Origin of the sequence: Pseudomonas sp. LAP_36, from assembly GCF_019456785.1 — a bacterium.
GTDB classification, from domain to species: Bacteria; Pseudomonadota; Gammaproteobacteria; order Pseudomonadales; family Pseudomonadaceae; genus Aquipseudomonas; species Aquipseudomonas tritici.
In genome coordinates, this window is sequence record NZ_JAHZMS010000006.1 from 115,343 (window position 1) to 230,685 (window position 115,343).

General features: G+C 60.8%; 90 protein-coding genes, 2 tRNA genes and 1 riboswitch (2 of these 93 running past the window's edge). Of the genes, 26 read left to right on the forward strand and 66 right to left on the reverse strand.

What is annotated here, in order from left to right:
* The 11 genes from JBO08_RS19580 to rnr all read right to left on the reverse strand — a co-directional run.
* Positions 1–1,933: the 5' portion of a DUF2126 domain-containing protein gene (locus tag JBO08_RS19580; RefSeq protein ID WP_065874349.1), read on the reverse strand. It extends 1,358 nt beyond the left edge of the window; 1,933 of the gene's 3,291 nt are visible here — the first part of the coding sequence; its start codon is at positions 1,931–1,933; its stop codon lies beyond the left edge, outside the window.
* Positions 1,934–2,120: 187 nt separating this feature from the next.
* Complete coding sequence (locus JBO08_RS19585) at positions 2,121–2,570, reverse strand: hypothetical protein (protein WP_065874350.1); 450 nt, start codon at positions 2,568–2,570, stop codon at positions 2,121–2,123.
* The gene (locus JBO08_RS19590; protein ID WP_065874351.1) at positions 2,567–3,499 is read right to left on the reverse strand and encodes an NAD synthetase; all 933 of its coding nucleotides are present in this window, start codon (positions 3,497–3,499) and stop codon (positions 2,567–2,569) included. Before JBO08_RS19590 ends, JBO08_RS19585 begins: the two co-directional genes overlap by 4 nt.
* A 210-nt stretch (positions 3,500–3,709) precedes the next feature.
* A complete protein-coding gene (locus JBO08_RS19595) occupies positions 3,710–6,010 on the reverse strand; it encodes a YgiQ family radical SAM protein (RefSeq protein WP_065874352.1) in 2,301 nt (766 codons plus the stop codon).
* A 97-nt stretch (positions 6,011–6,107) separates the two neighbouring features.
* Complete coding sequence (gene dnaB, locus JBO08_RS19600) at positions 6,108–7,502, reverse strand: replicative DNA helicase (RefSeq protein ID WP_003217484.1); 1,395 nt, start codon at positions 7,500–7,502, stop codon at positions 6,108–6,110.
* A gap of 110 nt (positions 7,503–7,612) precedes the next feature.
* Positions 7,613–8,059: a 50S ribosomal protein L9 gene (gene rplI, locus JBO08_RS19605; RefSeq protein WP_003171376.1), complete on the reverse strand. Its 447-nt coding sequence runs from the start codon at positions 8,057–8,059 to the stop codon at positions 7,613–7,615.
* Positions 8,060–8,077: 18 nt separating this feature from the next.
* The gene (locus JBO08_RS19610; RefSeq protein WP_220074870.1) at positions 8,078–8,971 is read right to left on the reverse strand and encodes a hypothetical protein; all 894 of its coding nucleotides are present in this window, start codon (positions 8,969–8,971) and stop codon (positions 8,078–8,080) included.
* Between the two features lie 36 nt (positions 8,972–9,007).
* Positions 9,008–9,238 (reverse strand): 30S ribosomal protein S18, encoded by a 231-nt coding sequence (gene rpsR, locus JBO08_RS19615; RefSeq protein ID WP_002551829.1) that lies wholly within the window; start codon positions 9,236–9,238, stop codon positions 9,008–9,010.
* A 28-nt stretch (positions 9,239–9,266) separates the two neighbouring features.
* On the reverse strand, positions 9,267–9,689 hold the full coding sequence (gene rpsF, locus JBO08_RS19620; protein WP_003236224.1) for a 30S ribosomal protein S6: 423 nt from the start codon (positions 9,687–9,689) through the stop codon (positions 9,267–9,269).
* A 321-nt stretch (positions 9,690–10,010) separates the two neighbouring features.
* On the reverse strand, positions 10,011–10,772 hold the full coding sequence (gene rlmB / locus JBO08_RS19625) for a 23S rRNA (guanosine(2251)-2'-O)-methyltransferase RlmB (protein ID WP_065889097.1): 762 nt from the start codon (positions 10,770–10,772) through the stop codon (positions 10,011–10,013).
* Positions 10,769–13,405, reverse strand: coding sequence for a ribonuclease R (gene rnr, locus JBO08_RS19630; protein WP_220074871.1), 2,637 nt, complete (start codon positions 13,403–13,405; stop codon positions 10,769–10,771). The genes rlmB and rnr overlap by 4 nt, the downstream gene beginning before the upstream one ends.
* Positions 13,406–13,629: 224 nt before the next feature.
* Between rnr and JBO08_RS19635 the strand changes: the two genes are divergently transcribed.
* From JBO08_RS19635 to JBO08_RS19650, 4 genes are all read left to right on the forward strand, one after another.
* Positions 13,630–13,716 (forward strand) — tRNA-Leu (locus tag JBO08_RS19635).
* Positions 13,717–13,869: 153 nt separating this feature from the next.
* A tRNA-Leu gene (locus JBO08_RS19640) sits at positions 13,870–13,956 on the forward strand.
* A 158-nt stretch (positions 13,957–14,114) separates the two neighbouring features.
* Positions 14,115–15,140 (forward strand): iron ABC transporter substrate-binding protein, encoded by a 1,026-nt coding sequence (locus tag JBO08_RS19645; RefSeq protein ID WP_065879906.1) that lies wholly within the window; start codon positions 14,115–14,117, stop codon positions 15,138–15,140.
* The gene (locus JBO08_RS19650; RefSeq protein WP_065879905.1) at positions 15,140–16,705 is read left to right on the forward strand and encodes an iron ABC transporter permease; all 1,566 of its coding nucleotides are present in this window, start codon (positions 15,140–15,142) and stop codon (positions 16,703–16,705) included. Before JBO08_RS19645 ends, JBO08_RS19650 begins: the two co-directional genes overlap by 1 nt.
* Before the next feature lie 98 nt (positions 16,706–16,803).
* Here JBO08_RS19650 and JBO08_RS19655 read toward each other — a convergent pair whose 3' ends face one another.
* From JBO08_RS19655 to JBO08_RS19710, 12 genes are all read right to left on the reverse strand, one after another.
* Positions 16,804–18,738, reverse strand: coding sequence for a methyl-accepting chemotaxis protein (locus JBO08_RS19655; RefSeq protein WP_220074872.1), 1,935 nt, complete (start codon positions 18,736–18,738; stop codon positions 16,804–16,806).
* A 139-nt stretch (positions 18,739–18,877) separates the two neighbouring features.
* Positions 18,878–20,167 carry an adenylosuccinate synthase gene (locus tag JBO08_RS19660; RefSeq protein ID WP_010213605.1) on the reverse strand — a complete coding sequence of 430 codons (1,290 nt, stop codon included), beginning with the start codon at positions 20,165–20,167 and terminating at the stop codon, positions 18,878–18,880.
* Positions 20,168–20,221: 54 nt separating this feature from the next.
* Positions 20,222–21,409 carry an ATP phosphoribosyltransferase regulatory subunit gene (locus JBO08_RS19665; RefSeq protein WP_049710297.1) on the reverse strand — a complete coding sequence of 396 codons (1,188 nt, stop codon included), beginning with the start codon at positions 21,407–21,409 and terminating at the stop codon, positions 20,222–20,224.
* Between the two features lie 295 nt (positions 21,410–21,704).
* On the reverse strand, positions 21,705–22,571 hold the full coding sequence (hflC, locus tag JBO08_RS19670; RefSeq protein WP_010213607.1) for a protease modulator HflC: 867 nt from the start codon (positions 22,569–22,571) through the stop codon (positions 21,705–21,707).
* Complete coding sequence (gene hflK, locus JBO08_RS19675) at positions 22,571–23,746, reverse strand: FtsH protease activity modulator HflK (RefSeq protein ID WP_065874360.1); 1,176 nt, start codon at positions 23,744–23,746, stop codon at positions 22,571–22,573. The genes hflC and hflK overlap by 1 nt, the downstream gene beginning before the upstream one ends.
* A 96-nt stretch (positions 23,747–23,842) precedes the next feature.
* A complete protein-coding gene (gene hflX, locus JBO08_RS19680; RefSeq protein ID WP_220074873.1) occupies positions 23,843–25,144 on the reverse strand; it encodes a ribosome rescue GTPase HflX in 1,302 nt (433 codons plus the stop codon).
* Between the two features lie 12 nt (positions 25,145–25,156).
* Positions 25,157–25,417: an RNA chaperone Hfq gene (hfq, locus tag JBO08_RS19685; RefSeq protein ID WP_049710299.1), complete on the reverse strand. Its 261-nt coding sequence runs from the start codon at positions 25,415–25,417 to the stop codon at positions 25,157–25,159.
* A 94-nt stretch (positions 25,418–25,511) separates the two neighbouring features.
* Positions 25,512–26,483, reverse strand: coding sequence for a tRNA (adenosine(37)-N6)-dimethylallyltransferase MiaA (gene miaA, locus JBO08_RS19690; protein WP_220074874.1), 972 nt, complete (start codon positions 26,481–26,483; stop codon positions 25,512–25,514).
* Positions 26,483–28,399 carry a DNA mismatch repair endonuclease MutL gene (mutL, locus tag JBO08_RS19695; protein ID WP_065874363.1) on the reverse strand — a complete coding sequence of 639 codons (1,917 nt, stop codon included), beginning with the start codon at positions 28,397–28,399 and terminating at the stop codon, positions 26,483–26,485. The genes miaA and mutL overlap by 1 nt, the downstream gene beginning before the upstream one ends.
* Positions 28,399–29,820, reverse strand: a complete 1,422-nt coding sequence (locus tag JBO08_RS19700) for an N-acetylmuramoyl-L-alanine amidase (protein WP_065874364.1) — start codon at positions 29,818–29,820, stop codon at positions 28,399–28,401. The genes mutL and JBO08_RS19700 overlap by 1 nt, the downstream gene beginning before the upstream one ends.
* Positions 29,821–29,835: 15 nt before the next feature.
* Positions 29,836–30,306: a tRNA (adenosine(37)-N6)-threonylcarbamoyltransferase complex ATPase subunit type 1 TsaE gene (tsaE, locus tag JBO08_RS19705; protein WP_065889099.1), complete on the reverse strand. Its 471-nt coding sequence runs from the start codon at positions 30,304–30,306 to the stop codon at positions 29,836–29,838.
* A complete protein-coding gene (locus tag JBO08_RS19710) occupies positions 30,294–31,154 on the reverse strand; it encodes an NAD(P)H-hydrate dehydratase (protein WP_065889100.1) in 861 nt (286 codons plus the stop codon). Before JBO08_RS19710 ends, tsaE begins: the two co-directional genes overlap by 13 nt.
* A 63-nt stretch (positions 31,155–31,217) precedes the next feature.
* Between JBO08_RS19710 and queG the strand changes: the two genes are divergently transcribed.
* Complete coding sequence (gene queG, locus JBO08_RS19715) at positions 31,218–32,282, forward strand: tRNA epoxyqueuosine(34) reductase QueG (protein ID WP_065889102.1); 1,065 nt, start codon at positions 31,218–31,220, stop codon at positions 32,280–32,282.
* On the opposite strand, the gene JBO08_RS19720 is transcribed toward queG, so the two are convergent.
* Positions 32,279–32,896 carry a trimeric intracellular cation channel family protein gene (locus tag JBO08_RS19720; protein WP_175403002.1) on the reverse strand — a complete coding sequence of 206 codons (618 nt, stop codon included), beginning with the start codon at positions 32,894–32,896 and terminating at the stop codon, positions 32,279–32,281. The two genes, queG and JBO08_RS19720, sit on opposite strands and share 4 nt — an antisense overlap.
* Positions 32,897–33,056: 160 nt before the next feature.
* The gene (gene orn, locus JBO08_RS19725; RefSeq protein ID WP_003171343.1) at positions 33,057–33,599 is read right to left on the reverse strand and encodes an oligoribonuclease; all 543 of its coding nucleotides are present in this window, start codon (positions 33,597–33,599) and stop codon (positions 33,057–33,059) included.
* A 109-nt stretch (positions 33,600–33,708) separates the two neighbouring features.
* On the opposite strand from orn, the gene rsgA reads away from it, so the two are divergent.
* The gene (gene rsgA / locus JBO08_RS19730; protein ID WP_065909689.1) at positions 33,709–34,740 is read left to right on the forward strand and encodes a small ribosomal subunit biogenesis GTPase RsgA; all 1,032 of its coding nucleotides are present in this window, start codon (positions 33,709–33,711) and stop codon (positions 34,738–34,740) included.
* 63 nt (positions 34,741–34,803) lie between these two features.
* On the opposite strand, the gene motB is transcribed toward rsgA, so the two are convergent.
* Together motB and motA are read right to left on the reverse strand one after the other, a co-directional pair.
* Positions 34,804–35,823 (reverse strand): flagellar motor protein MotB, encoded by a 1,020-nt coding sequence (gene motB, locus JBO08_RS19735; protein ID WP_065909692.1) that lies wholly within the window; start codon positions 35,821–35,823, stop codon positions 34,804–34,806.
* Between the two features lie 3 nt (positions 35,824–35,826).
* A complete protein-coding gene (gene motA / locus JBO08_RS19740) occupies positions 35,827–36,678 on the reverse strand; it encodes a flagellar motor stator protein MotA (protein ID WP_049710310.1) in 852 nt (283 codons plus the stop codon).
* 166 nt (positions 36,679–36,844) lie between these two features.
* On the opposite strand from motA, the gene JBO08_RS19745 reads away from it, so the two are divergent.
* Genes JBO08_RS19745 through asd form a run of 3 tightly spaced genes read left to right on the forward strand, consistent with a single transcriptional unit; the run spans position 36,845 to position 40,129 of the window.
* Positions 36,845–38,380: an HDOD domain-containing protein gene (locus JBO08_RS19745; RefSeq protein WP_065874381.1), complete on the forward strand. Its 1,536-nt coding sequence runs from the start codon at positions 36,845–36,847 to the stop codon at positions 38,378–38,380.
* Between the two features lie 57 nt (positions 38,381–38,437).
* The gene (locus JBO08_RS19750) at positions 38,438–39,253 is read left to right on the forward strand and encodes a rhodanese-like domain-containing protein (RefSeq protein WP_065874369.1); all 816 of its coding nucleotides are present in this window, start codon (positions 38,438–38,440) and stop codon (positions 39,251–39,253) included.
* Between the two features lie 15 nt (positions 39,254–39,268).
* Complete coding sequence (gene asd, locus JBO08_RS19755; protein WP_065889104.1) at positions 39,269–40,129, forward strand: archaetidylserine decarboxylase; 861 nt, start codon at positions 39,269–39,271, stop codon at positions 40,127–40,129.
* A 122-nt stretch (positions 40,130–40,251) separates the two neighbouring features.
* On the opposite strand, the gene serB is transcribed toward asd, so the two are convergent.
* Complete coding sequence (serB, locus tag JBO08_RS19760) at positions 40,252–41,466, reverse strand: phosphoserine phosphatase SerB (protein WP_220074875.1); 1,215 nt, start codon at positions 41,464–41,466, stop codon at positions 40,252–40,254.
* Between the two features lie 133 nt (positions 41,467–41,599).
* Between serB and JBO08_RS19765 the strand changes: the two genes are divergently transcribed.
* Positions 41,600–43,102, forward strand: a complete 1,503-nt coding sequence (locus JBO08_RS19765; protein WP_049710314.1) for an AhpA/YtjB family protein — start codon at positions 41,600–41,602, stop codon at positions 43,100–43,102.
* Positions 43,103–43,293: 191 nt separating this feature from the next.
* On the opposite strand, the gene JBO08_RS19770 is transcribed toward JBO08_RS19765, so the two are convergent.
* The 8 genes from JBO08_RS19770 to JBO08_RS19805 form a co-directional block, all read right to left on the reverse strand.
* Positions 43,294–44,004, reverse strand: coding sequence for a membrane integrity-associated transporter subunit PqiC (locus JBO08_RS19770; protein WP_065874371.1), 711 nt, complete (start codon positions 44,002–44,004; stop codon positions 43,294–43,296).
* A gap of 176 nt (positions 44,005–44,180) precedes the next feature.
* The gene (gene parC, locus JBO08_RS19775; RefSeq protein ID WP_065879901.1) at positions 44,181–46,445 is read right to left on the reverse strand and encodes a DNA topoisomerase IV subunit A; all 2,265 of its coding nucleotides are present in this window, start codon (positions 46,443–46,445) and stop codon (positions 44,181–44,183) included.
* A gap of 73 nt (positions 46,446–46,518) precedes the next feature.
* Positions 46,519–47,514 (reverse strand): esterase-like activity of phytase family protein, encoded by a 996-nt coding sequence (locus JBO08_RS19780; protein ID WP_065874373.1) that lies wholly within the window; start codon positions 47,512–47,514, stop codon positions 46,519–46,521.
* Positions 47,514–49,418, reverse strand: coding sequence for a DNA topoisomerase IV subunit B (parE, locus tag JBO08_RS19785; protein WP_049710318.1), 1,905 nt, complete (start codon positions 49,416–49,418; stop codon positions 47,514–47,516). Before parE ends, JBO08_RS19780 begins: the two co-directional genes overlap by 1 nt.
* 44 nt (positions 49,419–49,462) lie before the next feature.
* Positions 49,463–50,071, reverse strand: a complete 609-nt coding sequence (locus JBO08_RS19790) for a YqiA/YcfP family alpha/beta fold hydrolase (protein ID WP_065879899.1) — start codon at positions 50,069–50,071, stop codon at positions 49,463–49,465.
* 204 nt (positions 50,072–50,275) lie between these two features.
* Positions 50,276–51,091, reverse strand: coding sequence for a 3',5'-cyclic-AMP phosphodiesterase (cpdA, locus tag JBO08_RS19795; protein ID WP_065874375.1), 816 nt, complete (start codon positions 51,089–51,091; stop codon positions 50,276–50,278).
* Between the two features lie 97 nt (positions 51,092–51,188).
* Entirely contained in the window at positions 51,189–51,638 is a 450-nt protein-coding gene (locus JBO08_RS19800) for a DUF1249 domain-containing protein (protein ID WP_012721893.1), read from the reverse strand.
* On the reverse strand, positions 51,629–52,246 hold the full coding sequence (locus JBO08_RS19805) for an NUDIX domain-containing protein (RefSeq protein ID WP_049710321.1): 618 nt from the start codon (positions 52,244–52,246) through the stop codon (positions 51,629–51,631). The genes JBO08_RS19800 and JBO08_RS19805 overlap by 10 nt, the downstream gene beginning before the upstream one ends.
* A 190-nt stretch (positions 52,247–52,436) precedes the next feature.
* On the opposite strand from JBO08_RS19805, the gene JBO08_RS19810 reads away from it, so the two are divergent.
* Positions 52,437–53,174, forward strand: coding sequence for an RsiV family protein (locus JBO08_RS19810; RefSeq protein ID WP_065889111.1), 738 nt, complete (start codon positions 52,437–52,439; stop codon positions 53,172–53,174).
* Here JBO08_RS19810 and cytX read toward each other — a convergent pair.
* Complete coding sequence (gene cytX, locus JBO08_RS19815) at positions 53,143–54,432, reverse strand: putative hydroxymethylpyrimidine transporter CytX (protein ID WP_220074876.1); 1,290 nt, start codon at positions 54,430–54,432, stop codon at positions 53,143–53,145. The two genes, JBO08_RS19810 and cytX, sit on opposite strands and share 32 nt — an antisense overlap.
* A 166-nt stretch (positions 54,433–54,598) precedes the next feature.
* Positions 54,599–56,503, reverse strand: a complete 1,905-nt coding sequence (gene thiC, locus JBO08_RS19820) for a phosphomethylpyrimidine synthase ThiC (RefSeq protein WP_065874378.1) — start codon at positions 56,501–56,503, stop codon at positions 54,599–54,601.
* A 149-nt stretch (positions 56,504–56,652) separates the two neighbouring features.
* Positions 56,653–56,758, reverse strand: a riboswitch (TPP riboswitch).
* 195 nt (positions 56,759–56,953) lie between these two features.
* Here thiC and JBO08_RS19825 point away from each other — a divergent pair.
* Positions 56,954–58,393 (forward strand): TolC family outer membrane protein, encoded by a 1,440-nt coding sequence (locus tag JBO08_RS19825; protein WP_049710325.1) that lies wholly within the window; start codon positions 56,954–56,956, stop codon positions 58,391–58,393.
* A 121-nt stretch (positions 58,394–58,514) separates the two neighbouring features.
* Here the strand turns inward: JBO08_RS19825 and waaA are convergent, their stop codons facing one another.
* Both waaA and JBO08_RS19835 read right to left on the reverse strand, forming a co-directional pair.
* The gene (gene waaA, locus JBO08_RS19830; RefSeq protein WP_220074877.1) at positions 58,515–59,792 is read right to left on the reverse strand and encodes a lipid IV(A) 3-deoxy-D-manno-octulosonic acid transferase; all 1,278 of its coding nucleotides are present in this window, start codon (positions 59,790–59,792) and stop codon (positions 58,515–58,517) included.
* A 23-nt stretch (positions 59,793–59,815) separates the two neighbouring features.
* Positions 59,816–60,706, reverse strand: coding sequence for a LysR family transcriptional regulator (locus tag JBO08_RS19835; RefSeq protein ID WP_220074878.1), 891 nt, complete (start codon positions 60,704–60,706; stop codon positions 59,816–59,818).
* A gap of 102 nt (positions 60,707–60,808) precedes the next feature.
* Here JBO08_RS19835 and JBO08_RS19840 point away from each other — a divergent pair, with 102 nt between their 5' ends.
* The 4 genes from JBO08_RS19840 to JBO08_RS19855 all read left to right on the forward strand — a co-directional run bounded on the left by JBO08_RS19840 (position 60,809) and on the right by JBO08_RS19855 (position 64,250).
* Positions 60,809–61,144: a multidrug efflux SMR transporter gene (locus JBO08_RS19840; protein WP_049710328.1), complete on the forward strand. Its 336-nt coding sequence runs from the start codon at positions 60,809–60,811 to the stop codon at positions 61,142–61,144.
* A gap of 120 nt (positions 61,145–61,264) precedes the next feature.
* Positions 61,265–62,440: an FAD-binding oxidoreductase gene (locus tag JBO08_RS19845; RefSeq protein ID WP_220074879.1), complete on the forward strand. Its 1,176-nt coding sequence runs from the start codon at positions 61,265–61,267 to the stop codon at positions 62,438–62,440.
* A complete protein-coding gene (locus JBO08_RS19850; RefSeq protein ID WP_220074880.1) occupies positions 62,437–63,249 on the forward strand; it encodes an aldo/keto reductase in 813 nt (270 codons plus the stop codon). Before JBO08_RS19845 ends, JBO08_RS19850 begins: the two co-directional genes overlap by 4 nt.
* 41 nt (positions 63,250–63,290) lie before the next feature.
* On the forward strand, positions 63,291–64,250 hold the full coding sequence (locus tag JBO08_RS19855; RefSeq protein ID WP_065875245.1) for a metal ABC transporter ATPase: 960 nt from the start codon (positions 63,291–63,293) through the stop codon (positions 64,248–64,250).
* 213 nt (positions 64,251–64,463) lie between these two features.
* Here JBO08_RS19855 and JBO08_RS19860 read toward each other — a convergent pair whose 3' ends face one another.
* The 6 genes from JBO08_RS19860 to JBO08_RS19885 form a co-directional block, all read right to left on the reverse strand.
* Positions 64,464–65,390 (reverse strand): NAD-dependent epimerase/dehydratase family protein, encoded by a 927-nt coding sequence (locus tag JBO08_RS19860; RefSeq protein WP_065945549.1) that lies wholly within the window; start codon positions 65,388–65,390, stop codon positions 64,464–64,466.
* Positions 65,383–66,807 carry a bifunctional D-glycero-beta-D-manno-heptose-7-phosphate kinase/D-glycero-beta-D-manno-heptose 1-phosphate adenylyltransferase HldE gene (gene hldE / locus JBO08_RS19865; RefSeq protein WP_065875247.1) on the reverse strand — a complete coding sequence of 475 codons (1,425 nt, stop codon included), beginning with the start codon at positions 66,805–66,807 and terminating at the stop codon, positions 65,383–65,385. Before hldE ends, JBO08_RS19860 begins: the two co-directional genes overlap by 8 nt.
* Before the next feature lie 103 nt (positions 66,808–66,910).
* Complete coding sequence (cysC, locus tag JBO08_RS19870; protein ID WP_065889117.1) at positions 66,911–67,519, reverse strand: adenylyl-sulfate kinase; 609 nt, start codon at positions 67,517–67,519, stop codon at positions 66,911–66,913.
* The gene (locus tag JBO08_RS19875) at positions 67,512–68,216 is read right to left on the reverse strand and encodes a sulfotransferase family 2 domain-containing protein (RefSeq protein WP_065875249.1); all 705 of its coding nucleotides are present in this window, start codon (positions 68,214–68,216) and stop codon (positions 67,512–67,514) included. The genes cysC and JBO08_RS19875 overlap by 8 nt, the downstream gene beginning before the upstream one ends.
* A 153-nt stretch (positions 68,217–68,369) precedes the next feature.
* Positions 68,370–70,178, reverse strand: coding sequence for a lipid A export permease/ATP-binding protein MsbA (gene msbA / locus JBO08_RS19880; RefSeq protein ID WP_065875250.1), 1,809 nt, complete (start codon positions 70,176–70,178; stop codon positions 68,370–68,372).
* 9 nt (positions 70,179–70,187) lie between these two features.
* The gene (locus JBO08_RS19885; RefSeq protein WP_065889119.1) at positions 70,188–71,366 is read right to left on the reverse strand and encodes an O-antigen ligase; all 1,179 of its coding nucleotides are present in this window, start codon (positions 71,364–71,366) and stop codon (positions 70,188–70,190) included.
* Between the two features lie 148 nt (positions 71,367–71,514).
* Here JBO08_RS19885 and JBO08_RS19890 point away from each other — a divergent pair, with 148 nt between their 5' ends.
* Positions 71,515–72,081: a toluene tolerance protein gene (locus tag JBO08_RS19890; RefSeq protein WP_175402998.1), complete on the forward strand. Its 567-nt coding sequence runs from the start codon at positions 71,515–71,517 to the stop codon at positions 72,079–72,081.
* Here the strand turns inward: JBO08_RS19890 and JBO08_RS19895 are convergent.
* From JBO08_RS19895 to JBO08_RS19930, 8 genes are all read right to left on the reverse strand, one after another.
* Complete coding sequence (locus JBO08_RS19895; protein ID WP_065879879.1) at positions 72,070–73,155, reverse strand: glycosyltransferase; 1,086 nt, start codon at positions 73,153–73,155, stop codon at positions 72,070–72,072. The two genes, JBO08_RS19890 and JBO08_RS19895, sit on opposite strands and share 12 nt — an antisense overlap.
* Positions 73,156–73,201: 46 nt before the next feature.
* Positions 73,202–73,963, reverse strand: a complete 762-nt coding sequence (locus tag JBO08_RS19900; RefSeq protein WP_065875254.1) for a glycosyltransferase family 2 protein — start codon at positions 73,961–73,963, stop codon at positions 73,202–73,204.
* A 53-nt stretch (positions 73,964–74,016) separates the two neighbouring features.
* Positions 74,017–74,973, reverse strand: a complete 957-nt coding sequence (locus JBO08_RS19905) for a glycosyltransferase (protein ID WP_065875255.1) — start codon at positions 74,971–74,973, stop codon at positions 74,017–74,019.
* Positions 74,973–76,358: a PIG-L deacetylase family protein gene (locus JBO08_RS19910; RefSeq protein ID WP_065875256.1), complete on the reverse strand. Its 1,386-nt coding sequence runs from the start codon at positions 76,356–76,358 to the stop codon at positions 74,973–74,975. Before JBO08_RS19910 ends, JBO08_RS19905 begins: the two co-directional genes overlap by 1 nt.
* Entirely contained in the window at positions 76,355–77,251 is an 897-nt protein-coding gene (locus JBO08_RS19915) for an antimicrobial resistance protein Mig-14 (protein WP_065875257.1), read from the reverse strand. Before JBO08_RS19915 ends, JBO08_RS19910 begins: the two co-directional genes overlap by 4 nt.
* Complete coding sequence (locus JBO08_RS19920) at positions 77,251–78,381, reverse strand: glycosyltransferase (protein ID WP_065875258.1); 1,131 nt, start codon at positions 78,379–78,381, stop codon at positions 77,251–77,253. Before JBO08_RS19920 ends, JBO08_RS19915 begins: the two co-directional genes overlap by 1 nt.
* A complete protein-coding gene (locus JBO08_RS19925) occupies positions 78,365–80,122 on the reverse strand; it encodes a carbamoyltransferase (protein WP_065875259.1) in 1,758 nt (585 codons plus the stop codon). Before JBO08_RS19925 ends, JBO08_RS19920 begins: the two co-directional genes overlap by 17 nt.
* Positions 80,123–80,264: 142 nt before the next feature.
* Positions 80,265–80,621 carry a YceK/YidQ family lipoprotein gene (locus JBO08_RS19930; protein WP_065875260.1) on the reverse strand — a complete coding sequence of 119 codons (357 nt, stop codon included), beginning with the start codon at positions 80,619–80,621 and terminating at the stop codon, positions 80,265–80,267.
* Positions 80,622–80,818: 197 nt separating this feature from the next.
* On the opposite strand from JBO08_RS19930, the gene JBO08_RS19935 reads away from it, so the two are divergent.
* Complete coding sequence (locus JBO08_RS19935) at positions 80,819–82,906, forward strand: TonB-dependent receptor (RefSeq protein ID WP_065875261.1); 2,088 nt, start codon at positions 80,819–80,821, stop codon at positions 82,904–82,906.
* A 75-nt stretch (positions 82,907–82,981) separates the two neighbouring features.
* Positions 82,982–84,370 carry a hypothetical protein gene (locus tag JBO08_RS19940; protein WP_065879872.1) on the forward strand — a complete coding sequence of 463 codons (1,389 nt, stop codon included), beginning with the start codon at positions 82,982–82,984 and terminating at the stop codon, positions 84,368–84,370.
* A gap of 133 nt (positions 84,371–84,503) precedes the next feature.
* Here the strand turns inward: JBO08_RS19940 and JBO08_RS19945 are convergent, their stop codons facing one another.
* The 8 genes from JBO08_RS19945 to glnE form a co-directional block, all read right to left on the reverse strand.
* Complete coding sequence (locus JBO08_RS19945) at positions 84,504–85,946, reverse strand: lipopolysaccharide kinase InaA family protein (protein WP_065879870.1); 1,443 nt, start codon at positions 85,944–85,946, stop codon at positions 84,504–84,506.
* A complete protein-coding gene (locus JBO08_RS19950; protein WP_065875264.1) occupies positions 85,946–86,698 on the reverse strand; it encodes a lipopolysaccharide kinase InaA family protein in 753 nt (250 codons plus the stop codon). The genes JBO08_RS19945 and JBO08_RS19950 overlap by 1 nt, the downstream gene beginning before the upstream one ends.
* The gene (locus JBO08_RS19955; protein WP_049710351.1) at positions 86,695–87,429 is read right to left on the reverse strand and encodes a lipopolysaccharide kinase InaA family protein; all 735 of its coding nucleotides are present in this window, start codon (positions 87,427–87,429) and stop codon (positions 86,695–86,697) included. Before JBO08_RS19955 ends, JBO08_RS19950 begins: the two co-directional genes overlap by 4 nt.
* The gene (gene rfaP / locus JBO08_RS19960) at positions 87,429–88,235 is read right to left on the reverse strand and encodes a lipopolysaccharide core heptose(I) kinase RfaP (RefSeq protein WP_049710352.1); all 807 of its coding nucleotides are present in this window, start codon (positions 88,233–88,235) and stop codon (positions 87,429–87,431) included. The genes JBO08_RS19955 and rfaP overlap by 1 nt, the downstream gene beginning before the upstream one ends.
* Positions 88,232–89,356 carry a glycosyltransferase family 4 protein gene (locus JBO08_RS19965; RefSeq protein WP_065879866.1) on the reverse strand — a complete coding sequence of 375 codons (1,125 nt, stop codon included), beginning with the start codon at positions 89,354–89,356 and terminating at the stop codon, positions 88,232–88,234. Before JBO08_RS19965 ends, rfaP begins: the two co-directional genes overlap by 4 nt.
* A complete protein-coding gene (gene waaC / locus JBO08_RS19970; RefSeq protein ID WP_065879864.1) occupies positions 89,356–90,417 on the reverse strand; it encodes a lipopolysaccharide heptosyltransferase I in 1,062 nt (353 codons plus the stop codon). Before waaC ends, JBO08_RS19965 begins: the two co-directional genes overlap by 1 nt.
* Position 90,418: 1 nt before the next feature.
* Positions 90,419–91,453: a lipopolysaccharide heptosyltransferase II gene (gene waaF, locus JBO08_RS19975; protein WP_220074881.1), complete on the reverse strand. Its 1,035-nt coding sequence runs from the start codon at positions 91,451–91,453 to the stop codon at positions 90,419–90,421.
* 220 nt (positions 91,454–91,673) lie between these two features.
* Entirely contained in the window at positions 91,674–94,613 is a 2,940-nt protein-coding gene (gene glnE / locus JBO08_RS19980) for a bifunctional [glutamate--ammonia ligase]-adenylyl-L-tyrosine phosphorylase/[glutamate--ammonia-ligase] adenylyltransferase (RefSeq protein WP_220074882.1), read from the reverse strand.
* 383 nt (positions 94,614–94,996) lie between these two features.
* Here glnE and aceE point away from each other — a divergent pair, with 383 nt between their 5' ends.
* From aceE to msrA, 4 genes are all read left to right on the forward strand, one after another.
* Positions 94,997–97,642: a pyruvate dehydrogenase (acetyl-transferring), homodimeric type gene (aceE, locus tag JBO08_RS19985; RefSeq protein WP_065879860.1), complete on the forward strand. Its 2,646-nt coding sequence runs from the start codon at positions 94,997–94,999 to the stop codon at positions 97,640–97,642.
* Positions 97,643–97,653: 11 nt separating this feature from the next.
* A complete protein-coding gene (aceF, locus tag JBO08_RS19990; protein WP_065945559.1) occupies positions 97,654–99,303 on the forward strand; it encodes a dihydrolipoyllysine-residue acetyltransferase in 1,650 nt (549 codons plus the stop codon).
* Positions 99,304–99,619: 316 nt separating this feature from the next.
* A complete protein-coding gene (locus JBO08_RS19995) occupies positions 99,620–102,304 on the forward strand; it encodes a bifunctional diguanylate cyclase/phosphodiesterase (protein WP_065875273.1) in 2,685 nt (894 codons plus the stop codon).
* Positions 102,305–102,376: 72 nt separating this feature from the next.
* Positions 102,377–103,024, forward strand: coding sequence for a peptide-methionine (S)-S-oxide reductase MsrA (gene msrA / locus JBO08_RS20000; RefSeq protein WP_065875274.1), 648 nt, complete (start codon positions 102,377–102,379; stop codon positions 103,022–103,024).
* A gap of 171 nt (positions 103,025–103,195) precedes the next feature.
* On the opposite strand, the gene JBO08_RS20005 is transcribed toward msrA, so the two are convergent.
* Positions 103,196–104,032 (reverse strand): 23S rRNA (adenine(2030)-N(6))-methyltransferase RlmJ, encoded by an 837-nt coding sequence (locus JBO08_RS20005; RefSeq protein ID WP_049710361.1) that lies wholly within the window; start codon positions 104,030–104,032, stop codon positions 103,196–103,198.
* Positions 104,033–104,206: 174 nt separating this feature from the next.
* Between JBO08_RS20005 and JBO08_RS20010 the strand changes: the two genes are divergently transcribed.
* On the forward strand, positions 104,207–105,484 hold the full coding sequence (locus tag JBO08_RS20010) for an O-acetylhomoserine aminocarboxypropyltransferase/cysteine synthase family protein (RefSeq protein WP_065875275.1): 1,278 nt from the start codon (positions 104,207–104,209) through the stop codon (positions 105,482–105,484).
* On the opposite strand, the gene JBO08_RS20015 is transcribed toward JBO08_RS20010, so the two are convergent.
* From JBO08_RS20015 to putP, 3 genes are all read right to left on the reverse strand, one after another.
* The gene (locus JBO08_RS20015; RefSeq protein ID WP_065889133.1) at positions 105,470–106,153 is read right to left on the reverse strand and encodes a DUF4123 domain-containing protein; all 684 of its coding nucleotides are present in this window, start codon (positions 106,151–106,153) and stop codon (positions 105,470–105,472) included. The two genes, JBO08_RS20010 and JBO08_RS20015, sit on opposite strands and share 15 nt — an antisense overlap.
* A 27-nt stretch (positions 106,154–106,180) precedes the next feature.
* Entirely contained in the window at positions 106,181–108,157 is a 1,977-nt protein-coding gene (locus JBO08_RS20020; RefSeq protein ID WP_065945560.1) for a type VI secretion system tip protein VgrG, read from the reverse strand.
* A gap of 203 nt (positions 108,158–108,360) precedes the next feature.
* A complete protein-coding gene (gene putP, locus JBO08_RS20025; RefSeq protein ID WP_065875278.1) occupies positions 108,361–109,845 on the reverse strand; it encodes a sodium/proline symporter PutP in 1,485 nt (494 codons plus the stop codon).
* A gap of 463 nt (positions 109,846–110,308) precedes the next feature.
* Between putP and putA the strand changes: the two genes are divergently transcribed.
* Both putA and JBO08_RS20035 read left to right on the forward strand, forming a co-directional pair.
* Positions 110,309–114,262, forward strand: a complete 3,954-nt coding sequence (gene putA / locus JBO08_RS20030) for a trifunctional transcriptional regulator/proline dehydrogenase/L-glutamate gamma-semialdehyde dehydrogenase (RefSeq protein ID WP_065875279.1) — start codon at positions 110,309–110,311, stop codon at positions 114,260–114,262.
* Positions 114,263–114,476: 214 nt separating this feature from the next.
* Positions 114,477–115,343, forward strand: partial view of an acyl-CoA dehydrogenase gene (locus JBO08_RS20035; RefSeq protein WP_065889136.1) — the 5' end (the start) only. 936 nt of this gene lie beyond the right edge of the window; 867 of the gene's 1,803 nt are visible here — the first part of the coding sequence; it begins with the start codon at positions 114,477–114,479; the stop codon falls past the right edge of the window.

The following is a 115,343-nucleotide window of genomic DNA, read 5'->3' on the forward strand; positions in this document are numbered from 1 at the left end:
CAGCCGGCGGCTCGTAGCCTTCCAGTAATACCGGGCAATGCAGTTCTTCGGCGGTAGCTTCGATGGCAGCCACCAGTTCCAGATAGTCTTCGACGCGCTCAAGCGGCGGCATAAACAGATACAGCCGACCTTCCCGTGCCTCGGCACAGAGCGCCGTGCGCGTCAGCCAGTCCGCAGACTCGTCGACCTTTGGCACACGCTCATCGCTGGGTGCGGGTTCGCCGTGGCTTTGCAGTTGGGTGGTGGTCGGCAGCTCCGGCTGATCCTGGTTGGGGTCAGTGGGATGCACAAACGGATATTCCGCCGCCGTGACCCAAGGCTGCGAGGCCAAAGGCAGGCGATAGCCCAGCGGCGAATCCCCTGGCACCAGGCGGCAATGGTTATCGCGCAGGTACCAACGACCACTCTGCCAACGGTCATTCGCTGCCGTACGCGCCAGCGGCAGCACTTGGCCGATGACTTTATCCAGGCCCTGGCTGAACACTTTGCGTAGGCGTTCGCGCTCCAGGTCGTCGCTCAGGCGCGGGTCTTGGGCGGTGACGTTTTGCGGCAGCGCGCCTTCGCGCCACAGGTAGTAGAAATTGTCTTCGAAGGCCGGGAACACAAAACGCGCCGGCAGCTTCAGACGCTCGGCGACACTGGCCAGGAAGCGCCCAGCCATGACGCCGTCCGCGCCGTAATCCTCCTGCTCATCGGCAATCAGCGCGCTGTTGTGCCAGATCGGCACGCCGTCACGGCGCCAGTAGCAATTGAGCGACCAACGCGGCAGTTGTTCGCCGGGGTACCACTTACCCTGCCCGAAGTGCACCAGGCCCTTGGGCGCGTAGTGTTTGCGCATACGCTGAAACAGCTCGGCGGACAGGCGACGCTTGTCCGGCCCGAGCGCGGCGGTGTTCCACTCGGCGCCGTCGGGGTCGTCGATGGAGACGAAGGTCGGCTCGCCGCCCATGGTCAGGCGTACATCGTCCTTGAGCAGGTCGCCATCGATCTGCCGGCCCAGGGCCTGGATCGCCAGCCATTGTTCTTCGGTGTAGGGCTTGGTGACGCGCGGCGCCTCCCAAATCCGCTCCACCGACATCTCGTGGGTGAATTCGCACTCACACGGTTCCACCAACCCACTGATCGGCGCCGCTGAAGATGGATCGGGACTACAGGCCAACGGTATGTGGCCTTCACCAGCAAACAGCCCGGAAGTGGCATCCAGGCCGATCCAGCCAGCGCCGGGCAGATACACTTCGCACCAGGCGTGCAGGTCGGTGAAGTCCACTTCGGTACCGGACGGGCCATCGAGCGCTTTGACGTCAGCAGTCAGCTGGATCAAATAACCGGACACAAACCGCGCCGCCAAGCCGAGGTTGCGCAGTAGTTGCACCAGCAGCCAGGCCGAATCGCGACAGGAGCCAGAGGCGTTCTCCAGGGTGAACTCCGGGGTCTGAACGCCCGGCTCCATGCGGATCAGGTAACCGATATCGGCGGCCAGGCGCTGGTTGAGGGCGACCAGAAAATCCACGGCAGGCAGCGGCGTGCGGTCGATGCCGGCCAGGTAAGCGGCAAACCTTGGCGTCAGCGGCAAGGTTTCCAGGTACGGCGCCAGCTCGCGCTGCTCATCGGCGGCGTAGCTGAAGGGGATTTTTTCGGCGTAGGGCTCAAGGAAAAAGTCGAACGGGTTGAACACCGCCATCTCGGCGACCAGGTCGACCTCGATGCGCAGCTCATTGGTCTTTTCCGGAAACACCAGCCGCGCCAGGTAATTGCCCTGGGGGTCTTGCTGCCAGTTGATGAAATGCTGCTCGGGCAGCACTTTCAGCGCGTAGGACAAGATCCGCGTGCGGCTGTGGGCCGCCGGGCGTAGACGCACAATCTGCGGGCCGAGTTCGACCGCGCGGTCGTAGCGGTAATGCGTAACGTGGTGCAACGCGACATGAATCGACACGGCGGCCTCCTGCGAGCCAGGGCATGGAAACAAAGCGCGCAAGACTTATGCCAGAGCGGCCGTCATTGCGCTTTATCGTGGGACCCGGTGCAGTACAGCACCAAAACGGCGCCAACGGTGGTGTCGTGGTGCAGGCGCCGCACATATTTGTGGCGTTAATGTGAGGATGGGTGGCGAATCTACCCAATCACCGGGTTTTGCGCTTTGCGATTACGGCTTGGCGCAGGTGGCGTATCTCGGACAGTTTTTTGCGCATTTCGCGGTGGCGTTTGCTATTGAGCAGCAGTAACCCCAACAGCGGAAAGAGGACAGCCGAGCCATAGACCAGCTTGTTGAGATCGTATTGAATCATTGGCAGTACGAACAACAGACAAGCGCCCAAGTAAGCCGCCACCAGCCGCGTAGCCCAGGGATAGCCGCGTGCGATCATGACGTTGCCAAAGACCAGCACCGCCACTAGCGCCAGTATCGCGCCTACTGAATAGTTGGCCTTGAGCGCGGGATCAAGACCGCGCAAATAGGTCACGCCAGCCATGGAGACCGAGGCTGAGCCGGAGAAGATCGCCATGAAAATCGTCCCCATGAACACGGGGAAATAGCGGGCGAGGAAACTGCCCATCTCGGGGAAGCCGTTCATTCCGTCAAGTCCTCGTACAGGCCAATGGCAATGGTCTCGGCAGTGCCTACGTGACCCGTTCTATAGCTGCCCCAGATACCCAAGAGCCCGCCCAAGGCATCCTTGAGTTGGGTCAAAGTGGCATGACGGATCTCCGTGGAACTGTAGCTCTTTGTCAGCTTGCCGGCGCGCTGCTGCAATTTGAGTAGCTTGGGCGTCAGGCTTGGGTCCCTGAGGCTAAGCAGTTCCTTGGTCAACTTCTTGCGTTCCTGACGGCTCAGGCCCTTGAGCAGTTCGTACCAACTCTTGCCCAATGCTGCGGCCTTGTTGGCCTTGAGCAGCCTGACGGTGGTCAACGCACCCGTGCCGATGCCCACCAAAGAGGCCGCGTCAAGGATAGGTGAAACGGCGCCGTACCATTCGGCGTCGTCCATACGGTCATTGGCATCAGGATCAAGCACTTCGTTATACGTACGCGCCACGCCAAACCCACATTGCGCGCTGCTGGCCAGCGCCGCCGTGATACCAATGCCGACCACAAATGCACTGGCACCTGCCGTGAACGGTACCGCAACACTGCCGCTGAACACCACGATCCAGCCGATTACCGCCGCACCACAGGAAAGACCCATATCAAACGCCTCTTTTTGAAGGCGTCCTTCCCGAGGATCGGTCTTTACTTGTTCCACAAACTGCGCAGGCGAAATGTACTTCTGCGCCTCGCGCAAAATAATGCGCTTGGGCCTGATGCTGCAGATGGGCCTGAACTCGCGCAGGGTGATCACGTTGAAATCGGCATCGATATACACGACACCTGCGCCGACAATGCCGGGGTCAGCGTCAATGGCCGCAAACAGGCGCGGCAGGTTGATCTGGCTCTCGATGCGCTGGCGCGCCATGAATTGGGAGCGGTTGGAGTCCATGCCGATGCCGGCCAGGGGGTTGCCCATGGGGGTGTTCTTCCTTGAAATAGGTGGTGGCTGAGCCGACGCCTTCGCGAGCAAGCCCGCTCCCACACTTGAGTATTCGCAAATCAAAATGTGGGAGCGGGCTTGCCCGCGAAGGCGATTTAATGGTCGCCACCTTAACAAACAGGCTCGCCACCGAATAGAAAGCAAAACGCCAGCACGAGGCTGGCGTTTTGCATTTTCAGGCTACGATCAACGCGGCACGACTGGCTTGCGCGCAGGCTTCTTGCCTTTGCCCTTGGCCGCGTCGGTGCGCTCTTTAGCCGCCTGTTTGTTGCGTGCCATGGCCGCAGCCTTGGCTTGTTCACGCTTGTCCCACGGGTTGCTGCCGTCGCTGCCGCGCGGTGGCAAGCCGGTGTGCTGGGTGAGGATCTTGGTGGTTTCCTTGGCGACCTTGTGGCTGCCGGCCGGCGTCGAGTTTTTGCGACGCGCGCTCTGGTAGCTGTCGGTAGACGGCTGGTGCAGCGGGATCAGTTGCTCCTTGCCCGGCCCGATCAGGTCGGCACGGCCCATGCGGGTCAGCGCTTCACGCAGCATCGGCCAGCCTTTCGGGTCGTGGTAGCGCAGGAACGCCTTGTGCAGGCGGCGCTGCTCTTCGCTCTTGACGATGGTCACCGCGTCGCTTTTGTAGGTGACCTTGCGCAGCGGGTTCTTGCCCGAGTGGTACATCGCGGTGGCGGTGGCCATCGGCGACGGGTAGAACGCCTGCACCTGGTCGGCGCGGAAGTCATTGCGCTTGAGCCACAGGGCCAGGTTCATCATGTCTTCATCGGTGGTGCCGGGGTGGGCGGCGATGAAGTACGGGATCAGGTACTGCTCCTTGCCCGCTTCCTTGGTGTACTTCTCGAACATGCGCTTGAACTTGTCATAGCTGCCAATGCCCGGCTTCATCATCTGGTTGAGCGGACCTTCCTCGGTGTGTTCCGGGGCGATCTTGAGGTAGCCACCGACGTGGTGGGTGACCAGCTCTTTGACGTACTCCGGCGACTCGACGGCGAGGTCGTAGCGCAGGCCGGAGGCGATCAGGATCTTCTTCACACCCGGCAACGCACGGGCGCTGCGGTACAGCTGGATCAACGATGAATGGTCAGTGTTCAAGTTCGGGCAGATGCCAGGGAACACGCACGACGGCTTGCGGCACGCGGATTCGATTTCCGGGCTCTTGCAGGCGATGCGGTACATGTTCGCGGTCGGGCCGCCGAGGTCGGAGATCACCCCGGTGAAGCCCGGGACCTTGTCGCGGATCTCTTCGATCTCGCGAATGATCGACTCTTCGGAACGGTTCTGGATGATGCGGCCTTCGTGCTCGGTGATCGAGCAGAAGGTGCAGCCGCCAAAGCAACCACGCATGATGTTCACCGAGAAGCGGATCATGTCGTAGGCCGGAATCTTTTCCTTGCCGTACACCGGGTGCGGGACACGGGCGTAAGGCATGCCAAACACGTAGTCCATTTCTTCGGTGGTCATGGGAATGGGCGGCGGGTTGAACCACACGTCCACTTCACCGTGCTTCTGCACCAGGGCGCGGGCGTTGCCTGGGTTGGTTTCCAGGTGCAGCACGCGGTTGGCGTGGGCGTAGAGCACCGCGTCGCCACGGACTTTTTCCACCGACGGCAGGCGGATTACGGTTTTGTCGCGGGTCATGCGCGGGCTGGCCAGGATCTGCACGACCTTGGCTTCGTCCGGATCATCAACCGGACCTTTTTCCTGCTCAATGGCGCAAGCCTGGGTGTCCTGGGTGTTCACGTACGGGTTGATGATCTTATCGATCTTGCCCGGACGGTCGATACGCGTGGAGTCCACTTCGTACCAGCCTGCCGGCGTGTCACGGCGAATGAACGCAGTGCCGCGCACGTCAGTGATGTCTTCAATCTTGTGGCCCCACGACAGGCGCTGGGCAACTTCGACAATTGCGCGCTCGGCGTTGCCGTACAACAGGATGTCGGCGGTGGCGTCGATCAGGATCGAGTTACGCACGCGGTCCTGCCAGTAGTCGTAGTGGGCGATGCGGCGCAGGGAGGCTTCGATGCCACCGAGCACGATCGGCACGTTCTTGTAGGCTTCCTTGCAACGCTGGCTGTACACCAGGCTGGCGCGGTCCGGGCGTTTGCCGGCCATGCCGCCTGGGGTGTAGGCGTCGTCGGAGCGGATTTTCTTGTCGGCGGTGTAGCGGTTGATCATCGAGTCCATGTTGCCGGCCGCGACGCCGAAGAACAGGTTCGGCTCGCCGAGCTTCATGAAGTCGTCTTTGGACTGCCAGTTCGGCTGCGCAATGATCCCGACACGGAAGCCCTGGGACTCCAGCAGCCGGCCGATGATCGCCATGCCGAACGACGGATGGTCGACGTAGGCATCACCGGTGACGATGATGATGTCGCAGGAATCCCAGCCAAGCTGATCCATCTCCTCCCTGCTCATTGGCAGGAATGGCGCAGGACCGAAACATTCGGCCCAGTACTTGGGATAGTCAAATAACGGCTTGGCTGTTTGCATGACGGTGACCGGTGTTGAGATGAAAAATCGCGGGCGCGGAATATAGCACAAAATTTGACCAATTCCGACCTTTGCAGTCGGAATTGGAGGCGCTCATTTACTCGTCTTCGAAGTTGTAACTGCCTGGCGCAAGGTTTTCGAACCGAGTGTATTTACCGATAAACGCCAGGCGCGTGGTGCCGATCGGGCCGTTACGCTGCTTGCCGATGATGATTTCGGCGATGCCCTTGTGCTCGGTTTCCGGGTGATACACCTCGTCGCGGTACACGAACATGATCACGTCAGCATCCTGCTCGATCGCTCCGGATTCCCGCAAGTCAGAGTTGATCGGGCGCTTGTTGGGCCGTTGCTCCAGGGAGCGGTTGAGCTGCGACAGCGCCACCACTGGGCAGTTGAACTCCTTGGCCAGGGCTTTCAACGAGCGAGAAATCTCGGAAATCTCGTTGGTTCGGCTGTCACCGCTGGAGCCGGGGATCTGCATCAACTGCAGGTAGTCGATCATGATCAGGGCGATGTCGCCGTGCTCGCGCACCAAGCGCCGAGTGCGCGCGCGCATTTCCGAAGGGCTGATACCGGCGGTGTCATCGATGAACAGCTTACGGTCGTTGAGCAGGTTGACGGCCGAGGTCAGTCGCGGCCAGTCATCGTCTTCCAGGCGACCGGCACGCACTTTGGTCTGGTCGATGCGGCCCAGGGATGAAAGCATCCGCATGATCAGCGATTCACCTGGCATCTCCAGGGAGTAAACCAGTACCGCCTTGTCACTGCGCAGAACGGCGTTTTCCACCAGGTTCATCGCAAAGGTGGTTTTACCCATGGACGGACGGCCCGCGACGATGATCAAGTCAGCCGGTTGCAAGCCACTGGTCATGCCGTCCAGGTCGGTGTAGCCGGTGGACAGGCCGGTGATCGCGTTGTCGGTGTTGAACAGGGTATCGATACGGTCGATGGCTTTGGTCAACAGGTCGTTGACGCTGACCGGGCCGCCGGTTTTCGGCCGCGCTTCGGCGATCTGGAAGATCTGCCGCTCGGCTTCGTCGAGGATCTCCTCGGCTGTACGCCCTTCCGGGTTGAAGGCACTGTCAGCGATTTCAGTGGCAATGCCGATCAATTGACGCAACGTTGCCCGCGCGCGGACGATCTGCGCATAGGCCTTGATGTTGGCGACCGACGGGGTGTTTTTTGCGAGCTCACCAAGGTAGCCGAGACCACCCACTTGCGAGGTCTGGCCTTCCTTGTCCAATTGTTCGGCAAGGGTCACGACGTCGATGGGGGAGTTCTGATCGGCCAGCTTAGCGATGGCGCGGAAGATCAGGCGGTGGTCATGGCGATAGAAGTCACCGTCCGAGACTTGATCCAGCACGCGCTCCCAGGCGTTGTTGTCCAGCATCAAACCACCGAGCACGGCCTGTTCGGCCTCGATGGAGTGCGGCGGCACCTTCAGGGCAGCGGTTTGCAGATCGTATTGCTCGGGAGCTGAAATATCGTTCATGGCCACTTGGAATTAGGGGTGTGTAAAAAAACAAAAGGCACGACCTGTGAACAGGATCGTGCCCGATGTTAACCGGCTGTCACGCAAGGTGCCAGCCAGTTGGGTCTTGCTTAAGCTGCTACCACGACAACGCGTACGGTGGCTTCAACTTCGGCGTGCAGGTGCACGGCTACGTCGAATTCGCCTACGTTGCGGATGGTGCCGTTCGGCAGACGAACTTCGCTCTTCTGCACTTCAACGCCGGAGGCGGTCAGTGCATCAGCGATGTCGTGGGTGCCGATCGAACCGAACAGCTTGCCTTCGTCACCGGCGGTGGCAGTGATAGTCACTTCCAGCTCAGCCAGTTGGGCAGCGCGAGTTTCGGCCGAAGCTTTTTTGTCTGCTGCTGCTTTTTCCAGCTCAGCACGACGCTCTTCAAACGCAGCCAGGTTGGCAGCGGTTGCAGCGGTGGCTTTGCCGTATGGCAGCAGGTAGTTACGACCGTAGCCGGCCTTAACGTTCACTTTGTCGCCCAGGTTGCCCAGGTTGGCGACTTTTTCCAGAAGGATCAGTTGCATGTGAAAATCCTCTAACTTTTAACCTTCACCGTTCGCGTTATCGGCGTCTTTCGGCGCCAGACGACCGCGAAAATCAATCAGGCCGTCGACAATGGCCAGAACCACGAGTAACGGATAGATCAGCTGCATGAACAGCAACATCGTTACGTACAACCCCACCAGCCAAAACTTGGCCAGACGCTTCTGCGCGACCAGCCAGTGAATCAGGGCCAGTCCGGCGAACATCAGCGGTACGCTGCAAAACAGCACCATCAAGGCCATCTGCGAACCAAGGTTCGGTCCGATAACCATGAGTGCAAGCAGCAACATCGCCGGGCCCACGGGAATTCTGATACTGCGAAACTCGCGACCAAAACCACCCGGGTTGTACAACAACGCCTGCCAATATCGCCCAAGCATCAGGCTCAACAAGCTGACGATCTGCATCATTACCGCCATCAGGCCGATCAGGGCCGGTGCAATCAGTGTTGCCAGTCGCGCTCGCTCATCTACCGACAGCTGCTGGTAGAGTTCCCCGAGGGCCATCGGCAGGATCTTGACGATCTCTTGCGACAGCGCCTCGATTTGCGGGCGGAAAGCCGCGTCAATCAACACCGAAAACACCAATCCCAATGCCACGCTGACCAGCAGCGTGCGGACCCAGGACTCACTTGCGCGCAAAACCAACGCAAGGCTCGACGACCCCAGCAGTACCAGAAGTACCTTGGGTTCGCCCAGTTGCAGCCACCAGATCAAGGCGGCCAACACTCCCAGGGCCAGGACGCCAACGGCGCCCTGCAAACCGCGCCGCAGGAGCACAAGGCATCCAGCGGCAGCACCCAACCAATACAACAACGGCAATGCTGCACATCCAGCCACTACCAGAGTGGCCTGCACACGACCGCGCATGATGAACTCAGCTAAGGCGCGCATGCATTCAATCCCTTACTACTTGTCGACTGCCCGGTCTCAGCGGCCGTGGCTGTCGGTGTAGGCCAGCAGGGCCAGGAAGCGGGCGCGCTTGATAGCGGTGGCCAGCTGACGCTGATAACGTGCTTTGGTACCGGTGATACGGCTTGGAACGATTTTGCCGGTCTCGGATACGTAGGCTTTCAGAGTGTTGAGATCTTTGTAATCGATCTCTTTCACGTCTTCAGCGGTGAAGCGGCAGAATTTACGACGACGGAAGAAACGTGCCATTTGATAGGCTCCTTAAAAGGTCCGTGGATTACTCGTCAGCGTTATCGCTGTTGTCGCTGTCATCACTATCAGCGCTATCAGCGCCTTCGTGCTCAGGACGGTCGCGACGCTCACGGCGCTCACTGCGGTTTTCTTCAGCCTTGAGCATCTCGGATTGGCCGGTAACGGCTTCTTCGCGACGGATGACCAGGTTACGGATCACTGCATCGTTGTAGCGGAAGTTGTCTTCCAGCTCGGCCAGGGCCTTGCCAGTGCACTCAACGTTCAGCATCACGTAGTGAGCCTTGTGAACATTGTTGATTGCGTAGGCCAGTTGACGACGGCCCCAATCTTCCAGACGGTGGATTTTGCCGCCGTCTTCTTCGATCAGCTTGGTGTAACGCTCTACCATGCCGCCGACTTGCTCGCTTTGATCCGGGTGGACCAAAAAGATGATTTCGTAATGACGCATGAATGCTCCTTACGGGTTGTAGCCTGCCGCTCAAAAACGGTCAGACAAGGAGTGAATGACACTTATGGATCTTGCCAAAGGGAGGCACATCGGTGCCCGCCAGGAAGGCAAGGGGCGCAATTGTAGAGAAGGGGGAGGAAGGGCGCAAGGTGATTGGTGATTATTTGAACAATCCTCCAACCACCACACAGCAAATGGGGGAGCGGGCTTGTGTGGGAGTCGGGCTTGCCCGCGATGCAGGCACCTCGGTGTATCAGTGATACCGAAGTGATGCTATCGCAGGCAAGCCAGCTCCCACATTTTGAACTGCGCCAAGCCGGATTACTTCTTGGGCTTGGTCTTAGCCTTGGCGCCACGCTGGCGCTGGGCTTCAAACAGGCACACGCCGGTCGCGACCGAAACGTTCAGACTGCTGACACTGCCAGCCATCGGCAAATGCACCAGGTAATCGCAGTGCTCGCGGGTCAGGCGACGCATGCCCTTACCTTCGGCGCCCATGATCAAAATGGTCGGGCCGGTGAGGTCTTGGTCATAAATGCTGACCTCAGCCTCGCCTGCCGTACCCACGATCCACAGGCCACGCTGCTGGAGTTTCTCCAGGGTGCGCGCCAGGTTGGTCACAGCCACCAGCGGAATCACTTCCGCCGCGCCGCAGGCCACTTTACGCACGACTGGCGTCAGGGTGGCCGACTTGTCTTTAGGCACAATCACTGCCAGCGCGCCGGCAGCATCCGCCGAACGCAGGCAAGCGCCGAGGTTATGCGGGTCGGTCACGCCGTCCAGCACCAGCAACAGCGGGGCACCTTCGGTACGGTCAAGCAGCTCGTCGAGCATGGCTTCGCCCCAGACCTGGCTCGGACTGACGTCTGCAACCACGCCTTGGTGAACACCCTCAACCCACACGTCCATTTCACGACGCTCAGCCTGACCGATAGCCACCTTGTTTTGGGTGGCCAGCTCGACCAGCGCTTGCACGCGTGGCTCGCTGCGACCTTCTGCCAGCCACACTTGCTTGACGCGCTTAGGGTGGTGACGCAGCAGTGCTTCTACGGCGTGCACGCCGTAGATTTTTTCCAGACTCATGACTTGGCCTTAGGTTTGCGCGATCCACCGCTTTTCGCGGGGGCCGAACCCGCTTTGGGCGGGCCTTTACGGTGTTTACTTGGCTTGCTCGACGGATTTTCGTCCCCGCGAGACTTTCCCCCAGACGCCGCTTTACCACCGCTTTTGGCTTCGTTGAGCAACTGCTGCTTCAACTCGCGGCTCTTGCGCAATTCGGCGTTTTTCGCCGCTGCGTCGCTTGGGCGGTAGGCCTCAGGAGCCTTTTCCTTGCTAGACGAGCGACGACCCGCCTTGGCTGACGCAGGCTCGGCGGCTACCGCTTTCGCGGAAGTGCCTCTGCCCTTGCTGGCTGGCGCAGCAGGCTCGCTGCCACGTTTTTTACGGCTGCCCGGCGCCTCGGCAGGCTTTTCGGGCATACCGAAGTCGATCTTGCGCTCGTCGAGGTCGACGCGCATGACCTGCACTTCAACCGTATCACCCAATCGGAAGCTACGACCGGTGCGCTCGCCCGCCAGGCGGTGATGCACAGGGTCAAAGTGGTAGTAGTCACCCGGCAAGGCGGTGACATGCACCAGACCCTCGACGTAGATATCGGTCAGCTCAACGAACAGACCAAAGCCAGTCACCGCAGTGATCACACCCGGGAACGACTCGCCCACGCGATCCTTCATGAACTCGCACTTGAGCCAGTTCACTACGTCACGGGTGGCTTCGTCGGCACGGCGCTCGCTCATGGAGCATTGCTCGCCCAACTGTTCCAACGCAGCTTCGTCGTACGGATAGATCCGCGCCTTCGGAATGGTCATCGCACCGGCACGCTTGACGTGCGGGGTGTTTTGCTTGGAATGGATCACGCTACGGATCGCACGGTGCGTGAGCAGGTCCGGGTAACGGCGAATGGGTGAAGTGAAGTGGGTATAGGCTTCGTAATTCAGACCGAAGTGGCCTTGGTTATCAGCGCTGTACACCGCTTGGCTCAGGGAACGCAGCATCACGGTCTGGATCACGTGGTAATCCGGACGGTCCTTGATGCTCGCGAGCAGCGCCTGGTAATCCTTCGGCGATGGGCCATCTTTGCCTTTGTGCAGGGACAGGCCCAGCTCACCGAGGAACGCACGCAACTTCTCCAGACGCTCCGGCGGCGGACCGTCGTGCACCCGGTAGAGCGCAGGGATTTCGTGCTTTTTCAGAAATTCAGCAGTGGCCACGTTGGCCGCCAGCATGCATTCCTCGATCAGCTTGTGAGCATCGTTACGCGTGGTCGGGGTGATCGCGGCGATCTTGCGCTCGGAACCGAAGACAATTCGGGTTTCCTGGGTTTCAAAATCGATCGCGCCACGTACGTGACGGGCACCCAGCAGCACCTTGTACAGTGAATAGAGCTGCTTGAGGTGCGGAACCACACCGGCGTATTCGGTACGCAGGGCCTTGGCTTCGCTGGTTTTCGGCGTTTCCAGGATAGTGCTGACCTTGTTGTAGGTCAGGCGCGCCTGGGAGTGGATCACCGCTTCATAGAACTGGTAGTCGGTCATTTCGCCGGTTTTCGAGATGGTCATCTCGCACACCATGGCCAAACGGTCGACTTTCGGGTTCAGGGAGCACAGGCCGTTGGACAGCTGCTCAGGCAGCATCGGGATCACGCGCTCAGGGAAGTACACCGAGTTGCCGCGCACCTGGGCTTCGTTGTCCAGGGCCGAACCGATCTTCACGTAGCTGGACACATCGGCAATGGCGACAAACAGCTTCCAGCCGCCGGAGAACAGGCGCAGCTTGCCAGGCTTGGCTTCGCAGTAAACCGCATCGTCGAAGTCGCGGGCATCTTCGCCGTCGATGGTGACGAACGGCAGATGACGCAGGTCGATGCGTTTTTCTTTGTCTTTTTCTTCAACTACCGGCTTGAGCTTGGCGGCTTCTTTCAGCACCGCGTCAGGCCAAACGTGAGGAATATCGTAGGTGCGCAGCGCAACGTCGATTTCCATGCCCGGCGCCATGTAGTTGCCGACCACTTCAACGATATCGCCCTGTGGCTGGAAGCGCGGGGTTGGCCAGTGGGTGATTTTCACCTCGACGAACTGACCGACCTTGGCGGCGCCATTGCGGCCCGGGGTAATCAGCACTTCCTGCTGGACCTTCGGGTTATCCGGCACAACAAAGCCGATACCGCCTTCTTCGAAGTAACGGCCGACAATGGACTCGTGGGCGCGGGACACCACTTCAACGATCACACCTTCGCGGCGACCACGACGGTCCAGGCCGGAAACGCGGGCCAGGGCACGGTCGCCATCGAACACCAGGCGCATTTGCGCCGGGCTCATGAACAGGTCGTCGCTGCCGTCGTCCGGAATCAGGAAGCCGAAACCGTCACGATGGCCGGCAATGCGGCCCAGTATCAGGTCGAGCTTATCCACAGGCGCGTAGGTGCCACGGCGGGTGTAGATCAGTTGAGCGTCGCGCTCCATGGCACGCAAACGGCGGCGCAGGGCTTCGAGCTGGTCTTCGGTGGTCAGACCGAACTCTTCAACCAGTTGCTCACGGCTAGCAGGCGAACCCCGATCGGCGAGATGCGCCAGGATCAGTTCACGGCTAGGAATAGGGTTTTCATATTTTTCCGCTTCACGAGCGGCCTCGGGATCGAGGGACTGCCAATCGGCCATTAGAGAGTTTTCACCTTGTCTATATACGGGTTAGTTTGGCATACGCGTATTGAAACGGGAAATTTCAGGCACGAACAAGCCGTTAAAAGCACTTTACAGCTTCCGAAATACAGCTTGCACGCCCGTCGGTGCTATTTTCCAGTTTTTTTTGATAGCGGGGGTTTACAGTGCAAATCCCACTCCGTATAGTGCGCGCCATCGACGACGGCAACGTTGTTGATGCTGCCCAGGTGGTGAAATTGGTAGACACGCCAGCTTCAGGTGCTGGTGATCGCAAGGTCGTGGAAGTTCGAGTCTTCTCCTGGGCACCAAATTCAGATCAAACCCGCGAAAGCGGGTTTTTTCGTTTCAGGTCTTTGATTTTTAAAGCAAAACTCGATTTATTTTTTCGAATCAGGGGTTTACAGATCAAAAACCCCGCCGTATAGTTCGCCCCATCGACAGCGGCAACGTTGCTTGATAATGCCCAGGTGGTGAAATTGGTAGACACGCCAGCTTCAGGTGCTGGTGATCGCAAGGTCGTGGAAGTTCGAGTCTTCTCCTGGGCACCAAATTCAGATCAAACCCGCGAAAGCGGGTTTTTTCGTTTCCGGGGTTTGAAAACAATCGCGTGGAAACTTCCCCAGCGATTTCCCCCTCGTCCGCACTTGAGAAGTTTTATCGTTTATCCTTGTAAGTATTTGTTGCATACAAGTGAGGAACAACCCGGATGATGATCCGCGATACCCATCTCAAGACATCCCTTCTGCGTGGCCTGACCATCACTCTGCTAGGCCTGACCCTGCTCTCCCCCACCGCCTATTCCGCCGACAAGGTCTCCCTGACCCTGTACAACGGCCAGCACAAAGAAGTCGGCGATGAACTCGCCAAGGCCTTCGAAGCCAAGACCGGCATTCACGTCAACGTGCGCAAAGGCAGCAGCAACCAGCTGGCCAGCCAGGTCGTCGAAGAGGGGGACCGCTCCCCTGCCGACGTGATCTACACCGAAGAATCGCCACCACTGAACAAACTCGGCGAACAAGGCCTGCTGGCCAAGATCGACGCCAGCACCCTCGACGTATTGCCCAAGGATTATGTCGGCGCCAATGGCGACTGGATGGGCGTGACTGCACGCACCCGCGTCGTGGCCTTTAACCCGAAACTGATTGCTGAAAAAGACCTGCCGAAATCGGTATTGGATTTCGCCGGCCCCGAGTGGCAAGGCAAGGTTGGCTTCGTGCCTACCAGTGGCGCATTCCAGGAACAGGCCGTGGCGATCATCAAGCTGCACGGTCGTGAAGCCGCCGAAGAATGGCTGACCGGCCTGCGCGCCTTCGGCAAGGTGTACAGCAATAACATGGTCGCCCTCAAAGCCGTGGAGAACGGCGAAGTGGCCACGGTGCTGGTGAACAACTACTACTGGTTCGCGCTGAAGAAAGAAAAAACCAACCTGGACTCCCAGTTGCACTACTTCACCAATGGTGATGCCGGCGGCCTGATCACCGTGTCTTCGGCTGCAGCGCTGAAATCCAGCAAGCACCCCAAGGAAGCGCAGCAACTGTTGGCATTCATGGCCAGTGAAGAAGGCCAACGCGTGATCACCAACACCTCGGCTGAGTACCCGCTGCGCAAAGGCATGGAATCCAATCGTGGCCTCAAGCCTTTCAATGAGCTGCAACCGCCGAAAGTCACCCCTGCCGACTTGGGCAACGCCGAAGAAGCCCTGGACCTGGAACGTGACGTTGGCTTGAACTGATGAACCCATCGCTATCCGCCCCTGCCACGCGCAGGGGTTTCAGCCCAAGGCGCAAGCGCCCGTCAATCTGGCTGTTGCTGCCCGTGCTGTTGCTGGTTGGCCTGAGCCTGCTGCCGTTGGCGTATGTCGGGCTCAAGGCCTGGCAGGCCGGCTGGGCGGAAGCGGTGCACCTGCTGTGGCGCCCGTACGTGTTCGGGCTGCTGCGCAACACCCTGGCGCTGATGGTCGGCGTGACGCTGGCATGCGGCGTGATCGGCCTGTCCCTGGCCTGGCTGCTGGAGCGCAGCAACCTGCCGGGGCGACGCATCTGGGGCGTGATTTTGTGCCTGCCGTTTGCGGTACCGGCATTTGTCAGCAGCTTTACCTGGGTCTCGCTGAGCGCCAACTTCGAAGGGCTCGGCGGCGCGATCCTGGTGATGAGCTTGTCGAAATACCCGCTGGTGTTTTTGCCAGTGGCGGCGACGCTGCGCAACCTTGATCCCTCGCTGGAAGAGTCGGCCCGCACCCTGGGGCTGAATCGCTGGGGCGTGTTCTTTCGCGTCACATTGCCTTTGCTGTGGCCATCGCTGCTGGCCGGAGCACTGTTGATCGCGCTGCACATGCTGGTGGAGTTCGGCGCGCTGTCGATTATCGGGCTGCAGACTTTTACCACCGCGATCTATCAACAATTCGAACTGGAATTCAGCAATGCCAACGCCGCGATGCTCTCGGCAGTGCTTCTGGTGATGTGCCTGACGCTGTTGTGGTTGGAGTTGCGCGTGCGCGGCAAGGGCCGACATGTGCGCATAGGCCAAGGCGCGGCGCGGCATGCCGAACAGGTTCGATTAGGTAAGTGGGCGCATCTGGGCCAGGCGTATTGCCTGGTACTGGCGATCATCGGCAGCGGCATACCGCTGGGGATGCTCGGTTACTGGTTGGCAGTGGGCTCTTCCGCCGCATTCCCGGTGGCCGAGATCAGTGAAGCGCTGCTGTCTTCGTTGGCACTTTCTCTCGGCGGTGCGGCGCTGTGCTTAGTATTGGCGGTGCCAGTGGGCCTGCTAGTGGTGCGTTACAAAGGCCAACTGGCAATCTGGGCCGAGCGCCTGCCGTATCTGCTGCACGCCCTGCCCGGCCTGGTGATTGCGCTGACGCTGGTGTATTTCGCCCTGCATTACGTGCCGGCGCTGTATCAAACGTCGGCCTTGTTATTGATCGCTTATGCGCTGTTGTTTTTGCCTCTAGCCCAGGCGCCGATTCGTACGGCACTGAACAAGGCCGCACCACAACTGGAAGAGGCTGCGCGTACGCTGGGGGCGTCGTCGTTCAGTGCGTTTTGCCGAGTGACGTTGCCGATTATTTTCCCGGCACTGGGTGCAGCGTTTGCGCTGGTGTTTCTGGATGCGATGAAGGAGTTGACGGCGACGTTGCTGCTCAGCCCGACAGGGTTGAATACATTGGCGACGGCGGTGTGGGCGCATACTTCGAATGTTGAGTTTGCGGCGGCGGCGCCCTATGCGGCGCTGTTGATTCTGGTGTCGGGGTTGCCGGTGTATCTGTTAACGACTCGGATGTATTTGAGCCGCTGAGACCGCTATCGCGGGCAAGCCGACTCCCACATTTGAATGGGTTCACAATTCAAAGTGTGGGAGCTGGCCTGCCTGCGATGAGGCCGGACCAGACAACCTCAGGCCCGAAACTGCCCCAGGCTCGCCTTCAACTGCGCCGCCAACCCATCCAGCACCTTGCCACTCGCGGTCGTTTCCACGACCGCCTGCGCCGCACGCTCAGCCTGGGCATGGATCACTTCAACGCGACCACGCACCGCATGCGCGCCCTGCGCCTGATGCTCAGCCGCGCGCGTCGCCAAGCCAATCGCCGCATGCACCTGCTCCACCGAGGCCTGCACCGTCTGCTGCAAGCGCACGCTATCGCGCAGCACCAGCAAACCTTCATTGGCTTGGCGTCCGGCCTTGCCGATGGTTTCCACCGCCTCACGAGCGCCTTGCTGCAACGCCACGATATGCGCCTGGATATCACCGGTGGAGCTTTGGGTTTTACTCGCCAGCGCGCGCACTTCGTCTGCCACCACGGCAAAGCCGCGACCGGTCTCACCCGCGCGGGCCGCTTCGATCGCCGCATTGAGCGCCAGCAGGTTGGTTTGCTCGGCGATGCCGTGAATCACGGTCAGCACCACCTCGATCTGCTCGCTTTGCTGGGCCAGACGCTCAATCACTTGGGAGCCTGCCTGCACCTGGCCCGCCAGCGCCTCAATCAAACTGCCGACCTCCGCCGAAGTCCGCGAGTTCTCATCCGTGGCCTGGCGAATATCCACCACCTGCTGCAACGCCGCCTGCATCGCATGGCTTTCGGCTTGTGCTTCGTCTGCCATCTGCGACAGCGCGCGCAAGCTCTCGGCCACCTCATCACGCTGCAAGCCCGCCGCTGCATCAGCACCGGCATTGCGCAAGGTCATGGCGCCGATTTCCACCCCGGTACGCTGGGCCACATCCCCCGCCTCGCGGACGATGGGCTGCAACTTATCCACAAAGCGATTGACCGCCGAGGCCATGTCGCCGATTTCATCCTTGCTGCTGATCTGCACACGCTTGGTGAGGTCGCCATCGCCCGCCGCCAGGTCATCCATGGCTGCGATCAGCAGCTTCAAACGGTTGACGACACGGCGACCCAGCACGATAGCGATCAGCAACAATACGCCAAGACCGACCAGTGCGAGGCCCATGCCGATGCGCCAGCGCAAGGTGCCAGCAGCGTCCTGAACGGCGCTGGTGGTATTGGCGGTCATCTGGGTGGCCGTGGCTTGCGCGGATTGCAAACGGGCGCCCATGGCGGCCGCGCTGTCAGCCGCCGCGCCTTTGAGGCTGTCGCCGACCAGTTGATCGCCGCTGGCAATCAGCGCGGCGAAACGCTTGTCCAATGCCTGCAGGTCGGCTTCAACCGACGCGGTCGAAACGCCCATGCGGACTTTGCCAATTTCTACCCCATTGGGGCTGATAGACGCCTCGACGTAGTACACGGAAGGGTCGGACTTGGCCGCGTCGAGCACCTTATCCAACGCGCGATCACCCGCCCCCTTAGCCAGCAGTGCCTGATTGATCGGATTCTCGCGATTCAGGTAGCGGGTCAAATGCTCACCCGCGGCGTCGTCATAAACTACAAATAGCACGTTGGGATTGCGCTGCGCACGGCGCGCGAACTCCGACAGCGTCGGTACGTCGCTGTCCCACATGGCGCGAGGCGCCACCGAGGCCAGCAGTTGCGCCATATCATTGGCGGAGTCTTGCAGGTCTTTTTCCAGGGTCGCACGCAGTTGCTTCTGCTCTTCCTGCAGGCGGGTCGAAAGCCCTGCTGTCAGACGCTGACGGGTGCTGGTAGACAAGCTATCCAGACTGGACGTGACTTCTTTACCCGCCTGCGCCAATTCGCCAGACAGTTTCTGGCTGTCGATACCCAGGCGATTGCCCAGATCAGCCTCCAGCGCCGTAACCGTGCTGCGTGTGAGAGCAACCGCTACCAGCACTTGCACCAAAAGGGCGATACCTAGGGTAACGAACACCGGCCGCAACAGACGGCTTTGTAACAATGAGAGAACGGCAGACATCGGGAATCCCTCGACCACGGGTGCCATTAATTTGATAGCACCGCGAAAGAGAGAACCGAAGCAAGGGTCGTGCCGCTAAAGCGACAGAAACGACAAAGGGCTCCCTGAGGAGCCCTTTGCTTTTTACATCAACAGCTTATTAAGCGAACGGGTGACGCAGAACGATGGTTTCGTTGCGGTCCGGACCTGTCGAAATAATGTCGATCGGTGCGCCGATCAGCTCTTCAACACGCTTGATGTAGGCACGGGCGTTAGCTGGCAGCTCTTCGAGGGTTTTGGCACCCACGGTCGATTCGGTCCAGCCCGGCACTTCTTCGTACACAGGCTGCAGGCCCACGTAGCTGTCAGCGTCAGTCGGGGCAACGTCCTTGCCCTCTGCATCTTTATAGCCGATGCAGATATTGATGGTTTCCAAGCCGTCGAGTACGTCCAGCTTGGTCAGGCAGATGCCCGAGATGCTGTTCACATCGATAGCGCGACGCAGGATAACGGCGTCGAACCAGCCACAACGACGAGCACGGCCGGTGGTTGCGCCGAACTCGTGACCTTGTTTGGCCAAGTGCGCACCGACTTCGTCGAACAGCTCAGTCGGGAATGGACCCGAACCTACACGGGTGGTGTAAGCCTTGGTGATGCCCAGGATGTAGTCCAGGAACATAGGACCAACGCCCGAGCCCGTCGCAACGCCGCCCGCGGTGGTGTTGGAACTCGTCACGTACGGGTAGGTGCCATGGTCGATGTCAAGCAGGGAGCCTTGGGCGCCTTCGAACATGATGTCCTTGCCAGCGCGACGCAGGTCGTGCAACTCAGCCGTCACGTCCAGCATCAGCGGCTTGAGCAGCTCAGCGTATTCCTTGCACTCGGCCAGGGTCTTTTCAAACTCGATGGCCGGCTCTTTGTAGTAACCCACCAGCATGAAGTTGTGGTAATCCACCAGTTCACGCAGCTTGTCTTCGAAGCGCGGCATGTTCAGCAGGTCGCCAACACGCAGGCCACGACGAGCAACCTTGTCTTCATACGCTGGGCCGATACCGCGACCGGTAGTACCGATCTTCAGCTCGCCACGGGCCTTTTCGCGGGCCTGGTCCAGCGCCACGTGGAAGGACAGGATCAGCGGGCAGGACGGGCTGATACGCAGGCGCTCGCGCACCGGTACGCCTTTCTCTTCCAGCTTGGTAATCTCGCGCAACAGTGCGTCAGGTGCAACCACCACGCCGTTGCCGATCAGGCACTGCACGCCTTCGCGCAGTACACCCGAGGGGATCAGGTGCAAGACGGTTTTTTCGCCATCGATGACCAGGGTGTGGCCAGCGTTGTGGCCACCTTGGTAGCGCACTACGGCGGCAGCATGTTCGGTCAGCAGATCAACGATCTTGCCTTTGCCCTCATCACCCCATTGGGTGCCCAGGACTACGACATTCTTACCCATAACACTTGTCCTCATTCGCGCAAACTTGGTGCCGGCGATGGCCGGCAGGAAAACTCAAGAAGCCAGTGGCGATACTTGCCAAAGCCCGTTCTGCAGAATCAATTGCCGGTCGCAGTCCGCTTCACGGGCGGCGGCCAATGGCTGACCAGGCAAGGCCTGGACAACACGCTGACCCTCACTGCGCAACTGGCAAACCTGCTGCCAGAGTGCTGCGTCCGTACTGTCGGGCATCCAGATGCCACCAGACGGCAGCTCGACCTCAGCACGCCCCAGGGTCACCAGGGTTTTCAAATCGGTGGAAAAACCGGTGGCCGGACGCGCACGACCGAAATCGGCGCCGATATCGTCATAACGACCGCCTTGGGCGATAGCTTGGCCAACACCCGGTACAAATACCGCGAACACCACACCGGTGTGGTAGTGGTAGCCGCGCAACTCACCCAGGTCAAAATACAGCGGCAACTGCGGGAAGCGCGCCGACAGTTGCTCGGCAATGGCCAGCACGTCATCCAGTGCAGCCAGTACCGGCGCCGGCGCATTGGCCAGGCGCTCACGCGCAGCTACCAGCACTTCACGGCCACCACACAGGTTCACCAGCGCACGCAGCATGTCGGCCAGATCGGCAGGCACGCCAGCGGTCAGGGCAATCACTTCATCGATGGCCTTGCGTTGCAGGGCATCGAACAACTGTTGTTCCACTTCACCGGACAAACCGGCCGCACGGGCCAGGCCACGGTAGATACCCACGTGGCCCAGGTCCATGTGGACATCCGGTACGTCAGCCAGTTGCAGCATGGCCAGCATCAAGCTGATCACCTCAACGTCGCTGCTCGGGCTGGCATCACCGTACAACTCGGCACCCAATTGGATCGGGCTGCGCGAAGACGACAGTGCACGCGGTTGCGCATGCAGCACGCTGCCGGCGTAGCACAGGCGGCTCGGGCCTTCGCGGCGCAGGGTGTGCGCATCGATGCGCGCCACTTGCGGCGTGATGTCGGCACGAAAGCCCATTTGCCGGCCCGATTGCGGGTCGATGACTTTGAAGGTGCGCAGATCCAGGTCCTGGCCCGCGCCGGTCAGCAGGGATTCCAGGTACTCGATATGGGGGGTCACGACAAACTCGTAACCCCAGCTCTGGAACAGATCCAACACCTGGCGGCGCGCTACTTCAATGCGCGCAGCCTCCGGTGGCAGTACTTCTTCGATGCCATCTGGCAGCAGCCAGCGGTCTACCGTTGCCATTACGCCATTCCCCTATGATCCGGGCGGCCAGCCGTCAGCCGAGCCTTGAGTAGAGCAGAAAATACCCGCCCCCTTGCATAAACCACGCGCAAGAACGACGTGACGAACGACCTATCACCGGCCTCGTCGGGCACTTTCCTCGAAAAACCTGTCACGCCTGCCGAATCAAACATGCAGACGCAAAAAAGCCGGGAATTTCCCGGCTGCCGCATCATACACCCGTTTTCTGAAAGGATCACCCCGCCAGGCGTTTTAGCCGCCCGACGGGAGTGACACCTACAGAATCACAGGCTGGTTACTTGGACTTTTCCAGGTAGCGGAAGAAGTCGCTGCTTGGGTCCAGCACCATGACGTCGGTTTTGTTCGCGAAGCTTTCACGGTAGGCACGCAGGCTACGGTAGAACGCGTAGAACTCCTGATCCTGGCCGTAAGCCTTGGCGTAGATCGCCGCCGCTTGAGCATCGCCATCACCGCGGGCCTCTTCAGACTCACGGTAAGCTTCAGCCAACAGTACGCGGCGCTGACGATCAGCATCCGCACGGATACCTTCCGCCAGCTCGTTACCCTTGGCGCGGTGCTCACGCGCTTCACGCTCACGCTCGGTGCTCATACGCTCGAACACGCTGCGGTTCACTTCTTTTGGCAGATCAATGGCCTTGACCCGAACATCAACCACTTCGATGCCGAGCTCTTTTTCCGCCATCGTGTTCAACGAACGCGTGATGTCCGCCATCAGCGCGTCACGCTCACCGGATACCACCTCGTGCAGCGTGCGTTTACCAAACTGGTCACGCAGGCCCGACTCCAGACGGCGCGACAAACGCTCGTCCGCAATCTGCTTGAGGCCGGAGGTCGCGGTGTAGAAGCGTTCGGCATCCTTGACGCGCCACTTGGCGTAGGCGTCAACCATCACGGCTTTCTTTTCCAGGGTCAGGAAGCGCTGTGTCGGTGCATCCAGCGTCATCAGGCGGGCGTCGAACTTACGCACCTGGTTGACGTAGGGGACTTTCACATGCAAGCCCGGCTGGACATCCGCCTGGACCACGCGACCGAATTGCAGCAGCACCGCACGCTCGGTCTGAGCCACGATGTAGAAGCAGTTCCAGGCAGCGATGACCACGACGACGCCCACAATCAGGGCGGTCAGCGATTTATTGCTCATCAACGACTCTCCCTGGTACGTGTTTGCTGTTGCAGCAAGTCAGCGGCCGCACGGGCGCTCGCTTCATTGGCAGCAGCATTGGAACCGGTGGACGGTGTGCTGGTGCTGCTACGACCACCTTCGATCATCTTGTCCAGCGGCAGGTACAGCAGGTTGTTCTGCCCACCTTTGCTGCCGGTCACGAGAACCTTGCTGGTGTTGCTGAAGACTTCCTGCATGGTGTCCAGGTACAGACGCTCACGGGTAACTTCCGGCGCCTTGCGGTACTCGGCGACCAACTTGGTAAAGCGATCCGCCTCACCCTTGGCACGGGAGACCACTTCGTCGCGGTAACCATTGGCATCCTCAAGGATACGCTGGGCCTGACCACGGGCTTCCGGCACGACGCCGTTGGCGTAGGTTTCAGCCTGGTTGCGCGAACGCTGCTCATCTTCACGAGCGCGGATCACGTCATCGAAGGCTTCCTGCACTTCACGCGGTGCAGCTGCGCTCTGTACGTTCACCTGGGTGACAGTGATGCCGGTGCGATAGGTATCGAGGAACCGTTGCAGGCGCTCCTTGATTTCGCTGGCCATCAATTCACGACCTTCGGTCAGCACCTGGTCCATCGCGGTAGAACCGACGACGTGGCGCAGGGCACTTTCAGTGGCGTGTTGCAGGCTGATTTCCGGCTGGTCGACGTTCAGCACGAAGTCCTGCAGGTTGCTGATCTTGTACTGCACGGTCAGCGGCACTTCGACGATGTTCTCGTCTTCGGTCAGCATCTGGCCCTGCTTGGTGTAGGCACGCTCACGCGTGACGTTCTCCATGTACTTTTTATCGATCGGCGGGAAGTAGATGTTCAGGCCCGGGCCGACGGTTTCGTAGTACTTGCCGAAGCGCAGCACCACGGCTTGCTCCTGCTCGTCCACCACGTAAACGGCGCTGTACAGCCATACGGCCGCCAGCACGACAAGACCCAGGCCCAGCAGGCCATAGCCACCGCCCTTGCTTGTGCGACCGCCGTCGTCACCACCACGTTTTTTCCCACCACCGAACAACCCATTCAGGCTTTCCTGCAGCTTTCGGAAGGCCTCGTCGAGATCTGGTGGCCCCTTGCGGTCGCCATTATTGCGGCGTTTACCACCCCAAGGATCCTGATTATTCGAGTTGCCACCCGGCTCATTCCAAGCCATAGCGCTCTCCATCTGATAAAGCAAAGACGCACCCACGGCGCGCCGACCAATGCTACAGAATGCCTGCCACTGCGGCACAACCGCTTTGGGAGGCTTTTATTGCAAAGTGTGTTGTTCGAGGAACTCTGCCGGTACAACACCTTCACGGCTGACCAGCCGATTCAGCTCCGAGCGCGGCAATCGAACGGCCAGCAAGCTGACACCCTCTTCGTCGTGTTCTTCTTTCTGTACCGCGCCCAATTCGAAAAACTGTGCACGCAGTCGAGCAAAACGCTGCGGCAAGCGCAAGGTGCCAACGAACAAATCGCCGCCGAGCAATTCGGCAATGGCTTGTTCAAGCAACTCAAGACCACTGCCATCACGCGCCGACAGCCAGACCCGCTGGGGCTTGCCGTCCTCGTCGCGCTGGATTTGTGGATCAACGCCTTCAAGCAAATCGAGTTTGTTATAGACCTCAAGGATCGGCAAGTCCTGGGCACCAATCTCGCCCAGCACCAGCATCACCTGTTCAATCTGCAACATGCGATCCGGTTCAGCCGCATCGATCACGTGCAACAGCAGGTCGGAATTGCTCGACTCTTCGAGCGTAGACCGAAATGCTTCAACCAGCTTGTGCGGCAGGTGACGAATGAAACCCACGGTATCGGCCAGGACAATCGGCCCCAGGTCGTCCAGATCCAGACGGCGCAAGGTGGGGTCGAGGGTCGCGAACAGTTGGTCGGCCGCGTATACGTCCGATTTCGTCACGTTGTTGAAGAGTGTGGATTTGCCTGCGTTGGTATAGCCCACCAGCGACACGGTGGGGATATCCGCACGGGAACGGCCACGTCGCGATTGCTCGCGCTGGCTGCGCACCTTCTCGAGGCGACCCTTGATCTGACGCAGGCGAACCCGCAGCAGACGTCGGTCGGTTTCGAGTTGGGTCTCACCCGGGCCACGCATGCCGATACCGCCACCCTGACGCTCAAGGTGAGTCCAGCCGCGAACCAGCCGGGTGCTCATGTGGTCAAGCTGGGCCAGTTCAACCTGGAGCTTGCCTTCATGGGTACGGGCGCGCTGGGCGAAAATATCCAGAATCAGACCGGTACGGTCGATCACGCGACACTCGAAAACACGTTCGAGGTTACGTTCCTGACTGGGCGTGAGGACGTGATTGAAGATCACCAGATCGGCTTCTTCAGCGTGGACCAGGTCGCGAAGCTCCTCGACCTTGCCGCTGCCGATCAGGTATTTGGCGGTTGGCCGATGACGCGGCACGTTAAAAAACGCAACGGTCTCGGCGCCGGCCGAATTTGCCAACTCCTGAAACTCCTGCGGATCTTCGCGCGCCTCAGGGTCCTGTCCATCCAAGTGAACGAGGATTACCCGCTCACCACCACCGTGGCGCTCAAAGAACAAAGGAGACTCCTATCAGGCGTTACCTGGCTCAGCGTCAACTGCATCTTCACCTGCTGCGCTAGGCAGACGGATTGGACGAACAGGGACGACTGTCGAGATAGCGTGCTTGTAGACCATCTGGCTGACGGTGTTTTTCAGCAGGATCACGAACTGGTCGAACGACTCGATCGTGCCTTGCAGCTTGATACCGTTGACCAGATAGATAGAAACCCCCACTTTCTCTTTACGTAAAGTATTCAAGTAAGGGTCTTGTAGCGAATGCCCTTTTGACATGTGCCGCACTCCTTTAAGGATCAATAATAAAAAATCGGAAAATAGATAGCTTATGGCCGTCACACCCCCAAGGATAGACGGCTATTGCAAGGACTCAGCTCAATATGGAGACCGTTCCCAAGTATTTCAAGGCGCGTGACAGATTGTCGCTGTCCAGGCTGTCCAGCCAGTGCAAGTCGCTCCAGCTGCGCAACCAGGTGAACTGGCGTTTCGCCAATTGGCGCGTGGCAATGATGCCGCGCTCCTGCATTTCGGCTGACGTCAGCTTGCCATCCAGATGATCCCAGACTTGGCGATAGCCTACAGCACGTATCGAAGGCAACCCTGGATGCAGGTCACCTCTGGAACGCAGTGCTACGACCTCGTCGACAAACCCCTGTTCCAACATAATTGTGAATCTTTGTGCAATTCGATCATGCAGCACCTGGCGATTTGCCGGAGCGATGGCCAGATTCGCCACAGTATAGGGTAATTGTGGCTGTCCAGATGCGCCTGCGTCAGCACTTTGCGCACTTTGTTTCAGCCGATGTTCAGTCATGGTCTGGCCGCTGACACGCCAGACTTCCAGAGCCCGCGTGAGGCGCTGTGGGTCATTGGGGTGGATGCGTGCAGCAGATACCGGGTCCACAGCCGCCAACTGGTCGTGCAGGGCTTGCCAGCCAAGGCGTACAGCCTCTTCCTCAAGTTCGGCGCGCACCAGGGCGTCCGCCGGCGGCATGTCCGCCAGACCTTCCTGCAAAGCCTTGTAATAGAGCATCGTGCCGCCCACCAGCAGCGGAATATTGCCGCGCGCGGCGATTTCGGCCATGGCCGCCAGGGCGTCGGTACGGAAATCCGCCGCCGAGTAGCTTTCGGAGGGATCAATAATGTCGATCAAACGATGCGGGTACTCAGCCAACAGCGCTTTGGATGGCTTCGCGGTGCCAATGTCCATGTCCCGGTAAACCAGGGCAGAATCGACACTGATCAGCTCGCACGGCAGCACCTTGGTCAGCTCGATGGCCAGGTCGGTCTTGCCGGCGGCCGTTGGGCCCATCAGGAAGATCGCGGGGGGCAAGGCGCTCATCAACGGCCGCGCAAGAATAGTTTGTCCAGATCGTCCAGGCCCATTTGGGTCCAGGTCGGTCGGCCATGGTTGCATTGGCCGCTGCGCTCGGTGTTTTCCATGTCGCGCAGCAGGCCGTTCATTTCCGGAAGGGCCAGGCGGCGGTTGGCGCGGATGGCACCGTGGCAGGCCATGGTGCCGAGCAGTTCGTTGATATGCGCCTGGATGCGGTCGCTGGTGCCGTATTCCATCAGGTCCGCCAGTACGTCGGCGACCAAACGGTTGGCCTCAGCCTGCTTGAGCAACGCGGGAATCTGGCGGATGGCCAGGGTTTCCGGCCCCAGGCGTTGCAATTCAAAGCCCAGCTTCTGGAATACAGCATGGTGCTCTTCGGCACAATCAGCCTCACGCTGGCTGACCGCCAGGGATTCCGGCACCAGCAGCGGCTGGCCGCTGAGGCCTTCGCTGGCCATGGCAATCTTGAGGCGCTCGTACATGATCCGCTCATGGGCGGCGTGCATGTCCACCAGCACGAGGCCGTGGGCGTTTTCCGCAAGAATGTAGATGCCCTTGAGCTGCGCCAACGCATAACCCAACGGCGGAATATCCCCGCCGCCCTCCGGCAAGGCCACAGCAGCGCCAGGCTCGGCACCGGGCAGCGGCGCGAAAAACTCGCGATATGCCGCCTGGGCTTCGGCCACCGGCACTGCCGACTGCGGGCGTGGCGTGTATTGGTACTGGTAACCCGCACCCGAGCCAGAACCCGGCGTGGTGTACGACGGCTGCGGCTGTGGCGATTGCAGCAGGTTTGCCGCCAGGCTCATTTCGCCCTGAGGGCCGAACTCACCCGCTTCCGGGCCGCTTGGGCGGACCATCGCCGTCACAATCGGTGCCGACAGTTGATCATCCGGGCGCACGTCACCCAAGGTGCGGTGCAAGGTGCCGTAGAGGAAGTCATGCACCATACGCCCATCACGGAAGCGCACTTCGTGTTTGGTCGGGTGCACGTTGACGTCCACCACCGATGGGTCGACCTCGAAGAACAGCACAAACGTCGGGTGCCGCCCATTGAACAGCACGTCGCGGTAAGCCTGGCGCACCGCGTGGGCCACCAGTTTGTCGCGCACGGCGCGGCCGTTCACAAAGAAGTACTGCAAGTCCGCCTGGCTGCGGGAGAAGGTCGGCAAACCGACCCAGCCCCACAGCCGCAGGCCATTACGCTCGATTTCAATCGGCAGCGCCTGCTCCAGGAAGCCCGCGCCACAAATCGCCGACACCCGGCGCGCGCGCGCGGCGTCATCATGAGCTTCATGCAGGCTGAGGATGGTCTTGCCGTTGTGGCGCAGGTGGAAAGCCACATCAAAACGGGCCAGGGCCAGGCGCTTGATGACTTCTTGCAGGTGATCGAATTCGGTTTTTTCGGCCTTGAGGAATTTGCGCCGCGCTGGGGTATTGAAGAACAGGTCGCGCACCTCTACCGATGTACCGACCGGATGGGCTGCTGGCTGAACCCGAGGCGCCATGTCGCGGCCTTCGGTTTCCACTTGCCAGGCTTGGTCGGCGTCACGGGTGCGCGAAGTCAGGGTCAGGCGCGCTACGGAGCTGATAGAGGCCAGGGCCTCGCCGCGAAAACCCAGGCTCATCACGCGCTCAAGGTCTTCCAGGTCGCGAATCTTACTGGTGGCGTGACGGGCCAGGGCCAGCGGCAGGTCATCAGAGGAGATGCCGCTGCCATCGTCACGCACGCGCAACAGCTTGACGCCGCCCTGCTCTACATCGACATCAATGCGCTTGGCACCGGAGTCGATGCTGTTTTCCAGCAGCTCCTTGATCACCGACGCCGGACGCTCAACAACCTCGCCGGCAGCGATCTGGTTAGCAAGGCGTGGGCTCAGTAGCTCAATGCGCGAGCCGCTGTTCAGGGTGGACTCACTCATTACTGTGCCGCCAATTCAGTGCCAGGGATGGTCAACACCTGGCCGACTTTCAACTCATCCGTCTTCAGATTGTTGGCGCTGCGCAAGGTAGCGGCCGACACCTGAAAACGTACTGCCAGCATGGCCAGGGTATCGCCCGGCTGCACGCGATGGTCACGCGGGCCCTGGGCGATTTTCCCCGAATCACGCAGCCAGGCAATGTAAGTGCCCGGCGGTGGATTTTGCTGGAAGAACTGGCGAATACCGGCGCTGATGGAACGCGCCAAGGCCTGCTGGTGGCTGGCACTGGCCAGCTTCGAGGCTTCGTTGGCGTTGGAGATAAACCCGGTTTCTACCAGGATCGACGGGATGTCCGGCGACTTCAACACCATGAACCCTGCTTGCTCGACACGCTGCTTGTGCAGCGAAGTGACGCGACCGATGTTGCTCAGGACCTTCTGGCCGACGTTCAGGCTGGAGGTCAGCGAGGCCGTCATCGACAGGTCGAGCAGCACCCCCGCGAGCATTTTGTCCTTGTCATCGAGGGACACGTTGCCGGCACCGCCGATCAAGTCCGAACGGTTTTCACTGTCGGCCAACCAACGCGCGGTTTCGGACGTAGCGCCGCGATCCGACAGGGCAAACACCGAAGCACCGAATGCAGCGGTCGAGGGCGCGGCGTCGGCGTGAATAGACACAAACAGGTCGGCGCCTTTCTTACGGGCGATTTCAGTTCGGCCGCGCAACGGAATGAAGTAGTCGCCGGTACGGGTCAGCTCGGCGCGGTAGCCTTTCATGCCATTGACCTGGCGCTGCAGCTCACGAGCGATGGCCAATACCACGTCTTTCTCGTGCTGGCCGCGCGAACCGGAAGCACCTGGGTCCTCACCGCCGTGGCCGGCGTCGATCACTACGATAATGTCGCGCTTGCCAGCCGGAGCCGGTGGCGGCGGTGGCAGCTTGACTTGTGGTTGCGACGGGCTCACCGGGACTGCCGGCACCGTTGCCACGCTTGGCGTTGGAGCAGGCGGCGGCGCGGCATCGGCGGCGTTGTCGAACAGGTCGACCACCAGCCGGTTGCCATATTGGGCGTTTGGCGCCAGCGAGAAGCTTTTCGGCGTTACAACCTTTTTCAGGTCGATCACCACGCGCAGGTCAGTCGGCGTGCGCTGGGCCGAGCGCATAGAGGTAATCGGGGTGTTGGCAGTGGAGACCTTCAACGGCGCGGCCAGGGTCGCGCCGTTGATGTCGATCACCAGGCGATCGGGCGACGTCAGGGTAAAGACGCTGTGCTGGACCGGGCCAGACAGGTCGAACACCAGTCGCGTGTTATCCGGCGCTCGCCACAGGCGAACGCTTTTCACCTGTGAAGCAGCCAGAGCATTGACAGTCATTGCCGCAAGCAACACCCCCACGACAGCAACCAACGCGCGAAAGCGCATACCTAACCCCACCAATTATTTGAATTCCAATGCCAAAGCCGCACACCAAGACTGGCCGCGCGCGCTCTGGGGCAACAACTTCAACTGACGTCCGTGCTCATGCGGCGTAATGGTAATGGTCAGGTCCGGCTTTGGCAAAAAGCCTGTGCCTTTATCTGGCCACTCGATCAGGCACAACGCATCTTCATCGAAGTAATCACGGACGCCCATGTACTCCAGCTCTTCGGGGTCAACCAGGCGATAGAGGTCGAAGTGGAAGGCGCGTACCGTACCGATCTCATAGGGTTCGACCAGGGTGAACGTCGGGCTCTTCACCGCCCCCGCATGGCCCAAACCGCGAATGATCCCCCGCGACAACGTGGTCTTGCCCGCCCCCAAATCACCTTCGAGGAAGATCAGCCCGGCCCCGGCCGTGACCTGGGCGATGCGCTGACCGAAGGCAACCATGGCGTCTTCATCGGCCAGGAAAAGAATTACTTCAGGCACGGCGACTGTTCCTCCAACAATTGACGAATGGCGGGTATTAGATCGCTCGCAGCCAACCCTCGTCCAAAAGTACCCTGACGATCCCCCGCCGTGGCGTGCAACCACACGGCCAGGCAGCTTGCTTCATAGGCGTGCATGCCCTGGGCCAGCAGCGCGCCCACCAGGCCGGCCAATACATCACCGAGCCCTGCCGTTGCCATCGCCGGGTGGCCCTGGTCACATCGCGAAACACGTCCGTCCGGGCTGGCGATCAAACTGCCAGCACCCTTGAGGATAGTCACCGCGCTGAATGTCTGGCTCAACGCGCGCGCCACCTTAAGGCGATCGGCCTGAACCTCGGCTGTCGAAATGCCCAACAAGCGCGCGGCCTCCCCTGGATGCGGGGTGATCACGCAGTTGGCCGGCAGGGCCACGCTGCCGTTCGCGAGTTGATTCAAGGCGTCGGCGTCCCAGACCTGCGGCTGTTTAGCGTTGGCGGCAACAGAAAGCAGGCTTTTGCCCCAGGAGGCGTCACCGAGCCCTGGCCCGATCACGATGACCGAGATCTTTTCCAGCAGGCCCATCAATTGATTCGCCGAGCTGACCCCCACGGTCATGACTTCCGGCAAACGCGCCAACGCAGCAGGCACGTGCTCCAGGCGCGTTGCCAGGGACACCATGCCGGCGCCACTGCGCAAGGCACTTTCGGCGCTCAACAGCGCAGCACCGCCAAAGCCGCGGTCACCGCCAATGACCAGCAGGTGGCCGAACTGGCCTTTATGGGCATCCGGGGAACGCGCAGCCAGTTGCGGCAAATGGCCGGGCAACAGGGTCTGTACGTCGGTTATTGCGTGTTTTGTCTGCGGCATGCGTCTTCAAGCTCCGATGTCTGGCAGAATTATACCTATCTAACCTGTGGTTTCCCGTGTCTCATGCCTGCCATTACCTCCGATCTGCCCGCCCTCGCCCAATCGATCAAAGACTGGGGCCGCGAGCTGGGCTTTCAACAAGTCGGCATCAGCGGCCTGGACCTGGCCGAGCATGAGCAGCACCTGCAACGCTGGCTCGACGCGGGCTACCACGGCGAGATGGAATACATGGGCGCCCACGGCAGCAAACGCTCCCACCCCGACGAGTTGGTGCCGGGCACATTGCGCGTCGTCTCGCTGCGCATGGATTACCTGCCAGGCGACACGCAGATGGCTCAACTGCTGGCCCAGCCGGAAAAAGCCTACATCTCGCGCTACGCCCTGGGCCGCGACTACCACAAACTGATCCGCAAGCGCGTGCAGCAATTGGCTGACCGCATCCAGGCGCAGATCGGCCCCTTCGGTTTCCGTGCCTTTGTCGACAGCGCGCCGGTGCTGGAAAAAGCCATCGCCGAGCAAGCTGGGCTGGGCTGGATCGGCAAAAACACCCTCGTGCTCAATCGCAAGGCCGGCAGCTACTTCTTCCTGAGTGAGCTGTTTGTCGACCTGCCGCTACCGGTTGACGCCCCTCACAGCACCGAACACTGCGGGCGCTGCACCGCGTGCCTGGACATCTGCCCCACCAACGCCTTTGTCGACCCCTACGTGCTGGATGCGCGGCGTTGTATTTCCTACCTGACCATCGAGCTCAAAAGCGCCATTCCTGAAGACTTGCGCCCATTGATAGGCAACCGAGTGTTCGGCTGCGATGACTGTCAGATCGTTTGCCCATGGAATCGTTTCGCCCGCGCCACCGCAGAAAGCGATTTCAAGCCACGCCACAACCTGGATAACGCAGAACTGGCCGAGCTGTTTATGTGGGACGAGGATAAATTCCTCAGCAGCACCGAAGGCTCGCCGCTACGTCGCGCCGGGTATGAGCGCTGGCTGCGCAACCTCGCGGTGGGCCTGGGCAACGCGCCGTCGAGCATTCCGGTACTGGAAGCCCTGAAGGCGCGGCGGGACTACCCGTCGGAGCTGGTGCGCGAACATGTGGAATGGGCGCTGAACCAGCACGCCACCCGCTAGTGCACGTCGTCGTTGTAGACGAACTTGGGCATTTCCCAATGGAAACGGATCGCCAGCAGGCGCAATAGAAAGCCGCTGAACAGGGTCAGGAGTATTGCCTGTTCACTGGGCAGTTCCAGATAAAGGCACAGCAGGTAAAACCAGGCGGCGAGGAACGACACGCTGGCATACAACTCGCGGCGGAAGATCAACGGAATGTCGTTGCAGAAGATGTCCCGCAGGATGCCGCCGAACACACCGGTGATCACGCCGCTGACCGAGGCGACCAGCATGCCATGGCCCATTTCCAGGGCGGTCATACAGCCGATCAGCGTGAAAGCCACCAGGCCCACGGCGTCCAGCGCCAGGAACAGCGAGCGCAGGCGGCGCATCAGCGGCGCAATAAAGATCGTCACCAGTGCTGCGATGGAGGTCAGCACCAAGTATTCCGGGTGCTTGACCCAGGTCAGCGGGTAATGCCCGAGCAGCACGTCACGCACCGAACCGCCACCCAACGCCGTCACACAAGCGATCAGCACCACGCCGAACCAATCCATGCCACGCCGTCCGGCCGACAGCGCCCCGGTCATGGCTTCGGCGGTGATGGCGATGAGGTAGAGCATCAGCAGCATGATGGCGATCCTTGCGATTTTGTAGTGAGCGGGCTTGCCCCGCGCTGGGGTGCGTAGCAGCCCCCAAAAGCCGGCGATGATATCCGTTTGTAGATGCGTGTTGGCTAAATTAGGGCTGCTTCGCAGCCCAGCGCGGGACAAGCCCGCTCACTACAGGGCCAGGTCAGGCCTTGATGAAATGCTTACGGTAATGCTGCAACTCTGCAATCGACTCGCGAATATCATCCAGCGCCAAGTGGGTGCTGCCTTTATGGAAGCTGTCTTTGACTTCCGGCGCCCAGCGCGCAGCCAGCTCTTTAAGCGTCGACACATCCAGGTTGCGGTAGTGGAAGTAACTCTCCAGCCCCTTCATGTGCGTATAGAGGAAGCGACGATCCTGGCAAATGCTGTTACCGCAGATCGGCGACTTGCCCTTGGGCACCCATTTTTCCAGGAAGGCGATGGTTTCGGCTTCGGCTTCGGCCATGCTGATGCGGCTGTCGCGCACGCGCTGAGTCAGGCCGGAGTTACCGTGGGTGCGGGTGTTCCACTCGTCCATGGTGGCCAATACGGCATCGCTGTGGTGGATGGCGATCACCGGACCTTCAGCCAAGGTGTTGAGATTGCTGTCGGTGACAATCGTGGCCATCTCGATGATGACGTCGGTGTCGGGGTTCAGACCGGTCATTTCCAGATCGATCCAAATCAGGTTCTGTGGGTTTTGCATGGCTTGATTCTCTTGGCACCTTGGCGTAGCTGCGCAGTTTAGCAGGCAGCGCCGTGCTAGACTCGCGACCGTTTCACCTAAACCTTTGCATTATCGACACGGAACACCAATGGCCAAACGCCAGCTCAATCGTCGCCAAAACTGGCGCATCGAAAAGATTCAAGGTGAGCGTGCCGCGCGCGCCGCCAAACGTGAATCCTCCGCCGTAGAAGCGCTCGAGGGCGGCGACCTGGGGCCCGAACAGACGGGCCTGGTGATCGCGCACTTCGGTGTGCAGGTCGAAGTCGAGGCGCTGGAAGGCGAACTCGCCGGCTCGGTCTCCCGTTGCCACCTGCGCGCCAACCTGCCGGCGCTGGTCACCGGCGACAAAGTGGTCTGGCGTGCCGGCAACCAGGGCATCGGCGTGATCGTCGCCCAGTTGCCGCGCAACACCGAACTGCGCCGCCCCGACAGCCGTGGTCAACTCAAGCCGGTAGCGGCCAACGTCGACATGATCGTGATCGTATTCGCGCCGTTGCCTGAGCCGCATGCCAACCTGATCGACCGCTATCTGGTAGCAGCCGAACATGCCGGCATTCGCCCATTGTTGCTGCTGAACAAATTCGACCTGATCGACGAGCAGAATGCCCCGGCGCTGAATGCGCTGCTGGCGGTCTACCGCACGTTGGGTTACCCGGTACTGGAAGTCTCGGCGCATCACGGTAACGGCATGGAACAGCTGCAGCAGCAGTTGGACGGGCACATCAGCGTGTTCGTTGGTCAGTCGGGCGTGGGTAAATCCTCGCTGGTCAACAGCCTGCTGCCGGAAGTCGACACCCGCGTGGGCCCGCTGTCGGAACTGTCCGGCCAGGGCACCCACACCACCACCACCGCGCGGTTGTTCCACTTCCCCGGCGGCGGTGAGCTGATCGACTCCCCAGGCATCCGTGAATTCGGCCTCGGCCACGTCAGCCGCAGCGACGTGGAAGCGGGCTTCATCGAATTCAATGACCTGATCGGCACCTGCCGCTTCCGCGACTGCAAACACGACCGCGAGCCAGGCTGTGCGTTGCTCAAGGCGCTGGAAGATGGCCGTGTGCAGCAGCAGCGGATGAACAGCTATCGGTCGATTATTGCGAGTCTGCCGGAGAGCACTTACTAAGCTGCTCCCCGAAGGTAGATACAACAAGGCCGCGATCATCGCGGCCTTGTTGTATGTGGAAATCTACGAACCCGCACCTGGCACCGTAGGATCTTTCACCCCACCATCATCAAACAAATTCAGCTTCTGACGCAGCTCATGCGCCGGCAACGGCTCCTGCCCTGGCGGAATGGCGTTCGGGTCGACCGGTACTTCACCCGGCGCACCTGCGCCTGGGGTGGGTTGCGGCGCCGGCGGCTGATCACCTTCAATCGCACGCTGGGCCTTTTTGGTCAGCACCACGATATCGATACGGCGGTTGGACGGGTTGAACGGGTCTTGATGATCAAACAGCTGCGAGGAGGCAAAACCCACCACGCGCGCCACTTGCGGGTCCGGGTAGCTGCCGGCCACCAGCGCGCGGCGTGCCGCGTTGGCGCGATTGGCCGAGAGTTCCCAGTTGCCGAAGTCGCCCTGGCCCGCGTACGGTTTGGCGTCGGTGTGGCCGCTGATGCTGATTTTGTTCGGCACTGCCTTGATGGTGTCAGCCATGGCCAGCAGGATGTCTTCAAAGTACGGCTTCAAGCGCGCACTGCCGGAGTCGAACATCGGCCGGTTGGCCGCGTCGGTGATCTGGATGCGCAGACCTTCAGGCGTGATTTCGAACGAAATCTGATCCTTGAATTTCAGCAGCTGCGGGTTTTCCTCAACCTTGGTCTGCAACTCTTGCAGCAACAGCTCAAGGCGTTCTTGCTCGACCTGCTCAGCCATGGATTCGACAGTGTCGCGCTCGATCGGGATTTTTTCCTGCGGCGCTTCGGTCTTGACCTCTGGATTAATGGTGCGCTCAGGCGCCAACTGCGGCGAACCGCCCAGGTCGATCACGAAGGGCGTGCCACTTTCCGAGAAACCAATGGGGTCTTTGAAGTAGCCGGCGATGGCAATCTTCTGTTCCGGCGTGGCGGTAGACATCAGCCACAGCACCAGGAAGAACGCCATCATCGCCGTCGCAAAGTCGGCGAAGGCGATTTTCCAGGCGCCACCATGGTGCCCCGCAGCGAAGCGCTTGACGCGCTTGATGATTATCGGCTGGTTGTTTTCCATGGCTTAGCGACCGCGAACCGCTTGTTCCAGCTCGGCGAAGCTTGGGCGATGTTTCGGGTACAGCACCTTGCGACCGAACTCCACCGCCAGCGAGGGCGGCATGCCGGAAGCGGAGGCTACCAGGCTGGCTTTGATCGATTCGTACAGGTTGATTTCTTCCTTGGCGTCATGGGCCAGCGAGGTGGCCAGCGGACCGAAGAAACCGTAGGCCGCGAGGATACCGAAGAAGGTACCTACCAGCGCCGCACCCACGTGCATACCGATGGCTGCCTGGTCGCCTTCGCCCAGGGAGGCCATGGTCACAACAATACCGAGTACCGCCGCGACGATACCAAAACCCGGCATGCCGTCGGCGATGCCGGTCACGGCGTGGGACGGGTGCTCCAGCTCTTCTTTCAGGCTGAACAATTCCATGTCGAACAGGCCTTCCAACTCATGGGGGGCCATGTTGCCGGAGGACATGATGCGCAGGTAGTCACAGATGTAGGCGGTCATGCGCTCATCTTTGAGCACGGCCGGGTACTTGGCGAAAATCGGACTGGCCGAGGCGTCTTCGATGTCGGCCTCGATGGCCATCATGCCTTCGCGGCGGCTCTTGTTGAGGATCTCGTAGACCAGCCCCAGTACCTCCAGGTAGAAGGTGTGGGTGAAGCGCGAACCAAACATGCCCAGGGATTTCTTGACCACGTGCATGGTCATGTAGCCAGGGTTCGCCTGCAAGAATGCGCCGAACGCCGCACCACCGATGATCAGCACTTCGAAGGGCTGGACCAGCGCAGCAATTTTACCGTGGGACAGGACGTAGCCACCGAGCACACTTGCGATGACGACGATGATGCCGATAATTTTAGCCATAGGAGATGAGTACTTGCGCCGTCGGGTTCATGGACATATTGGGGGGAACTGAAAACTCTTGTTCCTCTTATCGGCAAAACTGCGCCAGACTATAGCCCGTTAAGGCGAAAAGCCAGTTCGGCCCGCTCCGGGCGTGTTGACCGCAAGTGATGATCGCGCCCCAATCATGGCTAATGAAACGACAGTCCCAACTGCAAAACCTACTTCTCTCGCCGCTTGGATCAAGCGCCTGGACGATGTGCTGCTGCCTGTTCCCCAGGCCAGCCACGACCGCGTGTGCAAAGGCATCCGCGACAGCCGCAGCTCATTACGAGATATTGCCGAGCTGATGCAAGACAGCCCGGCCCTCGTGCTCAGCGTGATGCGCGAAGCCAACAGCCACACCCATGGCAGCCTGGCGGAACCGGCGGAAAACCTCGAAGTAGCGCTCAACCGCCTGGGCCTCAAGCGCGCCGAGGAACTGTTGGCGCGCCTGCCTTCGGTGCCCGCCAGCGAGATTCCCGTGGCGCTGCGCCAACTGTTGTTGATAAGTCAGCACGCTTCGCAGCAAGCCAATGGCCTGTTCGGCAGCCGGCTGGCACGACTGTGGCAGGACATTCACTGGGGCAGCCTGCTGTTTCTGTCGCCGCTGTGGCCGATGGCGGTCGCCTACCCCAAGCTTCTGGAAGAATGGGAGCTGCGGGTTATCCATAAAGGCCAATCAGCCCGCCAGGTCGAGCAGGAATTGTTCGGCATACGCCTGCTCGACCTGTGCGTCGGCCTGACCGAAGCCTGGCACCTGCCGATTTGGGTCTCCCAGGGCTACAAGCTGCTGTTGAGCGAACGGCGCTTGCTGGTCAAGGCGCTGCATATCGCCCGCGAAGATGACCCGCTGCGCCATCAGCAATTGCTCGACGCCGAACCCAACCTGCGCCGCTGGCTGAACCAGCCGGCCAATACCGTGTTGCTGGCCAACGGCCTGGCGATGTCGGCGCAAGAGTCCTGGACCTGCCCGCACACCGAACGCTGGCAGCTCCTCACTGCGCTTTACCTGCAGCAGCCCCTGAGCGAGATACAGCAACACGTCCACCAACAAGCCGTGACCAGCGCCCGCACCACGCTGATGCCCGACCTCTGGCACCCGGCGCTGTCACTGATCTGGCCCTGGCACGTGCAGAAGATTCATCGCGGCCTGCTGCCGGCACCGCCGCCTACCGCCGAGTCGCTGGCCGTGTGGCGTAAACGGTGCACAGAACTGCTGGTAGAACCGAGCCGCTTTGCCAACGCGATGCACCTGACCACCTGCGCCAAGGAGGCCCTGGTGGCCAGCGGCATGCAACGGGTCATGCTGCTGATGACCGACCGCGCCCAAAGCACTTTGCGCGTGCATCAGGTTGACGGCCTACCAAAGGACGCCACCAACCTGAGCCTGGACGTGGTTAACAGCACGCTGCTGCAGCGCCTGCTGGAAAAATCCGCCCAGGTGCGTCTCAACCCTGAAAACCACGCCCAGTTCTCGGCCTTGCTGCCACCGATCCTGCGCCGCCTGTTTACCGGTGAACACCTGCTGCTGCGCTCCTTGAGCTGCAATGGCAAGGTGGTGATGCTGATGGTGGCCGACCAGGGCGGCGGACCGTTCTCGGAAACCACCGTGCAGGCCTTCGGCAAAACCGCCCAATGCATCGAGAAAGCCCTGCACTGCTTTACCAACCGCAGCGCCTGATGCTTGCGCTACAATCGCCCTCTTTTATCGCCAACATTTGTGACCAGGAGACCTCACATGCCTGACTTCTCTGGCTTGCCGCTGGTGATCGAACCCAGCGACCTGCTCGGTCAACTGGATGCCGAACACCTGATTCTGGTGGACCTCACCAGTGCCGCCCGCTACGCCGAAGGGCATATCCCCGGCGCGCATTTCGTTGACCCCAAGCGCACCCAATTGGGCCAGGCGCCGGCACCCGGCCTGCTGCCCAACAAGGCGGACCTTGAGAAGTTGTTCGGCGAACTGGGCCACACCCCGGACGCGACCTACGTGGTCTACGACGACGAAGGCGGCGGCTGGGCCGGGCGGTTCATCTGGATGCTCGACGTGATCGGCCATCAGAAATACCACTACCTGGATGGTGGCCTGCTGGCCTGGCTGGAAGAGGAACGCCCGGTCTCCACCGACGTACCCGCCCCCGTCGGCGGTCCGGTCAGCCTGACGCTGCACGAAGGCCCCACCGCCACCCGTGAATACCTGCAAAGCCGCCTGGGTGCTGCCGACCTGGGCATCTGGGACGCACGCGGCCCGCTGGAATATTCCGGTGAAAAAGTCCTCGCCGCCAAAGGCGGGCACATTCCCGGTGCCGTGAACTTTGAATGGACCGCTGGCATGGACCCGGCACGCAACCTGCGTATCCGCCGCGACATGCCGCAGATCCTCGAAGGCCTCGGACTGACCAAAGATAAAGAAATCATCACCCACTGCCAGACTCACCACCGCTCTGGCTTCACCTACCTGGTGGCCAAGGCGCTCGGTTATCCGCGAGTCAAAGGTTATGCCGGTTCCTGGGGCGAATGGGGCAACCACCCCGACACCCCCGTCGAGATTTAAGGTTTAAGGACAGTTATGAAAAAGCAGTTGTTTATCCTCAGCCAGTACTTGCTGCCACACCACTTGCTGTCGCGCCTGGCCGGCTGCATCGCCGAGTGCCGCGTGCGCTGGTTCAAGAATGCCTTCACCACCTGGTTCGCCAAGCGCTATCAAGTGGACATGTCCCAGGCGCTGGTTGAAGACGTGACCGCCTACGAGCACTTCAATGCCTTCTTCACCCGCGCGCTGAAAGACGGCGCGCGCCCACTGGATCAAACACCAGGCGCGGTGTTGAGCCCAGCCGATGGCGCGGTCAGCCAGCTCGGCCCGATCGAACATGGCCGCGTGTTCCAGGCCAAGGGCCACAGCTTCAGCGTGCTGGAATTGCTGGGCGGCGATGCCGCTGTAGCGGCGCCGTTCATGGGCGGCGATTTCGCCACCATCTACCTGTCGCCGAAGGACTACCACCGGGTGCACATGCCACTGGCCGGTACCCTGCGCGAGATGGTCTACGTGCCAGGCCGCATCTTCTCGGTCAACCAGACCACCGCCGAAAACGTGCCGGAACTGTTTGCGCGTAACGAGCGTGTTGTATGCCTGTTCGACACCGAACGCGGCCCGATGGCCGTGGTATTGGTGGGCGCGATGATCGTGGCGTCGATTGAAACCGTATGGGCCGGCTTGGTGACGCCGCCGAAGCGTGAACTGAAAACCGTCCGTTATGACGAAGCGGCGCGCGCGCCGATCTATCTGGAAAAAGGCGCGGAGTTGGGTCGCTTCAAGTTGGGTTCTACGGCGATCGTGCTGTTTGGGCCGGATCAGGTGACGTGGGCGCAAGAGCTGGTGGCAGGTACGCCTGTGCAGATGGGCCAAGGCATCGCTTTACCTAAAGCCTGACACAAATCCAAATGTGGGAGCGGGCTTGCTCGCGAAAGCGGTGGTTCAGTCAATGATGTGTCGACTGATACCCCGCATTCGCGAGCAAGCCCGCTCCCACATTTTTTACCGCATTTATTCAGTTACAGCTGACCGTCGCGATCGCGGAAGCCCAGCAGATACAACACCCCATCCAACCCCAAGGTCGAAATCGCCTGCTTCGCCGACTGCTTCACCAACGGCTTGGCGCGAAACGCCACACCCAACCCGGCAATCGCCAGCATCGGCAAGTCATTCGCCCCGTCGCCGACCGCAATGGTCTGCTCCAGACGCAAACCTTCCTTGTGAGCCAGCTCCTTCAGCAGATCTGCCTTGCGCTGTGCATCGACAATCGGCTCCACGGCCACGCCAGTCACCTTGCCATCCACCACTTCAAGCTCGTTGGCGAACACATAGTCGATGCCCAGTTTGGCCTGCAATTGCTTGGCGAAGTAAGTGAAGCCACCCGACAGGATTGCGGTCTTGTAGCCCAGGCGCTTGAGTTCAGCGAACAGGGTTTCTGCGCCTTCGGTCAGGCGCAGGGACGCACCGATGGAGTCCAGCACGCTGACGTCCAGGCCTTTGAGCAGCGCCAAGCGCTCCTTGAAGCTGGCGCGGAAGTCGAGTTCACCGGCCATGGCGCGTTCGGTAATTTCCGACACCTGCTCGCCGACGCCAGCAGCCTTGGCCAACTCGTCGATAACTTCGGCTTCGATCAGCGTGGAATCCATGTCGAACACCGCCAGGCGACGGTTGCGGCGGAACAATGAGTCTTCCTGGAAAGCGATATCCACGTTCAGTTCCTGCGCCACGCTGAGGAACTCGGCGCGCAGAGCTTGAGGGTCGGCTGGCTCACCGCGCACGGAGAACTCGATGCAGCCCTTGCCCTTGTCAGCGGGAGTGTCCAGCGGCATGCGACCCGACAAACGGTCGATATGGTCGATATTCAAACCATACTGCGCGGTGATCGAGCTGACACGCCGCAATTGCTCAGCGGTGACCTTGCGGGTCAACAGGGTCACGATGTGGCGTTTTTTGCCCTGGCCGGCCACCCATTGCTGGTAATCAGCTTCGGACACGGGGGTGAAACGCACCTGTTGATCCAGCTTGTACGCCGTAAACAGGATGTCCTTGAGTACCGATGACGCCTGTTCAGTGCTCGGGATCTCAACCAGAATGCCGAACGACAAGGTGTCGTGGATCACCGCTTGGCCGATGTCGAGAATGTTCACACCACCCTGGGCCAGCACACCGGTAATGGCTGCGGTCAGACCTGGGCGGTCTTCCCCCGTGATGTTAATCAGGACAATTTCGCGCAAGGCGCACCCCCAGGCTGGAAAAAAACCGCATTCTACCCACTTTCAGTGACCATCGGGCACAGCCAGCGCTTTGCCGGTCCTAGGGCTGTCGCTATACTGCGCGTCAACTTCACGGACCAAGAGCCGAGCGCAAGTGAACCGGCCCACGCCAGTAAAAACCGATAACTTCTTCCTGCTGATCTTCCGGGCACTGCGCCACCGCCGTGTACCGATCGCATTACGCATCGCCAGCCATAACGTGATCCTGGTCGCCCTGGCCCTGGTGATCTACGCCTGCGTGATGGGTTTGCAGTTCAAACAGGCCATGCACGAGCAAGCCGACGCCCTGGGCGAGAGCCTGACCACCCAGACCGCCACCTCGGCGACTGAGCTGCTGGTGTCCAACGACATCCTCAGCCTCAACGTGCTGCTCAACAACCTGACCAAAAACCCGCTGGTGGCCCATGCGGCCATCTATAGCGTGGACAACCGGATCATGGCCGAAGCCGGGCAGCGCCCGAAAAACGGCCTGCTGGGTGAAGCCGAAGGGCTCTACCAGAGCAATATCACGTTTCAGGATGTAAAGGCCGGCCAACTGCGCATCAGCCTGGACATGCAGCAATTCCAGCAGCCGATGACCATCAGCCTGCAAAGCATGGGCATCCTCAGCGCGATCCTGCTGGCCTTGGCCCTGGCGTTGAGCTTGCGCCTGGGCCGGCACATCTCTACACCGCTGATGCAACTGCGCATCTGGCTGCGGGACATCGATGAAAACACCCCGGCCACTGACCGCCAGGATGAAATCGGCGACCTGGCCCGCCAACTGCACGCCAGCTTTGCCCCGGAACCGGTAGTGCGTGAGGTTGAACCTGAGCCTGAGTTCGACGATACGGACTACGACGACGAGCCCGAATTTGAAGTGCAAGACGCTCCGGTAGCGGGCTTGAAGCCTGCCACACGCCGCGCGTTCAAAGCCGAAGAAGACGAGCTGGACGACGAAGACCCGTTTGCCGACCTGCGCGACACCTCGGCAAGCGCCCCGGCCATCGCGCCAAAACCGGCACCGGTCAAGAGCACCGAACCCCAGTACAGCGCCGTACTGGCTGTGCAACTGGGTGCGCAGGACCAATTGCGTCGCCTGCCCCGTGCGCGCCTGACCGAATTGCTGGAACGCTACCGTGACTGCCTCGACCAGGCCGCTTCGCTGTACCAGAGCGAACTGCACACCCTGAACGATGGCAGCACGCTGATGTTGTTCCACAGCGAAGACAGCGGCGAGGACTACCTGACCAACGCTATCTGCTGCGGTGAACTGTTGCGTGCCCTGGGCCACGCCCTGCAAATCGAAGTGGCTGACAGCGGCATTACCCTGCAATTGCAACTGGGCCTGACCGTAGGCGACGACCTGTTCGGCATGAGCCAGATCGACCTGTTGCTGACGGAGATCGCCCAGGACGCCTTGGCCTTGTCGCAACACAGCCGCAATTTGCTGCTGGTGGAGCGCAAGATCAGCGAAGACACGCTGATCCGCCAACGCGCACGTATCCGCCCGATTGCCAGCCCAGAGGGCGCCAGCTGCGTGGAACGTTTGATGGAGCCGTATCCGTCGATGCTGGAGCGGCAGTTGGCGCGGATGCACGAGACCCGCAAGCCATAAGCAACACGACACAATCCCTGTGGGAGCGGCTTGTGTGGGAGCGGGCTTGCTCGCGAAGGCGGTATTCCAGCTGAAGCATTCGCTGACTGACACACTGCATTCGAGAGCAACCCCGCTCCCACATTTTGAGTCGCGCACAAACAAAAAGGCCCGCTGAGTCAGCGGGCCTTTTTGTTTGTGCGTGATTCAAATCAGAACCTGAACACTTCCATATCTGTACGAATCGGCACCGCCATCGGCATCTTCGGCTTCTGCGGCTCTGCCGGCTTGGCCTGTGTCGGGGCGTTCTGCTTGCGGGGTGCCTCGGCGATCGGCGGCTGATTGGCCAACGGCTTGAGCGCCACCGACAATTGCTGCGCCAGATGCTGCAACAGCACGCCCTGGGCCTGGACCTGGGACGCAGTGGTGCCGGTGTGTTCTTCCTGCAGATGCACGATGCGGTTATCGCGCACCTGGCCACGACGGTCGATCAAGCGCCATTGCGCATCGAGGATCGCCGGTTGCGATGTACCAGAGTCAAGCCGGGTAATGGTCAGCAACACTTGCACATCCGGGCTAAAACCAGTGGGCGCAGGCGCGAGTACAACACGCTGGCTATCCAGATGCCCGGCCACTTGGCGCAGCATCAATTGGTTGATGTCGGAGGACAAACTGCCCGCCCAGCGACCATCGGTAGAACCTTGCAGGCTGCCGTCGTTTTGACGTTGCAGCAGGGTTTCGCGTTGCAGGTAGTCGGCTACGACCACCGGGCCCAACAAAACGGCCAGGCCAGCGCTTTGTGCTGGCTGAGCCGGACTTCCGCTGTCCAGCTGGTACAGCGACACAGGCTGATGTGTGCTGCAACCCGCCAACCCCAAAAGGCCAGCGAGCACGAAAATAAAAGGAAGGCGTGGAGCAGTCATCATCCCATCCAGGTGGCTGCCACAAGGCGAACCACAATGTAATACTAAAAATAACCTAAACACGCTCGGCCACGCCGGCGCTGGAAAGGCCATATCATCCGTGAATATGCGCCATGACTCCAGCGCCAAAGCGTCGATCTACGCTTTAAATCGTAGATCGAGGGCTCTAAACCGCCTTAAACAGGCGTTTCCACCAATAAAGCATCCACTCGCTGGAAGCCACGTGGCAATTTGTTACCACGACGACCGCGCTCGCCCTTGTAATGTTCAAGGTCGTCAGGGCGCAGCGACAGGGTGCGTTTACCGGCTTGCAGCACCAGCGTGGAGCCTTCTGGTATGACAGCAATGTCGGTCACGTACTCTTCGCGGCTGGCAACCCGCTCGCCGGGGATACCAATAATCTTGTTGCCCTTGCCTTTACCCAACTGCGGCAGGTCGCTGATCTTGAACACCAGCAGACGCCCTTCGGTGGTCACCGACGCCAGCCAGTTGCTCTCGCGGTCGTCCACCGGCCGCGGCAGGATCACCTTGGCGTTGTTCGGCAGGCTCAGCAGCGCCTTGCCTGCCTTGTTCTTGGCCTGCAGGTCTTCACCCTTGACCACAAAACCGTAACCCGCGTCTGACGCAATCACGTACAGCGCATCGTCGTCCGGCAGCAGCACGCACTCGAAATTCGCTCCGGGCGGCGGTGTAAGGCGCCCGGTCAACGGCTCGCCCTGCCCCCGAGCGGATGGCAAGGTGTGGGCCGGCACCGAATAACTGCGCCCGGTAGAATCGATAAACACCGCAAACTGGTTGGAACGCCCGGCAGCAGCGGTCTTGAACCCGTCGCCCGCCTTGTACGACAGGCCAGTGGCATCAATATCATGCCCTTTGGCAGAGCGAACCCAACCCTTTTCCGACAGAACGACGGTAATTTTCTCGTTCGGCAGCAGCTCGGTCTCTGTCAGAGCCTTCGCTTCGGCGCGTTGCACGATAGGCGAGCGGCGGTCGTCGCCATAGGTTTCGGCGTCTTTGATCAGCTCGCTGCGCACCAGCTTCTTCAGCTTGGCTTCACTGCCCAGCAGCGCTTGCAGCTTGGCTTGTTCCTTGAGCAGCGCGTCTTGTTCGTCGCGCAGCTTCATTTCTTCCAGTCGCGCCAACTGGCGCAAGCGGGTGTCGAGGATGTAGTCAGCCTGGATCTCGCTCAGCTCGAAACGCGCGATCAACTCGGCTTTCGGGTGCTCGGCGGTGCGGATGATGTGGATCACTTCATCCAGGTTGAGGTAGGCGATCAGCAAGCCGTCCAACAGGTGCAGGCGGCGCTCGACCTTATCCAGGCGGAATTGCAAGCGGCGGCGCACAGTGTTGACGCGGAATTCCAGCCACTCCACCAGCAGATTGCGCAGGTTTTTCAGCTGCGGCTTGCCATCCAGGCCAATGATGTTGACGTTGACCCGATAGCTCGACTCCAGGTCCGTGCTGGCGAACAGGTGCTGCATCAGCACTTCGTGGTCGACCCGGCTGTTGGTCGGGATGATCACGATGCGGCATGGGTTTTCGTGGTCAGACTCGTCACGCAGGTCGGCAACCTGCGGCAGTTTCGACGGTTTCGCCTGCATCAACGCGGCGATCTGCTCCAGCACCTTGGCGCCCGACACCTGGTGCGGCAGCGCGGTGACAATAATGTCGCCGTCTTCAATGTGGTACACAGCGCGCATGCGTACCGAGCCTTTGCCGGTTTCGTACATCTTCAGCAGGTCGGCACGCGGCGTGATGATTTCCGCTTCGGTCGGGTAGTCCGGGCCCTGGATATGCTCGCAGAGCTGCTCGACCGTGGCTTTCGGCTCGTCGAGCAAACGCACGCAGGCCGTGGCGACTTCGCGCAGGTTGTGCGGCGGCACGTCGGTCGCCATGCCGACCGCAATACCGGTGGTGCCATTGAGCAGGATATTCGGCAAACGTGCCGGCAACACCAGGGGTTCGTCGAGGGTACCGTCAAAGTTCGGCCCCCAGTCCGCAGTGCCCTGGCCCAGCTCACTGAGCAACACTTCCGAATATCGCGACAGGCGCGCTTCGGTATATCGCATGGCGGCGAAGGACTTGGGATCATCCGGCGCACCCCAGTTACCCTGGCCGTCCACCAGCGTGTAGCGGTAGCTGAACGGCTGGGCCATCAGCACCATGGCTTCGTAGCACGCCGAATCGCCGTGGGGGTGGAACTTACCGAGCACGTCACCGACGGTACGCGCCGACTTCTTGTGCTTGGAATCGGCATCCAGGCCCAACTCACTCATGGCGTAGATGATGCGCCGTTGGACGGGCTTCAGGCCGTCGCCGATATGCGGCAAAGCACGGTCCATGATCACGTACATGGAGTAGTTGAGGTAGGCATTTTCGGTGAAGTCAGCCAGCGACCGGCGTTCTACGCCGTCTAAGCTGTCTGCGAGGATGTCACTCATGCGGGCCTCATCATTGTCGGGTAAGGCGCAGCGGAACTGCCGCTGCGCCGGGTCAATTCAAAAAAACAGCGGTTCATGGCTGGGCGCTCCAACCACCGGCAGGGGCGGCGAAACGATAGACCACGGGGCGCTTTTCACCATCGGCACGCGGGCCGAAATTGTTGTCGATGCCCAGCCAGGCACCTTCTGCGTCCACCACCAGGGCTTCAGCCAGGCCGTAAGGCTGGGGATAACGCCGCTCAGGCGTCAGGGTCTCGTCGGCAAACGACCAGCACAGCTCGACCTTGGCCGTGACCGCATCGCGCCGGCAAATCTGGAACGCATTGCGCTCCAGTGTGAACAGCTTGCCGTTGAACAGCGCCAGGTCGGCGAAATCCTTGGACACCGCCTTGGCGTTAGGGAACTGCGCCGGTTGTACCTCCTGGCCGGCCTCGCTCAACAATACGCAGGGGCCGTCACAGTCCCATAAGCTTTGCGGACGCTTGATCGAAATCAGGCCGCGTCTTTCACGCTCGGCTGCCAGCCAAATCTGATTGCCCTCGGGATTGATCGCCAGCCCCTCGAATAACGCATTAAAGTGCAACAACATGCCGCTGGCCCGCGCTTCACGCACCATGCCCGGCGCGATCTTCAACCACTCAGGCGCGCCCGTCACTGGCACTTGCAGCACCGCCGCATGGGCCTCACTGACAATGTAACGATTACCCACGGCATCGCAGGCAATGCCTTCAAAATCCAGGTCGCCGCCACGAATGAACGAGGCGGCCTTGGTGCGCGAACGCAACCCCCACGGCAGCCCGGATTCCGGCACCGGCGGCACGTCGATCTTCACAACCTCGGCTTGCCAGGTCGGTGCGCTGATATCCAGGCGATAGATCTGGTCGTCATCGCGGTCGGAAACCGTCCACAGCTCGTGACCGCATACGGCCAGGCCCGACAGGTTACCGCCACGCATGCCGTCCACGGGGTGTTCGGAGAGAAGCTTGAGCTCTGCAACGGGCGCGGCGACCACCTCGGTGGCCGCCAACCCGCTCAACATCAGGATCGCCAGGGCGAAACCTGTGCGCATCAGCCCAGCACCTCGGCCAGGTTGCCTTTGGATTCCAGCCAGGACTTGCGGTCCGGCGCGCGCTTCTTCGCCAGCAGCATGTCCATCATTTCCGACGTGGCGGCGTAGTCTTCCAGGGTCAACTGCACCAGGCGCCGAGTGTTCGGGTCCATGGTGGTTTCGCGCAGTTGCGGTGGGTTCATTTCACCCAGGCCTTTGAATCGCGTGACCTGCGGCTTGCCGCGCTTCTTCTCGGCCACCAGGCGGTCGAGGATGCCATCGCGCTCGGCTTCGTCCAGGGCGTAGTAAATTTCCTTGCCCAAGTCGATACGGTACAGCGGCGGCATGGCGACGTAGACGTGGCCGGCATCCACCAATGGGCGGAAGTGCTGGACGAACAGCGCACACAGCAACGTGGCGATGTGCAAGCCGTCGGAGTCGGCGTCGGCGAGGATGCAGATCTTGCCGTAGCGCAGCTGGCTGATATCGGCCGCGCCCGGGTCGACACCGATGGCCACGGCGATGTTATGCACTTCCTGGCTGGCCAGGACTTCGCTGCCATCGACTTCCCAGGTGTTGAGGATCTTGCCGCGCAACGGCAGGATCGCCTGGAACTCCTTGTCCCGCGCTTGCTTGGCGGAACCACCGGCGGAGTCACCTTCCACCAGGAACAGCTCGGAGCGCATCGGGTCCTGCCCCGCGCAATCGGCCAGCTTGCCCGGCAGTGCCGGGCCCGCCGTGATGCGCTTGCGCTCGACCTTTTTACTGGCCTTGAGACGACGGCCGGCGTTGTTGATCGCCAGTTCCGCCAGCGCCAGGCCCAGCTCAGGGTGCTCGTTGAGCCACAGGCTGAACGCATCCTTGACCACACCGGAGACAAACGCTGCCGCTTCACGGGACGACAGGCGCTCTTTGGTCTGGCCGGAGAATTGCGGCTCCTGCATCTTCATCGACAGTACGAACGCAATGCGCTCCCACACGTCTTCCGGCGCCAGCTTCACGCCGCGTGGCAGCAGGCTGCGGTACTCGCAGAATTCACGCATGGCATCCAGCAGGCCCTGGCGCAAACCGTTGACGTGGGTACCGCCCTGGGCCGTCGGGATCAGGTTGACGTAGCTTTCCTGCACGCTGTCGCCACCTTCCGGCAGCCACAGCAGCGCCCAGTCGACGGCTTCTTTATTACCGGCCAGACTGCCGCAGAACGGCTCGTTAGGCAGGCGCTCAAAATCGCTGACGGAATCTTCCAGGTAGGAGCGCAGGCCGTCTTCGTAGTGCCACTCGACCTTCTCGCCGGTGCCCTTGTCTTCAAAGGTCACCAGCAGGCCTGGGCACAGAACAGCCTTGGCTTTAAGTACGTGCTTGAGGCGGCTGATGGAAAATTTCGGCGAATCAAAGTATTTCGGGTCCGGCGCGAAGTACACGCTGGTGCCAGTGTTGCGCTTGCCAACGGTGCCGATCACCTGCAGGTCGGTGGCTTTGTAGCCATCGGCGAAGGTCATCTCGTACTCGTTGCCGTCGCGCTTGACCTTGACCCGGACGTGGTTCGACAGGGCGTTGACCACCGAAATACCCACACCGTGCAGGCCACCGGAGAACTGGTAGTTCTTGTTGGAGAACTTGCCGCCAGCGTGCAGCTTGGTGAGGATCAGCTCGACGCCCGACACGCCTTCTTCAGGGTGAATGTCCACTGGCATGCCACGACCATCGTCGGACACTTCCAGGGAGTGGTCAGCGTGGAGAATGACGTGCACCGACTTGGCGTGCCCGGCCAAGGCTTCGTCGACGCTGTTGTCGATGACTTCCTGGGCAAGGTGGTTCGGCCGACTGGTGTCGGTGTACATGCCGGGGCGTTTGCGCACCGGGTCGAGGCCCGAGAGGACTTCGATGGCGTCGGCGTTATAAGAGCTAGCGCTGGGAGTGGCCATGGGGTCTCGTCGTGAGTCGTTCGATTAAAAAAAGACCTGCGACTTTACAGTGCTGCAAAGTCGAAGGATTGATACTGATCTGCGCCAATCCCGGCAAAGCTCAGCAGCGCCGGTAATTGCTGGGCGAACCCTTGGTAACCATGGTCGCCACCGGCCTGGATGCGCAAGGCACAGGCCCGGTAATACTGTTGGGCGAGGCGATAGTCCAGGGTTTCGTCCCCGGTCTGCAACCACACCTGATAACGCGCGGCGTCCTGGGGCGCCGGGACTTCCAGCTCGGCCAGTGCCGTCACGTGGTCGTGGGTCAGTTCCCAGGTTTCGTCGGTGTAGAGGTTCTTTTGGGTGCCCAAATAACCGTCGAACATCCGGTGGGGGCTGACCGCTGGGTTCACCAGCAGCGCCTTGAGGCCATGGCGTTCGGCAAGATGGGTTGCATAGTAGCCGCCGAGTGAGCTGCCGACCAGCAGTGGCCGCCCCAGTTCAGCGATAGCGGCTTCCAACTGAGGAATCGCCTGACGAGGATGGTGATGCAGCGCCGGCACGCGCAGTTGGTCAGCCAGGCCGAGGGTATCCATCACGGTGATCAACTGGCTGGCCTTGTTGGACGCCGGCGCGCTGTTGAAGCCGTGGATATACAGGATCGAAGCGGACATGCCGGGCTCTCCGTGACGTGGCCAAAGAGGCGCAGTTTACAGGGATCGGGGTGGTGTGTGAGTCCCCTATCGTCCAGCCGCTGCAGAACCAATGTGGGAGCCGACTTGCCCGCGATGGCGGTGGATCAGTCCTGCATGTATTGGCTGGCAAGCAGCCATCGCAGGCAAGCCCGCCCCCACACTTTTGATCAGCGTTTACAGCTTTTAATAGCCGTTGCTGCCGTAGTCCACGGTAAATGCGAAATCCTTGACCCGCTCCACGCCGGTCTCCAACCGTCCGTCGGCATGCAAGCGTAGCCAGCGATACCCCGGCGCCTGCTCGCTGACCTTGAAATCCTCGCTGCCCGGCGCGAACTGAATGCAAGTGGACGGCGACGCCAACAGCCGCACGCCGTTGCGCTCGCGGTCGATCTCCTGGTGCACGTGGCCCCAGAGCACCGCCCGTACCTGTGGAAAACGGTCGAGCACGGCAAATAAAGCATCGGGATTGCGCAGGCCAATGGGCTCCATCCAGGCGCAACCGATGGGCACCGGATGATGGTGAAAGCACACCAGATGATGCCGGCTCGGTGCTTCGCTCAGGGCCTGGGCGAGCAATTGCAGTTGCTGGTCTTGCAGGTAGCCCGGTACCGAACCGGGTACAGCCGAGTCCAGCAAGGTGACGCGCCAGTTGCCGACATCGACCACCGGCTCCAGCAAGTCGCTGTGCATGGCGGCGTCGGCCATGATCTGCGGCTCATCGTGATTACCGGGGATCCAGCGGGCCGGGGCACCGATGGGCGCGGTCATGTCACGAAATTGCTGGTACGACGCCAATGTGCCGTCCTGGGACAAATCCCCCGTGGCCAACACCAAATCAATCCGCGGCTGCTGCGTGTGCACCAGCTCGATCACCCGTTGCAGGCTTTCACGGGTGTTCATGCCCAGCAGCGTGCCATCGGTCTCGGCAAACAAATGGCTGTCGGACAGTTGCACCAGCAAGGCTGGCGCATCAGGACTCACAGTGGATACGCTCGGCAAGGCGCTCTCCCAAGGCAATCACAGGAATGGACGTTTGGCGTGATTATGCTGGGGCAGGACACAAAGAGGAAACCCATGAAGCAGACGCAGTTCACATCTACCGCACAGCTTCGAACTCATGGCCCAGGGCCAGGCAGTGGCTCAACCATTCACCGAGGAACACATTGAGCTGTGCTTTCTCATCGGGCTGGTGCATGAACACGTTGGGGTAAGGATAGATGCTGCGAAAGCGTCGCGCATGTTCGGCGCTGATCACTTCGGCCATGCGCGCATCGTGGTAGACCTGCACTTCCAGCTGCGGCACCGGCAGCCATGGCAGGCTGTGTTCCTGGCGCACGCGCAGGGTGGTGGTGTACGGGCAGTTGACGATGACTTCCAGGGCCAGCACGCCAAGCATCTGGTCGCCATGGGTCACACCGATGCGCCGCGCCTCGGGGGCGTGGCGCATGTCGGGGAGCAGGCGCATCAGCCGCGCATAGTTGGCCTCGCAGGCGGCTTGCAGCCCAATCAGGTCGACTCGATAACGTTCCCGTGCCTTTACTGCCATAACCCCCTCACTTCCGCGCGATTAAGCGCAAGCCATTGCAGGGCGATGATGCTGGCTGCGTTGGAAATTTTGCCGTCACGCACCGCTTGCAGGGCATCTTCGAAAGCCCATACGGTGACGCGGATATCTTCAGCTTCTTCTTCCAATCCATGGACGCCACCTACACCGGTGCTGTCGCAACGGCCCAGGTACAAGTGCACATATTCAGTACTGCCGCCGGGCGAAGGGAAATATTTGGTGATCGGCCACAACGCAGAGAACGTCAGCCCAGCTTCCTCTTCGGCTTCGCGGTGTGCAACCTCCTCCGGTTGCTCGTCCTTATCAATCAGGCCGGCGACCATTTCGATCAGCCAGGGGTTGTCGGTACGGCCCATGGCGCCGACGCGAAACTGTTCGTTCAACACCACTTCATCGCGTTGCGGGTCGTAGGGCAATACGCACACGGCATCATGACGCACAAAGACCTCGCGATTGATCACCCGGCTCATGCCGCCATCGAATTTCTCGTGACGCAGCTGCAGGCGGTCGAGCTGGTAGAAGCCCTTGAAAGCATTGTCGCGCTGAACAATTTCAATCTTGCTCGGCGTCGATTTCGCAATGTCCGTCATATCCTTCCTCGTTAGCCTGTGCAATTCGCGCCATCCTAACGCGCTCACGCCGGTTGGTGCAGCCCCTTTCCAGTTGCCGGGATAGACGGCGAGCGTCAAACTCACTCTAATCAGCTTAGTGGCGAACTGACTGCCTTGCCGGTAGTCGAAGCTGCACAATTTCGCTCTTATCGACGGACGAAGACCCTACATGTCGCTTTTAAAAATCGCCTCCGTGGCCTGCATCGCATTGACCCTGGGTGCCTGCCAAAGCCTGTTCCAACCGAGCTATCGCGCGCCGCTGGAAGCCACCCGCGACGCCACCGAGCAAAGCAAGCCGGGCTGCGCCAGCACCGATTGCCCGCTGGTGAATATCGACACCGTGCATTTTGCCAAAGAACCCAAGCTGGATGCCTTGATCGAACAGCGCCTGCTGGAAATGACACAAGCCGACCCACTGCCGACGAGCCTTGCGTCGTATAGCGAGCAGTTCCTGCGCACCGCTGCACCGCGCAATAGCATGTATTTGCAGGCCAAGGTACGGGAGCAGCATGACGGTCTGGTGATCATCGAGCTGTCCAGCTACCTGGACCAAGGTGCTACCCACGGCGAACCAGGCCGTGCGTTCATCAACTATTCGCGCCAGCAGCAAAAGGCGCTGACCCTGACCGACATGCTGCTGCCCGGCAAGGAAGACGCGTTCTGGAAAGCCGCCCAGGTGGCCCACAACAGCTGGCTGATCAGCACCCGCCTGAGCCTGGAGCCTGAGTTTGTGAAAACCTACCCCTTCCAGAAAACCCCGAACGTGGCGCTGACCTATGGTGGTGTGATCCTCAAGTACCCGACCACCACGATCGCCCCCTATGCCTTGGGCCATGTCGAGCTGCAGATCCCCTACTCGCGCCTGGACGGCATCCTCAGGCCTGAGCTGGTGCCCGCGCGCCGCTGAAGATCCGACCCAGGATCCACTGCAACAGCCCTGCCAGCACCAGTGCCGGCAGGGTCGCGCCGATGTCCGGATACAGATTGGCCAGCAGGTGGTAAGTCGCGATGCCACCCAGCCAGGCCAATAACGCCGGCCAGCGCAGGTTGGCGATTGCGCCTTGGCCGCGGCGGCGCAGGATAAAGTGATCCACCAGCACCACGCCAAACAGCGGCGCAAACACCGAGCCGATCAGCAGCAGGAAGTTCTGATACTGGGCCAGCGGCGCAAAACAGGCGATCAGGGTGCAGATCACGCCAATTGCCAACGCCAGGTGCTCGACCTTCAAGCGCAACAATATCCCGCTGGATACCGCCGCCGAGTGAATATCGGCGAAGGCGTTTTCCGATTCGTCCAACAGAATCAGCAACAGCGGAATCCCCAGGCCCGCCCCGGCCAACGCCAGCAGCAACGCGTTCACTTCACCGCTCGGCGCAAATGCGAGGGTGTACGCCACACCTAGGCTCATCAGCCAGAAATTACCGATAAAGAACCCAAGCGCAGTGCCGCCGAACACGCTTTTGGCGCGCTTGCCGAAGCGTGAGTAATCGGCGATCAGCGGCAGCCACGACAGCGGCATGGCGATAGCAATATCAAAACCCACCGCAAACGGCATAGACCCGTCTCCAGCCTGGGCCCAGAGTGCGGCGAGGTCGGCTTTGGCGAACAGGTTCCAGGTGAGCCACAGGCAGGCGGCAAGCAACAGCCAGATGCCCCATTTGCGCAGGATTTGCCTTACGAAGGTCAGTGGGCCGCTGACGGCCAGCAGAGTCGCCAAACCGCCGAAAAACAGGGTCCATAACAAAGGACTGGCCAGCAGGCTGCCGTCGCTGAACGCCCGCATGCCCAACAGGCTGGCGGCGTCGCGCATCACGATGATTTCGAACGAGCCCCAGCCGATCAGTTGCAGCAGGTTGAGCAGCGCTGGCAGGCTCGCGCCTTTGGTGCCGAGGCTGAGCTTGAGGGCGGCCATGGCGGACAGGCCGGTGTCACTGCCGATCACGCCAACGGCGGCCAACAACAGCACACCGACCAGGGTGCCGAGGAAGATTGCCAGCAAAGAGCCGGACAAGCCCAGGCCCGGCGCGAGCAGTGCGCCGGTTTGCAGGACCATCAGGCCGATGCCGAGGGAGAACCAGAGGGAGAACAGGTCGCGGGCGCCGAAGACGCGTTTGTCAGCGGGGACCGCGATGTCCGGGGAGTAGGTGCTGGGTTGAATGCTCAAGGGTGTTATCTCTGAAGAACATTTGTTGTTTGGGAGATCGCTATCGCGGGCAAGCCCGACTCCCACAGGGGACCTGCTGTGAACACAAGATATGTGCACCACTCGGTTAAATGTGGGAGCCGGGCTTGCCCGCGATGGCGGCGACACAGTCACCGCCACCTCTGGATCAGACCTTCTTGTACAGCTGACTCCCTTCCTGCTTGAACCGCTCGGCCTGTTCCGCCAAGCCCTTGGCTACATCGACATCCACCGCTTCAATGCGCTGGTTGGCCGCGTACTCACGCACTTCCTGAGTGATTTTCATCGAGCAGAACTTCGGCCCGCACATCGAGCAGAAATGCGCGACCTTGGCCGAATCCTTCGGCAGGGTTTCATCGTGATACGAACGCGCAGTGTCCGGGTCCAGGCCAAGGTTGAACTGGTCTTCCCAGCGGAACTCGAAGCGCGCCTTGCTCAAGGCGTTATCGCGGATTTGCGCGCCTGGATGGCCTTTTGCAAGGTCAGCCGCGTGCGCAGCGATCTTGTAGGTGATGATCCCGGTCTTCACGTCATCCTTGTTTGGCAAACCCAGGTGTTCCTTGGGCGTGACGTAGCAGAGCATCGCGCAACCGAACCAACCGATCATCGCCGCACCGATGCCGGAGGTGATGTGGTCATAACCCGGCGCAATGTCCGTGGTCAGCGGGCCGAGTGTGTAGAACGGTGCTTCGTCGCAGCACTCGAGCTGCTTGTCCATGTTTTCCTTGATCAACTGCATCGGCACGTGGCCGGGGCCTTCGATCATGGTCTGCACGTCGTGCTTCCAGGCGGTCTTGGTCAGTTCGCCGAGGGTTTCCAGCTCGCCGAACTGCGCGGCGTCGTTGGCGTCGGCAATCGAACCGGGCCGCAGGCCATCGCCAAGGGAGAAGCTGACGTCATAGGCCTTCATGATTTCGCAGATTTCGTCGAAATGCGTGTAGGTGAAGTTCTCTTTGTGGTGCGCCAGGCACCACTTGGCCATGATCGAGCCGCCACGGGACACAATGCCGGTGACGCGCTTGGCGGTCAGCGGCACGTAGCGCAGCAACACGCCGGCGTGAATGGTGAAGTAATCGACGCCCTGCTCGGCCTGCTCGATCAGCGTGTCGCGGAACAGCTCCCAGGTCAGGTCTTCGGCGGCGCCGCCGACTTTTTCCAGGGCCTGGTAAATCGGCACGGTACCGATCGGCACCGGCGAGTTGCGGATGATCCACTCGCGGGTTTCGTGGATGTGCTTGCCGGTGGACAAGTCCATCACGGTGTCCGAGCCCCAGCGAATGCCCCAAGTCAGTTTCGCCACTTCTTCTTCGATGGACGAACCCAGGGCGCTGTTGCCGATGTTGCCGTTGATCTTCACCAGGAAGTTACGGCCGATGATCATCGGTTCCAGTTCGGTGTGGTTGATGTTGGCCGGGATGATTGCACGGCCACGGGCGATTTCTTCGCGCACGAATTCCGGGGTGATGATCTTCGGTACGCTGGCGCCAAAGCTGTGGCCGGCGTGTTGCTGGTCCAGCAGGCCACTGGCGCGGGCTTCTTCAAGCTTCATGTTTTCGCGGATGGCAACGTATTCCATCTCGGCAGTGATGATGCCTTTGCGCGCGTAGTGCATCTGCGTGACGTTGGCGCCGGCCTTGGCGCGGCGCGGGTTCTTAACGTGGGCGAAGCGCAGCGCGGTCAACTCGGCATCACTCAAACGCTGTTGGCCGAAGTGCGAGCTCAGGCCGGGCAGGCGCTCGGTATCGCCACGCACTTCGATCCACGGCGAACGTACATCGCCCAGGCCTTTGCGCACATCAATGATCACATTGGGGTCGGTGTAGGGGCCGGAGGTGTCGTAGACGACGACGGGGGCGTTGATTTCACCGCCGAAATCGGTGGGGGTCACGTCCAGGCTGATTTCGCGCATCGGCACGCGGATGTCCGGGCGAGTGCCCTGCACGTAGATTTTTTGCGAGCGGGTAAACGGCTGCACGGAGCCGGAGTCGACCTTGGCCGATTCACTCAGGTGCACGGTGTTTTTCAGTTTTGTACTTTTTATTTCTGTGCTCATCACGGGCTCTCCAACTTATCCAGGCGGTGGATTTTTGTCGGAGCGAACCTGTGACGGATGGACGCACTGAAACCAGTGCTGTGCTTGGCGCACGAGCGCTGTTCGATTGTCGAACAACATCCCGGACGAAGCACAAGAGGACTCGCCGGGTGACGAGAAATCTTGTTCCCTACGCAGGCGCTAACCTGATCAGGTTCAACGGGATCCGGTATTTACCGATCTCAGCCTTCCAACAAGGCACCCCGACAAGAACGCGGCCAGTCTAGACCATGCCGTGGGCAAATTGCCAACACCCGAGCATTCAGCGTGATGAATGGCGCAATTACAGGATTGTTGTGCAATGGCAGCGCCACTACACTCGGCAACTGCCTCAAGGCTTGACGCTATGGATTACTCGTCTTAGCCTTGAGCACCAAATTATAATCGTAATATTCAATCTAGGGATTGCCCATGCTGCGCAAACTTTCACTGGCGCTCGCCGTGTCTTGTGCAACCAACGGAATGGTCTGGGCAGCTGAAGCGCCCCTGTCGACCAAAACCGACTTGGTCAGCGTCTACCAGGAAGCTGTAGACAACAACGCCGACTTGGCCGCCGCCCGCGCTCAATATGGCGCACAGAAGGAAGTGGTGCCCCAGGCCCGCGCCGGGCTGCTGCCTAACCTGTCGGCTGGCGCCGATTCCAATAGTGTGCGCAATGAATTTGATCAGCCCGCCGCCAAGATTGACCGTGACGCTCATTCCTGGCGCGCGACCTTGAGCCAACCGATATTTCGTGCCGACCGCTGGTTTCAATTGCAAGCCGCTGAAGCCGTCAACGAACAGGCAGCGCTGCAACTCTCGGCCACCGAACAGAACCTGATCCTGCAAAGCGCCGAAAGCTACTTCAGCGTGCTGCGAGCCCAGGACAATCTGGCGACGACCAAAGCAGAAGAAGCTGCGTTCAAACGCCAACTGGACCAATCCAACGAACGTTTCGACGTCGGTCTGTCGGATAAAACTGACGTACTGCAATCGCAGGCCAGCTATGACACGGCGCGCGCCAATCGCATTGTCGCCCAGCGCCAGGTGGATGATGCTTTCGAAGCGTTGATTACCCTGACAAACCGTCAGTACAACTCGATCCAGGGCATTGTCCACACGTTGCCAGTGCTGCCGCCGGCACCGAACGACGCCAAAAGCTGGGTCGAAACGGCAGGTCGCCAGAACCTTAACCTCCTCGCCAGCAACTACGCCGTCACCGCCGCCGAAGAGACCCTCAAGCAACGCAAGGCCGGGCATGCTCCAACCCTTGATGCGGTGGCGCAGTACCAAAAGGGTGACAACGATGCCCTCGGCGCCAGCAATCCCAACGCTTTCGGCCCGGACTATCACGGCGACGCCTCGCGCCGGACCATCGGCTTGCAGTTGACCATCCCGATCTACAGCGGCGGCCTGACCAGCTCGCAGGTGCGTGAATCCTACTCGCGCCTGGGCCAGACCGAGCAGCAACGCGAAGGCCTGCGCCGCCAGGTGGTGGAAAACACGCGCAACCTGCACCGTGCGGTAAACACTGATGTGGAACAGGTACAGGCGCGCCGCCAGTCGATCATCTCTAACCAGAGCGCGGTGGAAGCCACGGAAATCGGCTATCAGGTGGGGACGCGCAATATCGTTGACGTACTGGATTCACAGCGCCAGCTCTACGCATCGGTGCGTAACTACAACAACAGCCGCTACGACTACATCCTCGACAACCTGCGTTTGAAGCAGGCAGCGGGCACCTTGAACCCAGGGGATCTGCAGGACCTGGCGCGCTACCTCAAGGTTGACTACAACCCGGATAAAGACTTCCTGCCGCCGGATTTGGCCAAGGCCGCGGCCGAACAGTTGAAGGCTCGCCCCGGCTATTAAACACACCGTATAACTAATTGTGGGAGCGGGCTTGCTCGCGAATGCGGTGTGTCAGCCAGTACATCTGGTACTGATACACCGCATTCGCGAGCAAGCCCGCTCCCACATTTGATTGGTGTTGTCAGCGGGTAAGCAGTTTGTCCAAACCGTCCAGCAAACGCTTGAGCGCGCCTTGGTTGGCCTGCATCACCTTGAGGCCAGCCTGAGCCATCTTGCGTGCATCCTGCGGCAGTTCGAATAATTGGCGCACGGCCTCGGCCAACCCTTCGGCATCATCCACCTCTCGCAACGCACCGGCTTCACGCATCATTGCGGTGATTTCGAGGAAGTTGAACACGTGCGGCCCCATGATCACGGGTTTGGCCAACGCTGCCGGCTCCAAAGGATTGTGCCCGCCGGTCGCCACCAGGCTGCCGCCAACAAACGCGCTGTCGGCCAACGCATAGAGAAACAGCAGCTCACCCATGGTATCGCCGAGCAACACTGACGTTTGCGCGGTAACCGGTTCGCCGCGGGAACGGCGCACGGTAGCAAAGCCTTGCTGCTCGCACAGTTCAAACATCGGACCGAAGCGTTCCTGATGGCGCGGCACCAGAATCAGCAGCGCGTTGGGATAGCTGTCGAGCAATTGGCGATGGGCAGCCAGCACCACGTCATCTTCACCTTCGTGGGTGCTGGCGGCGATCCACACCGGACGCTCGCTGGCGCCCCATTGTTCGCGCAATGCGGCCGCACGCACCGGTAACTGGGGGTCGATAGTCAGGTCGAACTTGATCGAGCCGGTGACTTCGACGGTTTCCGCACGAGCTCCCAGGCTCAGGAAGCGCTGGGCTTCGGTGTGCGTCTGTACGGCGAACAGGCTCAGCTCAGACAGCATCGGCGCCGTCAGCTTGGCGAAACGTGCATACCCCTTGGCCGAGCGCGCCGACAGCCGCGCATTCGCCAACGCCACCGGAATCCCGCGCTGGGCGCAGGCGTGGATATGGTTGGGCCACAGCTCGGTTTCCATGATCACCGCGAGTTTCGGCTGCACACGATCAAGAAAACGCTTGGCCGCGCACGGCAAGTCATACGGCAAGTAGCAGTGCTGAATGCGCGGCTCGTTGGCGAACAGCGCCTGGATGCGCTCGGAACCGGTGGGCGTCATGCAGGTGACGGTGATGGGCAGCTCTGGATAACGCGCAAGCAACCCCCGAACCATCGGCGCAGCAGCGATGCTTTCGCCCACCGACACCGCATGCACCCAGATCCCGCCCGGTCGCATCACCGGCAAGCCATAGGAAAAGCGCTCGCCGACGCGGTTGGCATAGGCCGGCGCCTTGCGCGCACGTAACCACAGACGTAAAGCCACCAACGGCAGCGCCAGGTAAAACAGACAGCTGTAGAGAGTTCTATTCATGGCGCCGGAGTTTATCGGCTTTTTCAGTCGATCGCCTGCAAGCACTCAGCAAAACGTTTGGCCAGGAAGCGCGCGGCGGGCCCCAAGTGCTCGTCGCGGCGCCACACCAATTCCACCACCAGGGCTGGCGGCGTCCATTCGCTGTCCAATTCGACCATTTGTTGCTGATAAGTCGGGTACTGCACGATATGCCGGGGCAGCCAGGCCCAGCCCAGGCCACTCATCAGCCATTCGGCCAGCACGTAGAAACTGTCGGCGCGCCACACCAGCGGGCTGGCGGCGTCACTGCCGGGGTAAACGCTGGTCTGGGTCGACATCAGCAGTTGGCGAAATTGCGCCAGGCGCTGGCAATCCACGTACTTTTCCTTGGCCAGCGGGTGATTGACACCGCATACCGTGACCATCTCCACACTGCCGACTACTCGCCGCTCGAGTGCTTCGGGGATCTGGTCGTGATAGAACAACAGGCCCAGGTCCGCCTTGCGCTCCACCAACTTGCGCGCGACATCACCCTGGGCGGCGCTGGACAGTTGCACTTCCAGCAGCGGGTACTGCCCCGCCAGCGCCTCAAGGCTATCAAGGACAGGCTGGAACAACATGGCTTCATCCTGAGCCAGGCGCAGGCAAGCCTCCTCGCCGCGCGTCAATGATAGCGCCCGGCCATTGAGCCGCTCGCATTGGCGCAGCACTTCTCGTGCTTCTTCCAGCAACACGCTGCCGGCTTCAGTCAGCCGCGGTTGGCGGCCACTGCTGCGCTCAAACAGGCTGACGCCCAGGTCCGCCTCCAGCATGGCAATCGCATTGCTGACGGCCGATTGGGCCTTGCGCTGCTCACGCGCCACCGCCGAAAACGAACGCTGCTCGGCGACGCTGACAAATAGGCGCATCTGCTCCAGATCCCACTGCACGCTCATGGCTCAACCCATCTCTAATTCGGATAGGTAATGACTTTACCCCATCTGATAAAACTCTAAAATGCCAGCCTTATCTGATTGCTTTACCCCGAGGATTGACCCATGAACGCCGCCTACTACTACTTGGCCATTGCCATCTGCTCGGAAGTGATCGCCACCGTTTCGATGAAGGCCATCAAGGGCTGGAGCACGCCAATTCCCCTGCTGCTGGTGATCGTCGGTTACGGCGTGGCGTTCTGGATGCTGACGTTGGTGGTGCGCACGGTACCGGTCGGCGTGGCCTACGCGGTGTGGGCCGGGATGGGCATTGTGATGGTGAGCATCGCGGCGCTGTTTATTTATGGGCAAAAGCTGGATATCCCGGCGATGCTGGGAATGGGCCTGATTGTGCTGGGCGTGGTGGTCATTCAATTGTTCTCGAAAACCGCCGGGCACTGATTGCTCGCTTGAAACTCAAGTGAATCCAGAATTCGCAGCCTCACTGAAGCTCGACAGCGCCTACGGTGCGCATGCCTTGAGAATGTATACTTGGCGCCTTGTTTTGAAGAGAGGTCGCCCATGCCATCCGTTATTTCCACCGACGTTCTGATTGTCGGCGCCGGGGTTGCCGGCCTCTGGCTGAATGCGCGCCTGCGCCGCCAGGGCTTTTCCACGGTGGTCGTGGAAAGCGCCACCCTGGGTGGCGGGCAAAGCGTGAAGTCCCAGGGGATCATTCACGGCGGTGCGAAATACGCCCTGCACGGTGCCCTTACCGGCGCTTCCGAAGCGATTGCCGATATGCCGCGCCGCTGGCGTGAAGCGCTGGCAGGTAACGGTGAGCTGGATTTGTCCGGCGTACGCTTGCTGTCCGAGGCCCATTACCTGTGGTCCCCCGGCACGCTCGCTGGCAACCTCACCAGTTTCTTCGCCAGCAAGGCCGTGCGCGGCCGTGTCGACCAGGTCAAGGGCAATGACCTGCCACCCGCCCTGCAAGACCGCCGTTTCAAAGGCAAGGTCTATCGCTTGGCCGAACTGGTGGTGGATGTACCGAGCCTGATCGAACGCCTGGCACAACTGGCCGGCGACGGGTTGCTCGCCGGGCAACAGATTGAACCGTTGCTGGAAGGCGACGCGCTGGTGGGTTTGAAGGTCGACGGTCGCGAGATTCGCGCCCAGCGCATCGTGTTGAGCGCCGGCGCCGGCACGGCAGATTTGCTGACCGCGCTGGGCCTCAGCCAGCCAGCCATGCAAAAGCGTCCATTGCACATGATCATCGCCAAAGGGCCCGGCCTGAAGCCGTTGTACGCCCACTGCCTGGGCGGCGGGACCAAGCCGCGCATCACCGTCACCACTCACCCGGCGGCCGATGGCAATTGGGTATGGTACATGGGCGGCGACATTGCCGAAGCCGATGGCGTGGCGCGCACCCCGCAAGAACAGATCGCCACCGCGCAGAAAGAGCTTGCCCAGCTGTTGCCTTGGATCGACATGAGCCAGACCCAATGGGCCACCCTGCGCGTCGACCGTGCCGAACCATTGCAATCAGGCTTATCCCGCCCCGACAACGCCTTCATCGCCGAGCAAGGCCGCCTGTTAGTGGGCTGGCCGACCAAGCTGGCGTTGGCGCCTGACTTCGCTGATCGGGTGATCGACAGCCTGGAGCGTGATGGCATCCGCCCAAGCGCCAGCGAGCCACTGCCCGCCCTGCCCAAACCCGCCATCGGTGTACCTGCCTGGGAGCAACTGTTGCCATGAGCCTGCCTACCTTGCATGACCTGCATCGCCCCTTGGGCAGCACCGGCCTGCTGGTCTCGCCGCTGGGCCTGGGCACCGTCAAGCTGGGTCGCGATCAAGGGGTGAAATACCCCAGCGGTTTCCAGATTCCCGGTGACGACGAGGCCCGTATGCTGTTGCGTCAGGCCCGTGAACTGGGCATCAACCTGATCGATACCGCACCGGCTTATGGCATGAGTGAAGAACGCCTGGGGCCGCTGCTGCGGGATCAGCGCAAGGACTGGGTGATTGTCAGCAAGGTCGGTGAAGAATTCGAGAATGGCGCGTCCAGCCACGACTTCAGCGCGGCTCATACCCGGATGTCGATCGAACGCAGCCTGAAACGCCTTGAAACTGATTTTATCGACCTGGTGCTGGTGCATTCCGACGGCAACGACCTGCATATCCTCAACGACTGCGAGGTCTACCAAACCCTGGCCGAGCTGACAAAGGAAGGCAAGATTCGCGGTTTCGGGTTTTCCGGCAAAACCGTCGAAGGCGGTGTGAAGGCTCTGGAACAGGGCGATTGCGCGATGGTCACCTACAATTTGAACGAACAGGCCGAGAAAGCCGTCATTGAGTATGCGGCGGCACACGGCAAGGGCATCCTGGTGAAAAAAGCCCTGGCCAGTGGTCACGTTTGCCTTGCGCCTGGAGTGGATCCAATTCGCGCCAGTTTCACGTTGTTGTTTGCGCAAACCGGCGTCGCCAGTGCTATTGTCGGGACCATTAATCCGCTGCACCTGGCCCATAACGTGGCGACCGCTGCCCAAGTCATTCGTCAACTCTGATGCCGCCGACGCGGCCGACCCCGTCGCAAGAAGGAGCCGACATGCCGCGTACGCTCATAAGAAAAAACCCCAGCAACTTCAAAACACTGCCGCTGCACGTCGAAGCCACCCCCGAAGGCCTGAGCTACCAGAGCGTCGGCATGCCGCTCAACTTTGCCCAGACCCTGCAACGGCGCAAGCCGGTGGAGGTGGCCGACCCCGAGCGCTTCGCCCTGGAACTGGCCAACCTGGGGGTTTCGGTACGCCTGACCCTGCATTGGCAGAATCGCGATTACTGGGTGCTGGTGCGCCAACGCCGGCAGGACCGTGGCGATGTGGTGCTCAAGCTGATCTCCGGCTACGTGCCCGCCCATGAACTGAACCTGCCGCTGCACACCGCCATCCAGGAAATTGCCGAAGAATGCCTGCTGGAGACCCCGGAAGGCTGGCTCAGCGGGCGCTTCAATGACACCTGGCTGCCGGCGCCCTACTCCGCCGCGCTGCATTACCGCGAAGCCCTGCCCTTTCGCTTGAGCCCCTTGTCCGGTGCAGCCCGCCCGGTACGGTGCGCCACCACCCAGTTGATCGAGCGCCCGCGCGCCTACGTGCACTTGCCCACCGCATCGCTGCAATTGATTTACGACCTGCGCCTGGAAGTGCCCAAGGAAGCCAAATCCCTGAGCCTGTTCCATGTGGACGAGCGCCTGGAAGGTGATCAACTGGTCGCGCGCCTGGACCGCCAGCGGCCAGACCTGTACCTGATGCCCCTCAAAGACGGCCAACCCCTGGCCGAGCTGTACACCGTCAAGAAGGACCAGCTGTATCCAGCGAGCACGCGGGGTTTGTACCTCGCAGAAAGCTTCGCCCAGCAGGAAGGCTGGGTGGTGCGTGAGGAGCGGATTCGCTGGAAGGATTGGCTGCGCCAGCAAGGGCTCGCGGTGCCGGAGAAAGAATCGAAATTGAAGCGCCTGGCAAAGCGGGTGCTGCGCAAAATCGTGCCGAAGAAAAAAGCCAAGGCTTAACGCGAACCCAATGTGGGAGCTGGCAGACCTGTGATGAGTATTGATAGCTACACATCTTGAGCCTGCGTAGCAGCTGTCGAGCCCTGGCGAGGCTGCGTCAGCGGTGTGTCAGACAGGCCGCAAACGCAGCCTCGCCAAGGCTCGACAGCTGCTACGCACTTTCACTTTGAAAATTGCATGGATATCCAATCCAGCTCCCACAATTTATTGCGTTCAGCCTTTGAGCAAGCGCTCCAGGCCAGCCTTCAACGGGGTAGGCTCCGGCAGTGTGAAGCTCGCTAACAACCGCTGGTTGTTCGCCCGCGAATGCCGGATATCCCCGGAACGCGCCGGCCCGTAAGTCACTGTTGGCAACTTGCCGACTATTTCTTCCAGGGCTTGCAGCACTTGCCTGAGGGTGGTGGTGCGGTTCCAGCCCACGTTGATTGCGCCCAAAGGTGCGGCGGGCGCTTCTACGGCCTGGACCAATACGTCCACCAGGTCTTCCACGTACATGAAGTCACGGGTTTGCTCGCCATCGCCAAACACGGCAATCGGCACGCCCTGCTGGACGCGTTCGCTGAAGATACTGATCACGCCCGAATACGGCGATGACGGATCCTGGCGCGGCCCGAAGATATTGAAGAAGCGGAAAATCACCGGCTCCAGGCCATGCTGGCGGCGGTAGAAGTCGAAGTAATACTCACCGGCCAATTTGTCGGACGCATAAGGCGTCAACGGCGCCTTGGTGGTTTCTTCATCAATCGAAGCACCCTCGCCATTGTTGCCATAGACGGCAGCGCTGGAGGCATACACCACACGCTTGACGCCAGCCTTGCGCATGGCTTCGCAGACATTCAAGGTGCCGACGAAGTTGCTCTGGTGCGTGCTGACCGGATCATCCACCGATGCCTGCACCGAGGCCACCGCCGCCAGGTGCACCACCGCTGCCGCGCCGACAGCGGCACGCGCCACCAGCTCGGCATCGGCCACATTACCTTCCAGCAGTTCGACGCGCGGATCGTCCAACGGCAGGTTGCTGCGCTTGCCGGTGGAGAGGTTATCCAGCACCCGCACGCTGTAGCCTTTAGCGAGCAGCCCATCGACCAGGTGCGAGCCGATAAAGCCTGCACCACCGGTGATCAGTACCCGTTTACTCATTGTTGCGGATCTTCTCGACGATAGCCGTAGTCGAGCTGTTCTCAACCAGGCCCAGCACTTTGACCGTGCCGCCGTAGGCGCTGACGATATCCGCCCCCACGACCTGGTCGACGGAGTAGTCGCCACCCTTGACCAGCACGTCCGGCTTGACCTGGGCCAGCAGGTTTTCCGGAGTCGCTTCAGGGAAGCTGATCACCCAGTCCACCGCGCCCAAGCCTGCCAGCACCGCCATGCGACGGTCGACACTGTTGATTGGGCGGCCAGGGCCTTTGAGGCGGCTGACCGACGCATCGTCGTTGACCGCGACGATCAGGCGATCGCCTTGGGCGCTCGCCTGCTCAAGGTACGTCACATGACCGGCGTGCAGGATGTCGAAGCAGCCGTTGGTGAACACAATGCTTTCGCCGTGGGCACGGGCATCGTCGATCGCCAGCAGCAATTGCTCAATCGTCAGCACACCGCGTTCCGAGCCTTCGGAGCGCTGGATCGCGCGACGCAATTCCGGTGCACTGATGGCTGCCGTACCCAACTTGCCGACTACGATACCCGCTGCCAGGTTGGCCAGGGCCACCGCATGGGGCAGTTCTTCACCGGCGGCAATCGAGGCGGCCAGGGTGGAAATAACCGTATCGCCGGCGCCGGTGACGTCGAACACTTCACGCGCTCGCGCCGGCAGGTGCATCGCCGGGTGGCCCGGACGCAGCAAGGTCATGCCGTGCTCGCCACGGGTCACCAGCAAGGCGCCCAGGTCGAGGTCGGCCATCAGCGCTGCGCCCTTGGTCACCAGGTCGTGCTCGTCGGCGCAACCACCGACGATGGCTTCGAACTCGCTGAGATTCGGCGTGATCAGGCTGGCTCCACGATAAATCGAAAAGTCCTTGCCCTTGGGATCAGCCAGCACCGGGATGCCTTTGGCCTTGGCGGCCTGGATCAATACCTGGTGGTTCTTCAAGGCGCCTTTGCCGTAGTCCGACAACACCAGCACCTTGATGCCTTCGAGCAGCTCGTCAACCTGGCCACTGAGGGCCAGGGCGTCGGTGGCGAAGGGTTCTTCGAAATCAATACGCAGCAATTGCTGGTGACGGCTCATGACCCGCAGCTTGACGATGGTCGGCTGATGGGCAATGCGCTGGAACAGCGCGCGCACGCCAGCACCGCGCAGGCTGTTGGCCAGGCTGTCGGCGGCTTCGTCGTCACCGGTCACGCCCACCAGGGAGGCCGGGGCGCCGAGGGCGGCAATATTAAGGGCAACGTTGGCAGCGCCGCCTGGGCGGTCTTCGATTTGCTCGACCTTGACTACCGGTACCGGCGCCTCAGGGGAAATCCGTGAGGTACCGCCATGCCAGTAACGGTCGAGCATGACATCGCCGACCACCAAGACAGGGGCTTGATCGAATCGCGGCATGGACAACTTCATGGAGCAACCCACATACAAAATGAACAGGGGCGCGATATTAGCACAGGGTGAGCGCCGCCTAGTTCGAGAGCTTTATCCGGGAGGCATCACAGGCGACATCTGCTCATTTTTTAAACAAAGCGGCCAGGATATGGTCCACCGCGTCGGCCAATTCGACCTCATCGGTGTTGACTTCGCAGTCGGCTGCAAGCGGCGCTTCGTAAGGGCTGTCCAGCCCGGTGAAGGCCTTGATGCGCCCATCCAGCGCCGCACGGTATAACCCCTTGGGATCGCGCCGCGCGCACACGTCAAACGGCGTGCTGATGTAGACCTCGAAAAACTGCCCCGGGCCGAACAGTGCCTTGGCAGTCGCACGATCGGCGCTGAACGGAGAAATCGCCGAGACGATTACGATCAATCCCGCGTCAACCATCAGTCGCGCCACTTCGCCAATGCGCCGGATGTTTTCCTTGCGCGCCGCATCGCTCATGCCCAAGTCGTTGCACAACCCCGTGCGCAAGTTGTCGCCATCGAGCACAAAGGTATGCCGGCCTTGCTCATTGAGCTGCACTTCCAGGGCATTGGCCAGGGTCGACTTGCCGGCCCCGGACAACCCTGTCAGCCACAGGCAGCAAGGCTGCTGGTGCTTGAGCGCGGCGCGCGCGGCGGCCGACAACGACAAGGCAAAGGGGCGAATGGAGGCAGAGCCACGGGAGAGCGACGGACTATTCATAACCCAGGACCTCGTAGTCACGTTGATAGGCACGCCGGACCAGGCGCCGCGTACGCAGGGTGCAGAAGTCCCTGACCGGCTCGCTGCGCCGCCCGAGTGAAACATTGAGATGGGGCAGCGAAGACGTTACGCCGAGGCGCTCGCACAGCTGCTGGAAGTCTTGCTCCAGGGACTCTTGGCGACCCAGGAAATCCATGGCCATTTGCCCCATGTGATCGACCAGGAAGTCGGTCTGGGGAGCAAAGTGCAGCTGGCGGCGCAGGTTTTCCGGGCACAGCCAGTGGGCGACAAATTGGTCAAAGTCGCGGTAGCTGGACACCAGTGCCTGTGCCTGCAGGTCGCGGGGGCCCATGTGGTTGCTGCGCAAGTAGGTGTAGGCCGAGTAGGCGCGCTCCAGCGGATCACGCACAAAGGCAAATTTGAAACTGCGTTGGCAATGTTCGGGGAATTGTTGCTGATACCAGTAATAAGGCAAATGCCCTGGCCAGCGCCCATCGAGCAACGCCGAACAGACGCTGCTGCCGGCGCATTTGGGCACATGGATAAACACGCAGTTGTGTCGTTCGAAAGCAGGCGGAAGTGCCGTCACCCCAGACAACGATTTGTTCACCGCCTGGCGATCCACCACTGACAAACGTCCCAGCAAAAACACCCTTTGGGGTTTGGGAAGCAGTTTCCAGAACAGACGTTGCAACATTCCATTACCCACGCAAGAAGGTTAGCCCTCTCGTTCGTCATTCGAATCGAGAAGGCCAACATAACAAACGACAGGCTGCGAATTATTTGGCTTTGGTCAAGCCGTGTAAGGGCCTTGATACAAACCCCGGGGCGCATTGCGCGCCCCGGCACATCAGGTGATGTTAGCCGTGATGGGCTCATCCAGGCCCATGGCGTGCAGGCGCGAGTAATAGCCGCCCAGGGCCAGCAGTTCCACATGTGTACCCCGCTCGACAATTTCACCGTGGTCCATCACCAGAATCATGTCGGCTTTCTCGATGGTGGACAGTCGGTGCGCGATAACCAGGGTGGTGCGGCCCTTCATGACTTTGTCCAGCGCAGCCTGAATGTGGCGTTCGGACTCGGTGTCGAGCGCCGAAGTCGCTTCGTCCAGGATCAGCAACGGGGCATTTTTCAGCAGGGCGCGGGCGATGGCCAAGCGCTGACGCTGGCCGCCGGAGAGCAGCACGCCGTTTTCACCGACTTCGGTGTCCAGGCCTTTGGGCAGTTCGGCGATGAAGTCCATGGCATAGGCATCGGCGGCGGCTTTTTCGATGTCGGCACGCGGTGCATCCGCCAGGTCGCCGTAGGCGATGTTATTGGCCACGGTATCGTTGAACAGGGTGACGTGCTGGGTCACTTGGGCCACATGCCGGCGCAGGTTGCGCAGGCGGTAGTCTTCGATCTCCACCTCATCCAGCAGGATTTCGCCGGTTTCGTGGTGGTAAAACCGCGGAATCAGGCTGGCCAGCGTGGACTTGCCACTGCCTGAGCGCCCTACCAGCGCAATCATCTGCCCAGGTTCCGCCGTGAAGCTGATGTTCTTCAGCACTTCGCGCTCAGCACCCGGATAGGTGAAGCTCAGGTTGCGCACGTCCAGGCGACCGCTGACGCGATCACGCTCCACGGTGCCGCTGTCGACTTCCGGCTCTTCATCCAGCTGTTCGAAGATGCTTTCGGCACCGGCGACGCCTTTCTGGATCGTCGAGCTGACTTCCGACAACTGACGGATCGGCTTGGGCAGCAGGCCCGCAGCGGTGATGTAGGCCACTAGGTCACCCGCCGTGGCGTCGCCGCGCAGCAACAGCACCAGGAACATCAAGGTGGCCATGGCCGTGTAGATCACCAGTTGCAGCATCGGCGTGTAGACCGCGCCGGTCTTGTTCATGCGCAGCTGTTTGTCGGTGTTGCTTTGGCTGGCGGCGGCAAAACGGCGTTCCTCGTAGCTTTCGCCACCGAAACTGCGCACCACGCGGTAACCCTGGATGGTCTCCGAGGCCACGTGGGTGACATCGCCCATTGCCACTTGGATCTTCTTGCTCTGCTTGCGGAATTTCTTGCTGGTGCTGCCGACCATAATGGCGATCAGCGGCAGGATCGCCAGCATCACCAGGGTCAGCTTCCAGTTCATCCACAGCAGGTAACCGAACAGGAACACCACCGTCAGACCTTCACGGATCACGACCTTGATCGCATCCGTGGCGGCGCCGGTGACCATGGTCACGTTGAAGGTGATGCGGGAAATCAGGTGCCCGGAGTTATGCGTATCAAAATAGCGATTCGGCAGTACCAACAGTTTGTTGAACAGCTGGACGCGCAGGTCATGCACCAGGCCAAGGGAGACCTTGGCCAGGTAGTAGTTGCCGAGGAAAGAGCCAAGGCCTTGCCACGCGGCGATCAGGATGATCAGCAGCGGCACGGCCATCAGCAGCTTGAGGTCCTTGAACAGCGGGATCTTGGGCAGGAACACCACGTCGGGATTGCTCAAGCCATCCACAAAGTACTTGAGGATCCCGGCGAGCATCGGCTGGGTGGAAGCAAAGATCACGAAGCCCAAGATACTCAGCATGAACATGCCGATGTACGGTTTCACATAGCCCAGCAGCCTGAAGTAAATTTTCAGGCTGGATTCCTGGTCCGCTTTGGGCGGTGCGTCACTCATGTGTCGAGCTCACTGATTGGGTAGGACGCGAACTTTATCACATGCATCGGGGTTGGCCCGAGCCCAGACCAAGACACTGGCCAGCGCAATCGGCAGCCACGAGATAAACCACTCGGCCCGCGGGGTGCCCGTTAGGCTGGCCGCATCGAACTGCATCGCCAGGAACGAAAACATCCACATACCGATGATGCCCTTGCCGTAAAGCGTGTCGCGAGCCTTCCAGGCTTGCCAGAGCACGCCGAACCACAGCCCGCACCACAGCAGCAGGCCGGGCAGGCCCAACTCGATGCTCACGTGAGTGAACAGATTGTGGGAATGATCAAAATAGAGGTTATCGGCGAATACCTTGTAATCACCACCCAGGCCCAAACCGGTCCACGGATGCTCGGAGATCATCTGGACGGCCGCCATAAAGATCTGCGGCCGGTAGGAAACGCCACGGGCCAACATCAGCGATTGCATGGCGAAGAACACCGCCAGTGCCGCCACGACTGCCGCGATAGCGATCACGGTGGTGCGTCGGTCTCGGCACCAAGCCGGCATTGCCACCACCGTCAGCAGCAGGGCCAGCGCGGCGCCGCGGCTTTGGCTCAGCACCACAAAAAGCCCGAGGAACCCGACAGAAAGCACCCACGCCACTTGCATCCAGCGGCCACGCGGCACCCAATGCAACAACCAGACGGCAGCCAGACCTATCACATAGGCCCCCAGAATCGGGTGGGATAATTGGCCCAGCCCTTCGAGCCGTGCATACCAGACATTATGCTCAACGCCATAAAACTTGACGATCGCGACCAGCGAAGAAAGGGCCAACCCGAAGCCACCCCACTGCATCACGCGGATGACTCGCTCGGTCTGCCCACAGGCAAACACCGGGAAAAACAGCAGGAACACGCCGATGTACAGCAAGCGCTTGGCCTCCCGCGAAGGGTCTTCGGCATTGGTCCACGACAAACTGACTGCGCCCCAGGCGGCGAGCGCCGCAATCATCAGGCACATCCAGCGCTGTTCACGCCAGACTTCCTTGAGGCGCTCACGCGCCGACCAGGCAAACACCATGGCCGGCAACCAGAGAAACAGCGTCAAGCCTTGTTGATAAATCTTGTTGGTCGGCGCGAAGGCAATCGCCAGCAAAAACCAAAGTAACCCGAAAATCATCCATACCTGCGCCCAACGACCTACCTGCATCACCCGCTCCTGAATACGTACAACCCGCCAACCCGGCATGGTTAAAACCCAAAACTTTCGGCATTATTACCGATCACTGTGCCCGCGACTCCCACAAGGCTTTCCGACGATGCAATGTTCAAGGCTTCCCCAAGCCGATTTAAACGCGATGATTGAAGGTGCCCGAATCCTCGAACAGGACAGCTACGGCCCCAAAGTCTACCTGTTGGCCGACGGGAATATCCTCAAACTGTTTCGCCGCAAGCGTCTGTTTTCGTCAGCGCTGTTGCGCCCCTACTCCAAGCGGTTCATCGACAACGTGGCGCAATTGCAACAGCGTGGCATCCCCACCCTGACCGTACTCGCGTTCTTTCAACTGGCCGCGCCAGGCATGACCGCCGTGCTGTATCGGCCGCTGCCGGGTGAAACGCTGCGTCAGATTTCCAACAAGGAAGGCTTTGACTGGCAATCGAACCTCGATCCGCTGGTGGCGCTCATCCGCCGCTTGCACGGTGCGGGAATTTACTTCCGCTCCCTGCACCTGGGCAATATCGTTGTCACACCTGATAACGAAATGGGGCTGATTGATGTGGCGGATATGCGCTTTTTGCGCGCGCCGCTGAACCCGGAACTCGCACGGCGCAACTTGCAGCACTTTGCACGTTATATTGCACGCGAGAAGCTGAACGAACGCTTTCCAATGCAGGCACTGGAGCAGGCGTTGCTAGCGGCATGAAAACAGGCGCTGGGAGGTTTCACTGAAATCTTTCCAGGCTTGGTCCGGGGCCAGCGCTTGCGCCTGAGCCTCCAGCACATCCTGGGTAGATGTGGCGAACGCACGCTCCATCAGACTGCCCCAGGCCTGCACATCGTCTGACGGCGCGTACCAGCCCGCATCCGCCAGTTGCTCGCGAAACACGGCCAATTCACTGGTCAGAACGGGCACGCCCGCCATCACCGACTCTTGCAGGATCAACCCCAAGCCCTCTTGCGTCGACGGAATGGCGACCCAGTCGAAGGCCCGGTAAAGCGTCGCGGCGTCCGGCAGATGGCCCGGCAACGAAACCTTGCCCTGCAAGCCGAGCTGTTCGATACGCGCTTCCAGGGTCTGCCTCGCAGCGCCCTCGCCGATAATCACCAGCCGCGCATCCGGCTGTTGGGCCGACACGCCAGCAAACGCGTCCAGCAAACAGCCAAAACCCTTGCCGTCTACCAGCCGGCCTACCGCCCCCAACACGGGCGAGTCGTCCAAAGTCAGGCCCAGGCGAGACCGCGCCTGCGCCCGAGAAAGCGCAGCCGCACGGAACGCCACCGGATCAAAAGCGCTGCGCAGCACTGTCACGGGTCGCTGCAGGTAACGCTCAAGCGAGTGAGCCAGGGTTTGCGAAACAGCCGCCAGGGTCAGTTGCGTAGCCGGAAACTGTTCGAAGAGCTTCTGGTCTGCCCGGCGCATGCGCGTGACGCCATGGAACACGACGACGGCGCGCACATGTGGCAAGTGCTTGAGCACCGGCAACATCACCCGCGCCACCCCAACCCCGTCCAGCAGCACAACTTCCAGATCGTCAGGCAGCGCCTTCTGAAAACGCGCGCGCATCCAGGGTGCCAGCAACTTCCACAGGTGCCGACCCTTGAGCTGGGCGGAGGAGAAGTTCCATTCCACTGCCGGCTCGCTCTCGTCCGAACCGCCTTGCAGCAACCAGGTAGTGATCGGTGCCCGGCAAACGGCGTGGGAAAGTATCTGTTGGTGAACCTTCTGCACCGAAGCGAATGCAGAACCACCGGCCCACATGATGTTGAGGATACTCATCTGAAAAATGACCTTTTGCGGCGTTGTGGTGGCTTTCTGCGTGTACTTAATGGATCAACCAGCCGATACCGACACCCAGTACCAGCATGACTGCCAGCTTGATCCGCTCTCGCCGCTTGCGCCGCGCCTTGGTCAAGCGCTCTTCTGCCGTCGCCACATGCAAACCGAAACCCGTGTGCAAAACCGCATCGCCTTCCAGTGTCACGGCCGCCAGGTTCAGCTGCGCGTAACGCTTCGATAGCCCCTTCTCACCCTCGAACCCGGCGTAGGGCGCGCACAAGCGATATTCCTTGATACGCCGCAACCCTGGATTCAGCGAAAAACCCTGCCACTCAGGCTTGTCGGACAGCAGGGGATAACACGGCACCCCGCCAATCACCTCACGTGGCCCCAGATGGATATAAGGGCTGTGCACCTGCAAGTCGTAAACGTAGTTGCGCAACCACACCTGCAAAATATCGGGTCGCTGCTCCAGTACCGCCTTGGAGTCTTCGACAAAGCCTGGTCGATAAAACGCCCAATCATCCTCGCAATGGAATATGTAGGGGGTCTTGACCGACTCGTAGGCCAAATCGACGGATGCCAACTGCCCAAGCTTCGGGCGGTTGATCAGGAAAGTGCAATGGCTGTGCCAGTGCGGCGGCACCGCAAGGCGCACGGCTTCATCGCCGGAGTCTTCGGTAATGAAAACTTCGCGGATATCCGCCGTATTGAACAGATCGAAGCTCTCGAGCGTCCGCTTCAATAAATCGAAGCGACCACAACTGGTCACCACGAGCGTTATGTCGCTTTGATCGGAGAACTGCATTCAAGCCTCGATAATATCACATAGCCACTATTCGCAGCCATATCTGACCGGTATTAAACGCCCAGCTTCAGACGTAACCTTTCCAGCACATTCAACGGCGCACGAGGCCGCAAGGGCGGCTCGAGGGCTTCGACAATACGCTGGCCGATACGGGCGAAACCGAACTGGCCGACGGCCAAGTCCTGCCCACTGCGCGCAATGCCCGCGGCCAGTTGCGGATTGGACCGCAGCACGGCCAGTTTTTCCTGCAACTGCGGGATGTCCTGGTAGAACACCACATTGACCATGTCCTCAAACCCGAGGGCCGCGTTCTCCTCGGCTCCCTGATCGAACGCCAGCAACACGCAACCACAGGCCATGGCTTCGAAGTTCTTGATCATGTACTCGCCCATGCCCACATCGGCACTGACGAAAAAACGAATCCGGTTGAGGGTCGCGCAGTATTCCTCACCCGATTTGGTGCGCGTCACCACCAAAGGTTCAACCCGCGCCAGTTCATCGAGCAGAGCCTTGCGACCACTATAGGCCACGCTGTTGGTGCTGCCGACAAACGCCAGTTCGATATCTCGTTCACGATCCTGGGGCTGCAGCAGTGCCTGGTCATAGCCCTTGGGCACGAACACCGCATCGAAACCTTCGGTGCGCAGGCGCTCGGTCACCATGTAGCCTGAACTGATCACGCGAACCCACGGCAAGCGACGGTAATGGGCACTGAACTTGCCGGTGTACTTGCAGGGAATGTAGTTCTGGTAAGCGTCGTGCTCGAGGATCACCAGGTTTGGGATCGTGCGGATAAACCCGGCCTGGCGGATCTCCTGCTTGAAGCGCAGGAAGAACACAATGCGGTCGTAACGGGTCACGTCGACTTCGCGCCGAAAGTAACCGCGCAGGTTGCGCTGCTCATCGCTGCTCAACCAGCGGATATCACATTCGCAGTGCTCGGCCACACCTTCGTACAAGCGGTCGAGGATGGCGCGCTGCTCTTTCTGCACCAGAAACAAGACTTTCATTACTTATCCTTTCCCAAACGCCAGAACAACTCATGCCGTCGTACGGCCTTACGGAAAAATTCGTTCTCACCGTAAGGCGATTTCGCGCGACCTGCCAACACCCGCTGCAACCAGCGTCGCACACGGCGCTTGAACGGCGGTGCCGGCTGCAAGTCATGCATCATGCCCAGCGCCATGGCCTTATCACGCTGCTGCGCCAACGTCAGTGGCAGGCTGCACGGCAGCAACTCCACGGTCGCGTCGAACAACGGTGGCAACGCAATACCGGCTCCGGCGTTGCCCATGGGCCAGCGGTCGTTGTCATGCAGATGGTTGGCGTAGCCCAGTACTGTCGTTGGCTGCCACTCAAGACCTTGCAAGGCTTCCAAAACGGCTTGCTGTGCACAGACATGGTCTGGATGCGGGTCCAATACCGGATGCGGCAACACGATCACGTCCGGGCGAGCCATCATCAGCACCTCGCGCAGGTCGGCCAACAGGTTGTTCCAGGTGGGCAAGCCGTCGCTGTCCGCGGGCAATGGAAACGGGTTGAATTGCCGGAATGGGCGAACGTCCGTCAGCTCTGCTTCACGGGAAGCAAACGGCAGGTCCGGCGCGGCCTGCATCGCCTGCAGCTGCAGGCAGAAATAGCCCAATTGCACGCAGTGCGCCTGCGGCACACCCGCCCACAACGGCACAGCGATGCTGTCCCAGGCGCGCAGGCGGCCTTTGATGCGTGCGGCTTCGACCGCGTCCAGGCCCATCTGCTGATAATGCTCAGCTTCAATCTCCCCCGCCGTCAGGGTGACGATCCAGGGATTTTCGGCCTGGCTGTACAGGCCGAAGGCCGCCAATTCAGCATCGTCGGCGTGGGGCGCGATCACCATCACGCGCTGTGCGCGGTAGTCCGGATGGGTCCAGGCCCACAGACGGGGCGTGCCGAGCAATCGGCAATGGCGACCGCGCAACGTTAAGTCGCTCAGCGCCAAACCGCTGAGGTTCAGGTAACGCACGCCGTTGACGCCACGCTCAAACGTTTGCCGATCGCCCGCCAGCTCGACGCACGGGTCAAAAAAACGGCCCAGCCAAGTGCTCTTGACCTTGATCGCCAGCACCACCGTTGCGTCCGCGTCCACCGCCTGATCCAGCAGCAAGCGCCCATGTTCCAAGCGCACGCCCGCCAGCTCGGCATCCGCCGAAAAACGGTACTGATAATCTTCGTTGGGCGCGTAGAACAGGTGGTCGGCAAACCACGCTTCATGGGCCACCCAGGCCAGCAGGGCCAACAGCAACGGTAACCACCAGACCACCAGGATGCCGACCAGCAACAGCAGCAACACACCAATGATCAGCACCGTACGCTTGTTGCGCCGGTGACGTTTGAGCAATTGCTGCTTGCGGGTCATACGCTGAATACCTGCACAGGATTGCACCAACGGTCCTTGTATTCGCGGTCGGCGCGACCAAAGGAAAAGCGCAGTGGCTTGCCGACTTCGCGTGCCTGCTCCCAAGCGCCCTGGGTATTGAGAAAGCTCAGCACGCTGCCGGGGCTGAAGGCGCGGGTTTCAGGATCGACCCCACCGTTGACGTATTCCACACTGATCCATTCCGGTGACTCGACCCGATACACCAACTGGATTGCGATGGGCGCGTCATTCAGAAAAATCACCGAGCCGATCAACCACTCGCGCATCAGTTCGATCACTTCCGCCAAGCGCTCGGCGCCCGTGGCGGTAAAGCCCCAACGGCGCAGGAACAGGTCACAGTAGATGGACGCCAGCTCCGCACTGGAAAACTCACTGACCGACCGCACCACGCCGCCCGCCTCTTCCAGCAAACGCAGTTCGCGGCGCTGGTTGTAGCGAAACTTCTTCGACAGTTCTTCGGGCGTGCGCGCCATGGCCAACTGTTCGGCCTGAAGCTTGAGGCCGCTGAAACGCCCTTCGTTCAGCGCAGACAGGTAGCGCGCACGCTGCCTCAGCGGCGCCTGCGCGTCGGCGGCGGCCGGCAGGATCAGCTCGGCATTGCCCAGATCGAACAGGCCTTTCTTGCCGCTGCGCTTAAGCACGTCCTTGGACAGCGCCAGGTCGCGCCCCCAGGTGGCAATGCACGCCTTGAGCTCACCCGCCTGCTCCCAGGCCAGGTAACGCACCGGAATCTGCGCCAACCCGGCCAGGCGCTCGACCACTTGCGGATGCGTCGCGACGCTGCCGCCAAAACGCTGCCAGGCCTCGCTGTATACAGGCGCATCGACGACGGACCAGCCGCGCTCGCGCCAGCCTTGGAATCGATTGAGCATCAAGCCCTCGCGGTCAGTTCAATGACATGCGGCAGTTGCCAGAAAGTAGTGCGCACCGCCTGATCCGAGAATCGTGCGTGCAGGCGCTCCAGCATCAAATCAGCGCACTGGCGTTGCTGGTGCTGATCCATCGCGGCCAAGTGTCCCAACCCTTGGGCTAGGTGCTCGGCGTCGCCGAAGGGAAACAGGATACCAACGCCCTCAACCACTTCCCGCGCGCCGCCACAGGCAGTGGCGAGCAAGGGCACTCCGGCCGCCATGGCTTCCAGCAACACCATGCCAAAGGGTTCGTGGTCGGAGCTCAACGCAAACACATCAAACGCACGGAAAAAGCGACGCGCCTCCGGTACTTGGCCGAGAAACACAACCTTGTCGGCAATCCCCAGCTCGCGGGCCAGCGCTTTCAGGTCCTGTTCCAGGCGCCCGGTACCGAGGATCGCCAGACGGCTTTCAGCCGGTAACGTTGGCAATGCCAGGGCAAAACCTTTGAGCAGCGTGGCCTGATCCTTGTCCGGGTGCAGGCGGCCGACATTGCCGACCACCCATTCATCCGGCGACAAGCCAAGGGCGTCGCGCGCCTCATCCTTCGAAACCTGCTGGGCCTGCAGGTTTTCGACATCAATGCGGTTGTACAAGGTCTGGATACGCGCCGCCGGCCATTTCGGCAAGCAGCGACGAATGTCATCGCGCACGGCATCGGAAACGCCCAACAAGCTCAGGCGCTTGCGGAAAATATTTGCAAACAGCCGACGCCCCCGGCGCTGATAGTCGCCAAAAGCGTGATGCACGCCAATCACCTGCAAGCGCGTGGCGAGCAGCGCGATGTAGATCGGCTTGGCGCGGTGCGCGATGCAGAAACTGAAGTTGCGCGACGCGGCAATCTTGCGCATCTCGGCGATGGCGCCCAGCTTGAGGCCACGGATGGCCTTCGAGCTGTACTCCATGAACAACACTTCATCACTGGCGCAACCGGCCGCCACCTCAGGGTCGGCGACCCCGGTGAGAAACACCGTGGTCACCTTGTAGCCGGAGCCTGCAAACACACTGGCGTACTGCCGCGCACAGTCTAGGAACGGCCCGTCATAGCCGTGGCAAAACTGCAGGACGTGGCGGTCAGCCGAGCGCGTCATAAGGGTCCACGCCGTCTTTGACGACCAGGATGTCTTCCATGATCAGGTACTGCAGGTCAGAGCCGAAGAACATGTTCAGCGCGTCGGTCGGCGAGCAGATCATCGCTTCGCCACGACGGTTGAGCGAGGTGTTCAGGGACACGCCGTTGCCGGTGAGCACTTCCAGCTCTTTCATCATGTCGTAGTAGCGCGGGTTGTATTCGCGCTTGAGCACCTGGGCGCGGGAGGTACCATCTTCATGGACCACTTCCGGCACGCGAGTCTTCCACTCTTCGGACACTTCAAAGGTGAAGGTCATGAACGGCGCCGGATGATCGACCTTGATCATCTGCGGGGCCACGGTGTCGAGCATCGACGGGCAGAAAGGCCTCCAGCGCTCGCGGAACTTGATCTGGTGGTTGATGCGATCCGCCACACCGGTGGCGCTCGGGCAACCGATGATCGAACGACCGCCCAGGGCGCGCGGACCAAACTCCATGCGGCCCTGGAACCAGGCCACCGGGTTGCCGTCGACCATGATCTTGGCGATGCGCTGGGGCATGTTCTCGATCTTGCGCCAGTTCGGCTTGCTCTCGTGCTTGGCGCACGCGGCAATCACGTCTTCGTTGCTGTAGGACGGGCCGAGGTAGACGTGTTCCATCTTCTCGACCGGCACACCACGGGCGTGGGAAACATACGCCGCCGCACCGACCGCAGTGCCAGCATCGCCCGACGCCGGCTGCACGAACAGCTCTTTGACGTCGTCACGGGCGATGATCTTCTGGTTCAGCTTGACGTTCAGCGCGCAACCGCCGGCGAAGGCCAGTTTGCCGGTGTCCTTGAGGATGTCGCCCAGGTAGTGGTCGATCATCTGCAGGGCCAGTTTCTCGAACAGCGCTTGCATGCTGGCGGCGTAGTGGATGTAAGGCTCGTCGGCGATATCGCCTTCGCGCTTTGGACCCAGCCACTCGATCAGTTTTGGCGAGAAGTAGAAGCCCTTGCCCTTCTCTTTGTAGCGGCGCAGGCCGATGACGTTGGCGTAGTCGGTGTTGATCACCAACTCGCCGTTCTCAAAGGAGGCCAGGCGCGAGAAATCGTATTTGCTGGCATCGCCGTACGGCGCCATGCCCATGACCTTGAACTCACCGTCGAGCATCTCGAAACCGAGGAACTCGGTGATCGCGCCATACAGGCCGCCGAGGGAGTCTGGATCGTAGAATTCCTTGATCTTGTGGATCTTGCCGTTTTCGCCGTAGCCGAAGAACGTGGTGGCGTACTCACCTTTACCGTCGATCCCGAGGATCGCGGTTTTCTCCTGGAAACCAGAGCAGTGGTAGGCGCTGGAAGCGTGGGCCAGGTGGTGTTCAACCGGTTCGATCTTGATTTTCTTAGGATCGAAGCCCAGTTGCTCCAGGCACCAGACGATCTTGTTGCGGTAGCGCTTGTAGCGACGGTTGCCCATCAGGATCGCGTCGAGTGCGCGGTCCGGGGCGTACCAGTAACGCTTGGCGTAGTGCCAGCGCGCCTCGCCGAACAGGCTGATGGGGGCGAACGGGATCGCGACCACGTCAACGTCGGAAGGCTTGATACCGGCCTGTTCCAGGCAGAACTTCGCCGATTCGTAGGGCATGCGGTTCTTTGCATGTTTGTCGCGTACGAAGCGCTCTTCTTCGGCGGCCGCAATCAGCTTGCCGTCGATATACAAGGCTGCGGAAGGATCATGGCTAAGGGCGCCGGACAGGCCAAGAATCGTCAATGCCACAGGGGTCTAGCCTCTTTTAGTCTGCATGCAGGCGGGTTACGCCTGAAAAAAGTGTGCCCCCTGCCTGGGCAGGAAACAGCTAAAGGGCGGGATTATAGCTTAAAAGCAGTGCGCAGCTGTTAGCGGCACGTGGCAAGAGGGATCAGCGGAAGATCTCGATGCTGCCGTCCCTATTCTGGCGGTAAATGGTGTAGGGCAGCACGAGGGTGTCCAGCACGCCGGAGGCGACGAACTCCACGGCGACGATAGGCAACACGCTGCCCCCATGGTCTATCAGGCTCTTGTCCTTAAGGCTCTTGTCAGGCGCTGGCTCGCCATTGAGCGTGCAAAAGCCGTAGATCACCCCGCTGTAGATGCGTGGCACGTTTTCGCAGTGACTGCGCGAGTCCTTGAGGTTCTGGCTGGCTACGGCGTCTGGACGAAAGACGGTATTGATGGTTCCGCAACCGGCCAACGAACACGACACCACAAGCCATGACACTTTCGACCTAATCCTCATGACCCCCTCCCTCTGCCCCAACAGACATTGTTATTGCCAAGGCGGGCCACGCTAACATCGCATAGCCTGACGACCCAGGGCGGGAGCACGATTTGCAGCGTAAGACGATTCCTAAATGATAAAAATCGCCTGATTCACTAAACTCGCGCCCCTTTGCGCGTTTACCTCCTACGCGCGCCACGGATTTTGCCTGACTGATGAACACCCTCGCCCGCTTCACCCTGTTGCTGCCAGGCCTGCTCACGCTGAGCAATACGGCACTGGCCGAGGACACGCCTTTGGTTCTCGACCCCAGTGTGGTCAGCGGCTCACGCAGCGCCAGCCCGACCTTCGACCTGCCCTACTCGGTGGACGGCATCAGCCGTGGACAGATCAGTGACGGTCAACTCGGCATCAATGCCTCCGAAGCCCTCTCCCGCGTGCCCGGCCTGGTGGTGCAGAACCGCCAGAACTATGCCCAGGACCTGCAGATTTCCTCCCGAGGCTTTGGTGCCCGCTCGGCATTCGGCGTGCGCGGCATCAAGCTGATCGCCGACGGCATCCCGGCCAGCACGCCGGACGGCCAGGGCCAAGCCGCCACTTTCAACCTCGACACCGCAGAGCGCATCGAAGTACTGCGTGGGCCGGCGGCCACCCTGTATGGCAGCAATGCCGGCGGGGTGATCCAGATGTTCTCCCGCGACGGCGAAGGCCCGCCGCGCATCGGCGCCGAAACCCTGGTGGGCAGCGACGGCCTGAACAAAAACCACCTGACCGCCGAGGGCGCCACCAACGGCGCTGGCTTCGTGCTCGACGCCTCGCGCATGGACACCAACGGCTACCGCGACCACAGCAGCGCGCGACGTGACCAGACCTTCGCCAAGCTCAATTTCCAGCCGGATGACGACAGCAAGCTGGCGCTGATCTACAGCAGCCTGGAGCAGAACGGCACACAGGACCCGCTCGGGCAGACGTGGTCGGCGTACAAGGCCGATCCACGCTCGGTGAGTGCGAATGCGCTGACGTACAACACGCGCAAAAGTATCGATCATCAGCAATTGGGGCTGAATTACGAGCGCTATATCGGCGATGCGACGTTGCAGGTGAATGCGTATACGGGACGGCGGAGTGTGATTCAGTATTTGTCGATTCCCAAAGGCACACCCGCTAATGAACGCGGCGGTGGCGTTGTGCAATTCGACCGCAAGTTCTACGGCGGCAGCGTGCGCTGGATGCAGCCCATCGAACGTGCGCCGGGCGAACTGATGATCATCACCGGCCTGGACTTCGATCAGAGCGAAGACAGTCGCCACGGCTACCAGAACTTCAGCGGCAACACCCTTGGCGTAAAAGGCCAGCTACGCCGAGATGAAATTGACACCGCCCGCAGCCTCGATCCCTATATCCAGGCCAACTGGGCGCTAGACCGCTGGACCCTGCAAGCAGGTGTTCGGCATAGCACCATGGAACTGGACGTTGATGATCAATTCCTGAGCAACGGCGATGCCAGCGGCAACAAGCGTTATCAGAAAAATACGCCATCGATGAGCGTGATGTACGCATTCACGCCCGAGCTGCATGGCTACGTCAGTGCGGGCAAAGGCTTCGAAACGCCGACACAGGCTGAGCTGGCCTATGCACCGGGAAATGTGGAAGGGTTCAACTTCGGATTGAAGCCGTCAGAAAGTACCCAGTACGAAGTGGGATTAAAGGCCCAGGTGAACAACACCCGGATCAATGCCGCCATATTCCAGATCACCACAGAAGATGAGTTAGTGGTGGCTCAATCCAAAGACGGCCGTACCAGCTACCAAAACGCCGGCCGCACCCTGCGCCGCGGTTTCGAACTGGGCCTCGAAAGCCAGCTCAGCGAGCAGTGGAGCAGCAGCCTCGCCTACACCCGCCTGCAGGCCACTTACGACAGCGACTTCGTCAGCGGCGGCAACAACGCCGTCGACAAGGGCAACTACCTGCCCGGCGTGCCGCAAACCACGCTGTTCACCGAACTGAACTGGAAGCCCCGCGACTGGGTCAGCACCGCCATCGAAGGCATTTACCGCAGCAAGGTCTACGTCGAGGACACCAACAGCCAACACGCCGCACCGGCCTACAGCGTGTTTAACTGGCGTGCGCGCTTCGAGCAGAAGGTCGAACACTGGACCTTCCATCAGACCCTGCGCCTGGATAACTTGCTCGACCGCCAGTACGTCGGTTCGGTGATCGTCGGCGATGGCAACAACCGCTATTACGAAGCGGCGCCAGGGCGCTCCTGGTATGCGGGTGCAGGCGCGGAGTACGAGTTCTGATCAGCCCGCCCCGCACAAAACGCGATGCGGACGGTCGAAAGGCCCTGATCCCCCTTTAGCCTGCAAGGAACGCTCATGAAACACATCGCGGTTATCGTCGCCCTAGGCGTACTCAGTGGTTGCGGCACGCAAGGCATCAAGAGCGGCGACAAGGCCGACGCCCCGTATAAAGACATGCTTAAGAAACCGCTACTGGCCGACTCGATCATGCGCGATGGCGACGACCTCAGTTACCAGGTTCAAGTCACGCTGACCAACAATCTCGCCGTACCCGATATCGCGCAGCTTCAGGCGTCCTGCACCACGCCGAGCGGGAACCTGCTGTATCTGGAAGCGCCCGGAACCCCGAAGCCCGACGGCCAGCCCACGCGCATTACCGTCATGCGCAACCTGACGCCGGCCGTGGTTGGCGAACTGCAACAGAACACCAGCTTTACCGACGCTTGCGCGCGCACGCCACGCCCGGATTGGCGCCTCGTCAGCAGTACAGCCACTCAACGCCAATTGCTGATCGACCGTGCCAGCCTCAAGACCGTGGGTGAGAAAGTAGAGCTCTGGGGCGCCTACGATGAACCGCTCATCCTGACCAACAAACTGAAAAAGATGCCCTACGCCCAGACCCGCATGCACTGGGAGGTCAGTTGCAGCCGCCAGACCTATCGCACTCTGGCCACTTTCAGCCTCACCCCGAAAAACGTCGTGACCTTCGGCAGCGTGGTAGCAGTCCCCATCGACCAGCCTTTCAGCAGCGCCGAGACGGACACCCAGACCCTGCTCAAGGCCGCGTGCTCGCCAACAGTGGCGCAACTCCCGGTAGCCGTTGCGCGTACCAAGCTCGAGCAAACCCTGACACCCGCACCTGTCCCGACAGCGGTGACAGAGGCGATCTCCGCACTGGGAATGCCCCCCGCAGCCAAACCTCTGCGCCACCTTATGGAGAAGCGCGACTTGGGTTCTTCCAGCTTGCGCACTGACGTGTTCATTGAGCCCGGAACCGGAAACGGTCAGCTTAAAATCCGCCGAGCCACCCAATTCTCAAGCACCCACATCACCACATTCCGAGGGTTGTTCAGCCTGACCTTCCAAAGCGATTTCGAACTGCACGGGATGAAAGTCTCGGCCGCCAGCAATGTTGAGCAACTCAGCTTCACCGGCGACTGGAAGCAGATGCCGATCGGTGCAACGCTGGGTTTCAAACTCAAAGAGCTGAATCGCAACACCGCTGAAGAGGATCGCGTGCTGTCCCGCAATACCACCTGTGTAGTGGCGCGCGAACTGCCAGCCAGCAGCATCAACTCGACGCTGAGTGGCAATGCAAAGGAGCTCAATTGCACTGCCGCAGGTGATAACTACCAGGCCACCAGCACCGTCATGTACCTGAAGGACTACGGGTATTTCTTTGCTACCGAGGACGTGATCCAGGGCAAATACAAAACCCATACGACGCTGATCAACGCACAATAACGTCGACTGGCAACGCTGAAGCTCCACCCCCCAAACACTATTGCCCACGCAACACCTGTAGTGAGCGGGCTTGCCCCGCGCTGGGCTGCGAAGCGGCCCTAGCGTTTTTTCAAGTAAAAAGCGGTGTCAGGGATCAGGCGGTCTGCTTGGGGAGGCGCTGATCAATCAGCTGATACAACGCACTGCTCTCAGGCCAATTACGCATGAACCGCGCGCGGTCCTTGGCAAACGCCGGAGCGAAGCTGGCTTGGGTGCTGTGCTGGCGCATGGCATCCAGGTCGATCAACGACCAGCGATCCTTGTCCCAGAACAGGTTATGCCCCTTGAAGTCGCCATGGCTGATGCGCTCGCGGATCAGCTCGGCGAACAGGTGATCCAGGGCGAGCAGTTCGTTTTCCGGCGCGTCACCGTTCTCAACGTAAGGCGCAAAGCGCTCGATGATGTCCGGCCCCGGCAGGAATTCGGTAATCAGGTAAGCGCGACCGCGCAGGCCGAAAAAGCGCTTTTCCAGCACGGCCAGCGGCTTGGGCGTAGCGATACCGAGGAACGCCAGGCGATTGCCTTCACGCCAGGAATGCCAGGCACGGCTTGGGCGCCAGAAGCGCTTGAACCAGTGGGCGAAACTCTTGATGTTGTAACGCTTGATCACCAATGGGCGACCCGCCACTTCGGCCTTGGCCACCGTGGCGGTTCCACCGGTCTTGTACAAGTGGCCCTGCTCGAGCAAGGCATCGGCCTGTTCCAGCACCGCCAGCATCGCGACTTCTTCCTCGCGACGGATTGCACGCAGGGCAAACGGCCCGCGCAGCACACTGAACAGCGTGCATTCGCGACCGACCTTGTTGAGAAAGTCCTTCAGGCGCCAAGCGCTGACCTTGCGCACCTGTTTTTCCAAAGCCTCCAAGGGCAAAGCGTGCTCGCCGTTGCCCAGCAGGTAGTACACCAGCAGCTCTTCGGTAAATGGCTCGAGATGCTTCGGCAACTGGGCGAAAAACACCCCAAGGTTCTCCAGTACGCGGTTGCGCGACAGGGGCTTGCCCGCCTCTTCGACGCGAATCCCGGCACCATCGATCAAATACAGCTTGCCGTCCCGACGCAGCAAGTTGTCCAGGTGCAGGTCTTCCTGCCACAGGCCTTTGGTGTGCATCAGGGCAATCGCACCCAATGCCTCGGCAAGCACCGCAGTTTGCTCGTCAGCCAAGGGCGGCAGGCTTTCGACCGCGTGCCAGGCATCCGCCAGGCTCTCGGCGCCTTCGATAAATTCGAACAACAGCCAACCGCCCTCGCCTTCCTGCAAGCCATCGGCCAGCAACAACGGTGTGGTCAGGCCTTGCTCGGCGAGCAGGCGCACGCCATTGAGTTCACGCTGAAAGTGCCGCGCCGCCTTGCTGCCCACCAGCAACTTGGCCAGTACTGGACGCCCGCGCCACACCGCTGCGCCTACGTAGCGCTCGCCCGGCAGCACGCGCAACAGGCTCAGCAGTTGCAACTGGCCTGGGCCCGCCGCATCGGCCAATTCAATCGTCAGCGGCAGGGTGGGAGTACGGCCGGCGGTTTTCAGCTCGGACAAACGCATCAACGGTTTTCCTTGTGACTACGACGGGCGCCAAGGCGCTGGAACCAAGTGGCGACCAACTCGCTGCTCTCAGGCTGCTCCAGATACGCCGCCAACAGTTGGCGGACCTGCGCATCGGACCATTGTGGTGCGCGACGCAACAACGGCTCCAGATCCTTGACCCGATCACGCCAGCCGAACAGCAGCGGGCGGGTTTTCTCCAGGTCGATCAACTGCGCGGCATAACCGTCACCGGTGGCCCGCAGGAAAATATGCTTGGGGTAGAAACAGCCATGCACCTGGCCGACGCTGTGCAGTCGGCGTGCGAGTTGGCCACAGGCCAGCAGGATCGCGCGGTGCTGGGCATCGCTCAGTGAAGGCCACTGCTCCAGCAACGAATCCAGGTCATTCCAGCCGTCCAGGGCGCGGGTCAGCAGCATCGCGCGGTGTTCGCCAGCGACTTTTCGCTCCCCGTAGAACGCCGCTTGCAAAGCCGGAATACCGAGCTTGCGATAACGGCTGATATTGCGAAATTCGCGGGAGAAACTCGGCTCGCCAAAGGGGCGGTGCAGGCTACGCGTCAGGTAATTGCTCTGGCGCTTGAGGTAGTAACCGTGGCCGTCGAGCTCCAGGCGAAACACGCTGCTCCAGCCGCCGCGACTGGTATTCGGCTCGTCCACCGCATCCAGTTGTTTGGCCCACAGGGCATCGAACGTCGCCAGGCCGTTGCGCTCCAGCAGCGCACGGTCTTCAGCCGCCAGGAAATCACTCATTCGCGCCCCTCGAAAAACTTCACCACGTGGCGAATACGCTGCTTGTCCGACGCACTCAGGTGCCGGCGCTGACGGTACTGCATGTAGAAGCGCAGGCGCTGGGTGGCGGACAGGTGATACTTGGCCACCTTGTCCAGGCAGGCCAGGTCTTTGGTAATACGGTACTTGAGCCAGAAGCCGCGCCAGAAGTCGCCATTGGGGCAATCGATCAGGTACAGCGTTGTCTGGTCGTCGATCAGCAGGTTGCGCCACTTCAAATCGTTATGGGTAAACCGATGATCGTGCATGGTGCGCGTGTATTCAGCGAGCTGGCGGCTCACCGCGTCGACCCACTTCGGATCGCGCAGGCGTGCATCCTTACGCTCGGCCAGCACCGACAGGTCTTCCGTCCTCGGCAACTCGCGGGTGATCATCGCACCACGGTCGTAGGCCAGGCCTTTGCGTTCCAGGCCCCAGGCAACCACGTCGGCAGTGGGAATGCCCCACTTGGCGAAGCGCTTGAGGTTCTGCCATTCGGACTTGACCCGGGGCTTGCCCAGGTAACGCCGCAAGCCCTTGCCGGCGCCGACGTAGCGCTTGACGTAGTAATTGACCCCGCCGCGCTCCACCCGGATCACCTCCGACAGCGGGTCGCGGGTCAGCCGCTCACCTTGCAGGGCAAAAACCGCTTCGAGGCTTCCAAAATCATCCGCCAGGTGGGCGTAGGCAGGCTCCAGAATCCAACCCGCCATCAGATTGCATCCCCGTAACGTTGCTTGCGCGCATAGAGCTTGTCGGCCTTGCGCTGCATCAGGCTCAACGACGCCGATTGCTCGGCCAGGATCTGGCGCAGCGGTTGGCGGAAGTAGCCCTTGAGAAAGCGCAGCTTGTCGCGGCGGGTCAGGCCGATTTCCAGCGCCGAGTAGTACAGCGCCGAGAGGTCCTTGTCGCGCCAGCGCAGCGGCAGATGGGCCCGCAGTTGGGCACGGTGCAGGTCGATCACCGACAGCTTGATGTCTTTCGCATCGATAGGCTTGGCGGTGTCCAGCAAGAAGTGGCACAGGTAGCAGTCACGGTGATTGACGCCACCTCGGTGCATATCACCAACCATGCGCGCCAGCTCAGCCGTAAGGGCGTGGCGCAACGCAGGCGCGGGCGGCTCGGCCACCCAATTGATTGTCAGGTCTTCCAGGCTGATCGTTGGCGCCAGCTCTTCGGTGATGATGAACGAGTGCTGGTCCGCCGGGTTGCTGCCCTTTTCGCCGAACGCCACGCCGGTCATGGTCGGCACGCCCAGTGCCTGCAAGCGGTGGATGGCGTCCCACTCAAGGCCGGCGCCGAGCACCGGCAACTTGGCGGTGATCAGGTTCTTGAAGATTTCCGCCCAACCAATGCCGCGATGGATTTTCACGAAATACGGGCGGCCATCGACCTCGGTGCGCAAGGTGCGACGCGCCGCCAGCTCACGGAATACCTGGCCTTGCAGTTTCTCGACTTCGGCAAAGGCATCAAGCCCGGCCCACAACGTCTTGAACGGTTCGGCAAGAATCAACTTCATCGTTTTGGCTCCGCCAGAATCACATCTGCCGCGTGCTGCGGCATGCTGTAGAGGTCGGCCGTCTCGGCGAAGGCCAACCCATTGCGGCTCCAGGCCGCGCGCTGTGCAGTGTCGGTGAGCATCTGGGCCAAATACTGGTTCAGCTGCGTTTGCTCAAACGGCTCATCCAGCACCAGGCCGCTGTCGGCCTCATTGATGTAATGCGCATAACCACACACGGCCGAGACCAGCACCGGCAACCCGGCCACCAGGGCTTCAAGCAATACGGTGCCAGTGTTTTCGTTGTACGCCGGGTGGATCAGCAGGTCGGCGCCCAGCAGGAAACGTGGGATATCACTGCGGCCTTTGAGGAACTGCACGTTATCGCCCAGCCCCAACGTGGCGCTCTGCAACTGGAATACCTTGGGGTCGTCCTGGCCGATTACAAACAGGCGCGTGCGCTTTCTAAGCGCCGATGGCAAAGCGGCCACGGCCTTCAGGCTGCGGTCGACGCCCTTGGTCTTGAAGCCGGAGCCGATCTGCACCAGCAACAGATCGTCTGCGCCCAGGTTGAACTCCTTGCGGAAACCTTCGCGAATCTCGGCGGCATTCGGCGGCGCGCGGCGGTCCTGGGCAATGCCCGGCGGCAGCAAGTGGAAGCGTTCCAGCGGGGTGTCGTAATACTTGATGAACAGCGGCTGCTGCACTTCGGAAATCATCAAGACTTCGGTCTTGGCGTCCTTGGCAAACACCGCGCGCTCGTACTCGGCAAAGTGGCGATACCGGCCAAAGCTTTTGTACAGCGAATGGCGCAGGTTTTGCGCCTTGTCTTCAAAGCAGCCGTCGGCGGCGTAGTACACGTCCAGGCCAGGCATTTTGTTGAAACCAATCAGGCGGTCCACCGGGCGCTGGGCCAGGTCGGCCTCCATCCAGGCGCTGAGCTTCTCGTTGCGCCGATGGTTGAAGAACGCCTTGACCGGCGCCACCAGCACTTCGAAACCGGGCGGGATATCGCCTTCCCAGATCAGCGTGTAGACACGAATCTGGTGGCCACGCTGCTGGCATTCCAGGGCGATGCGCATGAAGTCACGCTGCAGGCCGCCAAAGGGGAAATATTTGTACAGAACAAAAGCCAGTTGCATCAGTGCAGCTCCTCAGCCAGTAACAACGTGCTCAGTCGGCTTGCCACACGCTCAGGGTTCAGGCGCGTGAAGCACAGGGGCGACTCGCGCGTGATGTCGAACCGACGCAGGTCGTCGGCCGTCGGTTGATAGGTACAGTGTTTTTGCAGGCAGGGCGCGCAGGGGAAGTCGCTCGCCAGGTGAATCTGGCCCTTGCCATAGGCGCCAGTGAGCCCTGGGTTGGTCGGACCGAACAGGGAAATGGTCGGCACGTCCAGCGCAGCAGCCAGGTGACCGAGACCGGTGTCAACCGCCACGCAGGCGCGTGCGCCGGCCAATACGCGGGCGACACCGGCCAGGTTCAGCTTGGGCAGCACTTCGGCATTTGGCAGGCCCTGCGCCAGGCGTTCGGCGCGGGCTTTTTCGGCGGCGTTGCCCCAGGGCAATTTCACGTCCACACCCAGGCGGCCCATGCGTTCGGCCAACTCACGCCAGTAGGTTTCTGGCCAGTGCTTGGTGTCCCAGGTGGTGCCGTGCAGCAGCAGGACGAAGGGTTTTTTCGGCGGCAGGCCGAGCAGCTTATCGACGCCCAGGCCATAGTCGCCCAGGCCTTTGGGTAAGTCATAACCCAGCGCCACGGCGAACAGTTGGCGCAAACGCTCCACCGCATGTTGCCCGCGGGCCACGGCCAGGCGCCGGGAGTAAAAGCGTGCTGCGAACGGTTCACGGGCCGAGTGCTTGTCGAAACCGGCTACCGGGGCACGTACATAGCGGGTCAGCCAGGCGCTTTTAAGCAGGCCTTGGGCGTCGATCACCAAGTCGTACTTGGTCGACTGGACCTGCTGCTTGAAGCGCCGCCATTCGCCACTTTTGAGGGTCTGCCAGATGTTTTTGCGCCAGCGGCGAATCGCCACCGGGATGACCTTGTCGACCGCCGGATGCCAGGTGGGAATTTCGGCAAAGCCCTCTTCCACGACCCAGTCGAATTGAATGCCGGGGATCGCCCGCGCTGCGTCGGTCAGTGCCGGCAACGCGTGGATCACATCGCCCAGGGATGAGGTCTTGATTACCAGTACGCGCAAACTATCGGACCTCTACCACAGAGCCCTGCAACCGCTGCAAGGCTTCGTTCACCGGCTGCGGCAGCAATTGGCGCATGCAGTTGTAGTGACCGAAACGGCAGGTGCGCTCAAAGCACGGACTGCACTCCAGGCCCAGGCGCACGACTTCGACCTTATCGGCCAAAGGCGGGGTGAAACCAGGGGAAGTGGAGCCGTACACCGCCACCAATGGGCGGTTCAGCGCGGCGGCGACGTGCATCAGGCCGGAGTCGTTGGACACCACCGAATCAGCGCAGGACAGCAGGTCGATGGCCTCGGCCAGGGACGTGTCGCCACTGAGGTTGACCGACTCTTCGCGAAGACCGGGAATCAGGCGCTGGCGAATATCTTCACCCACCGGATGATCCTTCTTCGAACCAAACAACCACACCTGCCAACCTTCGCGGATCTTGGCCTCGGCGACCTTGGCGTAGTGTTCCGATGGCCAGCGCTTGGACTCGCCAAACTCGGCCCCTGGGCACAGCGCCAGGACCGGACGGTCGAGTTGCAGGCCGAACTTGGCCAGGGCGGAGTCGCGGCTGACCGGGTCGATCTGCAGGCTCGGGCGCGGATACGGCGTGGGCAACTCGGCACCCGGCTCGTACGCCAGGGCCATGAAACGCTCGATCATCAGCGGGTAGCGGGCTTTGTCCAACCTGCGCACATCATTGAGCAGCACGTAGCGAAACTCGCCGCGCCAGCCGGTGCGTTTGGGGATGCCGGCAAAATACGGCACCAGCGCCGACTTGAGCGAGTTGGGCAACAGGATCGCCTGGTCGTATTCGCCCGCCAAGGATTTACCGATGCGGCGGCGGGTCGCCAACTCCAGGGCACCGTGACCGAGCGGGAAGCTCAAGGCCTTGCGCACCTCGGGCATGCGCTCAAGGATCGGCCGGCTCCACTCAGGGGCGAGCACGTCGATCTGGCAGTCTGGGTAGCGCATGCGCAGGCACTGGAACAGTGTCTGCGCCATCACCATGTCACCGACCCAACTGGGCCCAACGATCAGAATATTCATGTAGTTTCCACAAACGATACGGGGAGGCTTATGCCTCCCCGCCTCGATAATGACTATAAGACCGGGTTTGTGTGAACACCGGTTTGTGTGGGAGCGGGCTTGCTCGCGAAGGCATCACCGCGGTCCGATAGACAGACCGCAGCGCCTGCTTCGCGAGCAAGCCCGCTCCCACATAAAGCCGGTTTCCACATCAGATCGGCGTCGCTCAATTCATCAAGTTTCAGCTTAACCCCAGTTCTTTCCAGATTCGCATCACCTGGCGCCGTTCGTCGGCGAACTGATCCCCGGCCACCGTACCGGCCTCGTTTTGCAAGGCCTGGCGGTGCGCGGCGGAACGGTAGGCCTTATACACCTCACGCAGCAGATGGGCATCGGTGGCGGGCATCAAGCCCACCTGCTCCAGGCCTTCCAGAATGCGGATATTGTCGGTATAGCGCAGCAACGATGGATGTTGCGCAGACCACGCCAAAGCCGCGTATTGCACCATAAATTCAATATCGACGATACCTCCGGCGTCCTGCTTGAGGTCGAACGCCGCCGTGGCTTCGAAGGCATTGGCGCCGGTGCCGGCCGCCGTGGTCTTGGTACCAAGGTTGTCACGCATCTTCGCGCGCATCTCGCTGACCTCCTGACGCAGCTTCGCCAGGTCCCGCTCCCGGCCCAACACTTTAGCCCGGACGTGTTCAAACGCATGCCCCACATCCTGGCTACCGACCAGCACCCGCGCACGGATCAATGCCTGGTGCTCCCAGGTCCAGGCTTCATTTTGTTGATAGCGATCGAACGCTCCCAGTGAACTGACCAACAGCCCGGAGGCCCCGGAAGGCCGCAGGCGCATGTCCACTTCATACAGCTGGCCGGAGTTGGTCTGGGTGGTCAGCAGGTGAATGATGCGCTGGCCCAGGCGCGTGAAAAACTGCGCGCCATCAATCGGCTTGGCGCCATCGGTTTCAGCCTGCGGGTCGCCGTCGTGGATAAACACCAGGTCCAGGTCCGAACCATGCCCCAGTTCGATCCCGCCGACTTTCCCGTAACCGACAATAATGAACCCAGGATCGCACAACGTACCGTCCAACCGCTGTGGCGAGCCGTGACGCGCGACGGTCTGGCGCCAGGCCAGGGCCAGCACCTGCTCGAGAATGGCCTCGGCGAGCCAGGTCAGGTAGTCGCTGACTTTCATCAGCGGCAGGCTGCCGGCGATTTCCGACGCGGCCACGCGCAGGCGGTGAGCCAACTTGAAGTGCCGCAAGGCTTCCATCTGCTGCTCAAGGTCGTCCTCGGGGATTCGCGTCAGGCGCTCGCGCAGTTCAGCCGCAAGCTCCGGCGCCAATGGCGGCTTGAACAAACGGCCTTCGTTAAGCAATTCATCCAGCAGCAGCGGGAAGCGGGTGATCTGTTCGGCGATCCACGGGCTGGCGGCGCACAGGGTCAACAGGCGACGCAGGGCATCGGGGTTTTCCGTGAGCAGCACCAAGTAGGCAGAACGCCGGGCGACCGCTTCCACCAGCGGCAACACGCGCTCCAGCACCAAGTCCGGGTTGGCGTGTTCGACAGCCTGGGCGAGCAGACGCGGAATAAATGCATCCAAGCGTTCGCGCCCCAGGCGCTGCATGGCACGCAGTTGCGGGCTGTTGCGCAGGCCGGCCAACGCTTTGAGCGCCTTGGTCGCGTCAGTGAACCCGCCTTCGGCCAATTGGCGGCAGGCCGCTTCGTCGTCTTGGGATTCTTCCCACAACGGCAACCACTCACCGCCCACGACCAGCTCGCTTTCTTCACCCTCTTCTTCGTCTGGATCGGCAATCACTTGACGGAAATGCCAGTCCACGCGCCCGCGCCAGTACATCAGGCGCTCGTGGAACGCGGCCCAGTCGGCGAAGCCCAGCATAAAGGCAATGCGCGCCTGATCTTCCGGGTCGTCCGGGAGCATTTGCGTCTGGCGGTCGGCAATCGCCTGGATCGCATGTTCGGTATAACGCAGGAATTCGTAGCCATTGCGCAATTCGGCGATCACCGCCGGCGGCAGGTAGCCCTGGCCTTCCAGGGTGCCGAGCACCTTGAGCAGCGGCCGCTGTTGCAAGCTGAGGTCGCGGCCGCCATGGATCAGCTGGAAGGCCTGGGCGATAAATTCCACTTCGCGGATACCGCCCGAGCCCAGCTTGATATTGTCGGCCATGCCTTTGCGCCGCACTTCCTGCTGGATCAACTGCTTCATGGTGCGCAGCGCTTCGATGGCGGAGAAGTCCAGATAGCGCCGATAAACGAACGGTCGCAGCATATCGAGCAGTTGCGCACCCGCCACCTGGTCGCCCGCCACCACCCGCGCCTTGATCATGGCGTAGCGCTCCCAGTCACGCCCCTGGTCCTGGTAGTACTGCTCCAGCGCATTGAAGCTGAGCACCAACGCGCCCGCTGAACCGTAGGGGCGCAGGCGCATATCGACGCGGAACACAAAGCCGTCAACCGTCATCGGGTCGAGGGCCTTGATCAGTTTTTGACCAAGGCGGATGAAAAATTCCTGGTTGTCCAGCGAGCGTTTAACACCGACGGTTTCGCCGCCTTCGGGATACGCGAAAATCAGGTCGATATCCGACGACAGGTTCAGCTCCACCGCGCCGAGCTTGCCCATGCCGAGGATGACCATGTGCTGCGGCTCGCCGCTGCGCCGGCCGGTAGGCGTGCCGAACTGCGCGCAGTGGCGCTGGTACAGCCACTGGTAGGCCTGGTCGATGCTCGCATCGGCCATATCGGAAAGGTCGCGGCAGGTTTGCACCAGGTCCGCCTGGCGGGTCAAATCGCGCCAGATGATGCGTACTTGCTGGCGGGTACGCTGGCGACGCAACACACGGCCCAGCTCGTCTTCTGTTTCGGCTTGTTGCACTGCGCCAGCAATTTGCCCGCACAGCTCGCCAGGGGCGAACCCCCGGTCCAGCTCGCCCCAGGCCACCAATTCGAGCAACATCAAAGGGTCACGAACACTCTGTTCAATCACGAAATCACTGGCGGCGCACACGCGGACGAAGTCGGCCCACCGTTGCGGCGTCCACGCAGAAAGTCCATGATCGTCGTCCAGCGCGGCCACGGCGTCACGAAATGACTGCTCGGCCCGCTGGGCTTTTGGCAAGAGAATGGCCGGCAGTTCGGCCAGCGTTGGAAGGCTCATGGTCTATCCTTGATCAGCGCGTAAATGGCGGGTTGCGGTGGACGTGATACCGGCGCTACATGAAGGACTGTCGAACAAAGGTTATAAATAGCTGAAAATTCATAGTTGTTGGCAGGGAACATTAAACTTCTACCTTTTCTTGTTCGCAAAAGATCAACAATAACGATTATGCTCACCAGCCAGACCGAGCCATACGCTCAGTCTTGTGTAGTTTTACTACTCGTATATACATTCGAAAGGCTGAAATGGCCGACGATTTGTAGTAAAACTACAGGACGCCGAAGCAACCTTCGGCCATCCAAGAATTTATGTCGTCTGCCCACAAGGCCAGTCGCAAACTTCAGGCAACCGATTCTGGTAGCCTTTCCGCCCTGGAGCAAGCCATGCAAGACCTCGATCCCGTCGAAACCCAGGAATGGCTGGACGCCCTGGAATCGGTTCTCGACAAAGAAGGCGAAGACCGTGCTCACTACCTGATGACCCGTATGGGCGAACTCGCGACCCGCAGCGGCTCGCAACTGCCTTACGCCATCACTACGCCATACCGCAACACCATCCCCGTTACCCACGAAGCACGCATGCCTGGCGACCTGTTCATGGAACGCCGCATTCGCTCGCTGGTACGTTGGAACGCCATGGCGATGGTAATGCGCACGAACTTGAAAGATTCTGACCTGGGCGGTCACATCTCCAGCTTCGCCTCCAGCGCAACCCTGTATGACATCGGCTTCAACTATTTCTTCCAGGCGCCGACCGACGAACACGGCGGCGACCTCATCTACTTCCAGGGCCACACCTCGCCAGGCGTCTACGCCCGTGCGTTCATGGAAGGCCGCATCACCGAAGAGCAGATGAACAACTTCCGCCAGGAAGTCGACGGCCAGGGCCTGTCGTCCTACCCGCACCCTTGGCTGATGCCTGATTTCTGGCAGTTCCCGACCGTTTCCATGGGTCTGGGTCCAATTCAAGCGATCTACCAGGCACGCTTCATGAAGTACCTGGAAGCCCGTGGTTTCATCCCTGAAGGCAAGCAGAAAGTCTGGTGCTTCCTGGGCGACGGCGAGTGTGACGAGCCGGAATCCCTGGGCGCCATCTCCCTGGCCGGACGCGAGAAGCTCGACAACCTGATCTTCGTCATCAACTGCAACCTGCAGCGCCTCGACGGCCCGGTTCGCGGCAACGGTAAGATCATCCAGGAACTCGAAGGCGTGTTCCGCGGCGCTCACTGGAACGTGACCAAAGTCATCTGGGGCCGTTTCTGGGACCCACTGCTGGCCAAGGACGTCGACGGCATCCTGCAACGTCGCATGGACGAAGTCATCGACGGCGAGTACCAGAACTACAAAGCCAAAGACGGCGCATTCGTGCGTGAACATTTCTTCAACACGCCAGAACTCAAGGCGATGGTTGCAGACCTGTCCGACGACGAGATCTGGAAACTCAACCGTGGCGGCCACGACCCGTACAAGGTCTACGCGGCGTACCACGAAGCGGTCAACCACAAAGAACAACCCACCGTCATCCTGGCCAAGACCATCAAGGGTTATGGCACCGGTGCCGGCGAAGCGAAGAACACTGCGCACAACACCAAGAAAGTCGATGTCGACAGCCTGAAGTTGTTCCGCGACCGCTTCGACATTCCGGTCAAGGACGAAGAGCTGGAAAACCTGCCGTTCTTCAAGCCGGAGCCAAACAGCGCCGAAGCCCGCTACCTGAGCGAGCGTCGCACTGCACTGGGCGGTTTCGTGCCACAGCGCCGAGCCAAGAGCGTAAGCATTCCGACCCCGCCACTCGATACGCTGAAGGCTATCCTGGACGGCTCGGGCGACCGTGAAATCTCCACCACCATGGCCTTCGTGCGGATCCTCGCGCAGCTGGTCAAGGACAAGGAAATCGGTTCGCGCATCGTCCCGATCATCCCGGACGAAGCCCGTACCTTCGGTATGGAAGGCATGTTCCGCCAGTTGGGCATCTACTCCTCCGTCGGCCAGCTCTACGAGCCAGTCGATAAAGACCAGGTGATGTTCTACAAGGAAGACAAGAAGGGCCAGATCCTCGAAGAAGGCATCAACGAAGCGGGCGCCATGAGCTCCTTCATCGCTGCCGGTACGTCGTACTCCAGCCACAACCAGCCAATGCTGCCGTTCTACATCTTCTACTCGATGTTCGGCTTCCAGCGTATTGGCGACCTGGCGTGGGCAGCAGGCGACAGCCGTACCCGTGGCTTCCTGATCGGCGGTACCGCCGGCCGGACTACGTTGAACGGCGAAGGCCTGCAACACGAAGACGGTCACAGCCACATCCTGGCTGCCACCATCCCGAACTGCCGCACCTTTGATCCAACCTACGGCTATGAGCTGGCGGTGATCATCCAGGACGGCATGAAGAAGATGACCGAAGAACAGCAGGACGTTTTCTACTACATCACCGTGATGAACGAGTCCTACCAGCAACCTGCCATGCCGGCCGGTGTTGAGGAAGGCATCATCAAGGGCATGTACCTGCTCGAAGAAGACACCAAGGAAGCGGCGCACCACGTGCAGCTGATGGGCTCCGGCACCATCCTGCGTGAAGTGCGTGAAGCGGCGAAGATCCTGCGTGACGAGTTCAACGTCGGCGCTGACGTGTGGAGCGTTACCAGCTTCAACGAACTGCGTCGCGACGGCCTGGCCGTTGAGCGCAACAACCGCCTGCACCCTGGCCAGAAGCCACAACTGAGCTACGTCGAAGAATGCCTGAACGGCCGTAAAGGTCCGGTCATCGCGTCCACCGACTACATGAAGCTGTTTGCTGAACAAATTCGCCAGTGGGTCCCGTCCAAGGAATTCAAAGTCCTGGGCACCGACGGTTTCGGCCGCAGTGACAGCCGCAAGAAGCTGCGTCACTTCTTCGAAGTCGACCGTCACTTCGTGGTGTTGGCAGCCCTGGAAGCCTTGGCTGACCGTGGTGAGATCGAACCCAAGGTGGTGGCTGACGCTATCGTCAAGTTCGGGATCAACCCGGAAAAACGCAACCCACTGGACTGCTGAGGAGATTTTTTGTGAGCGAACTCATTCGCGTACCTGACATCGGCAGCGGTGAAGGTGAAGTAATCGAGCTGTTTGTGAAGGTCGGCGACACCGTCGAAGCCGACCAGAGCATCCTGACCCTGGAGTCGGACAAGGCGAGCATGGAAATCCCTGCTCCCAAGGCCGGCGTGGTCAAGAGCCTGAAAGTGAAGCTGGGCGACCGCCTGAAAGAAGGCGACGAACTGCTGGAACTGGAAATCGAAGGGGCTGCTGATGCAGCGCCTGCGGCGGCGCCTGCTGCCGCTGCCGCACCCGCGCCTGCTGCTGAAAAGCCTGCTGCTGCCGAGGCCCCTGCTGCCCCTGCGGCTGCAGAACCTGCCGCCGCCAGCGTTCAGGACATCCACGTCCCGGACATCGGCTCGTCGGGCAAGGCCAAGATCATCGAGCTGCTGGTCAAGGTCGGCGACACCGTCGAAGCCGACCAGTCGCTGATCACCCTGGAGTCCGACAAGGCCTCCATGGAAATCCCTTCGCCGGCTGCCGGCGTGGTGGAAAGCATCGCGGTCAAGCTGGAAGACGAAGTCGGCACCGGTGACTTCATCCTCAAGCTGAAAGTACAAGGCGCTGCGCCTGCAGCCGCTCCAGCACCTGCCGCCGCTCCGGCTGCCAAGGCTGAAGCTGCTCCGGCTGCTGCCGCCCCTGCGCCTGCTGCAAAAGCTGAGGCCGCTCCGGCCCCTGCTGCTGCCGCACCTGCGCCAAGTGGTGCCAAGGTTCACGCCGGTCCTGCCGTGCGTCAATTGGCCCGTGAATTCGGCGTTGAGCTGAATGCTGTGTCGGCAACCGGCCCTCACGGCCGCGTGCTGAAGGAAGACGTTCAGGTCTACGTCAAATCCATGATGCAGAAAGCCAAGGAAGCGCCGGCTGCCGGTGGCGCTACCGGTGGTTCGGGCATTCCGCCAATCCGCACCGTGGACTTCAGCCGCTTCGGCGAAACCGAAGAAGTGCCGATGACCCGTCTGATGCAAATCGGCGCGTCGAGCCTGCACGCGAGCTGGCTGAACATCCCGCACGTGACTCAGTTCGACCAGGCCGACATCACCGACCTGGAAGCTTTCCGCGTTGCGCAGAAAGCCGTGGCCGAGAAGGCCGGCGTGAAACTGACCGTGCTGCCACTGCTGCTCAAGGCGTGTGCGCACCTGCTCAAGGAACTGCCGGACTTCAACAGTTCGCTGGCGCCAAGCGGCAAGGCGATCATTCGCAAGAAATACGTGCACATTGGCTTTGCCGTCGACACCCCGGAAGGCCTGCTGGTACCGGTCATCAAGAACGTCGACCAGAAGAGCCTGCTGCAACTCGCTGCCGAAGCCGCTGCACTGGCTGCCAAGGCCCGCGACAAGAAGCTCACCGCAGACGACATGCAAGGCGCGTGCTTCACCATCTCCAGCCTCGGTCACATTGGCGGCACTGGCTTCACGCCAATCGTCAACGCGCCGGAAGTGGCGATCCTGGGTGTGTCCAAGGCCACTATCCAGCCTGTGTGGGACGGTAAAGCGTTCCAGCCTAAGCTGATGCTGCCGCTGTCGCTGTCCTACGATCACCGCGTGATCAACGGCGCCGCTGCTGCTCGCTTCACGCAGCGCTTGAGCCAACTGCTGAACGACATCCGCACCATCCTGCTGTAAGTCTCAACGGGCCTCCTCCTCACCGAGGAGGCCTGGCTGCACCGATTTCCGAGCGCCACGCTCGTACCTCAACCCCGCCACTTGGCGGGGCTTTTTTTGCCTGTTTTCCAGCAGGAAGCTGGATAAAGAAGACAGGTTTGTACACCTTCCATCATTCCGATTGAAGAAACCCCTCCCGCGGCCGATAACCCCCTTATAGCACTTAGCCTTCATCCTCTCTTGTCAGCCTGCGCCGCATGATGCAACCTTGCCGCAGGCAACAGAAAAGAGGGCGTAAGCCCGGCGCCGTGCGCGTTATTTCAAGTGAGTCTGCCCCATGAAAAGCCAACCCGATGTCGCCCGAATGGCGGCCGAGGTAGTGACGCAGTTACCGGTGCCTTCGCGCCTCGGTATGCTGCGTTTCGAGCGGCTTAATGAGGCAAGCTGGGCCCTCCTTTACCTCGACCCCAATTGCGAGCGCCAATTCGGTCTGTCGGCTGTAGAGTTGTGTGCCCTGCTCGGCACGCCCTACGCCAGCCTGATGGAACCCCAGGCGCGTTATGAACTGCACGACACCATCCAGCAGCAACTGGCCCTGAGCCCTCACTACTTGGTGCGCTATACCCTGCACACCAATGATGGCCCGCTGAGCCTGCTGGAAATGGGCGAAGCCTATAAACAACATAATCGCCACCTGCTGCGCGGCTACCTGATGGTGGTCGACGGCCTGTTCAGCGAACTCCCCGCTGCCGTGCCCACGGCAGACCTGGAAAACCAGAACAGCCGCCTGCAGATCGCACTGGAGCTCAACCAGCGCGCCCAGCAGGAACAGTTGCAACACTTGGAGCGGGTGCGTGCCCAACAGGAGTTGATCCTGCTGCTGGCCCGGCAGCGCTACACCACCAACAATTCGTTGCAAGAAGCCGCTGAGCTGATCACCCGCAGTGCCTGTGATATCTACCAGATCGACTGCGCCAGCATCTGGAACCTCGAAGGCCAGCGCCTGGTGCCCATCTCGGCCTACCACCGCGACGACCAGCAGCACCACCTGCCCGACCCCATTGACGCAAGCTGCTTCCCGGATTACCTCGAAGCCCTGCACACCAGCCGCGCCATTGACGCCACCAACGCCTTGCGCGACCCGCGTACCCGGGAAATGGCCGAGAACAAAGACATTCACGCCATGCTCGACGCGAGCATCCGCGTCGATGGCCAGGTCGTCGGCGTGTTGTGCCTGGAACAAAGCAGCTGCACGCGCGCCTGGCAGGCCGACGAAATTGCCTTTGCCGGCGAACTGGCCGATCAGTTCGCGCAAGTTATCAACAACCACAACCGCCGCACCGCCACCAGTGCCTTGCACTTGTTCCAGCGTGCCGTGGAACAAAGCGCCAACGCGTTTTTGCTGGTCAACTGCGACGGCGTGGTGGAGTACGTCAACCCAAGCTTTACCGCGATCACCCAGTACAGCGCCGAAGAAGTCCACGGCCACCGCCTGGCCCAATTGCCGGCGCTGGAAAACCTCAGCGAATTACTGTTCGACGCACCGTCGAGCCTGGCCAAGAGCAACAGCTGGCAGGGCGAATTCAAAAGCCGGCGTAAAAACCTCGAACCCTACTGGGGCCAACTGTCGATTTCCAAGGTCTATGGCGATAACCGTGAGCTGACGCACTACATCGGCATCTACGAAGACATCACCCAGACCAAGCTGGCCCAGCAGCGCATCGAGCGCCTGGCCTACACCGACAACTTGACCAACCTGGGCAACCGCCCCTCGTTTATCCGCAACCTGGATGAACGTTTTGCACGTGACAGCGACAGCCCGATCAGCCTGTTGCTGGTGGACATCGATAACTTCAAGCGAATCAACGACAGCCTTGGCCACCAGACCGGTGACAAACTGTTGATCAGCCTGGCGCGCCGCCTGCGCAACAGCCTGAGCGCCAGCGGCAGCCTGGCCCGCTTTGCCAGCAACGAGTTTGCGGTATTGCTCGACGACACCGATCTGGAGACCGGCCAGCAGGTCGCCAGCCAACTGCTCGCGACCCTCGACAAACCGATGTTCGTCGATAATCAGTTGATCAGCGTCACCGGCTCCGTGGGCCTCGCCTGCGCGCCGCTGCATGGCCGCGATCCGCAAACCCTGATGCGCAACGCCGGCCTGGCCCTGCACAAGGCCAAGGCCAACGGTAAACACCAGGTGCAAGTGTTTACCGAAGCCCTGAATGCCGAAGCCAGCTACAAACTGTTCGTGGAAAACAACCTGCGCCGCGCCCTCACCCAGAACGAGTTGGACGTGTTCTACCAGCCCAAGCTGTGCCTGCGCAGCGGCCGCTTGCTGGGCATGGAGGCGCTGCTGCGCTGGAACCACCCGGAAAAGGGCATGATCCGCCCGGACCAGTTCATCAGCGTGGCTGAAGAGACCGGGCTGATCATCCCCATCGGCAAATGGATTGCGCGCCAGGCCTGCCGCATGAGCAAGCAACTGAGTGCCGCCGGCATGGGCAATCTGCAGGTGGCGATCAACCTGTCGCCCAAGCAGTTCTCTGACCCGGACCTGGTCGCGTCGATTGCCACGATCCTCAAGGAAGAACAACTGCCGGCCAACCTGCTGGAACTGGAGCTGACCGAAGGTTTGCTGCTCGAAGCCACCGAAGACACGCGCTTGCAACTCGATCAGCTGAAAAGCTTTGGCCTGACATTGGCCATGGATGACTTCGGCACCGGTTACTCCTCGTTGAGCTACTTGAAAAAATTCCCCATCGACATCATCAAGATTGATCGCAGCTTCATTCACGAAATCCCGGACAACCAGGACGACATGGAAATCACCTCAGCGGTGATCGCCATGGCCCACAACCTTAAGCTCAAGGTCGTGGCCGAGGGCATCGAGACGGTCGAGCAACTGGCGTTCCTGCGCCGGCACCGTTGCGATGTCGGCCAGGGTTACCTGTTTGACCGCCCAATCCCCGGCGCAGAGCTGCTTGATAAGCTCAAACGCTATCCGCGCGGGCCAATCGCCTGACAGCGTTGTAACACTCGGGCACACTGGCGGTCTGAATTCGCATCTAACTCAACCTGACTGAGAGGACTGATCATGGTCTTGCGCTCGGAAATTCTGGTGAACAAAAACGTGCTGCCAACTCAAGAACAAGCGTTGCCTGGTCGTGAAACCCCAATGACGCTGCCAGAGACTCATTTCGTCAACGGCAACCCGCTGCTGGGGCCGTTCCTCGATGACGTCGGCTTTGCGATCTTCGGCCTGGGTTGTTTCTGGGGCGCCGAGCGCAAGTTCTGGGAGCGCGATGGCGTGGTCAGTACCGTGGTGGGTTACGCCGGCGGTTACACGCCGAACCCGACCTATGAAGAAGTCTGCTCGGGCCTGACCGGCCACAGTGAAGTGGTGCTGGTGGTGTATGACCAAGCCAAAGTGAAATACGAAGACCTGCTGAAGATGTTCTGGGAACTGCACAACCCAACCCAGGGCATGCGCCAGGGGAATGACATTGGCAGCCAGTACCGCTCGGTGATCTATGCGACCACGCCGGAGCAGTTGGCGGCGGCGCAGGCCAGTGCTGATGCCTATCAGGCTGAATTGACCAAGGCCGGCCTGGGTGAGATCACGACGGAAATCGAAGAAGCGCCGACGGTGTACTTCGCCGAGACGTATCACCAGCAGTATCTGGCGAAAAATCCGCAGGGCTATTGCGGGATCGGCGGTACGGGCGTGAGCTGCCCGATCTGACGCTATATCTAGGGTTATTGTAGTGAGCGGGCTTGCCCCGCGCTGGGCTGCGTAGCAGCCCCACAACCTCACACTGAGGTTTACCTGAAACATCTCAGTGGATTTATTGGGGCCGCTACGCAACCCAGCGCGGGGCAAGCCCGCTCACTGCACCAACGCCCTTCACTGCAGTTATTCAGCGATCAGCCAATCCATCTGCCACCCACCCTGGGTCTGCCCAAGTTTTTTGGACAACCACGGCAGCAGCTCACGCAACTCCTCCTCCAGGCCCCACGGCGGGTTGGCGATTGCCAGGCCCGAGCCGGTCAGGGTGTTGGGCGTGTCCAGCGGATGCACCAGCAACTCCACACGCAGCAACTTCGGCGCACCGGTGCCGGCCAGGTCTTGGTAGAAACGGCGCAACAGGCGCTGGTCCTTCACCGGGTACCAGATGGCCGCGACGGTCTGGCGCATGCGGCTCACGGCTTCTTTGAGGGACGCCGCGCAACGTTGCATCTCGTCGAGTTTCTCGAACGGCGGGTCAATCAGCATCAGCGCACGCTTTTCCGGCACCGGCAGCAAGGCACGTGGCACATGCCAGCCTTCGCCCAAGTGTACCTTGACCCGGCGATCACCTTTCATGTTGTCCTTGAGCAGTAGACCGTCTTCCGGATGCTTTTCATTGAGCAGTACGCGGTCCTGTGGACGCGTGAGGCGCCGCGCCAGCTCCGGCGAGCCCGGGTAGTAGCGCAACTCGCCATCCGGGTTCATTTCGTGCAATACACGCATGTAATCGGCGGTCAGCGGCGGCAGGTCGCTTTCGCCCCACAGGCGCGCGATGCCTTCCAGGTATTCACCGGTGCGGTTGGCCTGGTCGCCTTGCAGGTCGTACAGACCGATGCCGGCGTGGGTGTCGAGGTAGGCGAACGGCTGCTCCTTGCGCGACATCAGGGCGATGAGGCGGGTCAAGGTCAGGTGTTTGAAGACATCGGCGTGGTTGCCGGCGTGAAAGGCGTGACGATAATTCATGGTTGCTCCTGCGCAGGGGGCGAAGTTTACCTTTTACGCAGGCTCAGGTGCAGGGTGGCGTGCCGGGCGGTGCTTATATCGTAAAGACAGGAAGCTGGTTGAAAAAAATCTAAATGTCAGCACTGGAGCAGATTTATTGTGGCCATCCACTATCCAGGGAGGTCAATAACAATCATGAAAGACGCCACCATCGCGCTGCATCACGGCTTCAAGTCCGATCCGACTACCAAGGCCGTCGCCGTGCCGATCTATCAGAATGTCGCTTTCGAATTCGATAACGCCCAGCACGGCGCCGACCTGTTCAACCTGGACGTACCCGGCAATATCTACACACGGATCATGAACCCCACCAACGATGTGCTGGAGCAGCGCATTGCCGCCCTTGAAGGGGGTATTGCCGCCCTGGCGGTGTCGGCCGGCAGCGCGGCGATCCATTATGCGATCCAGACCCTCACCCGTGCCGGCGACAATATCGTCACCACCCCGCAACTCTACGGCGGCACCTACACCTTGTTCGCGCACTTGCTGCCGAGCTTCGGCGTCGATGTACGTTTCGCCCGGGATGACTCTGCAGAAGCCATCGCCGCGCTGATCGACGACAACACCAAGCTGGTGTACTGCGAAAGCATCGGCAACCCAGCCGGCAATATCGTCGACCTGGAAGCCTTGGCCAAGGTGGCCCGCGCCCGTGGCGTGCCGCTGATGGTGGATAACACCGTCGCCACGCCGATCCTGTGCAAGCCGATCCAGTTCGGCGCCGATATCGTGGTGCACTCGGTGACCAAGTATATCGGTGGCCACGGCAATTCCCTGGGCGGTGTGATCGTCGACAGTGGCACCTTCCCCTGGACCGACTACCCAGAAAAATTCCCCGGCCTCAACACCCCCGAGCCGGCCTATCACGGCGTGGTATACACGGAAAAATTCGGCCCCGCCGCCTTTATCGCCCGCGCTCGCACCGTGCCGCTGCGCAACACCGGCGCGGCGCTGGCACCGATGAATGCTTTCCTGCTGTTACAGGGCCTGGAAACCCTGGCCCTGCGCATGGAGCGCCATACCGAAAACGCCCTGAAAGTTGCGCAATTCCTGCAAGACCACGCGGATGTCGAGTGGGTCAGCTACGCCGGCCTGCCAGACCATCCACATCACGTATTGGCGCAGAAATACATGCAGGGTAAACCGTCGGCGATCCTGTCGTTTGGCCTAAAGGGTGGTTACGAGGCCGGTGTGCGCTTCTACGACGCGCTGCAGATCTTCAAGCGATTGGTAAACATCGGCGATGCCAAATCCCTGGCCTGTCACCCCGCCTCTACCACCCATCGGCAGATGAACGAGCAGGAACAAGCCAAGGCCGGCGTGAAGCCGGAGATGATTCGCCTGTCAGTCGGTATCGAGGCGATTGAAGACCTGATCGAAGATCTGCAGCAGGCACTGGGGTCAACTCAGCTCTGAGGCAAGATAGTCGGCCAGCGCCTGATGGCTGACATCCGGACCGCGCGAGAAGTAGGCGACCTTGTGCTGCAAGGTCGTCGGCGGGAAAGCGGTGTAGAGGTCGGGGCGCTGCTCTTCCAGCCACTGCAGCAAGTTGCCGATAAGGGTTTGCGGCGATTGCCCGGCCAGGTGCTCCAATAACGGTGCAGGCACCCGCCACCACGGGCTGGCTTTAGCCGCCGTGACCGGGCCAGTCGCAACGGTCAGCGACTGGCCATTGATCAGGTAACGCTGGAATACCGGCAACACCTCCCCCCCTACTTGCTGGAGGATCGGTAGCATCTGATCGCCATCCCATAAACGCAAAAACACCTCCTGGCCATCGGGCAGGTACACCTTGGTCAAGCCTTGCAGATGTGCCACCACCCTTTCCAACGGGCTCGACGATATGGCCAGCCACCCCCAATCCGTTGCGTCAGTGGAGGCGGCCCAATCGAGGAAAGGGCTGCCCGGTTCGACGATACCCAAGTAGGGCATTACCTCTTCCCATGTCGCATAGGCGGTGCCGGCCCAAACGGGTTGCAGTGGGGCGCCGACGGCAAGCGCCCGCCAAGCCTCCAAAGGCTTGGCGTCGCTGGCAGCGCCCAATACCGCGAAGAGTTGTTCACCAGCAAGCAAGGGTTGATGCATCGACGTAAAGTCCTTTTAAGGTGGAGGTCAGGTGAGATCACACTGGCCGTTTTTACAACGCTCACACTCTTCGCAAAACGGCGCGCTGCGCTTCAGACTCGCGATCTGTACGCGGCTCAGCGGTGCAGGAATCACGGCCAGCAACTTCTCTTTCACGCCAGGAATCAACGGCGCGGACGTCGGAACAGCCGAGCCGCCGAGCTGAATCGGTACGCTGCTGAAAATGCCGCCCGCAGACAGCGTGATCGACTGCCCTCCGGCCTGAATCGTGACGGTCGCGCCTGCATCGATGACAACGCTTTGCCCTGCACCGATCTGGATGGTCTGCCCGGCGCGCACCTGCTGCGAGCCGCCAACCACCAGATGGTCGTCTTGCTTGAGGTCGGTCAAGCGGTTGCCATGGGTTATGCACTGCTCTTCGCCCTGCAGTTCATGGTGCGACTCACCGCCCACCTTCACCCGATGGTCATGCAGCACATGCTGCGTCCAATCACGCTGGGCACGCAGGTAGATTTCCTCGGCCCCCTTGCGATCTTCAATGCGTAGCTCGTTGTAGCCACCCCCGCCTGGGCTGCTTTGGCTGCGGAAAATGCTGCGGGTCTTGTCCGCCGGCAAGTCGAGGGGCACCTGGGTTGCCGCGTTAGCCAAGCAGCCCACCACCAGCGGCATATCCATATCACCATTGACGAAGCCCACCAGCACTTCCATCCCGACTCGCGGGATCACGACCGAGCCATAACGATCATGCGCCCAGGCGCTGGCAACCCGCAGCCAGCAACTGGAATGGTCGTTATGCTCGGCGGCACGATCCCACGCCAACTGCACCTTGACCCGGCCGTATTCATCACAATGAATTTCACTGTCGACGGGGCCGGTCACCGTTGCGTTTTGATAGCCAGCAATGCTCGGGCGAGGCTGCTCTGGCATTGGCGGCCGGAAAATCACATCCCACGGGGCGGCGGCGAATTCGTTGCGATAGCCCTGGCGAAAATCCCCGCCCGACACCTTGGTTACAAGCTCTTCCAGTACCTGGGGTTGCTTGCCCTCATGGGTTACTTTCGTCACCAGCCACAAGGCGTTCCAGTCTTCGCGCGGGTGACCGGCCAGCCTGAGGAACCGCCCGCTGACCAGCGCAGGTTCATCACCACTGCCACAGGCGACACGATAGTCGCTGCGATGACGCTCCAGGCCACGCTGTGCGAGGTATTTGCCATGGGCTCGGTCGCTGAAGTGGCCGGGATAATCCTGCGCTTCTAGCTTGGGTAACTGCTCGCCAGACACCGCGCTTTCCAGCGCCAGGCTGGGTTTGCGAAAGTCATAGTCGCGCAGGTTGATTGCCGTGGCGCGGGTCTGCACCTGCACCGTAAACCGCTTGATCGCCGGGGTGTCCGCGACCATCCCTGAACCGGGAGTGTAAGGAGTAGGCTGATCCGCTTGGGCAAACACCGTCTGGTCATCGCCGAATACCAGCAAATGCCCCTCGGCGGAATGCTGGAAGTGATAGTGAATGCCCAACTCGGCACAAAGCCGCTGAATGAAGGCCAGATCAGTTTCGCCAAACTGCACGCAATACTCGCGCTCGGGGTAGGTGCCGCTGAGCCGGAACTCGAAGCGGTCGCTCTGGATCCCCTGCCCCTCCAGCACCTGCGCAACAATCTGCGGTACGGTCTTGTGCTGGAAAATACGCTGGTGACTGCTGTGCGCCAGATAGGCCAGCTGCGGTACAAGCGTCATTTGATAACGCGTCAGTCGGCGTCCTGAATCACCTTGCGCCACTCGGTGAACCAGACCATGAACACCATGGCCCCGATCATCAAAACCGAGATACACCGGGTGATGCAGCAGGCTTTCCAGGTCGAGATCGGGTTGCTCGGCGACCAGTTCGAGTTCAAAACAGTAGGGTTGGCTGATGGACTCAACACCCCTGAACTCGAACACCTTGAGTTCACTGGGCTCCCCATCGAGGGTCAGGGTGAAGGCACTTTGATTGGCAGGAGCGAACATCCGGTGTTTCTCTGCAAGGGATAGGTGGCAGATTCTGCACCACCGTTTCACCTTGCTGAGCACACCCCAAACAAATCAGTAAAACCCTACACGCACGCGCCAGAACTTTCTTCAGTCCCACGTAAACCACACACAAAAAAAGGCCCGCCATCGGTAGGACGCGGGCCTTTTTTCAGTTCGTAGGGTGCTTCACACCCGGCGAATTACTTATTGAGGTTGTAGTCTTTTTCCGCCGCGTCAAAGCGCTCGACCATACCAGCAGTCGGTGCGCCCATCTTGCTCACGAAATAGATCGCGAGGCTGGCGAAGATGAAGCCTGGGATGATTTCGTACAGGCCCAGCAACTCAAAGTGTTTCCACACGATCACGGTGATCGCGCCGACCAGGATGCCAGCCAGTGCGCCGTCGCGGGTCATGCCTTTCCAGATGACCGAAATCAGCACCACAGGACCGAACGCGGCGCCGAAACCGGCCCATGCATAGCTCACCAGGCCCAGTACGCGGTTTTCCGGGTTGGCGGCCATGGCGATGGCAATCAGGGCAACCAGCAGCACCATCAGGCGACCTACCCACACCAGCTCGAGCTGGGAGGCGTTTTTGCGTAGGAAGGTTTTGTAGAAGTCTTCGGTCAGGGCGCTGGAGCACACCAGCAACTGGCAGCTCAGCGTGCTCATGACGGCAGCGAGAATGGCCGACAGCAAAACACCGGCAACCCATGGGTTGAACAGGATTTTTGCCAGCTCGATAAACACGCGCTCAGGGTTTTCAGTCACTGCGCCGGCCACTTCCGGATGCGCCGAGAAGTAGGCGATACCAAAGAAGCCCACAGCCACAGTGCCACCCAGGCACAGGATCATCCAGGCCATGGAGATGCGACGCGCCTTGGCAATCGACTTCACCGAGTCCGCCGCCATGAAACGCGCGAGGATATGCGGCTGGCCGAAGTAACCCAGGCCCCAACCCATCAGCGAGATGACGCCGATAAAGGTGGTGTTTTTCAGCATATCGAAGTTGGTCGGGTCCTTGGCTTCGATGGCTAGGAAGGTGGTGTCAACACCACCGGTAGCCAGCAGCACGATAATCGGCGTCAGGATCAGCGCGAAGATCATCAGCGTGGCTTGTACGGTATCGGTCCAGCTCACTGCCAGGAAACCACCGACGAAGGTGTAGGCAATGGTCGCTGCAGCACCGGCCCACAGCGCGGTCTCGTAGGACATGCCGAAGGTGCTTTCGAACAGGCGAGCACCGGCTACGATGCCGGAGGCGCAGTAAATGGTGAAGAACACCAGGATCACCACGGCGGAGATGATCCGCAGCAGGCCGCTTTTATCTTCGAAACGGCTGGAGAAGTAATCCGGCAGGGTCAGGGCGTCACCGTTGTGCTCGGTCTGGACCCGCAGGCGACCGGCGACGAACAGCCAGTTGAGGTAGGCACCGACGATCAGGCCGATAGCGATCCAGCTTTCCGACAGGCCGGACATGTAGATCGCGCCCGGCAGGCCCATCAACAACCAGCCGCTCATATCTGAGGCGCCGGCCGACAAGGCAGTCACTACGCTACCAAGGCTACGGCCGCCCAGGATGTAATCGGAAAGGTTATTGGTGGATCGATAGGCCATGAAGCCGATCAGCACCATTGCTGCGATATAGATCACGAACGTGATCAGGGTTGGATTACTAACGCTCATAGGAGTGACGCCCTGGCTTTGTTTTTATGTAGCGACGGTCTGTCAGACGGCCACCCACTGCAAGTAGGTTAGACGTAGCTGCGTGCCGCGCATTTATGACTGACGTTTCCCCAGGAAAGCCGTCAGCCGATGAACCGACTCGCGGGAGTGGTTGCACCTTGGCCGCGAATGCTATTCAACAAAGCAAATAAGGTGCAACCAGTTTCGTGAGAATAAGTTGCACCTTGATGTGAAAAGTGCAAAACACCCCGTTTTTTTGCTACTTTTCGGAGCAAGAACAGCCGAACTCAGAAGCAAACGCACCAAGGCAGAGCCGATTCCGTTGAGGTCCATTTTATTTCAGGTACCCGTGCGAAAATTTCATGCATAAAAAGGGTTGCACCCGGTTGCACCTATGCATGCGCAAAGCTAATCTTGCCGCCAGCTGATGCCACTCGGTAGTGGCACCCATGAGGATAAGAAAATGGCTACGACCACCCTTGGGGTCAAACTTGACGACCCAACCCGCGAGCGCCTCAAGGCTGCCGCGACCTCCATTGATCGCACGCCGCACTGGCTGATCAAGCAGGCGATTTTCAATTACCTGGAGAAACTGGAGGGTGGTGCAACCCTGACTGAACTCAATGGCTTGAGCAGCAAGGAGGCAGACGACGCAGGCGAGGTCCAGAACGACCACGCCCACCAGTGCTTCCTTGAGTTCGCCGAGAGCATCCTGCCGCAGTCCGTACTGCGCGCCTCGATCACCGCCGCTTACCGCCGCCCTGAGCCGGAAGTGGTGCCGATGCTGATCGAGCAGGCTCGCCTGCCGGCCTCGATGGCCGAAGCCACCAACAAGCTCGCCGCCTCGATCGCCGAAAAACTGCGTAACCAGAAAAGTGCCGGCGGCCGTGCCGGGATTGTTCAGGGCCTGCTGCAGGAATTCTCCCTGTCTTCCCAAGAAGGCGTGGCGCTGATGTGCCTGGCCGAAGCGCTGCTGCGTATCCCGGACAAAGGCACCCGTGACGCATTGATCCGCGACAAGATCAGCACCGGCAACTGGCACCCGCACTTGGGCAACAGCCCATCGCTGTTCGTCAACGCCGCCACCTGGGGCCTGTTGCTGACCGGCAAACTGGTCGCCACGCATAACGAAGCAGGGTTGACCTCGTCCTTGAGCCGCATCATCGGCAAAAGCGGCGAGCCGATGATCCGTAAGGGCGTCGACATGGCCATGCGCCTGATGGGCGAGCAGTTCGTCACCGGCGAAACCATCGCCGAAGCCCTGGCTAACGCGAGCAAGTTCGAAGCCAAGGGTTTCCGCTATTCCTACGACATGCTCGGTGAGGCCGCGCTGACTGAACACGATGCGCAGAAGTACCTGGCCTCGTACGAACAAGCCATTCACTCAATCGGCAAAGCCTCCCACGGCCGTGGGATTTATGAAGGCCCGGGCATCTCCATCAAGCTGTCGGCACTGCACCCGCGTTACAGCCGTGCGCAGTACGAACGCGTGATGGATGAGCTGTACCCGCGCCTGCTGTCCCTGACGCTGCTGGCCAAGCAATACGACATCGGTTTGAACATCGACGCCGAAGAGGCCGACCGCCTGGAGCTGTCGCTGGATCTGCTGGAGCGCCTGTGCTTCGAGCCGCAACTGACCGGCTGGAACGGCATCGGTTTCGTGATCCAGGCCTACCAGAAGCGTTGCCCGTATGTGATCGACTACGTCATCGACCTGGCACGCCGCAGCCGCCATCGCCTGATGATCCGACTGGTAAAAGGCGCGTACTGGGACAGCGAGATCAAGCGCGCCCAGGTTGAAGGCCTGGAAGGCTACCCGGTGTACACCCGCAAGGTTTACACCGACGTTTCCTACATTGCCTGCGCACGCAAGCTGCTGTCGGTGCCGGAAGTCATCTACCCGCAGTTCGCCACGCACAACGCCCACACGCTGTCGGCCATCTACCATATCGCCGGTCAGAACTATTACCCCGGCCAGTACGAGTTCCAATGCCTGCACGGCATGGGCGAACCGCTGTACGAGCAGGTTGTAGGCAAAGTATCCGAAGGCAAGCTGAACCGTCCGTGCCGCGTGTACGCACCAGTCGGCACCCACGAAACATTGCTGGCTTACCTGGTACGTCGCCTGCTGGAAAACGGCGCGAACACCTCGTTCGTCAACCGTATCGCCGACCAGTCCATCTCGATTCAGGAGCTGGTGGCCGATCCAGTGGCCAGCATCGAGCAAATGGCTACGCTGGAAGGCGGCTTCGGCCTGCCGCACCCGCGCATCCCTTTGCCGCGTGACCTGTATGGCAGCGACCGCGCCAACTCGGCCGGTATCGACCTGGCCAACGAACATCGCCTGGCCTCCTTGTCCTGCGCCCTGCTGGCCACCGCTCACAACAACTGGAAAGCGGTGCCGATGCTCGGTTGCGCTTCCAGCAATGAAGCAGCGGCACCGGTACTGAACCCTTCCGACCTGCGTGATGTGGTCGGCCATGTGCAGGAAGCCACTGTCGAAGACGTCGACAACGCTATCCAGTGCGCCATCAACGCGGGTCCGATCTGGCAGGCCACCCCGCCCGCCGAACGCGCCGCGATCCTGGAACGCGCCGCCGACCTGATGGAAGGCGAGATCCAACCGCTGATGGGCCTGCTGGCTCGCGAAGCCGGCAAGACCTTCGCCAACGCCATCGCCGAAGTACGCGAGGCCGTGGACTTCCTGCGTTACTACGCCGTGCAGGCGCGCAACGATTTCACCAATGACGCCCACCGCCCACTGGGCCCGGTGGTGTGCATCAGCCCGTGGAACTTCCCGCTGGCGATTTTCAGCGGCCAAGTCGCCGCGGCCTTGGCCGCCGGTAACCCGGTACTGGCCAAGCCTGCCGAGCAAACGCCGCTGGTGGCCGCCCAAGCCGTGCGCATCCTGCTCGAAGCCGGTATTCCGGAAGGCGTGCTGCAATTGCTGCCGGGTCAGGGGGAGAGCGTGGGTGCGCGCCTGGTCGGTGATGATCGCGTCAAAGGCGTGATGTTCACTGGCTCCACTGAAGTGGCGCGCCTGCTGCAACGCAATGTCGCCGGTCGCCTGGATGCCCAGGGCCGTCCGATCCCGCTGATCGCCGAAACTGGCGGCCAGAACGCGATGATCGTCGACTCCTCGGCGCTGACCGAACAAGTGGTCATCGACGTGGTGTCTTCGGCCTTCGACAGCGCCGGCCAACGTTGCTCGGCCCTGCGCGTGCTGTGCCTGCAGGAAGATTCGGCAGACCGTGTGATCGAAATGCTCAAGGGCGCCATGGCGGAATGCCGCTTGGGTAACCCGGAACGTCTGTCCGTCGACATCGGCCCGGTGATCGACGCCGAAGCCAAGGCCGGCATCGAGAAACACATCCAGGCCATGCGCGACAAAGGCCGCAACGTTTACCAAGTGGCGATTGCCGACGGCGAAGAAATCAAGCGCGGCACCTTCGTGATGCCAACCCTGATCGAGCTGGAAAGCTTCGACGAGCTGCAACGCGAGATCTTCGGCCCGGTACTGCACGTGGTGCGTTACAAGCGCAAAGAGATCGACCAGCTCATCGGCCAGATCAACGCTTCCGGCTATGGCCTGACCCTGGGCGTGCACACGCGTATCGACGAGACCATCGCCAAGGTGATCGACAACGTCAATGCCGGTAACGTCTATGTGAACCGCAACATCGTTGGCGCTGTGGTCGGCGTGCAACCCTTCGGCGGCGAAGGCCTGTCGGGCACTGGCCCGAAAGCCGGCGGCCCACTGTACCTGTACCGCCTGCTGTCAATGCGTCCTACGGATGCCATCGAGCAATCCTTCGTACGTGGCGACGCATTGGCTGCACCGGACGTGCGCCTGCGCGACGCCATGAGCCAGCCGCTGACCGCCCTGAAAACCTGGGCCGACAGCAATAAGTTCAGCGAACTGAGTGCCTTGTGCAGCCAGTTCGCCGCGCAATCGCAAAGCGGTATCACCCGCCAACTGGCCGGGCCGACCGGCGAGCGCAACAGCTACGCCATCCTGCCCCGCGAGCACGTACTGTGCCTGGCGGACGTGGAAGGCGATTTGTTGACTCAACTGGCGGCGGTATTGGCGGTGGGCGGTTCGGCGGTATGGCCGGAAACCGAGCTGACCAAGGCGTTGTTCTCACGCCTGCCTAAAGAAATTCAGGCGAAGATCAAGCGCGTGGCCGACTGGACCAAGGATGAAGTGGTGTTTGACGCGGTTCTGCATCACGGTGATTCCGACCAGCTGCGTGCGGTGTGCCAGCAAGTGGCCCAGCGTGGTGGCGCGATTGTTGGGGTGCATGGTTTGTCGCAAGGCGAAACGGCGATTGCGCTGGAGCGTTTGGTGATTGAGCGTGCGCTGAGTGTCAACACTGCTGCAGCGGGCGGTAACGCCAGTTTGATGACCATCGGCTAAACCCTTCCCCCTGTGGGAGCTGGCTTGCCTGCGATGCAAGCGACGCGGTGCTACTGACAGACCGTAGCGATGCCATCGCAGGCAAGCCAGCTCCCACATGGACTGTGCACGCCTTGCGCTGTTGTTTTGCCCCTCCATCACCCAGATCAATCTTGCTATCCAGCCTCCATTCGCGCACTTAGACTCAGGCCAATTCCTCCAAAGGTAAGCCGCCATGTCCGAGACGCTGCTCAGTTCCCGCAATCTGGCTTTCGAGCTGTACGAAGTCCTCGATGCCGAGGGCCTGACCCAGCGCGAGCGGTTTGCCGAGCACAACCGCGAAACCTTCGATGCGGCCATCAGTACCGCGCGCAACATCGCCGAAAAGTATTTCGCCCCTCACAACCGCAAGAACGACGAGAACGAACCGCGCTACGAGAACGGTGCAGCCATCCTGATTCCGGAAGTCAAACCGGCGGTGGATGCCTTCCTTGAAGCCGGGTTTCTCAACGCAGCCCGAAGCTTCGAAGCGGGCGGCATGCAACTGCCCACCCTGCTCTCTCAAGCGTGTTTTGCGCATTTCCAGTCAGCGAACGCGGCGTCCACTTCCTATCCGTTCCTGACCATGGGCGCCGCCAACCTGATCGAAAGTTTCGGCACCGATGATCAGAAACAACGCTTCCTGCAACCGATGATCGACGGCCGCTTCTTCGGCACCATGGCCCTGACCGAACCCCATGCGGGCTCTTCGCTGTCGGATATTCGTACGCGCGCAGAACCTGCGGCGGACGGCACTTACCGGCTCAAGGGCAACAAGATTTTCATCTCCGGTGGCGATCACCCGCTGTCGGAAAACATCGTGCACATGGTGCTGGCCAAGCTGCCGAATGCGCCCGCCGGGGTGAAGGGCATTTCGCTGTTTATCGTGCCCAAGTTCCTGGTCAACGACGATGGCAGCCTGGGCGAGCGCAACGACGTGCTGCTGGCGGGGCTGTTCCACAAGATGGGCTGGCGCGGGACGACGTCCACCGCGCTCAACTTCGGCGATAACGGTAGTTGCGTCGGCTATCTGGTAGGTAAACCGCACCAGGGCCTGAGCTGC

Excerpts from the sequence above, each read along its gene's own strand:
- JBO08_RS19585 (WP_065874350.1), bottom strand. The coding sequence starts at position 2,570 with ATGAACGGCTTCCCCGAGATGGGCAGTTTCCTCGCCCGCTATTTCCCC.
- JBO08_RS19590 (WP_065874351.1), bottom strand. The coding sequence starts at position 3,499 with ATGGGCAACCCCCTGGCCGGCATCGGCATGGACTCCAACCGCTCCCAA.
- JBO08_RS19595 (WP_065874352.1), bottom strand. The coding sequence starts at position 6,010 with ATGCAAACAGCCAAGCCGTTATTTGACTATCCCAAGTACTGGGCCGAA.
- dnaB (WP_003217484.1), bottom strand. The coding sequence starts at position 7,502 with ATGAACGATATTTCAGCTCCCGAGCAATACGATCTGCAAACCGCTGCC.
- rplI (WP_003171376.1), bottom strand. The coding sequence starts at position 8,059 with ATGCAACTGATCCTTCTGGAAAAAGTCGCCAACCTGGGCAACCTGGGC.
- JBO08_RS19610 (WP_220074870.1), bottom strand. The coding sequence starts at position 8,971 with ATGCGCGCCTTAGCTGAGTTCATCATGCGCGGTCGTGTGCAGGCCACT.
- rpsR (WP_002551829.1), bottom strand. The coding sequence starts at position 9,238 with ATGGCACGTTTCTTCCGTCGTCGTAAATTCTGCCGCTTCACCGCTGAA.
- rpsF (WP_003236224.1), bottom strand. The coding sequence starts at position 9,689 with ATGCGTCATTACGAAATCATCTTTTTGGTCCACCCGGATCAAAGCGAG.
- rlmB (WP_065889097.1), bottom strand. The coding sequence starts at position 10,772 with ATGAGTCTGGAAAAAATCTACGGCGTGCACGCCGTAGAAGCACTGCTG.
- rnr (WP_220074871.1), bottom strand. The coding sequence starts at position 13,405 with ATGGCCGATTGGCAGTCCCTCGATCCCGAGGCCGCTCGTGAAGCGGAA.
- JBO08_RS19645 (WP_065879906.1), top strand. The coding sequence starts at position 14,115 with ATGATGATCCGCGATACCCATCTCAAGACATCCCTTCTGCGTGGCCTG.
- JBO08_RS19650 (WP_065879905.1), top strand. The coding sequence starts at position 15,140 with ATGAACCCATCGCTATCCGCCCCTGCCACGCGCAGGGGTTTCAGCCCA.
- JBO08_RS19655 (WP_220074872.1), bottom strand. The coding sequence starts at position 18,738 with ATGTCTGCCGTTCTCTCATTGTTACAAAGCCGTCTGTTGCGGCCGGTG.
- JBO08_RS19660 (WP_010213605.1), bottom strand. The coding sequence starts at position 20,167 with ATGGGTAAGAATGTCGTAGTCCTGGGCACCCAATGGGGTGATGAGGGC.
- JBO08_RS19665 (WP_049710297.1), bottom strand. The coding sequence starts at position 21,409 with ATGGCAACGGTAGACCGCTGGCTGCTGCCAGATGGCATCGAAGAAGTA.
- hflC (WP_010213607.1), bottom strand. The coding sequence starts at position 22,571 with ATGAGCAATAAATCGCTGACCGCCCTGATTGTGGGCGTCGTCGTGGTC.
- hflK (WP_065874360.1), bottom strand. The coding sequence starts at position 23,746 with ATGGCTTGGAATGAGCCGGGTGGCAACTCGAATAATCAGGATCCTTGG.
- hfq (WP_049710299.1), bottom strand. The coding sequence starts at position 25,417 with ATGTCAAAAGGGCATTCGCTACAAGACCCTTACTTGAATACTTTACGT.
- miaA (WP_220074874.1), bottom strand. The coding sequence starts at position 26,483 with ATGAGCGCCTTGCCCCCCGCGATCTTCCTGATGGGCCCAACGGCCGCC.
- mutL (WP_065874363.1), bottom strand. The coding sequence starts at position 28,399 with ATGAGTGAGTCCACCCTGAACAGCGGCTCGCGCATTGAGCTACTGAGC.
- JBO08_RS19700 (WP_065874364.1), bottom strand. The coding sequence starts at position 29,820 with ATGCGCTTTCGCGCGTTGGTTGCTGTCGTGGGGGTGTTGCTTGCGGCA.
- JBO08_RS19710 (WP_065889100.1), bottom strand. The coding sequence starts at position 31,154 with ATGCCGCAGACAAAACACGCAATAACCGACGTACAGACCCTGTTGCCC.
- queG (WP_065889102.1), top strand. The coding sequence starts at position 31,218 with ATGCCTGCCATTACCTCCGATCTGCCCGCCCTCGCCCAATCGATCAAA.
- orn (WP_003171343.1), bottom strand. The coding sequence starts at position 33,599 with ATGCAAAACCCACAGAACCTGATTTGGATCGATCTGGAAATGACCGGT.
- rsgA (WP_065909689.1), top strand. The coding sequence starts at position 33,709 with ATGGCCAAACGCCAGCTCAATCGTCGCCAAAACTGGCGCATCGAAAAG.
- motB (WP_065909692.1), bottom strand. The coding sequence starts at position 35,823 with ATGGAAAACAACCAGCCGATAATCATCAAGCGCGTCAAGCGCTTCGCT.
- motA (WP_049710310.1), bottom strand. The coding sequence starts at position 36,678 with ATGGCTAAAATTATCGGCATCATCGTCGTCATCGCAAGTGTGCTCGGT.
- JBO08_RS19745 (WP_065874381.1), top strand. The coding sequence starts at position 36,845 with ATGGCTAATGAAACGACAGTCCCAACTGCAAAACCTACTTCTCTCGCC.
- JBO08_RS19750 (WP_065874369.1), top strand. The coding sequence starts at position 38,438 with ATGCCTGACTTCTCTGGCTTGCCGCTGGTGATCGAACCCAGCGACCTG.
- asd (WP_065889104.1), top strand. The coding sequence starts at position 39,269 with ATGAAAAAGCAGTTGTTTATCCTCAGCCAGTACTTGCTGCCACACCAC.
- JBO08_RS19770 (WP_065874371.1), bottom strand. The coding sequence starts at position 44,004 with ATGACTGCTCCACGCCTTCCTTTTATTTTCGTGCTCGCTGGCCTTTTG.
- parC (WP_065879901.1), bottom strand. The coding sequence starts at position 46,445 with ATGAGTGACATCCTCGCAGACAGCTTAGACGGCGTAGAACGCCGGTCG.
- JBO08_RS19780 (WP_065874373.1), bottom strand. The coding sequence starts at position 47,514 with ATGCGCACAGGTTTCGCCCTGGCGATCCTGATGTTGAGCGGGTTGGCG.
- parE (WP_049710318.1), bottom strand. The coding sequence starts at position 49,418 with ATGGCCACTCCCAGCGCTAGCTCTTATAACGCCGACGCCATCGAAGTC.
- JBO08_RS19790 (WP_065879899.1), bottom strand. The coding sequence starts at position 50,071 with ATGTCCGCTTCGATCCTGTATATCCACGGCTTCAACAGCGCGCCGGCG.
- JBO08_RS19800 (WP_012721893.1), bottom strand. The coding sequence starts at position 51,638 with ATGGCAGTAAAGGCACGGGAACGTTATCGAGTCGACCTGATTGGGCTG.
- JBO08_RS19805 (WP_049710321.1), bottom strand. The coding sequence starts at position 52,246 with ATGACGGACATTGCGAAATCGACGCCGAGCAAGATTGAAATTGTTCAG.
- JBO08_RS19810 (WP_065889111.1), top strand. The coding sequence starts at position 52,437 with ATGTCGCTTTTAAAAATCGCCTCCGTGGCCTGCATCGCATTGACCCTG.
- thiC (WP_065874378.1), bottom strand. The coding sequence starts at position 56,503 with ATGAGCACAGAAATAAAAAGTACAAAACTGAAAAACACCGTGCACCTG.
- JBO08_RS19825 (WP_049710325.1), top strand. The coding sequence starts at position 56,954 with ATGCTGCGCAAACTTTCACTGGCGCTCGCCGTGTCTTGTGCAACCAAC.
- waaA (WP_220074877.1), bottom strand. The coding sequence starts at position 59,792 with ATGAATAGAACTCTCTACAGCTGTCTGTTTTACCTGGCGCTGCCGTTG.
- JBO08_RS19835 (WP_220074878.1), bottom strand. The coding sequence starts at position 60,706 with ATGAGCGTGCAGTGGGATCTGGAGCAGATGCGCCTATTTGTCAGCGTC.
- JBO08_RS19840 (WP_049710328.1), top strand. The coding sequence starts at position 60,809 with ATGAACGCCGCCTACTACTACTTGGCCATTGCCATCTGCTCGGAAGTG.
- JBO08_RS19845 (WP_220074879.1), top strand. The coding sequence starts at position 61,265 with ATGCCATCCGTTATTTCCACCGACGTTCTGATTGTCGGCGCCGGGGTT.
- JBO08_RS19850 (WP_220074880.1), top strand. The coding sequence starts at position 62,437 with ATGAGCCTGCCTACCTTGCATGACCTGCATCGCCCCTTGGGCAGCACC.
- JBO08_RS19855 (WP_065875245.1), top strand. The coding sequence starts at position 63,291 with ATGCCGCGTACGCTCATAAGAAAAAACCCCAGCAACTTCAAAACACTG.
- JBO08_RS19860 (WP_065945549.1), bottom strand. The coding sequence starts at position 65,390 with ATGAGTAAACGGGTACTGATCACCGGTGGTGCAGGCTTTATCGGCTCG.
- hldE (WP_065875247.1), bottom strand. The coding sequence starts at position 66,807 with ATGAAGTTGTCCATGCCGCGATTCGATCAAGCCCCTGTCTTGGTGGTC.
- cysC (WP_065889117.1), bottom strand. The coding sequence starts at position 67,519 with ATGAATAGTCCGTCGCTCTCCCGTGGCTCTGCCTCCATTCGCCCCTTT.
- JBO08_RS19875 (WP_065875249.1), bottom strand. The coding sequence starts at position 68,216 with ATGTTGCAACGTCTGTTCTGGAAACTGCTTCCCAAACCCCAAAGGGTG.
- msbA (WP_065875250.1), bottom strand. The coding sequence starts at position 70,178 with ATGAGTGACGCACCGCCCAAAGCGGACCAGGAATCCAGCCTGAAAATT.
- JBO08_RS19885 (WP_065889119.1), bottom strand. The coding sequence starts at position 71,366 with ATGCAGGTAGGTCGTTGGGCGCAGGTATGGATGATTTTCGGGTTACTT.
- JBO08_RS19890 (WP_175402998.1), top strand. The coding sequence starts at position 71,515 with ATGATTGAAGGTGCCCGAATCCTCGAACAGGACAGCTACGGCCCCAAA.
- JBO08_RS19895 (WP_065879879.1), bottom strand. The coding sequence starts at position 73,155 with ATGAGTATCCTCAACATCATGTGGGCCGGTGGTTCTGCATTCGCTTCG.
- JBO08_RS19900 (WP_065875254.1), bottom strand. The coding sequence starts at position 73,963 with ATGCAGTTCTCCGATCAAAGCGACATAACGCTCGTGGTGACCAGTTGT.
- JBO08_RS19905 (WP_065875255.1), bottom strand. The coding sequence starts at position 74,973 with ATGAAAGTCTTGTTTCTGGTGCAGAAAGAGCAGCGCGCCATCCTCGAC.
- JBO08_RS19910 (WP_065875256.1), bottom strand. The coding sequence starts at position 76,358 with ATGACCCGCAAGCAGCAATTGCTCAAACGTCACCGGCGCAACAAGCGT.
- JBO08_RS19915 (WP_065875257.1), bottom strand. The coding sequence starts at position 77,251 with ATGCTCAATCGATTCCAAGGCTGGCGCGAGCGCGGCTGGTCCGTCGTC.
- JBO08_RS19920 (WP_065875258.1), bottom strand. The coding sequence starts at position 78,381 with ATGACGCGCTCGGCTGACCGCCACGTCCTGCAGTTTTGCCACGGCTAT.
- JBO08_RS19930 (WP_065875260.1), bottom strand. The coding sequence starts at position 80,621 with ATGAGGATTAGGTCGAAAGTGTCATGGCTTGTGGTGTCGTGTTCGTTG.
- JBO08_RS19935 (WP_065875261.1), top strand. The coding sequence starts at position 80,819 with ATGAACACCCTCGCCCGCTTCACCCTGTTGCTGCCAGGCCTGCTCACG.
- JBO08_RS19940 (WP_065879872.1), top strand. The coding sequence starts at position 82,982 with ATGAAACACATCGCGGTTATCGTCGCCCTAGGCGTACTCAGTGGTTGC.
- JBO08_RS19945 (WP_065879870.1), bottom strand. The coding sequence starts at position 85,946 with ATGCGTTTGTCCGAGCTGAAAACCGCCGGCCGTACTCCCACCCTGCCG.
- JBO08_RS19950 (WP_065875264.1), bottom strand. The coding sequence starts at position 86,698 with ATGAGTGATTTCCTGGCGGCTGAAGACCGTGCGCTGCTGGAGCGCAAC.
- JBO08_RS19955 (WP_049710351.1), bottom strand. The coding sequence starts at position 87,429 with ATGGCGGGTTGGATTCTGGAGCCTGCCTACGCCCACCTGGCGGATGAT.
- rfaP (WP_049710352.1), bottom strand. The coding sequence starts at position 88,235 with ATGAAGTTGATTCTTGCCGAACCGTTCAAGACGTTGTGGGCCGGGCTT.
- JBO08_RS19965 (WP_065879866.1), bottom strand. The coding sequence starts at position 89,356 with ATGCAACTGGCTTTTGTTCTGTACAAATATTTCCCCTTTGGCGGCCTG.
- waaF (WP_220074881.1), bottom strand. The coding sequence starts at position 91,453 with ATGAATATTCTGATCGTTGGGCCCAGTTGGGTCGGTGACATGGTGATG.
- glnE (WP_220074882.1), bottom strand. The coding sequence starts at position 94,613 with ATGAGCCTTCCAACGCTGGCCGAACTGCCGGCCATTCTCTTGCCAAAA.
- aceE (WP_065879860.1), top strand. The coding sequence starts at position 94,997 with ATGCAAGACCTCGATCCCGTCGAAACCCAGGAATGGCTGGACGCCCTG.
- JBO08_RS19995 (WP_065875273.1), top strand. The coding sequence starts at position 99,620 with ATGAAAAGCCAACCCGATGTCGCCCGAATGGCGGCCGAGGTAGTGACG.
- msrA (WP_065875274.1), top strand. The coding sequence starts at position 102,377 with ATGGTCTTGCGCTCGGAAATTCTGGTGAACAAAAACGTGCTGCCAACT.
- JBO08_RS20005 (WP_049710361.1), bottom strand. The coding sequence starts at position 104,032 with ATGAATTATCGTCACGCCTTTCACGCCGGCAACCACGCCGATGTCTTC.
- JBO08_RS20010 (WP_065875275.1), top strand. The coding sequence starts at position 104,207 with ATGAAAGACGCCACCATCGCGCTGCATCACGGCTTCAAGTCCGATCCG.
- JBO08_RS20015 (WP_065889133.1), bottom strand. The coding sequence starts at position 106,153 with ATGCATCAACCCTTGCTTGCTGGTGAACAACTCTTCGCGGTATTGGGC.
- JBO08_RS20020 (WP_065945560.1), bottom strand. The coding sequence starts at position 108,157 with ATGTTCGCTCCTGCCAATCAAAGTGCCTTCACCCTGACCCTCGATGGG.
- putP (WP_065875278.1), bottom strand. The coding sequence starts at position 109,845 with ATGAGCGTTAGTAATCCAACCCTGATCACGTTCGTGATCTATATCGCA.
- putA (WP_065875279.1), top strand. The coding sequence starts at position 110,309 with ATGGCTACGACCACCCTTGGGGTCAAACTTGACGACCCAACCCGCGAG.